Source organism: Amycolatopsis thermoflava N1165, from assembly GCF_000473265.1.
Classification (GTDB): Bacteria; Actinomycetota; Actinomycetes; order Mycobacteriales; family Pseudonocardiaceae; genus Amycolatopsis_E; species Amycolatopsis_E thermoflava.
This window is the reverse complement of record NZ_KI421511.1, coordinates 5,962,244-6,072,158: the sequence shown is the minus strand read 5'-3', so window position 1 is coordinate 6,072,158 and position 109,915 is coordinate 5,962,244. Positions and strand designations below refer to the sequence as shown.

At 71.2% G+C, this 109,915-nt stretch carries 117 protein-coding genes and 3 pseudogenes (2 of these 120 cut by a window edge); 56 read left to right on the top strand and 64 right to left on the bottom strand.

All coding sequences use genetic code 11. The annotated features are described in order from the left end of the window. Window positions 1-92: the 5' portion of a U32 family peptidase gene (locus AMYTH_RS0129935; RefSeq protein ID WP_027933338.1), read on the bottom strand. Its footprint begins 856 nt before the window's first position; 92 of the gene's 948 nt are visible here — the first part of the coding sequence; the start codon lies at window positions 90-92; the stop codon falls past the left edge of the window. 167 nt (window positions 93-259) lie between these two features. Here AMYTH_RS0129935 and AMYTH_RS0129930 point away from each other — a divergent pair, with 167 nt between their 5' ends. Beyond that, window positions 260-1,549: an MFS transporter gene (locus AMYTH_RS0129930; protein WP_027933337.1), complete on the top strand. Its 1,290-nt coding sequence runs from the start codon at window positions 260-262 to the stop codon at window positions 1,547-1,549. Here AMYTH_RS0129930 and AMYTH_RS45935 read toward each other — a convergent pair. Further along, on the bottom strand, window positions 1,546-2,019 hold the full coding sequence (locus AMYTH_RS45935) for a YfbM family protein (RefSeq protein WP_084022709.1): 474 nt from the start codon (window positions 2,017-2,019) through the stop codon (window positions 1,546-1,548). The genes AMYTH_RS0129930 and AMYTH_RS45935 overlap by 4 nt on opposite strands. A gap of 109 nt (window positions 2,020-2,128) precedes the next feature. Between AMYTH_RS45935 and purS the strand changes: the two genes are divergently transcribed. After that, window positions 2,129-2,365, top strand: a complete 237-nt coding sequence (purS, locus tag AMYTH_RS0129920) for a phosphoribosylformylglycinamidine synthase subunit PurS (protein ID WP_017985747.1) — start codon at window positions 2,129-2,131, stop codon at window positions 2,363-2,365. Beyond that, a complete protein-coding gene (gene purQ / locus AMYTH_RS0129915) occupies window positions 2,362-3,033 on the top strand; it encodes a phosphoribosylformylglycinamidine synthase subunit PurQ (protein ID WP_027933336.1) in 672 nt (223 codons plus the stop codon). Before purS ends, purQ begins: the two co-directional genes overlap by 4 nt. A gap of 42 nt (window positions 3,034-3,075) precedes the next feature. Here the strand turns inward: purQ and AMYTH_RS0129910 are convergent, their stop codons facing one another. Further along, window positions 3,076-4,803 (bottom strand): ABC transporter ATP-binding protein, encoded by a 1,728-nt coding sequence (locus AMYTH_RS0129910; RefSeq protein ID WP_027933335.1) that lies wholly within the window; start codon window positions 4,801-4,803, stop codon window positions 3,076-3,078. Further along, window positions 4,788-6,368 (bottom strand): ABC transporter transmembrane domain-containing protein, encoded by a 1,581-nt coding sequence (locus AMYTH_RS0129905; protein WP_027933334.1) that lies wholly within the window; start codon window positions 6,366-6,368, stop codon window positions 4,788-4,790. The genes AMYTH_RS0129910 and AMYTH_RS0129905 overlap by 16 nt, the downstream gene beginning before the upstream one ends. Before the next feature lie 81 nt (window positions 6,369-6,449). On the opposite strand from AMYTH_RS0129905, the gene purL reads away from it, so the two are divergent. Continuing rightward, a complete protein-coding gene (gene purL / locus AMYTH_RS0129900) occupies window positions 6,450-8,738 on the top strand; it encodes a phosphoribosylformylglycinamidine synthase subunit PurL (RefSeq protein ID WP_020421406.1) in 2,289 nt (762 codons plus the stop codon). A 280-nt stretch (window positions 8,739-9,018) separates the two neighbouring features. Here the strand turns inward: purL and AMYTH_RS0129895 are convergent, their stop codons facing one another. After that, complete coding sequence (locus tag AMYTH_RS0129895; protein ID WP_037322774.1) at window positions 9,019-9,495, bottom strand: GNAT family N-acetyltransferase; 477 nt, start codon at window positions 9,493-9,495, stop codon at window positions 9,019-9,021. Window positions 9,496-9,541: 46 nt separating this feature from the next. Between AMYTH_RS0129895 and AMYTH_RS0129890 the strand changes: the two genes are divergently transcribed. Beyond that, window positions 9,542-10,120, top strand: coding sequence for a helix-turn-helix domain-containing protein (locus AMYTH_RS0129890; RefSeq protein WP_027933332.1), 579 nt, complete (start codon window positions 9,542-9,544; stop codon window positions 10,118-10,120). Here the strand turns inward: AMYTH_RS0129890 and AMYTH_RS0129885 are convergent. The 4 genes from AMYTH_RS0129885 to AMYTH_RS0129870 all read right to left on the bottom strand — a co-directional run bounded on the left by AMYTH_RS0129885 (window position 10,117) and on the right by AMYTH_RS0129870 (window position 13,944). Further along, window positions 10,117-11,181 (bottom strand): hypothetical protein, encoded by a 1,065-nt coding sequence (locus AMYTH_RS0129885; protein WP_027933331.1) that lies wholly within the window; start codon window positions 11,179-11,181, stop codon window positions 10,117-10,119. The genes AMYTH_RS0129890 and AMYTH_RS0129885 overlap by 4 nt on opposite strands. Window positions 11,182-11,343: 162 nt before the next feature. Then, window positions 11,344-12,204, bottom strand: a complete 861-nt coding sequence (locus tag AMYTH_RS0129880; protein WP_027933330.1) for a lysozyme — start codon at window positions 12,202-12,204, stop codon at window positions 11,344-11,346. Between the two features lie 188 nt (window positions 12,205-12,392). After that, window positions 12,393-13,226, bottom strand: a complete 834-nt coding sequence (locus tag AMYTH_RS0129875; RefSeq protein ID WP_084022708.1) for a lysozyme — start codon at window positions 13,224-13,226, stop codon at window positions 12,393-12,395. 94 nt (window positions 13,227-13,320) lie between these two features. Further along, complete coding sequence (locus tag AMYTH_RS0129870; RefSeq protein ID WP_020421413.1) at window positions 13,321-13,944, bottom strand: type VII secretion system-associated protein; 624 nt, start codon at window positions 13,942-13,944, stop codon at window positions 13,321-13,323. A gap of 65 nt (window positions 13,945-14,009) precedes the next feature. Here AMYTH_RS0129870 and AMYTH_RS0129865 point away from each other — a divergent pair, with 65 nt between their 5' ends. Next, a complete protein-coding gene (locus AMYTH_RS0129865) occupies window positions 14,010-14,390 on the top strand; it encodes a sterol carrier family protein (RefSeq protein WP_037322773.1) in 381 nt (126 codons plus the stop codon). Here the strand turns inward: AMYTH_RS0129865 and AMYTH_RS0129860 are convergent. Continuing rightward, entirely contained in the window at window positions 14,387-15,220 is an 834-nt protein-coding gene (locus tag AMYTH_RS0129860; RefSeq protein ID WP_027933327.1) for an SAM-dependent methyltransferase, read from the bottom strand. The two genes, AMYTH_RS0129865 and AMYTH_RS0129860, sit on opposite strands and share 4 nt — an antisense overlap. A gap of 154 nt (window positions 15,221-15,374) precedes the next feature. Between AMYTH_RS0129860 and AMYTH_RS0129855 the strand changes: the two genes are divergently transcribed. The 6 genes from AMYTH_RS0129855 to arfB all read left to right on the top strand — a co-directional run bounded on the left by AMYTH_RS0129855 (window position 15,375) and on the right by arfB (window position 20,253). After that, the gene (locus AMYTH_RS0129855; RefSeq protein WP_027933326.1) at window positions 15,375-16,253 is read left to right on the top strand and encodes a helix-turn-helix domain-containing protein; all 879 of its coding nucleotides are present in this window, start codon (window positions 15,375-15,377) and stop codon (window positions 16,251-16,253) included. Between the two features lie 226 nt (window positions 16,254-16,479). Then, window positions 16,480-16,719 carry a DUF397 domain-containing protein gene (locus AMYTH_RS0129850; RefSeq protein ID WP_027933325.1) on the top strand — a complete coding sequence of 80 codons (240 nt, stop codon included), beginning with the start codon at window positions 16,480-16,482 and terminating at the stop codon, window positions 16,717-16,719. Beyond that, window positions 16,706-17,086: a hypothetical protein gene (locus AMYTH_RS0129845; protein ID WP_027933324.1), complete on the top strand. Its 381-nt coding sequence runs from the start codon at window positions 16,706-16,708 to the stop codon at window positions 17,084-17,086. Before AMYTH_RS0129850 ends, AMYTH_RS0129845 begins: the two co-directional genes overlap by 14 nt. A gap of 134 nt (window positions 17,087-17,220) precedes the next feature. Next, on the top strand, window positions 17,221-18,735 hold the full coding sequence (purF, locus tag AMYTH_RS0129840) for an amidophosphoribosyltransferase (protein ID WP_020421419.1): 1,515 nt from the start codon (window positions 17,221-17,223) through the stop codon (window positions 18,733-18,735). A 29-nt stretch (window positions 18,736-18,764) separates the two neighbouring features. Then, complete coding sequence (purM, locus tag AMYTH_RS0129835) at window positions 18,765-19,835, top strand: phosphoribosylformylglycinamidine cyclo-ligase (RefSeq protein ID WP_017985765.1); 1,071 nt, start codon at window positions 18,765-18,767, stop codon at window positions 19,833-19,835. Then, window positions 19,816-20,253, top strand: a complete 438-nt coding sequence (gene arfB / locus AMYTH_RS0129830; protein ID WP_027933323.1) for an alternative ribosome rescue aminoacyl-tRNA hydrolase ArfB — start codon at window positions 19,816-19,818, stop codon at window positions 20,251-20,253. Before purM ends, arfB begins: the two co-directional genes overlap by 20 nt. Window positions 20,254-20,322: 69 nt before the next feature. On the opposite strand, the gene AMYTH_RS0129825 is transcribed toward arfB, so the two are convergent. Next, window positions 20,323-20,760 carry a VOC family protein gene (locus AMYTH_RS0129825; RefSeq protein WP_027933322.1) on the bottom strand — a complete coding sequence of 146 codons (438 nt, stop codon included), beginning with the start codon at window positions 20,758-20,760 and terminating at the stop codon, window positions 20,323-20,325. A gap of 1 nt (window position 20,761) precedes the next feature. Next, window positions 20,762-21,331, bottom strand: coding sequence for a DinB family protein (locus AMYTH_RS0129820; RefSeq protein ID WP_027933321.1), 570 nt, complete (start codon window positions 21,329-21,331; stop codon window positions 20,762-20,764). A 62-nt stretch (window positions 21,332-21,393) separates the two neighbouring features. Between AMYTH_RS0129820 and AMYTH_RS0129815 the strand changes: the two genes are divergently transcribed. Further along, window positions 21,394-22,383: a helix-turn-helix transcriptional regulator gene (locus AMYTH_RS0129815; protein WP_027933320.1), complete on the top strand. Its 990-nt coding sequence runs from the start codon at window positions 21,394-21,396 to the stop codon at window positions 22,381-22,383. Here the strand turns inward: AMYTH_RS0129815 and AMYTH_RS45930 are convergent. The 4 genes from AMYTH_RS45930 to AMYTH_RS0129795 all read right to left on the bottom strand — a co-directional run bounded on the left by AMYTH_RS45930 (window position 22,347) and on the right by AMYTH_RS0129795 (window position 25,107). After that, window positions 22,347-22,928: a VanZ family protein gene (locus AMYTH_RS45930; RefSeq protein WP_051362854.1), complete on the bottom strand. Its 582-nt coding sequence runs from the start codon at window positions 22,926-22,928 to the stop codon at window positions 22,347-22,349. The two genes, AMYTH_RS0129815 and AMYTH_RS45930, sit on opposite strands and share 37 nt — an antisense overlap. Before the next feature lie 130 nt (window positions 22,929-23,058). After that, window positions 23,059-23,949 carry a Gfo/Idh/MocA family protein gene (locus AMYTH_RS0129805; RefSeq protein WP_027933319.1) on the bottom strand — a complete coding sequence of 297 codons (891 nt, stop codon included), beginning with the start codon at window positions 23,947-23,949 and terminating at the stop codon, window positions 23,059-23,061. Window positions 23,950-23,951: 2 nt separating this feature from the next. Further along, window positions 23,952-24,812: a 3-hydroxybutyryl-CoA dehydrogenase gene (locus AMYTH_RS0129800; protein WP_084022707.1), complete on the bottom strand. Its 861-nt coding sequence runs from the start codon at window positions 24,810-24,812 to the stop codon at window positions 23,952-23,954. Between the two features lie 97 nt (window positions 24,813-24,909). Further along, a complete protein-coding gene (locus AMYTH_RS0129795) occupies window positions 24,910-25,107 on the bottom strand; it encodes a DUF3073 domain-containing protein (RefSeq protein WP_017985773.1) in 198 nt (65 codons plus the stop codon). Window positions 25,108-25,305: 198 nt separating this feature from the next. Between AMYTH_RS0129795 and AMYTH_RS0129790 the strand changes: the two genes are divergently transcribed. Together AMYTH_RS0129790 and AMYTH_RS45925 are read left to right on the top strand one after the other, a co-directional pair. Next, window positions 25,306-26,205 (top strand): hypothetical protein, encoded by a 900-nt coding sequence (locus AMYTH_RS0129790; protein WP_027933318.1) that lies wholly within the window; start codon window positions 25,306-25,308, stop codon window positions 26,203-26,205. A 122-nt stretch (window positions 26,206-26,327) separates the two neighbouring features. Then, entirely contained in the window at window positions 26,328-26,729 is a 402-nt protein-coding gene (locus tag AMYTH_RS45925) for a hypothetical protein (RefSeq protein WP_063630411.1), read from the top strand. A gap of 7 nt (window positions 26,730-26,736) precedes the next feature. Here the strand turns inward: AMYTH_RS45925 and AMYTH_RS0129780 are convergent, their stop codons facing one another. Next, window positions 26,737-27,297: an RsiG family protein gene (locus tag AMYTH_RS0129780; protein WP_027933317.1), complete on the bottom strand. Its 561-nt coding sequence runs from the start codon at window positions 27,295-27,297 to the stop codon at window positions 26,737-26,739. A 49-nt stretch (window positions 27,298-27,346) separates the two neighbouring features. Then, the gene (ygfZ, locus tag AMYTH_RS0129775; protein WP_027933316.1) at window positions 27,347-28,474 is read right to left on the bottom strand and encodes a CAF17-like 4Fe-4S cluster assembly/insertion protein YgfZ; all 1,128 of its coding nucleotides are present in this window, start codon (window positions 28,472-28,474) and stop codon (window positions 27,347-27,349) included. A 30-nt stretch (window positions 28,475-28,504) separates the two neighbouring features. On the opposite strand from ygfZ, the gene AMYTH_RS0129770 reads away from it, so the two are divergent. Next, window positions 28,505-29,350, top strand: a complete 846-nt coding sequence (locus AMYTH_RS0129770; RefSeq protein ID WP_027933315.1) for an aminodeoxychorismate lyase — start codon at window positions 28,505-28,507, stop codon at window positions 29,348-29,350. On the opposite strand, the gene AMYTH_RS0129765 is transcribed toward AMYTH_RS0129770, so the two are convergent. From AMYTH_RS0129765 to AMYTH_RS0129725, 8 genes are all read right to left on the bottom strand, one after another. Continuing rightward, the gene (locus AMYTH_RS0129765) at window positions 29,341-30,204 is read right to left on the bottom strand and encodes a 5-oxoprolinase subunit C family protein (protein WP_027933314.1); all 864 of its coding nucleotides are present in this window, start codon (window positions 30,202-30,204) and stop codon (window positions 29,341-29,343) included. The genes AMYTH_RS0129770 and AMYTH_RS0129765 overlap by 10 nt on opposite strands. Then, complete coding sequence (locus AMYTH_RS0129760) at window positions 30,201-30,812, bottom strand: 5-oxoprolinase subunit B family protein (RefSeq protein WP_027933313.1); 612 nt, start codon at window positions 30,810-30,812, stop codon at window positions 30,201-30,203. Before AMYTH_RS0129760 ends, AMYTH_RS0129765 begins: the two co-directional genes overlap by 4 nt. Before the next feature lie 5 nt (window positions 30,813-30,817). Beyond that, window positions 30,818-31,432 carry a heme-binding beta-barrel domain-containing protein gene (locus tag AMYTH_RS0129755; protein ID WP_027933312.1) on the bottom strand — a complete coding sequence of 205 codons (615 nt, stop codon included), beginning with the start codon at window positions 31,430-31,432 and terminating at the stop codon, window positions 30,818-30,820. Between the two features lie 240 nt (window positions 31,433-31,672). Next, window positions 31,673-31,981 (bottom strand): DUF1416 domain-containing protein, encoded by a 309-nt coding sequence (locus AMYTH_RS0129745; RefSeq protein WP_026153631.1) that lies wholly within the window; start codon window positions 31,979-31,981, stop codon window positions 31,673-31,675. Between the two features lie 2 nt (window positions 31,982-31,983). Continuing rightward, entirely contained in the window at window positions 31,984-32,823 is an 840-nt protein-coding gene (locus AMYTH_RS0129740; RefSeq protein ID WP_027933311.1) for a sulfurtransferase, read from the bottom strand. A 39-nt stretch (window positions 32,824-32,862) separates the two neighbouring features. Continuing rightward, window positions 32,863-33,294, bottom strand: coding sequence for a DUF4395 domain-containing protein (locus AMYTH_RS0129735; RefSeq protein WP_026153632.1), 432 nt, complete (start codon window positions 33,292-33,294; stop codon window positions 32,863-32,865). Between the two features lie 804 nt (window positions 33,295-34,098). Then, the gene (locus AMYTH_RS0129730) at window positions 34,099-34,533 is read right to left on the bottom strand and encodes a TlpA family protein disulfide reductase (protein ID WP_027933310.1); all 435 of its coding nucleotides are present in this window, start codon (window positions 34,531-34,533) and stop codon (window positions 34,099-34,101) included. 7 nt (window positions 34,534-34,540) lie between these two features. Then, window positions 34,541-35,419, bottom strand: coding sequence for an LmeA family phospholipid-binding protein (locus tag AMYTH_RS0129725; RefSeq protein WP_167344620.1), 879 nt, complete (start codon window positions 35,417-35,419; stop codon window positions 34,541-34,543). Between the two features lie 211 nt (window positions 35,420-35,630). On the opposite strand from AMYTH_RS0129725, the gene AMYTH_RS0129720 reads away from it, so the two are divergent. The 6 genes from AMYTH_RS0129720 (at window position 35,631) to pstB (ending at window position 41,484) form a co-directional block, all read left to right on the top strand. Continuing rightward, window positions 35,631-36,383, top strand: coding sequence for a winged helix-turn-helix transcriptional regulator (locus AMYTH_RS0129720; RefSeq protein WP_017985788.1), 753 nt, complete (start codon window positions 35,631-35,633; stop codon window positions 36,381-36,383). 19 nt (window positions 36,384-36,402) lie between these two features. Further along, a complete protein-coding gene (mshD, locus tag AMYTH_RS0129715; protein WP_027933308.1) occupies window positions 36,403-37,308 on the top strand; it encodes a mycothiol synthase in 906 nt (301 codons plus the stop codon). A gap of 215 nt (window positions 37,309-37,523) precedes the next feature. Beyond that, window positions 37,524-38,651, top strand: coding sequence for a phosphate ABC transporter substrate-binding protein PstS (pstS, locus tag AMYTH_RS0129710; protein WP_027933307.1), 1,128 nt, complete (start codon window positions 37,524-37,526; stop codon window positions 38,649-38,651). A gap of 196 nt (window positions 38,652-38,847) precedes the next feature. Then, window positions 38,848-39,771: a phosphate ABC transporter permease subunit PstC gene (pstC, locus tag AMYTH_RS0129705; protein ID WP_017985791.1), complete on the top strand. Its 924-nt coding sequence runs from the start codon at window positions 38,848-38,850 to the stop codon at window positions 39,769-39,771. Further along, window positions 39,771-40,697: a phosphate ABC transporter permease PstA gene (pstA, locus tag AMYTH_RS0129700; protein ID WP_027933306.1), complete on the top strand. Its 927-nt coding sequence runs from the start codon at window positions 39,771-39,773 to the stop codon at window positions 40,695-40,697. Before pstC ends, pstA begins: the two co-directional genes overlap by 1 nt. 10 nt (window positions 40,698-40,707) lie before the next feature. After that, window positions 40,708-41,484, top strand: a complete 777-nt coding sequence (gene pstB, locus AMYTH_RS0129695) for a phosphate ABC transporter ATP-binding protein PstB (RefSeq protein ID WP_027933305.1) — start codon at window positions 40,708-40,710, stop codon at window positions 41,482-41,484. 234 nt (window positions 41,485-41,718) lie between these two features. Here the strand turns inward: pstB and AMYTH_RS50960 are convergent. Beyond that, window positions 41,719-41,823, bottom strand: a pseudogene (locus AMYTH_RS50960) (zinc-binding dehydrogenase); the annotation flags it as partial. Between the two features lie 518 nt (window positions 41,824-42,341). Between AMYTH_RS50960 and AMYTH_RS0129690 the strand changes: the two are divergent. Together AMYTH_RS0129690 and AMYTH_RS0129685 are read left to right on the top strand one after the other, a co-directional pair. Next, window positions 42,342-43,235: an EamA family transporter gene (locus AMYTH_RS0129690; protein ID WP_017985794.1), complete on the top strand. Its 894-nt coding sequence runs from the start codon at window positions 42,342-42,344 to the stop codon at window positions 43,233-43,235. A 22-nt stretch (window positions 43,236-43,257) separates the two neighbouring features. After that, window positions 43,258-43,899, top strand: coding sequence for a GTP pyrophosphokinase (locus AMYTH_RS0129685; RefSeq protein ID WP_027933304.1), 642 nt, complete (start codon window positions 43,258-43,260; stop codon window positions 43,897-43,899). A gap of 4 nt (window positions 43,900-43,903) precedes the next feature. Here AMYTH_RS0129685 and phoU read toward each other — a convergent pair whose 3' ends face one another. The 3 genes from phoU to AMYTH_RS0129670 form a co-directional block, all read right to left on the bottom strand. Beyond that, window positions 43,904-44,569, bottom strand: coding sequence for a phosphate signaling complex protein PhoU (gene phoU / locus AMYTH_RS0129680; protein WP_027933303.1), 666 nt, complete (start codon window positions 44,567-44,569; stop codon window positions 43,904-43,906). Between the two features lie 78 nt (window positions 44,570-44,647). Continuing rightward, on the bottom strand, window positions 44,648-46,036 hold the full coding sequence (locus tag AMYTH_RS0129675) for an LCP family protein (RefSeq protein ID WP_027933302.1): 1,389 nt from the start codon (window positions 46,034-46,036) through the stop codon (window positions 44,648-44,650). Window positions 46,037-48,119: 2,083 nt separating this feature from the next. Continuing rightward, a complete protein-coding gene (locus AMYTH_RS0129670; protein WP_027933301.1) occupies window positions 48,120-48,860 on the bottom strand; it encodes a GGDEF domain-containing protein in 741 nt (246 codons plus the stop codon). A gap of 169 nt (window positions 48,861-49,029) precedes the next feature. Between AMYTH_RS0129670 and AMYTH_RS0129665 the strand changes: the two genes are divergently transcribed. Next, entirely contained in the window at window positions 49,030-49,746 is a 717-nt protein-coding gene (locus AMYTH_RS0129665; protein WP_410468320.1) for a flavin reductase family protein, read from the top strand. Here the strand turns inward: AMYTH_RS0129665 and AMYTH_RS0129660 are convergent. Next, complete coding sequence (locus tag AMYTH_RS0129660; RefSeq protein ID WP_051362853.1) at window positions 49,730-51,430, bottom strand: bifunctional metallophosphatase/5'-nucleotidase; 1,701 nt, start codon at window positions 51,428-51,430, stop codon at window positions 49,730-49,732. The genes AMYTH_RS0129665 and AMYTH_RS0129660 overlap by 17 nt on opposite strands. 171 nt (window positions 51,431-51,601) lie before the next feature. Between AMYTH_RS0129660 and AMYTH_RS0129655 the strand changes: the two genes are divergently transcribed. Continuing rightward, the gene (locus AMYTH_RS0129655; protein WP_017985802.1) at window positions 51,602-52,231 is read left to right on the top strand and encodes a VanZ family protein; all 630 of its coding nucleotides are present in this window, start codon (window positions 51,602-51,604) and stop codon (window positions 52,229-52,231) included. Here the strand turns inward: AMYTH_RS0129655 and AMYTH_RS0129650 are convergent. The 4 genes from AMYTH_RS0129650 to AMYTH_RS0129635 form a co-directional block, all read right to left on the bottom strand. Then, window positions 52,166-52,348 (bottom strand): hypothetical protein, encoded by a 183-nt coding sequence (locus AMYTH_RS0129650; RefSeq protein ID WP_027933298.1) that lies wholly within the window; start codon window positions 52,346-52,348, stop codon window positions 52,166-52,168. The genes AMYTH_RS0129655 and AMYTH_RS0129650 overlap by 66 nt on opposite strands. A gap of 255 nt (window positions 52,349-52,603) precedes the next feature. Further along, entirely contained in the window at window positions 52,604-52,888 is a 285-nt protein-coding gene (locus AMYTH_RS45915) for a class I SAM-dependent methyltransferase (RefSeq protein WP_037324103.1), read from the bottom strand. Between the two features lie 18 nt (window positions 52,889-52,906). After that, window positions 52,907-53,896, bottom strand: a complete 990-nt coding sequence (locus AMYTH_RS0129640; RefSeq protein ID WP_027933297.1) for a class I SAM-dependent methyltransferase — start codon at window positions 53,894-53,896, stop codon at window positions 52,907-52,909. Between the two features lie 135 nt (window positions 53,897-54,031). After that, window positions 54,032-54,400, bottom strand: coding sequence for a VOC family protein (locus AMYTH_RS0129635; RefSeq protein WP_027933296.1), 369 nt, complete (start codon window positions 54,398-54,400; stop codon window positions 54,032-54,034). Here AMYTH_RS0129635 and mug point away from each other — a divergent pair. The 4 genes from mug to AMYTH_RS0129615 all read left to right on the top strand — a co-directional run bounded on the left by mug (window position 54,399) and on the right by AMYTH_RS0129615 (window position 58,479). Then, window positions 54,399-54,953 carry a G/U mismatch-specific DNA glycosylase gene (gene mug, locus AMYTH_RS0129630; RefSeq protein ID WP_037322767.1) on the top strand — a complete coding sequence of 185 codons (555 nt, stop codon included), beginning with the start codon at window positions 54,399-54,401 and terminating at the stop codon, window positions 54,951-54,953. The two genes, AMYTH_RS0129635 and mug, sit on opposite strands and share 2 nt — an antisense overlap. Window positions 54,954-55,153: 200 nt before the next feature. Continuing rightward, window positions 55,154-55,927 (top strand): response regulator transcription factor, encoded by a 774-nt coding sequence (locus AMYTH_RS0129625; RefSeq protein ID WP_027933294.1) that lies wholly within the window; start codon window positions 55,154-55,156, stop codon window positions 55,925-55,927. 129 nt (window positions 55,928-56,056) lie between these two features. Further along, complete coding sequence (locus AMYTH_RS0129620; protein WP_027933293.1) at window positions 56,057-57,898, top strand: acyl-CoA dehydrogenase; 1,842 nt, start codon at window positions 56,057-56,059, stop codon at window positions 57,896-57,898. A 164-nt stretch (window positions 57,899-58,062) separates the two neighbouring features. Further along, complete coding sequence (locus AMYTH_RS0129615; RefSeq protein ID WP_027933292.1) at window positions 58,063-58,479, top strand: YciI family protein; 417 nt, start codon at window positions 58,063-58,065, stop codon at window positions 58,477-58,479. 14 nt (window positions 58,480-58,493) lie between these two features. Here the strand turns inward: AMYTH_RS0129615 and AMYTH_RS0129610 are convergent, their stop codons facing one another. Both AMYTH_RS0129610 and AMYTH_RS0129605 read right to left on the bottom strand, forming a co-directional pair. Next, window positions 58,494-58,991 (bottom strand): SRPBCC family protein, encoded by a 498-nt coding sequence (locus AMYTH_RS0129610; protein WP_027933291.1) that lies wholly within the window; start codon window positions 58,989-58,991, stop codon window positions 58,494-58,496. After that, on the bottom strand, window positions 58,988-59,308 hold the full coding sequence (locus tag AMYTH_RS0129605) for an ArsR/SmtB family transcription factor (protein WP_027933290.1): 321 nt from the start codon (window positions 59,306-59,308) through the stop codon (window positions 58,988-58,990). Before AMYTH_RS0129605 ends, AMYTH_RS0129610 begins: the two co-directional genes overlap by 4 nt. Window positions 59,309-59,413: 105 nt before the next feature. Between AMYTH_RS0129605 and AMYTH_RS0129600 the strand changes: the two genes are divergently transcribed. After that, a complete protein-coding gene (locus AMYTH_RS0129600) occupies window positions 59,414-59,689 on the top strand; it encodes a GlsB/YeaQ/YmgE family stress response membrane protein (RefSeq protein ID WP_027933289.1) in 276 nt (91 codons plus the stop codon). 52 nt (window positions 59,690-59,741) lie between these two features. Here the strand turns inward: AMYTH_RS0129600 and AMYTH_RS0129595 are convergent, their stop codons facing one another. Continuing rightward, window positions 59,742-60,107 (bottom strand): hypothetical protein, encoded by a 366-nt coding sequence (locus AMYTH_RS0129595; RefSeq protein ID WP_027933288.1) that lies wholly within the window; start codon window positions 60,105-60,107, stop codon window positions 59,742-59,744. 79 nt (window positions 60,108-60,186) lie between these two features. Between AMYTH_RS0129595 and AMYTH_RS0129590 the strand changes: the two genes are divergently transcribed. Then, window positions 60,187-60,876, top strand: coding sequence for a leucine-rich repeat domain-containing protein (locus AMYTH_RS0129590; protein WP_027933287.1), 690 nt, complete (start codon window positions 60,187-60,189; stop codon window positions 60,874-60,876). 2 nt (window positions 60,877-60,878) lie between these two features. On the opposite strand, the gene AMYTH_RS0129585 is transcribed toward AMYTH_RS0129590, so the two are convergent. The 4 genes from AMYTH_RS0129585 to AMYTH_RS0129570 all read right to left on the bottom strand — a co-directional run bounded on the left by AMYTH_RS0129585 (window position 60,879) and on the right by AMYTH_RS0129570 (window position 64,944). Beyond that, complete coding sequence (locus AMYTH_RS0129585; protein ID WP_209440798.1) at window positions 60,879-61,250, bottom strand: hypothetical protein; 372 nt, start codon at window positions 61,248-61,250, stop codon at window positions 60,879-60,881. A 33-nt stretch (window positions 61,251-61,283) separates the two neighbouring features. Continuing rightward, window positions 61,284-63,215 carry a VanW family protein gene (locus AMYTH_RS0129580; protein ID WP_027933285.1) on the bottom strand — a complete coding sequence of 644 codons (1,932 nt, stop codon included), beginning with the start codon at window positions 63,213-63,215 and terminating at the stop codon, window positions 61,284-61,286. Window positions 63,216-63,232: 17 nt separating this feature from the next. Next, window positions 63,233-63,526, bottom strand: a complete 294-nt coding sequence (locus tag AMYTH_RS0129575) for a GroES family chaperonin (protein WP_051079572.1) — start codon at window positions 63,524-63,526, stop codon at window positions 63,233-63,235. A 71-nt stretch (window positions 63,527-63,597) separates the two neighbouring features. Next, complete coding sequence (locus AMYTH_RS0129570; protein WP_027933284.1) at window positions 63,598-64,944, bottom strand: carboxypeptidase regulatory-like domain-containing protein; 1,347 nt, start codon at window positions 64,942-64,944, stop codon at window positions 63,598-63,600. A gap of 55 nt (window positions 64,945-64,999) precedes the next feature. On the opposite strand from AMYTH_RS0129570, the gene AMYTH_RS0129565 reads away from it, so the two are divergent. Further along, window positions 65,000-65,623 carry a TetR/AcrR family transcriptional regulator gene (locus AMYTH_RS0129565; RefSeq protein WP_027933283.1) on the top strand — a complete coding sequence of 208 codons (624 nt, stop codon included), beginning with the start codon at window positions 65,000-65,002 and terminating at the stop codon, window positions 65,621-65,623. Here the strand turns inward: AMYTH_RS0129565 and AMYTH_RS0129560 are convergent. Both AMYTH_RS0129560 and AMYTH_RS0129555 read right to left on the bottom strand, forming a co-directional pair. Next, window positions 65,574-67,367, bottom strand: a complete 1,794-nt coding sequence (locus AMYTH_RS0129560) for an NHL domain-containing thioredoxin family protein (RefSeq protein ID WP_027933282.1) — start codon at window positions 67,365-67,367, stop codon at window positions 65,574-65,576. The genes AMYTH_RS0129565 and AMYTH_RS0129560 overlap by 50 nt on opposite strands. Window positions 67,368-67,452: 85 nt before the next feature. Beyond that, window positions 67,453-68,094, bottom strand: coding sequence for a hypothetical protein (locus tag AMYTH_RS0129555; protein WP_027933281.1), 642 nt, complete (start codon window positions 68,092-68,094; stop codon window positions 67,453-67,455). 58 nt (window positions 68,095-68,152) lie between these two features. Here AMYTH_RS0129555 and AMYTH_RS0129550 point away from each other — a divergent pair, with 58 nt between their 5' ends. From AMYTH_RS0129550 to AMYTH_RS0129540, 3 genes are all read left to right on the top strand, one after another. Next, window positions 68,153-68,995, top strand: coding sequence for an SAM-dependent methyltransferase (locus AMYTH_RS0129550; protein ID WP_027933280.1), 843 nt, complete (start codon window positions 68,153-68,155; stop codon window positions 68,993-68,995). 45 nt (window positions 68,996-69,040) lie between these two features. Next, window positions 69,041-69,685, top strand: coding sequence for an alpha/beta hydrolase (locus tag AMYTH_RS0129545; protein ID WP_027933279.1), 645 nt, complete (start codon window positions 69,041-69,043; stop codon window positions 69,683-69,685). Between the two features lie 543 nt (window positions 69,686-70,228). Then, window positions 70,229-70,651: an FxsA family protein gene (locus tag AMYTH_RS0129540; protein WP_017985824.1), complete on the top strand. Its 423-nt coding sequence runs from the start codon at window positions 70,229-70,231 to the stop codon at window positions 70,649-70,651. Here AMYTH_RS0129540 and AMYTH_RS45910 read toward each other — a convergent pair. Beyond that, window positions 70,648-71,198 (bottom strand): annotated as a pseudogene (locus AMYTH_RS45910) (SCP2 sterol-binding domain-containing protein). The gene AMYTH_RS0129540 and the pseudogene AMYTH_RS45910 overlap by 4 nt on opposite strands. Window positions 71,199-71,256: 58 nt before the next feature. Between AMYTH_RS45910 and AMYTH_RS0129530 the strand changes: the two are divergent. Then, entirely contained in the window at window positions 71,257-71,922 is a 666-nt protein-coding gene (locus AMYTH_RS0129530) for a TetR/AcrR family transcriptional regulator (protein WP_084022706.1), read from the top strand. Here AMYTH_RS0129530 and AMYTH_RS0129525 read toward each other — a convergent pair. Both AMYTH_RS0129525 and AMYTH_RS0129520 read right to left on the bottom strand, forming a co-directional pair. Then, window positions 71,888-72,793 carry a MaoC family dehydratase gene (locus tag AMYTH_RS0129525; RefSeq protein ID WP_027933277.1) on the bottom strand — a complete coding sequence of 302 codons (906 nt, stop codon included), beginning with the start codon at window positions 72,791-72,793 and terminating at the stop codon, window positions 71,888-71,890. The genes AMYTH_RS0129530 and AMYTH_RS0129525 overlap by 35 nt on opposite strands. After that, window positions 72,793-74,139, bottom strand: coding sequence for a 3-oxoacyl-ACP reductase (locus tag AMYTH_RS0129520; protein WP_027933276.1), 1,347 nt, complete (start codon window positions 74,137-74,139; stop codon window positions 72,793-72,795). The genes AMYTH_RS0129525 and AMYTH_RS0129520 overlap by 1 nt, the downstream gene beginning before the upstream one ends. A gap of 82 nt (window positions 74,140-74,221) precedes the next feature. Between AMYTH_RS0129520 and AMYTH_RS45905 the strand changes: the two are divergent. Next, window positions 74,222-75,494 (top strand): annotated as a pseudogene (locus AMYTH_RS45905) (acetyl-CoA C-acetyltransferase). Here the strand turns inward: AMYTH_RS45905 and AMYTH_RS0129510 are convergent. Next, window positions 75,472-75,909: an ester cyclase gene (locus tag AMYTH_RS0129510; protein WP_027933275.1), complete on the bottom strand. Its 438-nt coding sequence runs from the start codon at window positions 75,907-75,909 to the stop codon at window positions 75,472-75,474. The pseudogene AMYTH_RS45905 and the gene AMYTH_RS0129510 overlap by 23 nt on opposite strands. Before the next feature lie 87 nt (window positions 75,910-75,996). On the opposite strand from AMYTH_RS0129510, the gene AMYTH_RS0129505 reads away from it, so the two are divergent. After that, window positions 75,997-77,010 (top strand): helix-turn-helix transcriptional regulator, encoded by a 1,014-nt coding sequence (locus tag AMYTH_RS0129505; protein ID WP_051362852.1) that lies wholly within the window; start codon window positions 75,997-75,999, stop codon window positions 77,008-77,010. On the opposite strand, the gene AMYTH_RS45900 is transcribed toward AMYTH_RS0129505, so the two are convergent. Beyond that, window positions 77,007-77,537: a DoxX family protein gene (locus tag AMYTH_RS45900; RefSeq protein WP_037322764.1), complete on the bottom strand. Its 531-nt coding sequence runs from the start codon at window positions 77,535-77,537 to the stop codon at window positions 77,007-77,009. The two genes, AMYTH_RS0129505 and AMYTH_RS45900, sit on opposite strands and share 4 nt — an antisense overlap. Window positions 77,538-77,744: 207 nt before the next feature. Here AMYTH_RS45900 and AMYTH_RS0129495 point away from each other — a divergent pair, with 207 nt between their 5' ends. The 4 genes from AMYTH_RS0129495 (at window position 77,745) to AMYTH_RS0129480 (ending at window position 80,761) form a co-directional block, all read left to right on the top strand. Beyond that, complete coding sequence (locus tag AMYTH_RS0129495) at window positions 77,745-78,941, top strand: ATP-binding protein (protein ID WP_027933273.1); 1,197 nt, start codon at window positions 77,745-77,747, stop codon at window positions 78,939-78,941. 218 nt (window positions 78,942-79,159) lie between these two features. Continuing rightward, entirely contained in the window at window positions 79,160-79,309 is a 150-nt protein-coding gene (locus AMYTH_RS49675) for a hypothetical protein (protein WP_017985832.1), read from the top strand. Window positions 79,310-79,518: 209 nt separating this feature from the next. Then, entirely contained in the window at window positions 79,519-80,448 is a 930-nt protein-coding gene (locus AMYTH_RS0129485; RefSeq protein ID WP_027933272.1) for a bifunctional helix-turn-helix transcriptional regulator/GNAT family N-acetyltransferase, read from the top strand. 4 nt (window positions 80,449-80,452) lie between these two features. Beyond that, the gene (locus AMYTH_RS0129480) at window positions 80,453-80,761 is read left to right on the top strand and encodes a hypothetical protein (protein ID WP_017985834.1); all 309 of its coding nucleotides are present in this window, start codon (window positions 80,453-80,455) and stop codon (window positions 80,759-80,761) included. Here the strand turns inward: AMYTH_RS0129480 and AMYTH_RS0129475 are convergent. From AMYTH_RS0129475 to AMYTH_RS0129465, 3 genes are read right to left on the bottom strand one after another with little or no spacing between them, the layout of a single operon-like run. Beyond that, window positions 80,749-81,318, bottom strand: coding sequence for a peroxidase-related enzyme (locus AMYTH_RS0129475; RefSeq protein WP_020422258.1), 570 nt, complete (start codon window positions 81,316-81,318; stop codon window positions 80,749-80,751). The genes AMYTH_RS0129480 and AMYTH_RS0129475 overlap by 13 nt on opposite strands. A 10-nt stretch (window positions 81,319-81,328) precedes the next feature. Next, complete coding sequence (mctP, locus tag AMYTH_RS0129470) at window positions 81,329-83,008, bottom strand: monocarboxylate uptake permease MctP (RefSeq protein WP_027933271.1); 1,680 nt, start codon at window positions 83,006-83,008, stop codon at window positions 81,329-81,331. Continuing rightward, window positions 83,008-83,283, bottom strand: coding sequence for a DUF3311 domain-containing protein (locus AMYTH_RS0129465; RefSeq protein WP_017985837.1), 276 nt, complete (start codon window positions 83,281-83,283; stop codon window positions 83,008-83,010). The genes mctP and AMYTH_RS0129465 overlap by 1 nt, the downstream gene beginning before the upstream one ends. Before the next feature lie 191 nt (window positions 83,284-83,474). Here AMYTH_RS0129465 and AMYTH_RS0129460 point away from each other — a divergent pair, with 191 nt between their 5' ends. Beyond that, complete coding sequence (locus AMYTH_RS0129460) at window positions 83,475-85,067, top strand: alpha/beta hydrolase (RefSeq protein ID WP_027933270.1); 1,593 nt, start codon at window positions 83,475-83,477, stop codon at window positions 85,065-85,067. Here AMYTH_RS0129460 and AMYTH_RS49670 read toward each other — a convergent pair. Next, the gene (locus AMYTH_RS49670; RefSeq protein WP_020422262.1) at window positions 85,064-85,210 is read right to left on the bottom strand and encodes a hypothetical protein; all 147 of its coding nucleotides are present in this window, start codon (window positions 85,208-85,210) and stop codon (window positions 85,064-85,066) included. The two genes, AMYTH_RS0129460 and AMYTH_RS49670, sit on opposite strands and share 4 nt — an antisense overlap. Window positions 85,211-85,366: 156 nt before the next feature. Here AMYTH_RS49670 and AMYTH_RS0129450 point away from each other — a divergent pair, with 156 nt between their 5' ends. Beyond that, window positions 85,367-85,621: a helix-turn-helix domain-containing protein gene (locus AMYTH_RS0129450; protein ID WP_020422263.1), complete on the top strand. Its 255-nt coding sequence runs from the start codon at window positions 85,367-85,369 to the stop codon at window positions 85,619-85,621. Window positions 85,622-86,021: 400 nt separating this feature from the next. Here the strand turns inward: AMYTH_RS0129450 and AMYTH_RS0129445 are convergent, their stop codons facing one another. The 6 genes from AMYTH_RS0129445 to AMYTH_RS0129420 all read right to left on the bottom strand — a co-directional run bounded on the left by AMYTH_RS0129445 (window position 86,022) and on the right by AMYTH_RS0129420 (window position 93,813). Then, window positions 86,022-86,885 (bottom strand): LLM class F420-dependent oxidoreductase, encoded by an 864-nt coding sequence (locus AMYTH_RS0129445; protein ID WP_027933269.1) that lies wholly within the window; start codon window positions 86,883-86,885, stop codon window positions 86,022-86,024. 67 nt (window positions 86,886-86,952) lie between these two features. Then, window positions 86,953-88,779, bottom strand: coding sequence for a phosphoenolpyruvate carboxykinase (GTP) (locus AMYTH_RS0129440; RefSeq protein ID WP_027933268.1), 1,827 nt, complete (start codon window positions 88,777-88,779; stop codon window positions 86,953-86,955). A 388-nt stretch (window positions 88,780-89,167) separates the two neighbouring features. Then, window positions 89,168-89,860 carry a DUF6802 family protein gene (locus tag AMYTH_RS0129435; RefSeq protein WP_027933267.1) on the bottom strand — a complete coding sequence of 231 codons (693 nt, stop codon included), beginning with the start codon at window positions 89,858-89,860 and terminating at the stop codon, window positions 89,168-89,170. An 85-nt stretch (window positions 89,861-89,945) separates the two neighbouring features. Beyond that, the gene (locus AMYTH_RS0129430) at window positions 89,946-91,781 is read right to left on the bottom strand and encodes a dynamin family protein (protein ID WP_027933266.1); all 1,836 of its coding nucleotides are present in this window, start codon (window positions 91,779-91,781) and stop codon (window positions 89,946-89,948) included. Window positions 91,782-91,790: 9 nt separating this feature from the next. Further along, window positions 91,791-92,267 carry a nucleotide exchange factor GrpE gene (gene grpE / locus AMYTH_RS0129425; protein WP_020422268.1) on the bottom strand — a complete coding sequence of 159 codons (477 nt, stop codon included), beginning with the start codon at window positions 92,265-92,267 and terminating at the stop codon, window positions 91,791-91,793. Window positions 92,268-92,274: 7 nt separating this feature from the next. Next, window positions 92,275-93,813, bottom strand: a complete 1,539-nt coding sequence (locus tag AMYTH_RS0129420; RefSeq protein WP_027933264.1) for a dynamin family protein — start codon at window positions 93,811-93,813, stop codon at window positions 92,275-92,277. 147 nt (window positions 93,814-93,960) lie between these two features. Between AMYTH_RS0129420 and AMYTH_RS0129415 the strand changes: the two genes are divergently transcribed. Together AMYTH_RS0129415 and AMYTH_RS0129410 are read left to right on the top strand one after the other, a co-directional pair. Then, entirely contained in the window at window positions 93,961-95,118 is a 1,158-nt protein-coding gene (locus tag AMYTH_RS0129415) for a sensor histidine kinase (RefSeq protein WP_458645636.1), read from the top strand. Then, window positions 95,115-95,768 carry a response regulator gene (locus AMYTH_RS0129410; RefSeq protein ID WP_027933262.1) on the top strand — a complete coding sequence of 218 codons (654 nt, stop codon included), beginning with the start codon at window positions 95,115-95,117 and terminating at the stop codon, window positions 95,766-95,768. Before AMYTH_RS0129415 ends, AMYTH_RS0129410 begins: the two co-directional genes overlap by 4 nt. Before the next feature lie 168 nt (window positions 95,769-95,936). Here the strand turns inward: AMYTH_RS0129410 and AMYTH_RS0129405 are convergent, their stop codons facing one another. Beyond that, window positions 95,937-96,845: an SDR family NAD(P)-dependent oxidoreductase gene (locus AMYTH_RS0129405; protein ID WP_027933261.1), complete on the bottom strand. Its 909-nt coding sequence runs from the start codon at window positions 96,843-96,845 to the stop codon at window positions 95,937-95,939. 219 nt (window positions 96,846-97,064) lie between these two features. On the opposite strand from AMYTH_RS0129405, the gene AMYTH_RS0129400 reads away from it, so the two are divergent. The 4 genes from AMYTH_RS0129400 (at window position 97,065) to trmB (ending at window position 100,504) form a co-directional block, all read left to right on the top strand. Further along, a complete protein-coding gene (locus AMYTH_RS0129400; RefSeq protein ID WP_027933260.1) occupies window positions 97,065-97,997 on the top strand; it encodes an ABC transporter ATP-binding protein in 933 nt (310 codons plus the stop codon). Between the two features lie 16 nt (window positions 97,998-98,013). Next, window positions 98,014-98,787 (top strand): ABC transporter permease, encoded by a 774-nt coding sequence (locus tag AMYTH_RS0129395; RefSeq protein WP_027933259.1) that lies wholly within the window; start codon window positions 98,014-98,016, stop codon window positions 98,785-98,787. Window positions 98,788-99,059: 272 nt separating this feature from the next. Continuing rightward, the gene (locus AMYTH_RS0129390) at window positions 99,060-99,623 is read left to right on the top strand and encodes a hypothetical protein (protein WP_037322761.1); all 564 of its coding nucleotides are present in this window, start codon (window positions 99,060-99,062) and stop codon (window positions 99,621-99,623) included. A 182-nt stretch (window positions 99,624-99,805) separates the two neighbouring features. After that, entirely contained in the window at window positions 99,806-100,504 is a 699-nt protein-coding gene (gene trmB, locus AMYTH_RS0129385) for a tRNA (guanosine(46)-N7)-methyltransferase TrmB (protein WP_027933257.1), read from the top strand. A 40-nt stretch (window positions 100,505-100,544) separates the two neighbouring features. On the opposite strand, the gene AMYTH_RS0129380 is transcribed toward trmB, so the two are convergent. Both AMYTH_RS0129380 and AMYTH_RS0129375 read right to left on the bottom strand, forming a co-directional pair. Beyond that, on the bottom strand, window positions 100,545-102,761 hold the full coding sequence (locus AMYTH_RS0129380; RefSeq protein WP_027933256.1) for an FtsX-like permease family protein: 2,217 nt from the start codon (window positions 102,759-102,761) through the stop codon (window positions 100,545-100,547). Continuing rightward, entirely contained in the window at window positions 102,758-103,450 is a 693-nt protein-coding gene (locus tag AMYTH_RS0129375; RefSeq protein WP_027933255.1) for an ABC transporter ATP-binding protein, read from the bottom strand. The genes AMYTH_RS0129380 and AMYTH_RS0129375 overlap by 4 nt, the downstream gene beginning before the upstream one ends. Before the next feature lie 133 nt (window positions 103,451-103,583). On the opposite strand from AMYTH_RS0129375, the gene AMYTH_RS0129370 reads away from it, so the two are divergent. From AMYTH_RS0129370 to AMYTH_RS0129360, 3 genes are read left to right on the top strand one after another with little or no spacing between them, the layout of a single operon-like run. Beyond that, complete coding sequence (locus AMYTH_RS0129370) at window positions 103,584-105,296, top strand: sensor histidine kinase (RefSeq protein ID WP_027933254.1); 1,713 nt, start codon at window positions 103,584-103,586, stop codon at window positions 105,294-105,296. Beyond that, window positions 105,293-105,943: a response regulator gene (locus AMYTH_RS0129365; protein ID WP_027933253.1), complete on the top strand. Its 651-nt coding sequence runs from the start codon at window positions 105,293-105,295 to the stop codon at window positions 105,941-105,943. Before AMYTH_RS0129370 ends, AMYTH_RS0129365 begins: the two co-directional genes overlap by 4 nt. Before the next feature lie 26 nt (window positions 105,944-105,969). Further along, window positions 105,970-106,449, top strand: coding sequence for a hypothetical protein (locus AMYTH_RS0129360; RefSeq protein WP_027933252.1), 480 nt, complete (start codon window positions 105,970-105,972; stop codon window positions 106,447-106,449). 1 nt (window position 106,450) lies between these two features. On the opposite strand, the gene AMYTH_RS0129355 is transcribed toward AMYTH_RS0129360, so the two are convergent. Then, window positions 106,451-107,191, bottom strand: coding sequence for an SDR family NAD(P)-dependent oxidoreductase (locus AMYTH_RS0129355; protein WP_027933251.1), 741 nt, complete (start codon window positions 107,189-107,191; stop codon window positions 106,451-106,453). Between the two features lie 101 nt (window positions 107,192-107,292). Between AMYTH_RS0129355 and AMYTH_RS0129350 the strand changes: the two genes are divergently transcribed. After that, window positions 107,293-108,123: a helix-turn-helix transcriptional regulator gene (locus AMYTH_RS0129350; protein WP_027933250.1), complete on the top strand. Its 831-nt coding sequence runs from the start codon at window positions 107,293-107,295 to the stop codon at window positions 108,121-108,123. Between the two features lie 9 nt (window positions 108,124-108,132). Further along, a complete protein-coding gene (locus AMYTH_RS0129345; protein ID WP_027933249.1) occupies window positions 108,133-109,437 on the top strand; it encodes an amidohydrolase family protein in 1,305 nt (434 codons plus the stop codon). A gap of 218 nt (window positions 109,438-109,655) precedes the next feature. Here AMYTH_RS0129345 and AMYTH_RS0129340 read toward each other — a convergent pair whose 3' ends face one another. Continuing rightward, window positions 109,656-109,915, bottom strand: the end of a protein-coding gene (locus AMYTH_RS0129340) for a Rossmann-fold NAD(P)-binding domain-containing protein (RefSeq protein ID WP_228685014.1). 286 nt of this gene lie beyond the right edge of the window; only the last 260 of its 546 coding nucleotides appear in the window; its start codon lies off the right edge, out of view; its stop codon occupies window positions 109,656-109,658.

Here is a 109,915-nt window from a genome sequence, read left to right as displayed (position 1 = left end):
CCGTCCGGGAACCGCTTGGGGCTCGTCGGCAGCTCACCCGGGTCGCCGGGCGGCAGGCCCAGGGTGCGCAGGAAGTCGCGGGTTCTGTCCACGGTTCACCACCGTTGTTCGAAATTTCGGATGCGGTTCGTAGTCCCGGACGACGTTAGGCGCTGGCCGAACCGCGGTCAAGACGGTTGACACCACCCGAATCCCGACTTTAGGTTCGGAGAGCCGAACGTCATCCGAGATATCGGACGAGCAGACAACGGAGTCACCCGTGCCCCCAGCCATCCTGCGCAAGATCAGCCTGCGCCTGCTGCCCTTCCTCGGGCTGTTGTACGTGATCGCCTACATCGACCGGTCCAACGTCGGGTTCGCGAAGCTGACCCTGCAATCCGAGCTCGGCCTGTCGGCGACCGTCTACACGCTCGGCCAGGTGTTCTTCTTCGTCGCCTACGCGCTGCTGGAGGTGCCGAGCAACCTCGCACTGCACCGCTACGGCGCGAACCGGTGGATCGCGCGGATCATGCTCACCTGGGGACTGGTCACCGTCGCGACCGCGCTGGTGTCCACGACCTGGCAGTTCTACCTGGCGCGGTTCGCGCTCGGGGCGGCCGAGGCCGGGTTCTTCCCCGGCGTCATCTACTACCTGACCCGCTGGTTCCCGGAAAGCCACCGCAGCAAGGCGATCGGGCTGTTCATGCTGGCCGGCCCGGTGTCGTTCATCATCGGCAACCCGGCGATGGGCGCGCTGAACGACCTGCACGGCGTCCTCGGCCTGGAGGGCTGGCAGTGGATCTTCGTCGCGACCGGCGTCCCCGCCGTGCTGCTGACGCCGATCGTGCTGTGGGTCCTGCCGAAGTCGCCCGAGACCGCCAAGTGGCTGACCGACGACGAGCGCACCTGGCTGACCGGCGAGCTGCGCCGCGAGGCCGAGGCCGCCGGCGCCCAGCCGCACAGCCCGTGGGCGGTGCTCAAGGACTCACGGGTGCTGGCGATGGCCCTGTTCTTCCTGTGCTTCCCGCTCGCCACCTACGGACTCGCGTTCTGGCTGCCGACGATCGTGAAGGGCTTCGGCGACCTGTCCGGCTTCGGCGTCGGCGCGGTGTCGGCGATCCCGTACGTGTGCGTCATGGCTGGTCTTCTCGTGGTGCCGCGGCTGGCCAACCGGCGCGAGGCGCCCTTCGGCTGGCTCGCGTTGATGCTCGGCTTCTCGATCGCCGGGTTCCTCGTGGCCGCGACCGCGAGTGCCCCGTGGCTGCAGATGATCGGGCTGTGCGTGGCGTCGATCGGCGGCTACGCGGCCCAGCCGGTGATGTGGGGCCTGGTGCCGAAGTTCCTCGCCGGGGCGACCGCGGCGGCGGGCATCGCCGCGATCAACGGCATCGGCAACCTCGGCGGCGGGTTCGGCCCGATGGGCATCGCGGCGATCGTGGACGCCACCGGTTCGGCCGCGACCGGCCTGTACTTCCTGATCGCGGTGTCCGTGCTCGGCTTGTTCGGCACGTACGGGCTGCGCCGGGTGCTGCGCCGCCGCGCGGACACCGCGAAGGTGCTGACCAGCTAGAAGGAGAAGCAGCCGAGTGCGGCGTTGCCGGTGCGGGCGACCGCGTCGAAGAACTCCCGCAGCGTGGCGTAGTTCACCGAAAGGTACTCCAGCTCCTCGTCCGAGTGGGTGTCCCAGATCCGCGGGTAGATTTCGCGGGCCATCATGTCGGCGGGGTCGTAGTGCTCGGCGAGCCGCTCGAACGGCGCGGCGTTCAGCGACTCGGCGATGCTCTTGACCGTCTCCGGCGGGAAGCCGTTGAACTCGTCGCCGTCGTGTTCGATGGGGTCGCCGTCCATGCGCAGGTCCACATCGACCCCGGCGGCGTCGAGGAGGTACTGGATGCCGTCCCAGGCCTTCTCGATGAACCCGTCGCGGACGGTCGCGTCGTCGCTGAGCTCGTCGTACAGCTCTTCGGCCAGCCTGCCGTCGTCCATCACGCCGTCCAGCTGCTCCGGCGTGACCTCGATGAACCCCAGTGTCATTCCCATCGGCAGAAGGTATCCAGGTCACACCCGTCACCACCCTGGGCGGGGTGTGCCCGCACCACAGCTAGACTCGGCTGGTACCGCCTACCTGCGATTACTGGAGCGACCCGCCGTGGCCCGTGTGGTGGTTGACGTCATGCCCAAGCCCGAGATCCTCGACCCGCAAGGTCAAGCCGTCGCCGGGGCGCTGCCGCGGCTGGGCTTCACCGGGGTCACCTCGGTGCGCCAGGGCAAGCACTTCGAGCTCGAGGTCGACGACTCGGTCGACGACGAGACGCTCGCCAAGATCGCCGAGGGCTTCCTCGCCAACCCGGTGATCGAGGAGTGGACCGTGCGGAGGCTCCCGTGAAGATCGGTGTGATCACCTTCCCCGGCACGCTGGACGACGTGGACGCGGTCCGCGCCGCCCGCTATGCCGACGCGGAGGCCGTCAACCTGTGGCACGCCGATGAGGACCTGCGCGGTGTCGACGCGGTGATCGTGCCCGGCGGCTTCTCCTACGGCGACTACCTGCGCTGCGGCGCGATCGCCCGCTTCGCCCCCGTGATGTCGTCGGTGGTCGACGCGGCCAAGGGCGGCATGCCGGTGCTCGGCATCTGCAACGGGTTCCAGATCCTGTGCGAGGCCGGGCTGCTGCCGGGCGCGCTGGTGCGCAACAAGAAGCTGCACTTCGTGTGCCGCGACCAGTGGCTGCGGGTGGAGAACAACACCACGGCGTGGACGACCCGGTACGAGGCGGGCGCCGAGATCCTGGTGCCGCTCAAGTCCGGCGAGGGCGGCTACGTCGCCGACCAGTCCACGCTGGACGAGCTGGAGGGCGAGGGCCGCGTGGTGTTCCGCTACGTCGGCGAGAACCCGAACGGCTCGCGTGACGACATCGCGGGCATCTGCAGCGCCAACGGCCGCGTCGTCGGCCTGATGCCGCACCCCGAGCACGCGATCGACGCGCTGACCGGCCCCAGCGACGACGGGCTGGGGATGTTCCTCAGCTTGGTCGACAGCCTCGTCAACGCCTGATCCGGCGGGTTCCTCCGGGGGCGCCGGGCCTCCGGAGGAACCTCAGCCGACGTTGGCGGCCGTCACCAGGCGGGAGTACGGGCCGTTCGCGGCGAGCAGTTCGGCGTGCGTGCCCAGCTCGGTGATCCGCCCGGCCTCCAGCACCGCGACCCGGTCGGCCGCCGCCGCGGTGTGCAGCCGGTGGGCGATCGCGATCACGGTCCGGCCGTCCAGCACCCCGCTCAGCGACCGCTCCAGGTGGCGGGCCGACGAGGTGTCCAGCAGCGAGGTCGCCTCGTCGAGCACCACCGTGTGCGGGTCGGCCAGCACGACCCGCGCCAGCGCGAGCTGCTGCGCGGTCGCGGCGGGCACGGCCAGCGCGCCCGAGCCGAGCTTCGTCTCCAGGCCGTGCGGCAGTCCGTCGAACCAGTCGCGCAGCCCGACCGCGGCCAGCGCGCGCACCAGCTCCTCGTCCCGCCACGAACCCGCCGGCAGCGTCAGGTTCTCCCGCAGCGTCCCGGAGAACACGTGGTGCTCCTGGGTCAGCAGCAGCACCTCGCCGCGCAGCACGTCCTCGGCCAGCTCGGACACCTCCACGCCGCCGATCGTCACCGAACCCGAACCGGGCGCGGCGACCCCGGCCAGCAGCCTGCCGAGCGTCGACTTGCCCGCGCCGGACGGGCCGACGATCGCCAGCCGCTGCCCCGGCGGCACCCGCAGGTCGATGCCGTGCAGCACCTCGCGGCCTGCCGAGTAGCCGTAGTGCACGTCCCGCACCACGATCTCCTGGCCACGCGGCCGCGGTCCACCCGCGCGTTCCGCCTCGCCCCGCACTCCCAAAACGCGGCGCAGCGCCGTGCCGGACACCTGCAGGTCCTCGACCCACCACATCGCCTCTTCGAGCGGCCCGGCCAGCGCCTGCACGTACACCACCATCGTGGTGATCGTGCCCAGCCCGACCAGGCCCTCGCCGTACGCCCAGCCACCGAGCAGCAGCACCGCCGCCACCGGCGTGACCTGCGCGATCTGCATCCACGGGAGCCACCCGACGGTCACCCCGCGCAGCCGCTGCTCGCCGCGGACCGCCCCGGCCAGCGTGCGGTTCCCGAGCGCGATCCGCCGCCCGGTCAGCCCGAGTGCCTCCGCCGTGCGCGCGCCCTCGGTGGTCTCGTGCAGGCTCGACTGCACCTCCGACCACTGGTCGAGCATCTCCTCGACGATCCGCGGCGCGCGCCGGACGTACCAGCGCATGGTGAACACCACGATCGGCACCGCGACCAGCAGCCCGAGCGACAGCAGCGGCGAGGTGACGATCATCCCCGCGACGGTCAGCACGATCGTGATCAGCGCGATCGAGATCTCCGGGATCGCGTTGCGGACCGAGAAGTCGATCCGGTCGGCGTCGGTGGTCGCGCGGCTGATCAGGTCACCGGTGCCTGCCGCCTCGACGGTGCCCAGCGGCAGCCGCAGCGCGCGCTCGACGAACCCCTCGCGGGTCTCGGCCAGCACGCGCTCGCCGAGCATCCCGGCGCGGAAGCGCGCGAGCCGCTTCAGCACCGCCTGCACCACCAGGATCACCACGAACGCGAGCGCGAGCAGGTCGATCCGGCTGTCCCCGGCCACCGCGAGGTCCACCAGGCGCCCGAGGATCTGCGGGCCGGCGAGCCCGGCGATCGTGGCCAGGCCGAACAGCCCGATCACGACGCCGAACTCGCGGCGGTTCACGCGCAGCAGGTCCCGCGCCCAGCGCCGGGCCTCGGCGCCGGTCGCGAGCACTAGCTTGAAACGCATGTGATCACCTCGTCCGCCACCGCTTTCCACAGTGGACTTTCCGTGAAGACGACGGTCGTGCGGCCACGGCGCAGCTCGGTGACCCGCTCGGTGATGCGGGCCTCGGTGTGCGCGTCGACGGCCGAGGTCGGTTCGTCGAGCAGCAGGGTGTCGGCGTCCAGTGCCAGCGCGCGGGCCAGGTTCAGCCGCTGCCGCTGGCCGCCGGACACCTCGCGGCCCCGCTCGCCGATCAGCTCGTCGAGCCCGTTCGGCAGGCCTTCGACGATGTCCTCGGCGTCGGCGGCCCAGAGCGCGACCTCCGCCCGCTCGGCCGGGACCAGCTGGTCCCGCAGGATGCCGGAGAACCACAGGTCCTGGTTGTGCGCGTAGACCACGCGTGACCGGAGTTCGGCCAGCGCCACGTGGGCGGCGGGCACGCCGGACACGAGTACCCGCTCGCCGGGCTCCGGGTCGGCGAACCGGGCCAGCCGCGCGGCCAGCGCCTCGGCATCCGGCCCGGCGTCCACGACGGTCAGCTTTCCGGCCACCGCGGTGAAACCGGAGGTCGTGTCGTGCAGTTCCAGCGGCCCGTCCGGCAGCGCGACCGGCGCGTCCGGCTCGGACAGCAGCGGCCGCAGGCTCAGCACTCCGCAGACCTTCTTCGCCGACACCATCGCCGAGGAGAACGCGGCGGTGAACTCGGTCGCCGTGCTCACCGGCACCACCAGGAAGACCGACGACGAGTAGAACGCCACCAGCTCGCCGACGCTGATCGTGCCCGCCGCGACGAACCGCGCGCCGAGCCAGGTGATCGCCACCGTGACCAGTCCGGGCAGCAGCACCTCGGCGCCCACCAGCCACGACTCGCTGCGCGCCACCTCGACGCCCGCCCGCCGGACCCGCTGGCTGGCGCCGCGGAACCGGCCGAGGAACTGCTGCTCGCCGCCGACGCCGCGGAGGATCCGCAGACCCGACACGATGTCCGCGGCCAGCGCGTTCACGCTGGACAGCTCCTCGCGCTGCACGCCCTTGCGGCGTTGCAGCGGCGCGACCAGCTTGCCCATGCTCAGCGTCGCGAGCGGGACCCCGACCAGCGCGATCACGCCCAGCAGCGGCGACATGCCGATCAGCACCAGGCTGACGGTGAGGAAGGCCACCACCGAGCCGAACAGCCGGCCTGCCACCTCGAACACGTTGCCGATGTGGTTGATGTCCGAGGAGGACACCGCCATCACGTCACCGGTCCCGGCCTGCGGCCGCAGCGACGCCCCGAGCCGCGCCGTGTGCTCGACGACCGCGCGCTGCGTCATCGCCGCGCCGTGGATCCACATGGTGTGCACGGCGAAGACCAGCGCGCCTGCGCACACCGCCTGCGCCACGCCGAGCAGCACGACCAGGCCGACCCCGCCGAGCAGCTCCTCGCCCGCGCGGATGTCCTCGACCACCCCGCCGATCACGAGCGGCAGCAGCGCGCCGGGCAGCAGCCACAGCGCGCCCAGGACACACGCGGACACCGCGAGCCACGGCCGTGCCCGCAGGAGCGCGCCGAGGAATCGCAGTGGCGTGAGCCGGGGCGGGAGGCGCATGACAACAGACGGTAAGTGCCCCAGCTCACCTCACGCGACCGATTTTCTGCCGGTCAGAGCGCTGCAAGTACCCTGGAGGCTGTGACCGACACCCTGGCCATCGACACGACCGAGCGGGCCGCGGAAACGCCGGACCTCCCGCAGCCCTACCGCGAGCTCGGGCTCGCCGACGACGAGTACGCGCGCATCCGCGAGATCCTGGGCAGGCGGCCGACGGACGCCGAGCTGGCCATGTACTCGGTGATGTGGAGCGAGCACTGCTCGTACAAGTCGTCGAAGAAGCACCTGCGCTACTTCGGCGAGACCACCACCGAGGAGATGCGCTCGAAGATGCTCGCCGGGATCGGCGAGAACGCCGGTGTCGTCGACATCGGCGACGGCTGGGCGGTCACCTTCAAGGTCGAAAGCCACAACCATCCGTCCTATGTGGAGCCTTACCAGGGCGCCGCGACGGGTGTCGGCGGCATCGTGCGCGACATCCTCGCGATGGGTGCGCGGCCGCTCGCGGTGGCCGACTCGCTGCGCTTCGGCCCGGCCGACGCGCCGGACACCCGCCGCGTGCTGCCGGGTGTCGTGGCCGGCGTCGCCGGGTACGGCAACTGCCTCGGCCTGCCCAACATCGGCGGCGAGGTCGCCTTCGACGCCAGCTACGCGGGTAACCCGCTGGTGAACGCGCTGTGCGTGGGCGCGATGCGCACCGAGGACCTGCACCTGGCGTTCGCGTCCGGCACCGGCAACAAGATCATCCTGTTCGGCGCGCGGACCGGTCTGGACGGCATCGGCGGCGTGTCGGTGCTGGCCAGCGACACGTTCTCCGGCGACGAGAACTCCGGCGGCCGCAAGAAGCTGCCGAGCGTCCAGGTCGGCGACCCGTTCACCGAGAAGGTGCTCATCGAGTGCTGCCTGGAGCTGTTCCAGCAGAAGCTCGTCGTCGGCATCCAGGACCTCGGCGGCGCGGGCCTGTCCTGCGCGACGTCCGAGCTGGCCGCGGCCGGCGACGGCGGCATGCACGTCGAGCTGGACAAGGTGCCGCTGCGCGCCGAGGGCATGACCCCGGCGGAGATCCTCTCCAGCGAGTCGCAGGAGCGGATGTGCGCGGTCGTCGAACCGTCCAAGGTGGACGCGTTCCTCGCGGTGTGCGCGAAGTGGGACGTCATCGCCACCGTCATCGGCGAGGTCACCGACGGTGACCACCTGGTGGTGACCTGGCACGGCGAGACCGTGGTGGACGTGCCGCCGCGCACGGTGGCGCACCAGGGCCCGGTGTACGACCGGCCGGTCGCCCGTCCGTCCACTCAGGACGAGCTGCAGGCGGACACGCCGGAGAAGCTGCACCGTCCGTCCACTCCGGACGAACTGCGGGAGACGCTGCTGAAGGTGGTCTCGTCGCCGAACCAGGCGTCGAAGGAGTGGGTCACCGACCAGTACGACCGGTACGTGCGCGGCAACACGGTGCTGTCGCAGCCGTCGGACGGCGGCATGATCCGCATCGACGAGGAGACCGGGCGCGGCGTCGCGGTGTCGACGGACTGCAACAGCCGGTTCGTGTACCTCGACCCGTACGCGGGGGCGCAGATCGCGCTGGCCGAGGCGTACCGCAACGTGGCGACGACGGGCGCCACCCCGCTGGCCGTGACCGACTGCCTGAACTTCGGGGCGCCGACGGACCCGGGCGTGATGTGGCAGTTCGAACAGGCCGTGCACGGCATCGCCGACGGTTGCGCGCAGCTCGGCATCCCGGTGACCGGCGGCAACGTGAGCTTCTACAACCAGACCGGTGAGACGGCGATCCTGCCGACGCCGGTGGTCGGCGTGCTCGGCGTGATCGACGACGTGCGGCGGCGCATCCCGACCGGGATCGGCGCCGAGGCGGGCGAGACGCTCCTGCTGCTCGGCGAGACGCACGACGAGTTCGGCGGTTCGGCGTGGGCGCACGTGATCCACGGGCACCTGGGCGGGCTGCCGCCGAAGGTGGACCTGGAGCGCGAGCGGCTGCTGGCGGAGATCCTGGTCGCCGGTTCGCGCGACGGGATGATCTCGGCCGCGCACGACCTGTCCGACGGCGGCCTGGCGCAGGCCCTGGTGGAGATGGTGCTGATCGGCCAGTGCGGGGCGCGGGCCCTGCTCGACGAGGACGCCGACCCGTTCGTGCAGCTGTTCTCGGAGTCCACCGGGCGGGTCCTGGTGGCGGTGCCGCGGACCGAGGAGCTGCGGTTCACGGAGATGTGCACGGCCCGCGGCCTCCCCTGGCGCAAGGCCGGCGTCGTGGACCCGGAGGCGGGCGGCCTGGAGATCCAGGGCGTGGCGACCTTCGGGATGGAGGAACTGCGCGACGCGTTCGAGAGCACGCTCCCGAAGCTGTTCGACTGAGGAGTCGCGGGCGCTACTGCCGCAGTGCGGTGGCGCCCGCGAACTCGGCATCGTCGAAGATGACCGGGCCGTGGGTTCCAGGGCAATGAGTGGACGCGGCCGCGGAACTCGACGTGGTCGGCGGCCGGGAGTTCCACCGGCTTGGCCGAAGCGTCGATCCGTGACGCGTCCGGCACGGAGCAGCTTCAGCTGATGCCGCCCGTGCTCGGAGCACCGATCGTCCTCGCCGCGCGGTACCGGTCGTTGGGCCACCGCGCGATCACTGTGGCATGCCGGAACCCTAGATCAGGCTCTTCTGCAGCAGGAGCGTGTCGAGCCAGCGGTCGTGCTTGTAGCCGACGTTGCGCAGCACCCCGACGTCGGAGAAGCCGCGGCGGCGGTGCAGCGCCGGTGAGGCCGGGTTGCGTTCCGGGTCGGCGATCACCGCGATCACCTCGCGGATTCCGTTCTCCTGGCACCGGGACAGGAGCGCGTCCAGCAGCGCGCCGCCCACGCCGCGGCCCGTCGACCACGGGGCGAGGTAGATCGAGTTCTCCGCCGTGCGGCGGTAGGCCGGGCGCGTCTTCCACGGCGAGCAGTACGCGTAGCCGGCGACGCGGCCGTCCACTTCGGCCACCAGGAACGGCAGGCCGGCGTCGGTGATCGCGGTGAAACGGCGAGTCCATTCGGCCAGGTCCGGCGGTTCCAGCTCGAACGTCGCCGTGCTGGTCCGCACGTAACCCTCGTAGATCCCCGCGATGGCCGGCAGGTCGGCCACTCCAGCCGATTTCACTATAGGAGAATCAACCACTACTATAGGATACATGGATCTCGACGCGCTGGGCAGGCGCATCCAGACCGCCCGCACCGGGCGCGGCATGACGCTGCAGGGGCTCGCCGACCGGTCGGGGGTCAGCGTCAGCATGTTGTCCGCCGTCGAACGGGGCTCGAAGGCGCCGACCGTCGTGGTGCTGGACCGGATAGCGGAGGGGCTCGGGCTGCCACTGACGGACCTGCTCACCGAGCCGCCGCGGATGGTCGTGCGCCGGGCCGCGGACCAGGACGTGGTCGACGAGCCGGGCGGGTGGCAGCGGACGATCCTCACCCCCGTCGTGCCGGGGGTGAACTTCGAGTGGATCCGCTCGACGCTGCCCGCGGGCTGCGAGGCCGGCACGTACCCGCCCTACGCGGCGGGCTCCCACGAGTTCATCTACGTGCAGTCCGGCGTCCTCACGCTGACGATCGACGAGGACACCCTGGAACTGGAAGAGGGTGACAGCCTCTACCTCCCGGCAGACGTCACCCTCTCCTACGCCAACCGCGCCGCGACGTCCTGCACGTACTACGTCGCGGCGCTGATCATGCGGCCGAGGCGCCCCGGCCTCGGCCGCCGATCCGGCTAGAACACCCCGAACACCGAGACGCAGAAGCCCTCGCCGTCGAAGTTCTCCGCGAAGAACAGGCCGGTGACCTGCTCGCCCTGCTGCGTGCCGGTCAGGTCGCCGGACACCATGGTGTCCGTGGCGCTGTCGTAGGTCGGCGTCACGTTGGCGCGCTTCTCGGCGGCCTCCCGCGCGTCGTCCTTGTTGTCCTGCGTCGCGTCGGAGCAGACCAGCGAGGTCACGCCGTTGACGTCACCGGCCGCCATCTTGGCCAGGAAGTCCTCGACCATCGCCTTGCCGTCGCTGCCGCCGGTGCCCCCGGTCGACGAGCTGCTGGACGACGTCGGCGTGCGGCTGCTCGACGAGCGCGAGGTGGACGTGCGGGTCGAGCCGCCGCTGCCGGACGCCCTGGTCTCCAGGTCCTTCCAGCACCACTTGCCGTTGACCTTCGCCAGCGTGCCGGTGCCGGTGCCGTCCTCGCCGCCCGCGCTGGCGGTGAACTCGACCGTCGCGGTGTCGCCGTTCTCCGTGATCTTGCCGATCGTGATGCTGTCGACGTCGTTGACGTCCTCGATCGCCGAGGTGACCGACCGGTCCGCGTCCGCGCACTTCAACGCGTTGAGCGCGTTCTTGTCGTGGTTCCGGATCCCGTCGATCACCTGCTGGGCGACCGCCTGGGGACCCTCCTCCTTGTCGCCGAGGAAGAAGCCCGGCACCCAGAACCCGGTGATGCCCAGCGCCGCCAGCACGACGACGAGACCGACCGACAGGCCGATCCACAGGCCCTTCTTGCTGCCGCCACCGCCGGGCGGCGGGCCGCCGTAGCCGAACTGCGCGGTCTGCGGGTAGTTCGGGTCGTAGCCCGGGTACTGCTGCTGGCCGTAGCCAGGCTGCTGCCCGTAACCGGGCTGCTGGCCGTACTCGGGCTGGCCGTAGGGCTGCTGGCCCGGGTACTGCTGACCGCCGTACTGCCCACCCTGCTGCGGAAAGCCCCCGGACTGGGGGTAGCCGCCCTGCTGCTGGCCGTACGGATCTGGTTGCTGACCGTAATCCGGCTGTCCCGGCTGCGGTGGGTAGGTCATCGACGTCGCCCTTCCTGGATCGCTACGCCCTGCTCGGACGTATCGGCGCCGAACCTGGTTCCCCCACGCCCGGACATCGCACTGATCACGGGCATTGTGCCTGGCGACCCCGACAAAAGCGAAGGAGACTCCCACCACGGACGGGCGGGAGCCCCCTCGCGGTCAGCCCTTCGAGGTGGCGAGCACCTGCAGCCGGTCGTACGCGCCGTTGAAGGTGTTCTGGTCGATCGGGCTCGACGAGTACTGCCAGAACGTGTGGAAACCCCAGTTGTAGGGCAAGGTGCCCACCGTCGAGGCGTAGCGTGCGATCCACAGCGGGTTCGTCGCCGCGAACGCCCCGTCGACGCACTGGTTCCACCAGCTCGTGCTGGTGTAGATCACCGGGTACCGCCCGGTGCGGGCGTGGTAGGTGTCACTGAAGTCCTTGATCCACGCGGTCATCCCGCTCTTGGACAAGCCGTAACAGGTCGGGCCGTACGGGTTGTACTCCATGTCCAGCGCGCCCGGCAGCGTCTTGCCGTCCGCCGACCAGCCCCCGCCGTGGTCGACGAAGTAGTTCGCCTGCGCGGCGCCGGACGCCGTGTCCGGGGTGGCGAAGTGGTAGGCGCCGCGGATCATGCCGATGTTGTAGGAGCCGTTGTACTGCTGCGCGAAGTACGGGTTGGTGTAGTACGTGCCCTCGGTCGCCTTGACGTAGGCGAACCGCTTGCCCTGGCCCCAGTAGTTCGCCCAGTCGACGTTGCCCTGGTGGCCGCTGACGTCGATGCCCTCCACCGTCGCGGCCGCCGCGGTGTCGCCGGCGGCGACGGCCTGCGTCTCCGCGGTCGAGTGATCGCCCTCGACGCGCGCGATCTGCGAACCCATCGGGTGATCGTAACGAGCGACGTAGTCGTCGACCGGCATCCCGTCGACGGTCGCCGGAGCCGCGCCGGCCGGGGCCAGGGCGCCGAGCACGAGCACGGCGACCGACGCGGCGGTGGCGGACGTGGCGAACCGCCACCATCTCTTGCGTGGAGCAGACATACCCGAGTCCTTTCCATTGCCCTCGCTGAGGACGGTCTTGGTTGCAGGGAGACCGTCCAGGCCGTGATTCTTGATGACGACTTGCCGCTTTGTCACCGAATCCCGTGAATTTCAGATGGCGAGTGGGTGATTCCCGCATGTCGCCGACGACGGCCCGACTTTCGTAGTAACTCGACCGGATTACGACGTCAGTTGTTGGTGGCGAAACCCTTGACCTGCTCCAGCGGCCCGTTGAACAGGTTCTGGTCGCCCGGCAGCACTCCGGAATCGGCGAACTGCCAGATGAACTGGCGCGACCACCCGGCGGGCAGCGGGCCGACGGTCGGCTGGTAGCGGGCTATCCACAGCGGATTGTTCTGCCCGAAGCCCGCGTTGTTCCCGGTGCACTTGTTCCACCAGTTCGTCGAGGTGTAGACGACCGGGAAGCGGCCGGTGCGGGCGTGGTAGGTGTCCGAGAAGTCGCGGATCCACTCGCCCATGCGCGTCGGGTCGAGGCCGTAGCAGGCCTCGCCGTACGGGTTGTACTCCACGTCGAGCGCCCCGGGCAGCGTCCGCCCGTCCGGCGTCCAGCCGCCGCCGTGGGCGAGGAAGTACTCGGCCTGCTCGCGGCCGCCGGAGACGTCCGGGCGCGCGAAGTGGTAGGCGCCGCGGATCATCCCGATGTTGTAGGAACCGTTGTACTGCTGGGTGAAACGCTTGTTGATGAACCCGGTGCCCTCGGTGGCCTTGACGTAGACGAACCGGCCGCCCGCCCCCCAGGCGCTCGGCCAGTTCACGTCACCCTGGTGCCCGCTGACGTCGTGCCCCAGCGCGCCGGAATCCGCGTTGTACCGGGGCGGATCGCCCTTGCCCTCGACAGCGGCGATCTGCGAACCGGCGAAAGTGCTTTCCGCCTTCGAGTAGTCCGGTGTGGACGCGGCGGACGACCCCGCTCCGCACACGGCGGTCGTCCCCAGCGCCACGGACACGAGCAGCGTGCCCAGGCGCAGTTTCGAACTCCAGAATTGCACGGCGACTCCCATCCTCCGATGGTCGTCACGATGCCTCGATGGAGCGCTTTTTGCGAGTCGGCTTACCTCGAAAGCGTGATGCGACTGGCTTAACCGTGCGGAATGTTTAGTCTTTTTGCTCCTGCTCGAGCGCGGCCACCAGGTGCTCGGCAGGCACCACCGCGGTCACCACGTCGTGCGGGTTGATCGCCACCGCGTGACCCGCGAGCAGCGGCACCATGTCGCGGCCGAGGACCGCCCTCGCGTGCGGCCACTCCGGCGGCACCAGCGACTTCGACGTGTACGCGGGCACCAGGACGCGGCCGTCGGTGTTGTGGAACCCGATGACGGTGCGCTGCATGGGCGCGAGCGCGTAGACGAACAGCGTCGAGTCGAGGATCACCGGCGGCAGGTCGCTCGCCGGCCGGTGGTTGGTCCGGACCAGCTGCAGCAGCCGCTCCAGGTCGTTGCGCGGCTCCGGGAACCCGAGCGCCTTCGGCGACGGCCGGTAGCGGTCGTTGGGGTGGAAGTCCTCCACGATGTTGCCGCTGCCGTTGACCGGGTACGCGCCCACGACGGCCCACGACGGCACCGGCCCGTTGGGGTCGAACGCCTCGTCGATCACGTAGAGCCAGCTGTTCGGGTTCGCCCTGGCGTTGGCGCGCATCTCCTCGGTGATCTTGGGCTTGCCCGTCTTGTGCTCGGGCTGAGGATTGGGTAGAAGCCGATCCGCCTCGTCCCGCTGCGCCATGTGCGAACCCCGTGTTTCCGCGTCACCTTGCTCACGTCTGCTGCTGTGCACTCTACTGTTTGACCATGCCCGCACCGCGTCCGGTTGACCCCGCTGAGTTGAGAGCCGCGCTGCAGGTCGTTTCGGCTTGGTTGAGCGGAGAAGCCGACCGGCCTGCCCGCCCGGAGCTCGCCGCGGCCGTCCGGCTGAGCCTGCGCACGCTCGCCCAGGACGCCCCCGGCAGGAGTGTCGAGGTGCGGGTGCCGCCGTTCGCGGCGGTGCAGTGCGTCGAGGGGCTGCGGCACACCCGCGGCACGCCGCCGAACGTGGTCGAGACGGACCCGCGGACGTGGCTGGAACTGGCCACGGGCCGTCTCGAATGGACGGACGCGGTGCGGGAGGGCCGGGTCACGGCGTCCGGGACCCGGGCCGACCTCTCGCACTGGTTGCCGATAGTGCGCCTCTAGGGTTTGCGGCCGACGCCGCCGGCGATGCACTGGCGGACGAGGTTCAGCGGCTGCAGCCGCGGGCCGTCCGGCCACCAGTCGTCGCACAGGACGAGGCCGGGCTCGACCATCTCCAGGCCGGGGAACAGGGCCTGGATCTCCTCCCTGGTCCGGAACCGGCCGCTGCCCATCGGGCTGTGGACGAACTTTTCCTCCATCTTCGCGGCCAGCTCGGCGTGCTCCGGTGTGCCCGGGTTGTAGAAGTGGGCGATGGAGACGTACGAACCGGGGGCCAGCGCGTCGATGTAGGTGGCCATCTTCTGGCCGCCGTCGTCGCCGAGGTAGTGGTGCCAGGTGCCGATCTGCAGCAGCGCGATCGGCCGGGAGAAGTCCAGGAACTCGCGGATCTCCGGGTGCTCCAGGATCTGCTCCGGCTGGAAGATGTCCGCGGCGACGAAGTGGGTGCGGTCGTTCTCCTCGAGCAGCGCGCGGCCGTGCGCGAGCACCACCGGGTCGTTGTCGACGTAGAGGACCTTCGCCTCGGGGTGCACCCGCTGCACGACCTGGTGGGTGTTCTCGGCAGTCGGCAGCCCGGAGCCGAGGTCGAGGAACTGGTCGATCCCGGCCTGCATGGCCAGGAACCGGCAGGAGCGGATCAGGAAGTCCCGGTTGGCCCAGGCCAGGTCGTTGACCTGCGGGGCGACGGTGCGGACCTGCGCCAGCACCTGCCGGTCGATCTCGTAGTTGTCCTTGCCGTTGAGCGCGGCGTCGTACACGCGCGCGATGCTCGCCCTCGTCGGGTCCACACCTACGGGAACTGCACTCGGATAGGGAGCGGTGGCACCGGACATCGCGGGTCTCCCGGGCGTATCGAATGTGAATGGAATTGTCGGACCCACGTAGGGTAAGGGGCGTGCCGCGCCCGGTAAATCCACACCGCGCTTGACTGCGGCCCACCGCGCTGTAAGTTGGATGACTGGTGATTTCTGCGAGGAAGGGTCTTTGATGGCTCCCATCGACCTCCCCGGCTCCGAACAGGCCACCGGCCCGACGGCTCGCCGGATGATCCTCGGCACCCAGCTCCGCCGCCTGCGTGAGAAGGCGGGCATCACGCGCGCCAAGGCGGCATGGGAGATCCGCGCGTCCGAGTCGAAGATCAGCCGGATGGAGCTGGGTCGCGTCGGCTTCAAGGAACGCGACGTCACCGACCTGCTGACCATGTACGGCGTCCACGACCCGGCCGAGCGGGAATGGGCCGTCAAGATGGTCAAGGAGTCCAACCAGCCCGGCTGGTGGCACCCCTACAACGACCTCGTCCCCGGCTGGTTCGACAACTACATCGGCCTGGAGGAGGCTGCCTCCCGGATCCGCACGTACGAGCTGATGTTCGTGCCCGGCCTGCTGCAGACCGAGCGCTACGCGCGTGCGGTGATCAGCCACGGCGACCCGGACAGCCGGGACGAGGGCGTCGAGCGCAAGGTGGGCCTGCGGATGCGCCGCCAGAAGCTGCTCAGCGGGCCGAAGCCGCCGCGGCTGTGGGCGGTCCTGGACGAGGCCGTGCTGGAGCGGCCGTTCGGCGGCGCCGCCGTCCTCAAGCAGCAGATCAGCCACCTGCTGGAGCTCATCGAGCTGCCCAACGTCACCATCCAGGTCATCCCGTTCGACATGAGCTGGTTCGCCGCGGAAAGCGCCTTCTCGCTGCTGCAGTTCGCCGAGCCGGACCTGCCGAACATCGCCTACGTCGAGCACCTCAACGGCGCGCAGTACCTGGAGAAGCCGGAGGACCTGGAGGTCTACGGCCGCGCGTTCGACCGGCTCGCCGTCGACGCGGAAACACCCGATCGGACCCGGCAGATGCTGTTGAAGAAGCGGGAAGAGCTTTAGACGAAATGGGTGACGACGAGTAGTCGGAACGAGGCCAGCCAGGCCAGTTTTTGTCACCCGATCGAATTACATGCCCCGCCCCATTCCTCACCCTCCGATCTGGGATTAGTCTCGGCCGTGCACGTGCATTTACCCGTGCAGTCACCAGTGGTAGCGTGATCGCCACAAGGCCAGTGCACGTGCATTTGCACCGCGCAGATGCACTGACCCGGAAGGTTGGGGAAGTATGGCTGAGCAGTTCGTGAACGGCATGCCCGCCGGCGCCCTCACCGGCGCGTCCTGGCGCAAGAGCGCACGCAGCGGAGCCAACGGCAACTGCGTCGAGTTCGCCCAGCTGTCCACGGACCGGTTCGCCATCAGAAACTCCCGCTACCCCGAAGGCCCCGCGCTCATCTACACCCGCGACGAACTGGCCGCGTTCGTCGCGGGGGCGAAGGACGGCGAGTTCGACGATGTCCTCAACTGACACGGCCAAGTCCGTCGACGACCTGCTGCAGGACCTCATCGCCCGCGGTTACCAGTTCGTGCACCCGCGCGACGCGAAGGGCGCCGTGATCGCGGTCGTCGGCGTCCGCGCGCACGACGCGGTGATCGACGTGGTCCGCCTCAACGCCGAGGACGACGTGGTCGCCACTCGCATCCCCGGCGACGAGGACGACGTCCTCGCCCCGCGGACGGTGCTGTGGCGCACCGCGGGCGAGGCCGCCCCGGTGCTGGACGAGCTGCTCGCCCTGCCGGACGACGCCGCGGCGCCGCCGGACGACTCGTCCGGTCGCGGCGGCTGCTGGGTGCCCACCGGCACCGGCCGCTCCACCTGGCTCGCCGCGAGCTGACCCGCAAGCCGCTCCCGTGAGGGGGAGTCGGCGCCCGGTGGTCAGTGGCCAGCGCCACTGACCACTGGGCGTCACTTCGATCGTCCACGACCTACACTTGAGTAGGCCTGCCCTCGTCTCCAGGGAGCACTTTCGTGGTTTCCCACCACATCGACGACCAGCCCGAGCGCGAACCGCGAGAAGAGTGCGGTGTCTTCGGTGTCTGGGCCCCCGGTGAAGAAGTCGCGAAGATGGCCTATTACGGCCTGTACGCGCTCCAGCACCGTGGGCAAGAAGCCGCCGGCATCTCGGTCTCGGACGGCAAGCAGATCGTGGTCTTCAAGGACCTCGGACTGGTCAGCCAGGTGTTCGACGAGCAGGTGCTCTCCTCGCTGCAGGGGCACATCGCGGTCGGGCACTGCCGGTACTCCACCACCGGGTCCTCGACCTGGGAGAACGCCCAGCCGATGTTCCGCCACACGGCGACCGGCAGCGGCATCTCCTTCGCCCACAACGGCAACCTGGTCAACACCGCCGAGCTGCGGGACCGCACCCGCGCCGCGGGCCTCAAGCCGCACCGCGAGCTGACCGGCTCCTCCAGCGACTCCGACCTGGTCGTCGGCCTGCTCGCGGACGCCGCCGCGGACAAGGGCACCGAGGCCGCCGCGCTGGACCTGCTGCCCACCCTGCGCGGCGCGTTCTGCCTGGTCTTCGCCGACGAGTCGACGCTGTACGCCGCCCGCGACCCGCACGGCGTGCGCCCGCTGGTGCTCGGCAGGCTGGAGCGCGGCTGGGTCGTCGCGAGCGAGACCGCGGCGCTGGACATCGTCGGCGCGTCGTTCGTCCGCGAGGTCGAGCCGGGCGAGCTGATCGCCATCGACGCCGAGGGCCTGCGGTCCTCGCGCTTCGCCAGCCCGGAGCCCAAGGGCTGCGTCTTCGAATACGTCTACCTGGCCCGGCCGGACACCTCCATCGCCGGCCGCAGCGTGCACGCCACCCGCGTGGACATCGGCAAGCGGCTGGCCGCGGAGAACCCGGTCGAGGCCGACCTGGTCATCCCGGTGCCGGAGTCCGGCACCCCCGCGGCGATCGGGTACGCGCAGGCCAGCGGCATCCCGTACGGCCAGGGCCTGGTCAAGAACGGCTACGTCGGCCGCACCTTCATCCAGCCCTCGCAGACCATCCGCCAGCTGGGCATCCGCCTCAAGCTGAACCCGCTGCGCGACGTGATCCGCGGCAAGCGGCTGGTCGTGGTGGACGACTCGATCGTCCGCGGCAACACCCAGCGCGCCCTGGTGCGGATGCTGCGCGAGGCCGGCGCGCTCGAGGTGCACGTCCGGATCGCGTCGCCGCCGGTGCGCTGGCCGTGCTTCTACGGCATCGACTTCGCATCCCGGGCCGAGCTGGTGGCCAACGGCGCCGACCTGGAGGGCATCCGCCGCCTGATCGGCGCCGACTCGCTGGGCTACGTCTCGCTGGACAGCCTGGTCGCCGCGTCCGAGCAGCCGAAGACCCGGCTGTGCACGGCCTGCTTCGACGGCCAGTACCCGATTCCGCTGCCGGACGACGCGCTGATCGGCAAGTACGTGCTGGAAGGGCTCGACCCGGCGGATGCCAGGACCGTCACCCAGGCCGGGTACGGTGCTGAGGATGCCGTCCGGCGTCCGTGAGTCCAGTCGAGTTCAGGAGTCCGCTTGCCGTGAGCGAGTCCACGAGCGCAACCTATGCCGCAGCCGGCGTCGACATCGAAGCCGGTGACCAGGCGGTCGAGCTGCTGAAACCGCACGCGGAGCGCGCGAGCAGGCCCGAGGTGCTTGGCGGGGTCGGCGGGTTCGCCGGGTTGTTCTCCCTCAAGCTGGACCGGTGGAAGGAGCCGGTGCTCGCGTCGTCCACCGACGGTGTCGGCACGAAGATCGCGGTCGCGCAGGCGCTCGACAAGCACGACACGGTCGGCATCGACCTCGTCGCGATGGTCGTGGACGACCTGGTCGTCACCGGCGCCGAGCCGCTGTTCCTGCAGGACTACATCGCCGTCGGCCGGGTCGTGCCGGAGAAGATCGCCGCGCTGGTCGCGGGCATCGCCGAGGGCTGCGTCCAGGCGGGCTGCGCGTTGCTGGGCGGCGAGACCGCCGAGCACCCCGGCCTGATGGGTGAGCACGACTACGACATCTCGGCCACCGGGGTCGGCGTGGTCGAGGCGTCCGAGGTGCTCGGGCCGGAGCGGGTGCGCCCCGGTGACGTGGTCATCGGCATGGGCGCGTCCGGGCTGCACTCCAACGGTTACTCGCTGGCCAGGCACGTGCTGCTGGAGATCGCGCGGATGCCGCTGGAGGGGCACGTCGAGGAGTTCGGCCGCACCCTCGGCGAGGAGATGCTCGAGCCGACCCGGATCTACGCCAAGGACTGCCTGGCGCTGGCCGCCGAGGCCGACGTTCGCACGTTCGCGCACATCACCGGTGGCGGGCTGGAGGCCAACCTGGCGCGGGTCATCCCGGCCGGGCTGCGCGCCGAGCTGGAGCGGAGCACGTGGACGCCGGCGCCGGTGTTCGCGTTGATCCAGCAGCGCGGCAAGGTCGAGCGGGCCGAGATGGAGAAGACGTTCAACATGGGCGTCGGCATGGTCGCGGTGGTCGGGTCCGAAGACGTCGACCGGGCGCTGGCGGTGCTGACCGCGCGGCACGTGCCGGCGTGGGTGCTGGGCGAGATCCGCACGACCGAGGACACCGAGGCCCCGCGCGCGGTGCTGACCGGTGACCACCCCCGGTTCTGACCTGCAGGTTTCCCGGCGGCTGGTGATCCCGGCCGCCGAGCTGCGCGAACGGTTCTCCCGCTCGTCCGGGCCCGGTGGTCAGGGCGTGAACACCACGGACTCGCGGGTCGAGCTGTCCTTCGACGTGGCCCGGTCGCCGTCCATTCCGGACGATCTGCGGCCGCGGTTGCTGGAGCGGTTGCGGTCGCGCCTGGTCGACGGGGTGCTGACGATCGCGGCCAGCGAGCACCGCGCACAGCTGGCCAACCGCGAGGCCGCGCGCGAGCGGCTGGTGGCGGTTCTGCGCGCAGCGGCCGCGCCACCCCCGCCGCCGCGCCGCCCCACCAAACCGTCGCGCGGCGCGAAGGAGCGACGGCTGGCGGAGAAGAAGCGCCGGGGCGACGTCAAGCGCGGCCGCCGCGGCAGGTTCGACGACTAGGTCTGTCGCCAGTAGCGTCGTGAGCCCGGTGACTGCGGTGAGCGTCCACCCTGCTGTGGTGGTCCACAGCTAGTCCAGGCAGAACTCGTTGCCCTCGATGTCGGCCATGACGATGTGCCCGAACGCCATCGGCGGCGCCGGCTCCCGGCGGTGGATCCGCTTCGCGCCGTGGGCGGTCAGTCGCTCGGCTTCCGCTTCCAGCGCTGCCATCCGCTCGTCGCCCCGGAGGCCGGGGGCCGCGCGCACGTCGAGGTGCACCCGGTTCTTCACCGTCTTGCCCTCGGGCACCTTCTGGAAGAACAGCCGTGGGCCCTTGCCGTCGGGGTCGACCACCGCGGAGGCGTCGTTGCGCCGCTCCGGCGGCACGCCCATCGCCTCCAGCGCCTGGTCCCACGAGTCGAACCCGGCGGGCGGGGCCTGCAGCTCGTAGCCGAGGGCCTCGGCCCAGAACGCGGAGACCGCGGCCGGGTCGGCGCAGTCGAAGGTGACCTGGATTTCGCGGGCCATGTCAGTTCGCCTCCTGGTGGATCCGGGTGTGCAGGTACAGGTCGCGGAGCAGGGACACTTCGGACAGGTGGTGGATCAGCTCGCGGTTGATGTGCAGGACCAGCGCGGCCATCGGCCATTCAGCGTACGGCCCCTCGGCCTCGCCGCACGGGCGCGCGAGGCCCTCTTCGCCGAGCGACTCCACACCCTTCATCCACATCGTGTACTCGGCGTCGAGCTGGGCCAGCGCCTCGTCGGCGGTCGGCGCGTACTCGAACGACTGGTAGTCGGTGGGGGTGCGGCCGAAGTGGGCGGCGTTGCGCACCGCGAGCACGCCGACGATCACGTGCCCGAGGCGCCAGGCGATCGTCGTGATCGGGGCCGGGTCGGGTTCCGGGAACGCGAAGTCGATGGTCACCGACCCGGCCCCGGCCTGCACCGGCGCGGTGCCGGTGCCGCGCGGGCGCACGTTCCAGCTGCCCGGCGCGGGTTCCCAGAAGTACTCGTCGTCGGTGAGCCCGGCGAGACGGTCGCGCAACTGGTTGGTCCAGTGCCAGTCGATCTGGTCGCGGAGCAGTCGGTTCAGGTTCATGGGGACAAGCATGCAACCAATAGCGGACAGGATCGTTCCGCGATCTGTGGAACCATTCCGGCATGAGCGTGGAAGCCACCGTCGAGCGGGTCTTGCGGCTGCTGGCGCTGCTGCAGCGGCGGCCGTCCTGGACCGCCGCCGAACTCGCCGCGGAGCTGGGCGTCACCGACCGCTCGGTGCGCCGTGACGTGGAGCGTCTGCGCGCGGTCGGCTACCCGGTGCACGCCACGGCGGGCGTCGGCGGCGGCTACCAGCTCGGCGCGGGCACCCGGTTGCCGCCGCTGCTCCTCGACGACGAAGAGGCCATCGCGACCGCGGTGTCGCTCCGGCTGGCGTCCGGCGGCACGGTCGCCGGGGCCGGCGACGCGGCGCTGCGGGCGCTCGCGAAGCTCGACCAGGTCATGCCGCCGCGGCTGCGCGCCGAGGTGCGGGCGGTGCACGGAGCCACCGAGACGCTCGTCGCGGGCATCGAGATCGACGCGGAATTGCTGGTCACGCTCGCCCGCGCGTGCCGGGACGCGGTGCGGGTGCGGTTCCGGTACTCCAGCCGGGGCAGCGAGGACCGCGAGCGCACGGTCGAGCCGGTGCGCATGGTCGCCACCAACCGCCGCTGGTACCTGATGGCCTGGGACGTCGACCGCGACGACTGGCGCACTTTCCGGCTGGACCGGATGCGCGAGGTGACGGCGACGACCTGGCGCTTCCGGCCGCGCGAGCACCCCGACCCGGTGGCGTACGTGCAGCGGTCGGTCAGCGCCGCGCCGTACCGCTACCTCGCCAAGGTGCGGCTGCGGGCCGGCGCCGAGGAGGTGCGGGACCTGGTGCCGCCGCAGGTCGGGCGCGTCGAGGAGGACCGGGACGGGTGGTGCCTGCTCGTCGCGGGCGGCGACCAGCTGGACTGGCTGGCCGTGCACGTCGCCCGGCTGGGCTACGAGGCGGAGATCCTCGAACCGCCGGAGCTGCGCGAGGCCGCGGCCCGGCTCGCCGAACGCGTCGCCGCGATGGCCGGGGACACTCAGACCCCCACCGGGCGCTTGCCGGGCGCGGACTGACGCGGCGCGGGAATCCCGAGCGCCTCGCGATCCCGCATCCAACCGCAGCTCAGGGTGGCTCCGGCCGCCGCGCCCAGGGTGTTCAGCAGGACGTCGTCGGTGGAGGTGACGCGGCCGAGGTGCAGGGCGAACTGGGTCAGCTCGATCGCCGCGGACGCGGCCAGCGCGGCCCACGCCACCCGCGCGACGGAGTGCAGGCGGGCCAGCCGCAGCGGCAGCAGCGCGCCGAGCGGAGCCAGCAACAGCAGGTTTCCGGCGATCTGCCACAGCGAGCCGTCGTCGGTGAACTCGGTCAGGATGTCCGAGCCCGGCACCAGGTGCAGCGAGCTGGTCCGGCTCGCGCCGACCGGGATCATGGTGAGCGCCAGCACCAGCGCGGCGAGCAGGACGGCGCCGACGTCGATCCCGGCGGTCGACGCGGCGACCCACATCGGCCTGGTCCGGCTCCGCCGACGGGCCAGGAACCGCCACGCGAACAGGGCGAACGGACTGGCGATGATCGTGACCGGGGCCAGCACCCCGAAGCTCGAGACCAGAATCCCCACGCGAATCCCCTTCCCCGCCTGCAAACGATCTTCGCAGCGGGCCGGGAAAACGGCAGGTCCGAAGGGGTGCTCTTTGCGGTGATCTTCTCGACGCGCCGATCACCCTCCCGGACCTTGCCGGGATCCTGTGTTAACGCGCGAGTGACAGGGCGTTTTCCAGCAGCCGCTGGATGTGCAGGCCACGGTGCACGTCGCACGGGTGGGACGTGGTGCCGGTGTCGACCATCGCGGCGAAGTCGTCGAGCATCGCGGTGTAGGACTGGGCGGCGCCGCCCTCCTTGCGGCCCAGCGTGCGGTAGCCGTGCTCGCCGTAGACGGCGAACTCGACGACCGTCGGCCGCATCGGCAGCCGCAACGACAACGTGGCCGAGCTCAGTGCGCCACCCGCGTGCTCGAAGACGACGTGCCACAGGTCGTTGGGCCCGCGGTGCGCCGAGCGCACCCGCTCGATCGTGCCGAGCGCGGCGTCGAGCAGGTCGAAGGCGTGCGGCCCGACGTCGGCCAGCGTGCCGCCGTCCGCCTGCCGCCACGGCGACGCCGCGTACGCGCCGCCGAGCAGACCGCCGGACAGCCACCGCACGCCACCGCCGCTCCAGCCGCCCGCCGCGGCGAGACCGGCCAGCCAGTCCCGCGTCGCGGTGGCGTAGCGCAGGGTCAGCATCACCAGGCTCGCCACGCCCGCGCCGGCCACGGCGTCGGCCAGCCGCTCGGCGCCCGCGACGTCCGCGGCGATCGGCTTCTCCAGGATGACGTGCTTGCCCGCCTTGGCCGCCTCGACCGCCAGCTCGGCCTGCGTCGACGGCGGCACCGCGAAGGCGACGGCGTCGACCTGGCCGAGCAGGTCGTCCAGGCTGGTGCACACCTCGGCGTCGTACGGCTGCGCCAGCTCCCGCGCGGCCTCCTCGCGGCGCGTGAACACCGCGCTCAACCGCGTCGACGGGTGGTCGGCCAGGCCGGGCGCGTGCACGGTGCGGGCCCACGGACCCGCGCCGACCAGCCCGACGCGCAGCGGTTCGTCCACGATCAGGAGTAGGAGTAGAAGCCGCGGCCGCTCTTCTTGCCCAGCAGCCCGGCGTCGACCATGCGCAGCAGCAGCGGCGGCGGCGAGTAGAGGGGCTCCTTGAACTCCTCGTACATCGACTCCGCGATCGCCTTGATCGTGTCCAGCCCGATCAGGTCGGACAGGCGCAGCGGACCCATCGGGTGCGCGGTGCCCAGCTCCATGCCGCGGTCGATGTCCTCGGCCGAGGCGAAGCCCGACTCGATCATCCGGATCGCCGACAGCAGGTACGGCACGAGCAGCGCGTTCACGATGAACCCGGCGCGGTCCTGCGACCGGATCACCGTCTTGCCGAGCGAGCCGGTCACGTGCTCGTCCGCGCGCTTCACGGTGTCCTCACCGGTCAGCAGCGACGGCACCAGCTCGACCAGCGGCAGCACCGGGACCGGGTTGAAGAAGTGGATGCCGATCACCTGCTGCGGACGGCTCGTCGCCATGCCCAGCTTCATGATCGGGATGGATGAGGTGTTCGAGGCGAACACCGCGTCCGGCCGCTCGACGATCTTGTCGAGCGAGCGGAACACCTCGACCTTCGCCTGCTCCTGCTCGATCACGGCCTCGATCACGAGGTCGCGGTCGGCGAAGGAGGCGATGTCGGTGGTGAAAGTGAGCCGCCCGAGCGCCGCGTCGGCGTCCTCGGCGCTCAGCTTGCCCGCCTTGACCGCGCGCTGCAGCGACTTCTCGATGCGCGCGCGACCGGCGTCGAGCGCCGGCTGGTTGACCTCGGTGATCGTCACGTCCGCACCCGCACGCGCGTGCACCTCGGCGATCCCGGAGCCCATCAAACCGGCTCCGACCACGCCTACTCGCTGGATGTCCGCCATCGCACCTCTCCAGTTCCGGCGCCCGACGACGCATGACACAACACACGAGGGCGGGTTCCGGTCACGACCGGACCCACCCTCGTGTGCTGGTCAGACGTCAACGACGGTAGTCGTCGTACTCGTCGGCGTACGGGTCGTACGGGTCCTCGTACTTCTCGTCCTCTTCACGAGGATGAGAATTGGAGGACTGTCCTGACAGCTCGCGCTGAAGCGCAGCGAAATCTGTGTCGGGAGTGCTGTACTTGAGCTCTCGCGCCACCTTCGTCTGCTTGGCCTTGGCCCGGCCGCGCCCCATGGCTCGACCCCCTCGCACAGGGAACGGGGCGGCCGGGGGAATCGGCGGCCCCGCATCGTCTCGACAATTGGTTCCTGGTGACACCGTACCCTGTCCGAGGGGTCCAATGCGACGTGGCTTCGTGTGCTTGTCACGACAGTGTCGGGGATTGCGCCGGTCGGTGGTCGCGACCGGGCGGCGACGTGCCACGATTCAACGGTGCTCCGACCGTTCGTGGCCTACCTCCGGGTGTACGAGCCCCTGTCCGCGTTCGGCGACCCTCCCCCCGCGGGGCTGCGCAAAGCCGTCGAACAGGCCCAGCTGAGCCGCGCGGCCGCCGCCGAGCGGGAACAGCTCATGTGGTTGAAGTCACAGACCACCACTCCCGTCCGGCTGCTGCCCGGCGAGCTGCCCGGCGGGCGGGCGCTGCCGAACGCCGACGTGCTGGTGCTCGACCCGGCCGAGGTCCCCACCGACACGGGCGCGAAGGTCGGGCCCGGCCCGCTCGTGTGCCCGCTGGAGGTGCGGGCCCGCTCGGCCGCAGCGCTGGTGAGCTTCCTCGGCGACGCGCACCCGTCGCTGCACGCCGCGGTGATCGACTCGGCCGGCGTGAGCGAGGAGAAGCTGAAGGCCAGGGCCAGCTCGGCGCTCGGTGATCTGCCGCAGGCCGCCGTGCACGTCCTGTCCACCACCTGGACCGTGCCGCTGCCCTGGTTCGCGCTGGTCGACCCGAAGCACCGCAGGCTGAACCTGGGCTCGGGCCCGGACGACCCGGAACGGGAGGTCTCCTGGCGCGTGGCGATGGGCGACGCGACCCAGCGGGTGGCCGAGGCGCGAGAGCTGGTGGAGGAGACCCTCGGCGATTCCGGCCCGGCGCGGATCCTGGCGGAGACCGCCCGGTGGCTGACGAACTTCGACCCGGCGTCGGCGGTCGAGCTGGACTACGGCGGGCTGGTGCAGCTGATCGCCGACCCGGTGCTGGAGTCGGACACCAGCGCGGAGGAGGTGCACAGCATCATGGACGCCCTGCGTTCCGGCGACATCGAGCAGATCGCCGAGCTGTTCACCGACCTACGTGACTACTGGTCCGAGCTGGCGGCCCGCGAGCACTTCAACTAGGACGCCCCGTACCTGACCAGTACTGATCACCGGACGAGCAGTTACCGCCAGGACTTCGATGATCGGAAGGCGTCAGCTCCCGGCGCTAGGTTTTGCAACGCTTGCAAAACCTAGCGGACGCCATGCGAATCGCTCAGCTCACCGCGGCCACCGTCGCGTTCACCACCGCGGCAGTCCTCGCCACCACCGGAAGCGCCTCCGCGACCGTCGATCCGCCCGGCGGCAGCTGGGATCACACCTTCCGGGGCACCGGGGTCGTCGTCTACGTCGAGGAATACGGCGACATCATCTCCGTCTGCGACACGTCCGCGAACGGGAAGCCGGCCTATGCCGACGTCTGGGTCGGCACCGACCCGCGGTACTCGATGAAGGTCTCCACGGGCAGCGGCAGCTGCGTGTCCCACCGGGCCAGCGAGGGTGGCAAGTACAACCTGCCCGAGGGCAAGGAGATCTGGGTCCAGTACTGGGGCACGACCCTCAACTCCAGCGAGAAGCCGGAGAGCCCGTTCGTCAACGACCACTGACGCCGGTTCAGACGTCGTCCGCCCGCTCCGCGGCCAGCAGGTCGTCCACGGAGGCCGAGCCCTTCGCGTAGCGGGCGGCGATCTCGGCGTTCAGCTGGTCGACCACGGCCTGCACCTCGCGACGGCGCTGCGACACCGACGCCTCCTCGCCCCGGTAGTCGTCGAGGGTCGCGGCCAGCTTCTCGTCGGAGAGCGCACCCACGTCGGTCAGGTCGGCGTTGCCCACCAGCGCCTCGGCCTGGCGCCGGTACTCACCGGCGCGGGAGGGCTCCAGCTGCTGGTACCGGCCCGAGCCGCGCGCCGGGCGCAGCGCGTTGTCGGACAGGATCGTGGCGAGCTGGTCCACGATGCTCTCGCCGCCGGAGCGCCGCCGCTCCTGCTCGGCCCGCACGATGTCGATCCGCGCGTGCAGCAGCCGCCGCAGGTAGGAGAGATCGGTCTCCTCCTGGGCAGCCTCGTCCCGGCGCTCACGCAGCTGCCCGAGCGACAGGTCGGCGAGGCCCCGCACGTAGGCGGGGTCCAGGACACGGTCGATGCGACGGCGTCCGCCCGGCCGGACTTCGATCACCGGGACATAGTGCTCCATGCCGGGCCCAGGCGCCAGGGCGGGTGCGTTATCACCCGCGCAGGCGAGCGGCGGCCTCCCGGCCGGGCGCGGCGCCTTCGGCGGGCACCGAATCGGGGTCGACCGCGGCCTGCACGACCCGGTCCTCGTCCCCGGCGAGCAGCTCGGCGTCCACCGGCGCGGACCGCTTGACCAGGGCCAGCGCGATCGGCCCCAGCTCGTGGTGCTGGGCGACGCTGCCGACCCGCCCGACGACGCGCTCACCGAGCTTCACCGGGTCCCCGGTCTCCGGGTAGATCTCCGGTGAGCCGTCCAGGTGCAGCAGCACCATCCGGCGCGGCGGGCGGCCGACGTTGAACACCTTCGCCACGGTTTCCTGCCCGCGGTAGCAGCCCTTGGCGACGTGCGCGGCGCTGCCGATCCAGTTCACCTCGTGCGGGATCGTCTTCCCGTCGGTGTCCACGCCCAGCCGCGGCCGCAGCGACTCGACCCGCAACGCGTCGAACGCCCAGGTGCCTGCCGGGCGCGCGCCCGCGTCGGTGATGCGGCGCCACCAGTCGGCCAGCTCGCCGCGCGGCACGGCGAGGTCCACGCTGGACCGTCCGGGCCAGGGCATGCGCCGGGCGAAGCCGCGGCCGACCGGCACGACGGAGTACGGCTCGGCGCCCAGTTCGATGTCCAAAGCGGACAGCACCCGGCCGGCCTCCGGGCCGAGCACGGTGAGGATCGCCAGCTCGTCGCTGACGTCCTTGATCTCGACCTGGGACCAGAACTTCATCGCTTCGAGGTACTCGCGCAGGGTCTGCTTGCCGCCCTTGGGCAGCGCGCTGGTCGCCTCCGGCCCCGGGTCGGTGTCCAGGTACACGGCCTCTCCGACGTGCGCGAGGACCATGTGCGTGTCGACGTGCCCCTGGCTGTCCAGCACCAGCGCCTCGGTGCCGGTGCCCTCGGCCAGCTCGGTGACGTGCTGCGAGATCACCAGGTGCAGCCAGGACAACCGCTCCGTGCCGGTCACCTCCAGCACCTCGCGGTGCGAGCGGTCGACGACGGCGACGCTGCGCGCGGCGGTGCGCTGCTCGGCGAACGGGTCGCCCCAGTGCCAGGGCACGCCCTGCTCGGGGTGGTCGTCCGGCGGCGCGATGGCGCCCGGCGCGGCGAGGAGCGGAGAAACGAGCGGCATACCCCGATGTTAGGTGAGTACGGTGACCGCATGCGCGTACTCGCTTTCCTGAACGGGAACCTGGCCGATCCGGACGAACCGCACATCCGGGTCGAAGACCTCGGCCTGATGCGTGGCGACGGCGTCTTCGAAACGGTCCTGGTAGCCGACAGGAAGGCCCGTGAGTTGCGCCCGCACCTGGACCGGATGGCGCGGTCGGCATCCATGCTGGACCTGCCGGAGCCGGACGACGCGGCGTGGCAGCGGGCCGCGCAGGCCGTGATCGACAACTGGTCCGGCGGCCGGGAGTTCGCACTGAAGCTCGTGTACACCCGCGGCACCGACCCCGAGGGCGAGCCGACGGCCTTCGCGCTCGGGATCGAAATCGACCCGAAGGTGTTGCGCGCCCGCGACGAGGGGGTCGCCGTGGTGACCCTGGAACGCGGCATCGACCCGGGGCTGGCCGAGCGCGCGCCGTGGCTGCTGCTGGGCGCGAAGTCGCTGTCCTACGCGGTCAACATGGCAGCCGTGCGGGAGGCCGCCCGCCGCGGCGCGGACGACGTGATCTTCACCGCCGGCGACCTGACCTCCGTGCTGGAGGGCCCGACGTCGAACGTCATCATCGCGCGTGGCGGCACGCTCTACACCCCGCCGGCCGGCATCGGCATCCTGCCCGGCACCACGCAGGCGGCGGTGTTCCGCGCCGCCGAGCGGGCGGGCTGGTCGACCAAGATCGAGATGATCCGGACGCCCGACCTGCACAGCGCGGACGGGGTGTTCCTCGCGTCCTCGGTGCGGAAGCTGACCCGCGTGCACACCCTGGACCACCAGCCGCTGCGGGACTCCTCGGCGATCCACGCCGAGCTGGCCCAGGCCTACGAAGCCCTCTACGCGTAGGGGCGGAAGCGGATCGTCGTGCCCGGCCGGGCCTGCGCGAGCGCGGGCAGCGCCCGCGGCACGACGACGGCGATCACCGGGTAGCCGCCGGTGGTCGGGTGGTCGGCGAGGAACACCACCGGCAGCCCGTTCGGCGGCACCTGGATCGCGCCGGTGATCACGCCCTCGCTGGGCAGCTCCTCGCCCTCGCGCGCGTCGGTGCGCCGCAGCGCCGGACCGTCCAGGCGCAGGCCGACGCGGTTGGACTCGCTGGTCACCGTCCACGGCGCGGACAGCTGGTGGGCGGCGTTGCCGAACCAGTCGTCGCGCGGGCCAAGGACGACCGGGACGACCAGGTCGGGCGGGTTCGGCGGGGCGGTGACGGTATCGGCGCCGTCCGGGATCCCGGCCGGCGCACCCAGTGGCAGCACGGCGCCCGGCTCCAGTGGCGGTGGGCCGATCTCGGACAGCACGTCGCGCGAGCGGCTGCCCAGCTCGGGTTCGACGTCGATGCCGCCGGAGACGGCGAGGTAGCAGCGCAGGCCGGTGTCCGGGCGCCCGATGCTCAGGGTCTGCCCCGCGGCGAGGTGGACCGGCACGTGCGAGCCTGCCGGGCGGCCGTCGACGGCGACCGCGACCGGCGGGCCGGTGACCGCGACCGTGCAGGACGCGCGGGCCGTCACGGTGAGCCCGCCGAGCAGCGACTCGATCCCGGCCGCGCCCTCCGGGTTGCCGACGAGCCGGTTCGCGAGCCGCAGCGCCGGGACGTCGAGGGCGCCGGACGGCGGCACGCCGAGGTGCGCGTGCCCGGGGCGGCCGAGGTCCTGCACGAGCGCGAGCGGACCGGTCGCGACGACCTCCAGTGCGCGGCTCACCCGATCCTCCGGAACCGCACCCGGTCACCGGGTGCGAGCAGGGCGGGCCGCTCGGCGCGGCTATCGAACAGGACGGCGTCGGTGTGCCCGAGCAGGCGCCACCCGCCGGGCGACGAGCGCGGGTAGACACCGGTGAACTCGCCCGCGATGGCGACCGACCCGGCCGGGACGCGCGTGCGTGGAGTGTCCAAACGCGACTGGCGGAGCGGTTCGGGCAGGCCGGTGAGGTAGCCGAACCCGGGGGCGAACCCGGTGAACGCGACGGTGTAGGTGGCGCCGGTGTGCAGTTCGACGACCTCGGCGGCGGTGATGCCCGCGGTGCGCGCGACCAGGTCGAGGTCCTCGCCGTCGTAGCGGACGTCGATGGTGATCTCCCGCGGCTCGCCGCCGTTCCCGCCGTCCAGGTCTGCTGATTCCACGAACCTGCGGGCTTCGGCGAGCCCCGTGGAGCCCGGGCGCGCGGCGATCAGCACGGTGCGCGCACCCGGCACGACCTCGACGAGGTCGGGCAGGCCCGCGGCGACCACGGCGGCACGGACGGCGCTCATCTCGCCCAGCGACTCGCACTCGACGAGCGCGGCGTCCGGGCCGTAGCGCAGCCAGCGCACGCGGGCTAGCCCACTACGCGCTTGAGGTACAGCGAGACGTGCGGCTGCATGGGCTGGCCGACCATCGCGCGCTCCTCGACGTAGCCGAGGTCGCCGTTGTTGACCAGACCGTAGAGCCGCTGCGCGCCGGTGACCTCCTTGGCGGTGGAGGTGCGCACGACCGCGTCGGTGCCCAGCTCCCAGGACGTCTGGGTGCGCGGCTTGCCGTAGAAGACCTCGATGATGCCGGTGTTGTGGGCCAGCAGCAGTTCGAGCGTGTCGTCGGCCTGCGGGCGCCACCAGCCGACCTCGCGGGCGGCGGCGCGGATCACGTTGCCGTCGTCGTCGAGCAGCCAGGAACGGGCCTCGTGGTAGAGGAACGGGCGACCGTCGTGCGCGATGGTGAGCTGCTGCGCGATCCGCCGGGGGCCCTCGATGGTCGGGTAGTTGACCTCGCCCTCCCCGCGCCACACGCCGACGAGCGGCAGCAGCGCCAGGCAGGCGTCGTTCAGGTTCGCGCCCTCGCGCAGGTTCGCGGTGTCCACCGGGATCGGCAGGTCGTCGAACTGCGGCAGGTTGCGCCCGCGCGTCGACTCGGCCCGCTCGGCGGCGGCTGCGACGGCGTCATCGCCGGATGTCATCGGTCAGCGCTGGTCGGCGTACAGCCGGTAGACGACGTACACGGTGAACCAGAGGATCGCGATGCCGGCGAGCACCAGCAGCGTCGTAAACAGGATCTCCACGTCCAGCAGGATAGCCGCCGGCAGGGGGTTCACTCGCCCCGCACCCGCGTGGTGAGCGCCACGCCCGGCGCCGGGTTCGTCCGGGTACGACGACGGCCACCCCCGCGGCGTGCGCGGGGGTGGCCGTCGAGGCGGGAATCAGCCGACCGAGATCGCGACCTGGTGCAGGCCGGGGCCCTCGGCGGTCACCGAGGCCTCGCCGTTGCCGGAGCGGTGCAGGGCGCGCACCGTCCAGGCGCCGGGCGCGGCGTAGAACCGGAAGTCGCCCTCCGGGGAGGCCTGGACCTCGCCGGCGAAGTCGCCGTCACCGTTCAGCAGGCGCACGTAGGCGCCGCCGACCGGGCCGTCGCCGCCGACGACCTTGCCGGCAACCACGACCTGCCCGTTCGTGTCGATGTCCGCGGGCGTCGCCGTCTGGACCGGCGCGCCGCAACCGTCAGCACTCATCGTCACTTCCCCGTTCCGGTTTCGATCGGCACGCCGACCAGCGAGCCGTACTCGGTCCACGAACCGTCGTAGTTCTTCACGTCCTCGAGCCCGATCAGCTCGTGCAGCGCGAACCAGGTGTGGCTGGAGCGCTCACCGATGCGGCAGTAGGCGATGGTCGCCTTGGACGTGTCCAGGCCCGCCTCGTTGTAGAGCTCGGTGAGCTCCTCGGCGGTCTTGAAGGTGCCGTCCTCGTTCGCGGTCTTGGCCCACGGCACGTTCAGCGCCGTCGGGATGTGGCCGCCGCGCTGCGCCGACTCCTGCGGCAGGTGCGCCGGGGCCAGCAGCTTGCCGGAGAACTCGTCGGGCGAGCGGACGTCGACCAGGTTCTTGGTGCCGATCGCGTCGACGACCTCGTCGCGGAAGGCGCGGATCGAGGTGTCCGGCTCCTTGGCGACGTAGTTGGTGCGCTCGCGCTTGACCTCGTCGGAGGTCAGCTCGCGGCCGTCCAGCTCCCACTTCTTGCGGCCGCCGTCGAGCAGCTTGACCTTGTCGTGGCCGTACAGCTTGAAGTACCAGTACGCGTACGCGGCGAACCAGTTGTTGTTGCCGCCGTACAGGATGACCAGGTCGTCGTTGGAGATGCCCTTCTCCGACAGGAGGGCCTCGAAGCCCGCCTTGTCGACGAAGTCGCGGCGGACCGGGTCCTGCAGCTCGGTCTTCCAGTCGATCTTGACCGCGCCGCGGATGTGGCCGCCGTCGTAGGCGGTGGTGTCCTCGTCCACCTCGGCGAAGACCACGCCGGGGGTGTTCAGGTTCTCCTCGGCCCACTGCGTGGTGACCAGGACGTCTTCACGGCTCATGAGAGCACTACTCGCTTTCTTCTTCTCGTGGGTGGACTGTCAGGAAGCCTGGCTCGGCGCGACGCGCCGGATCAGGAGGTACATCTCGCAGCCGAGGCAGAAGTTGAAGGCCGCGTTGAGGAACGCCGCGAACAGCGCGAACGCCGTCGCGACGATGCCGAGCGCGGTGACCCCGGTGGCGTAGCCGACGGTGCCGACCAGCGCGAACACGAACCCGACCGCCTGGGCGAACCGCAGCGGCGCCGCGTCCTCCCGCTCGGACGTCGGCGCGAGCCGGGGCGCCACGAGGTAGCGGTAGAGCAGCGAGTACGGGGCCGGCTTGAGGCCGATGAACGCGCCGATCGCGAACACGACCGTCTGGACGGCCAGCAGCGGCCACCACCCCGTGATCAGGACCACCGCGAGCACGACGGTCGTGATGACGGCCGCGAAGCGCGGTCCACGGGGGTCTACGGCTGGGCCTGCTGACATGTCACCTCCCTGGCGGGGCGCGCGTGAGCGCGCGTCGGAATGGGTTTTTCCGGCGGGGGGAGAAGCGGGTACGGCTGAGGCGGACCCGCTAGGGCAGACACAGGCTGCTGCGCACGCGGCAGAAGTCGACCGCGCGACGTTGCGTCAGCAGAGTGAGGGGCAGCCTGCACACGAGCGTCAGGCTACCCGGACGTCCCTGAAAGTGGGAGTGGCGTCCACCCAGTGAGAGCATTCCCACGATCCAAGAAAAAAATTCGACCCAGGTCAGCGGTGTGTCGCTCCGCCACATGGGGCCGGGAGGTGCGGCGTGAGGGCCGGGAGGTGCGGCGCGAAGCCGGGAGCAGCGCGGCCGGCGGCAAGTCACTCCGCCACGCCCGTCGGAAGGCTCGACGGCAGTGCAACCAAGAGCCGAGGTCAGCGGCTTGACCCCCGGTCGCGCGGGCCGGAAGTGCGGCGCGAGGGTCACCAACAGCCCGGCCAGCGGGGGGTGGCTCCGCCACGCGCGGCGGGAAGGCGCAGCACCAGGGCCACCAGCAGCCCGGCCAGCGGCAAGCCAACCCCGCCACACCCGCCCGAAGGCGCGGCACGAGGGCACCCTCAACGCAACCAGCGGTAGGTCACTCCGCCACGCGCGGCGGCAGATGCGGCGCGAGGCGCCGCCCACAGCGCGCTCAGCGGCATATCACTCCGCCGCCCGCGCCGGAAGGCGCGGCACGTGGGCTTTCTCAGCGCAGCCGGCGGCGTGTCAGCCGATCACACCCGCCGGAAGGCGCGAGGGCGCACTCAGCCCAGCTCAGCGACGTGTCAATCCGTCACACGGGCCGGGAGGTGCGGCGCGAGGGCCTCGAGCAGCGCGGGAGCCTTCGGCACGCCGCCGACGCGCAGCAGCTCGGTGCCGTCGGATCCGTAGGCGATCGTGGTGGGCGTGCGCAGCACACCCAGCGCCTGCGCGACCTCCGGCTGGTTCGTCACGTCCAGCTCGACGTGGTTCAGGCCGTCGGTGCGCTCGGCCAGCGGGCCGAGCAGGGCGCGGGTGTGCCGGCACGGGGTGCAGAACGTGGTGGAGATCTGCACCAGGGTGACGCTGGCGCCGGTGTCGAGCGCCGCGGCGACCGGCTCGGGCAGCCCGGCCGCGGGCGCCCGGCGAGCCGCCCGGACGCGACCGTTGCGCGCCTTGAGCAGGCCACCCGCGACAGCCGCGACCACCAGCGTGCCGAGCACGACCCACACGCCCGTCATCCGCGCCTCACCCTCCGGTAGAGCTGGTCGCCCCGCTGAACGTCACGTTCTTGGCCTCGCCCTTGATGGTGACCGAACCGCTGTTCACCTGTACCGCCGTCGGGGTGACCTCGAACGGGAGGTTGCCGGTGTCGATCGTGGCCTTGAAGTTCGGCAGCAGGGCCTGCTGCACAGCTTCGGGAACAACGGTCGTCTCCTTGTCATTCCCGTACTGCAGCCGCTTGGGCACGATGTCGATCGCCGTGCCGTGCAGTTCGATCATGGCGAAGCAGAAGATCTCCAGCTGCTGGCCCGCGATCTGCACGTACCCGGAGATGCGGATGCCCGCCCTGGACTTGTCCTGCTCCTCCTCGGTCGTGCCGTCCTGGCCCTGCTGGTCGCCGGAGCCGCTGTCGGTGCCGCTGTCGGCGTCCTGGCCGGTCTCCACGTACTCGATGCTGGACGGCTCGATCCGCAGGTCGTCGACCTTGGTCAGCGGGTCCACCTTGTTGATGTCGCTGGCCTTGATCGTGACCTGGGCCTCCAGGCGGCCGATGTCGATCGCATCGGTGTTGCCGTTGACCAGGTCGGACAGCGGCGCTGTGACGTCGTAGAGGTCGGCCGTCACACCGACGTCCTGCAGGTCCTTGATCGGCACGCCGGACGCGGACAGTGAGATGTGCCCGTAGTCGCCGCCGATCGCCTGCGTGGTGAACGGGAAACCGTGGATCGTCACGGACGGGTCGTCGCTCAGCTTCAGCTGCTCGCGGGCCTTCTGCGACACCGTGTGCTCGGCGTACGCGGCGAGCCCGAAATCGGCCCCGACCAGGAGCGCGAGCAGCACGACGAGACTGATGACGATGCGGCGGGCGCGGCGTCCACGGCGGCGCGATCCCGCTGGTGGCACGGCTCGGTCCTGGGTCGCAGGTCTGCTCACTCTTCGTGTCCGATCTGTCTCGTGTCCGGGTCCTGGACAGCCCGAGGCTACGGGTCAACAGTGTGACGTCAGTGTGACGGTGGCTGCAGAGCAGGTGGTTTCCACCAGTTCACCCGCTAGTCTTGTCCGCTAAGACCAGGGGCGCTCAAAGGCTACGGACTAGCAAGAAGGCGGTGTGGCGATGAGCCTGGACCTGCTCGTACTCACTTCCGAGGCGGAAGCCACCGCAGTCCTGCCAGCTCTCGACCTGCTGCCGCACACGGTACGCGTCCGGGCGCCGGAGGTCACCGCGCTCCTCGACGCGGGCCACCGGGACGTCATCCTGCTGGACGCGCGCACCGATCTCGCGTCCGCCAAGAGCCTCTGCCGGCTGCTGAAGGGCACCGGCGAGGACGAGGGCAGCACGCCGATCATCGCGGTCATCGGCGAGGGCGGTCTGGTCGCGGTCAGCGCCGAGTGGCGCACCGACGACATCCTGCTCCCCACCGCGGGCCCGGCCGAGGTCGACGCCCGGCTGCGGCTGGCGACCACCCGCGACGGCGGCGCCACCCAGGTGGACACCGAGCTGCGGGTCGGCGACCTGGTGATCGACGAGGCGACGTACACCGCGCGGCTGCGCCGCCGCACCCTCGAGCTCACCTACAAGGAGTTCGAGCTGCTCAAGTACCTCGCGCAGCACGCCGGCCGGGTGTTCACCCGTGCCCAGCTGCTGCAGGAGGTCTGGGGCTACGACTTCTTCGGTGGCACCCGCACCGTCGACGTGCACGTCCGGCGCCTGCGCGCCAAGCTCGGCCCCGAGCACGAGCAGATGATCGGCACCGTGCGCAACGTCGGCTACAAGTTCGAGCGCCCGGCCAAGGCAGGCGCCAAGCCCGGCGTGACTTCGCTCAACTTCGACCCGAGCGAGCTGTCCACGGAGTTCTCCACCCCCTGATCAGGGATAGCGTGAATCCGTGCTGACAGTGGTGTGGGTCGACGAACTGGACGAGACGACCACCCGCGAGGTGCGTGAGCTGCTGCTCGCCGCCCGCGAGGTGGACGGGCGACCGGACATCTCCCCCGGCGAGCCGTTGCCGGGCGAGTTCGCGTCCGGTCCGCACCTGCTGGCCCGCGCGGACGGCGTGCTCGCCGGGTACGCCCACCTGGACACCTCCGGGGACGCGTTCGGCCGCCAGGTTGCCGAGCTGATCGTGCGCCCGGACCACCGGCGCCGCGGCGTGGGCACCGAGGTGCTGTCCGCCCTCGTCGACCGCGCCGGCGGCGCGCCGCTGCGCATCTGGGCGCACGGCGACCACCCCGGGGCCGCCGCCCTCGCCGAACGAGCGGGCTTTTCGCGCGCCCGCGAGCTGCTGGTCATGCACACCCCGGTCGACCCGGACTGGCCGGAGCCCCGGCTGCCCGAGGGCGTCTCGCTGCGCACCTTCGTGCCCGGCCAGGACGAGCAGGCGGTCATCGAGGTCAACGCCCGCGCCTTCGACTGGCACCCCGAGCAGGGCAGGCTCACGGTCGACGACCTGCGCGCCGAGGAGTCGGCGGACTGGTTCGACGCGGACGGGTTCTTCCTCGCCGAGGACAGCACGGGCAAGCTGCTCGGCTTCCACTGGACGAAGGTGCACCCGGCCAACCCGCGCCGGTTCGGCGGCCGGGAGACCGGCGAGGTGTACGTCGTCGGCGTCGACCCGGGCGCGCAGGGCGGCGGGCTGGGCAAAGCGCTGACGCTGGCCGGCCTGCGGTACCTCCGCGACCGCGGCCTGTCCCAGGTGATCTTGTACGTGGAAGGCGACAACGCGCCCGCGATAGCCGTTTATTCGCGACTCGGTTTCGCTCGTCACGAGGTCGACGTCCAGTACGAACGGTGATCAGCGTTCCGTTACGTTAACCCTCCGCCAACCTTCCATCACGGAACATGTACCCGCAGGTCACGGGCCGGACACGACGCCCGTTCGGGTGACGTTGTCCCGCTCACATTGGCGGCCTTGTTCACTTTGCGTTCATCTGTATAGAGGGGCGCGTCCACCCGTGCTGCCTAATGTCCGGTTGCGACGAATGGTTATCACTAGCTGGAGGACATGAAGTGAAGATCATGCGGCCGATGGGTGCTCTCGGCATCGCGGCGAGCGCTGCCCTCGTGCTCGCGGCCTGTGGCACCGACCCGGCGTCGACGGGCAACACCCAGCTCTCGGGTGCGGCGACCGCGCCGACCGCGACCGCGAACGTCGAGTGCGGTGGCAAGTCGCCGCTCACCGGCGAGGGCTCGACGGCCCAGAAGACCGCGGTGGACATCTTCGCCCAGCAGTACACCAAGGCTTGCCCCGGCCAGATCGTGAACTACAACGCGACCGGCTCCGGCTCCGGCGTCAAGCAGTTCACCGCGAAGCAGGTCGACTTCGGCGGCTCGGACTCGCCGCTGAAGGCCGGTGACGAGCAGACCAAGGCCAACGAGCGCTGCGCCGGTGGCGAGGCGTGGAACCTGCCGCTGGTCGTCGGCCCGGTCGCCATCGCCTACAAGCTGGACGGCGTCTCCTCGCTCACGCTGAACGGCGAGGTCACGGCCAAGATCTTCAACGGCCAGATCACCAAGTGGAACGACCCGGCCATCGCCGCCCTCAACGCGGGCGTCAACCTGCCGGACAAGCCGATCCAGGTGTTCTCGCGGTCGGACGAGTCGGGCACCACCGACAACTTCCAGACCTACCTCGAGGCCGCCTCGAAGGGCGCCTGGACGCAGGGCACCGGCAAGGCCTTCAAGGGCGGCGTCGGCAACGGCGCCCAGGGCTCCAACGGTGTCGCCTCGGGCATCCGGGCCGCCGACGGCGCCATCGGCTACATCGAGTCGTCCTACGTCAAGGACGGCCTGAGCGCCGCCAAGCTGGACAGCGGCTCCGGCGCCGTCGAGCTGACCCCGGAGAACGTGGCCAAGGCGCTCGACGCCGCGACCTTCCGCACCCCGGGCAGCAACGACCTGGCCATGGACCTCAAGGCCATCTACGCCAGCAACACCCCGGGCGCGTACCCGCTGCTGCTGACCACCTACGAGATCGTCTGCTCGAAGGGCTACGACGCCGACACCGCCAAGGCGATGAAGGCGTTCCTGACCGTGGCTGCCACCACCGCTCAGCAGCCGATCGCCGAGAAGGGTTTCGTGCCGCTCCCGCAGTCCCTGCAGGACAAGGTGCTGACCTCGATCAACGCGATCTCCTGACGATTGATTGACTGCCACCCCAGAACGGGTTGCACTGAGTAACTGATGAGCGAGTCACTCGCGAGGCGGACGCCCACCGGCGACACCGGTGGGCGTCCGCTTGCGTCTAGACCACTCCCGGAGGCCCCCGATTACGGCGCAACCACCGGCCACTGAGCGAACCCCCTCACTGGCCTCACCGAACAAGACCGCGAAGGTGCGGCCGGGTGACCGCATCTTCAAGAACCTGAGCACCGGCGCGGGCATCTTCGTCGTCGCACTCATCGCGCTGATCGGGATCTTCCTGCTGGTGCAGGCGATTCCGGCACTGGGCGCGAACGAGGTCAACTTCCTCACCTCCCGCATCTGGGAGACCGGCGACCCCACCCACCTGCGGTTCGGCATCCTGGACCTGCTGCTGGTCACGATCTACACCTCGCTGGTGGCCCTGATCATCGCGATGCCGATCTCGCTGGGCATCGCGTTGTTCCTGACCCAGTACGCCCCGCGCCGGCTGGCGCGGCCGTTCGCCTACGTGGTCGACCTGCTGGCCGCGGTGCCCTCGATCATCTTCGGTCTGTGGGGCATCCTCGTGCTGGCGCCGAAGATGGCGCCGGTGTCGCAGTGGCTGAACGAGACCCTCGGCTTCATCCCGATCTTCGGCACCGGCAACGTGTTCCCGAACTACTCGGGCACGATCTTCACGGCGGGCGTGGTGCTCGCGGTGATGCTGCTGCCGATCATCACGTCGCTGTCCCGCGAGGTGTTCGAGCGCACGCCGACCGCCCACATCGAGGGCGCGCTCGCGCTCGGCGCCACCCGCTGGGAGGTCATCCGGACGACGGTGCTGCCGTTCGGGAAGGCCGGTTACGTCGGTGCGTCGATGCTCGGCCTCGGCCGCGCCCTCGGCGAGACGATCGCGCTGGCCGTCATCCTGTACATCCCCCGCGGGCACTTCTTCGACTGGAGCGTGTTCGACGGTGGCGCGACGTTCGCGTCGCAGATCGCCGCGAACTACGCGGAGTTCAACAACCCCACGTCGGCCGGCGCCTACATCGCGGCCGGTCTGGTGCTGTTCGTCCTGACCTTCGCGGTGAACTTCGCGGCCCGGACGATCATCGGCGAGCGGAAGGCGGACTGATGACCTCGACACTGTCCGAGACCGAACGGCTGGCGTCGCCGCCGGCGTTCCAGCAGGTCAGCACGGGCCGCAAGGCCAAGAACGCGCTCGCCACGGTGCTGGTGTGGCTGTCGTTCCTGATCGCCGTCGCCCCGCTGGTGTGGGTGCTCTACACGGTGATCGCGAACGGCATCAAGCGCATCCCGTACACCAACTGGTGGAGCCAGGACTTCGGCTCGGTCCTGTCCGACGAGGTCGGCGGTGGTGTCCTGCACGCCATCATCGGCACGCTCGAACAGGGCCTGATGTGCGCGATCATCTCGGTGCCGCTCGGCCTGCTGGTCGCCATCTACCTGGTGGAGTACGGGCGGGACACCCGGCTGGCCAAGGTCACCACGTTCATGGTGGACATCCTCTCCGGTGTCCCCTCGATCGTGGCCGCGCTGTTCATCTACGCGCTGTGGATCACCACGTTCGGCCTGCCGCGCAGCGGCTTCGCCGTGTCGCTGGCCCTGGTGCTGCTGATGATCCCGGTCGTCGTGCGCTCCGCGGAGGAGATGCTGCGGATCGTGCCGGACGACCTGCGCGAGGCGTCCTACGCGCTGGGTGTGCCGAAGTGGAAGACGATCATGAAGATCGTCCTGCCGACGGCCCTGTCCGGCATCATCAGCGGTGTCATGATGGCGCTGGCCCGCGTCATGGGCGAGACCGCGCCGCTGCTGGTGCTGGTCGGTTACTCGGCGTACGTCAACTGGGACCTGTTCGGTGACAACCAGGCGTCGTTGCCGCTGCTGATGAACACCGAGCGGGCCACGAACTCCATGGAACCGGGTAGCGTCGGATTCGACCGGATCTGGGGCGCCGCGCTGACCCTCGTCATCATCATCGCCCTCATCAACCTGATCGCCACGGTGGTCTCCCGCCTGGTCGCCCCGAAGAAGAAGTGAGCGTTCCGCAATGGCCAAGCGAATCGACGTCAAGGACCTCGACATCTACTACGGCAAGTTCCACGCCGTCGACAGCGTCACGCTGTCCGTGCCGCCGCGGAACGTCACGGCCTTCATCGGCCCGTCGGGCTGCGGCAAGTCGACCGTGCTGCGCACGCTGAACCGGATGCACGAGGTCATCCCGGGCGCGCGGGTCGAGGGTGAGGTCCTGCTCGACGGCGAGGACATCTACGCGTCCTCGGTCGACCCGGTGCAGGTCCGCCGCACGATCGGCATGGTGTTCCAGCGGCCCAACCCGTTCCCGACGATGTCCATCCGGGACAACGTGGTGGCCGGGCTGAGGCTGGCGGGCACGAAGAACAAGAAGAAACTCGACGAGATCGCCGAGCGGGCGCTGCGCGGCGCGAACCTGTGGAACGAGGTCAAGGACCGGCTCAACAAGCCGGGCGGCAGCCTCTCCGGCGGTCAGCAGCAGCGGCTCTGCATCGCGCGGGCCATCGCCGTGCGCCCCGACGTCCTGCTGATGGACGAGCCGTGCTCGGCGCTGGACCCGATCTCGACGCTCGCGATCGAGGACCTGATCGCCGAGCTGAAGAAGGACTACACCATCGTGATCGTCACGCACAACATGCAGCAGGCGGCGCGGGTGTCGGACCAGACGGCCTTCTTCAACCTCGCCGGCGTCGGCCAGCCCGGACGGCTCGTCGAGATCAACGACACGGAGAAGATCTTCTCCAACCCGAACGAGAAGGCGACCGAGGACTACATCTCGGGCCGGTTCGGCTGATCGTCGTGCTCGGACGACCCCCTCGGTTGGTGCTGAGGGGGTCGTTCTTCTTTCAGGGCAGCGGGGTCCTGCCCACGGCGGTGCGGTTCTCGACCGCGGGAACGTCTGCCTGATGACCGGCCGCCACGGTTCGTCACCTCGAACGCGGGCTCGATCGCACCGCCGGGCCGGTCGAACATCCGCACCGGAACCGCCGGTCGCGTGGAGCACCTCCTCGTTCCAGCCCGGTTGGGTATAGCCGACCACGACCTCGGCGCCCAGCGCCCTGGCCAGGTCGAGCTTCCGCGATCCACCGGCCGCGCCGACGACCCTTGCGCCCGCGGCTTGGGCGAGTTGCACCAGCAGGCTGCCCGCCCCACCGGCCGCCGCTTCGACCAGCACCCACTCGCCTGCGGCGGTCCCGGCGTTCTCGACCAAGCCAAGCGCCGTGCTGCCGTCGCTGTGGAATGCCGTGGCCTCCGGCAGTACCGGGTCGTCGGGCACCGGGAACAGGTCGACCACCGCGGCCACAGCCCGCTCGGCGAAGCCGCCGGCCTCGCCCGTGCCAGCCAACGGTGCAGCGGCCCGGCCAGGCCTGGTCGACCTGCTCGCCGACCGCGTCCAACCGCCCGGCGACCAGGCTGTCGAGCACGTACGCGACTGGTCGTGCCAGATGTCGGTGCCGCGGCGGATCTGGGTCTCCGCGCGAGGGCAGGTCCGCCACCTCGACCACGACCTGTCCCGTTCCCGGAGCCGGTGGTCCCTTCACTCACCGACTGGTGATCTCCACGTTCGTGGAGGTCCAGCGGGCAGTGAGGCAAATCCGGTGGGAACTGTCGGTGGGTGCCGCTAGCGTCGGGGACGTGGTTCAGGTTTACGTGGAAGGTGTCGGCGGGCGGTTGCCGAAACCGCGGGCGCTCGCGGCGGCCGGGCGGGCGCTCGGCGCCATCCCGCCGCCGCTGCAGGTGCTGATCGGGATCGTCAGCGTGCAGGTGGGCGCGTCGCTCGCCAAGCAGCTCTTCGCGGTCGCCGGGCCGGCCGGGACGGTCGCGCTGCGGTTGTTCTTCGCCGCGGTGGTGCTGCTGCTCGTGTGGCGCCCGGTGCTGCGCATGGGACGGCGGGCGCTGCCGGTGGTCCTCGCCTACGGCCTGGTGCTCGGCACCATGAACCTGACCTTCTACCAGGCGCTGGCGCGCATCCCGCAGGGCATCGCGGTCACCATCGAGTTCCTCGGGCCGCTCGCGGTCGCGCTGGCCGGGTCCCGGCGCTGGCTCGACGTGCTGTGGGCGCTGCTGGCGGCGGGCGGCGTCGTGCTGCTCGCCGAGACGCGGGGCGACCTGTCGATGCTCGGCATCGTGTTCGCGCTCGTCGCCGGCGCGTGCTGGGGGCTGTACATCCTGCTCAGCGCGTCCCTCGGCAAGCGCACCGAGGAGGGCAAGGGGCTTGCGCTGGGCATGGCCGTCGCGGCGGTCGCGGCGATGCCGGCCGGTGTGGTCGAGAGCGGCACGAGCCTGCTGTCGCCGTGGGTGCTGCTGATCGGGCTCGCGGTGGCGCTGCTGTCGTCGGTCGTCCCGTACTCGCTCGAGCTGGAGGCGCTGCGCAAGATCCCGCCGCGCGTGTTCGGCATCCTGATGAGCCTCGAACCGGCCGTCGCGGCGCTGTCCGGGCTCCTGGTGCTCGGGGAGGCGCTGCACCCGCTGCAGTGGCTGGCGATCTGCTGCGTCGTCGCGGCCTCGATCGGGGCGACCCGCTCGGTGCGGGATGCGCCCTGATTGACCTCGGTAGGCTGGTCGCATGACCGTGCTCGACGAAGTCGGCCACTCAGCTGCGCTGCTTCGAGCGCTCCAGCGTGAACTCATGGTCTACAAGTTCGGCATCGACGAGCTGATGACCAAGCTGCGGATCCTGTCCGAGGAGTTCGACTTCGCCAACCAGCACGACCCGATCGAGCACCTGGCGAGCCGCGTCAAGGCACCCGAAGCGATCCTCGACAAGCTCGCCCGCAAGGGCCTGGAGCCCAGCATCGAGGCGATCCGCGAGCACATCGAGGACGTCGCCGGGATCCGCGTGGTGTGCCCGTTCGTGCCGGACGTCTACCTCGTCGCCGACATGCTGGGCCGCCAGGACGACGTCGAGGTCGTGCGGACCAAGGACTACATCGCCGAGCCGAAGCCGAACGGGTACCGCAGCCTGCACCTGATCGTGCGGATCCCGGTGTTCCTGTCCGACCGGGTCGAGCGGGTCAAGGTGGAGATCCAGATGCGCACGGTCGGCATGGACTTCTGGGCCGCCGTCGAGCACAAGCTGTTCTACAAGTACGCCGGCACCGCGCCCGCCGACTTCGCCGACGAGCTGCGCGCCGCCGCGGAAACCGCCGCCGACCTGGACGCGCGGATGACCGCCCTGCACCAGCGGCTGCAGGGCGGCCCGTCCTAGTCCGTCAGATGTCCTCGTCGTGGGCGTAGCCGGGCATCTTGCCGGTCGCCACGAACACCATCCGCTTGCCGACGGACACCGCGTGGTCGGCGAACCGCTCGTAGAACCGGCCGAGCAGGGTGATGTCGACGGCGGCCGCGACCCCATGCTCCCAGTCCTTGTCCATGATCACCGTGAACAGGTGGCGGTGGATCTCGTCGACGCGGTCGTCCTCTTCCTCGAGGGCGCGGGCCGCCTCGACGTCCCGGCTCTTGATAACGTCGGCGACCTGCTCCGCCAGCCGGACGTCCAGCTCGCCCATCTCGGCGAAGTACTTCCGGACCGGCTCGGGCAGCGTGGCCTGCGGGTGGCGGCGGCGCGCCGCCTTGGCGACGTGCAGGGCGAGGTCGCCCATCCGCTCCAGGCTCTCCGCGGCGTGGATCACGGCCAGCACGGTCCGCAGGTCGGTCGCGACCGGGGCCTGCAGCGCCAGCAGGGCGTACGCCTTCTCCTCGTTCTCGGCACGAGCGTCGTCGATCTTCTGGTCGTCGCCGATCACCTGCTCGGCCAGGGACAGGTCCGCTTCGAGCAGTGCCTGGGTCGCCTTCTTCATGGCCGCCGCGGCCTGGAGCGACATGTCCGCCAGGTTCGCGGCCAGGTCTTCGAGTTCGACGTGGTAAGCCTCGCGCATGGGCCACACTCTACGACCCGTTCGGGGCAATCGCCGCATCGCGAAGTGAACCGGGAATGAACCGGCGCTAACGAGTTGTCACGAATCCGAAGAGGTCGAACCGGACGGCTTCGACGAGCTCGTCGGCGGGGTCTGGGTCGCGCTCGCGGCCGCCTTCGCCGCCTCGTATTCGGGGGTGCCGGGCAGGGGGGTGTTGTCGATCAGGGCCTGGAACAGCTCCTTGGACCTGGTCTCCAGGAGCACCTCGTTGCCGCGGGTGTTCGGCTCGCCGACGGTCGGGACGGTGAGGAACTTCAGCTTGCTGGTGTCCAGGCCCTTCATCGACTGGGCCAGCGTGAGCATCTGGTCGACGCCGATGTTGTCGCCGAAGGTGGCGCGGGCGAACGCGGTCACGAAGTTCGTGAGCTGCGTCGGGTCGGTGACGACGCCCTGCGACATCGCCTTCTGCAGCAGCGCGGTGAGGAACTGCTGCTGCCGCTTGATGCGGCCGTAGTCCGAGGTCGGGTCGCCGACCACGTGGCGGGCGCGGACGAAGCTGAGCGCCTGGTCGCCGGAGATCGTCACGTCGCCGGTCTCGGCGATCACCATCCCGAGGGTGGTGTCCCGGATCGGGCTGTCGACGTGCACGGTCACGCCGTGCACCGCGTCGACCATCTCCTTGAACCCGCCGAAGTCGATGCCGACGAAGTGGTTGACGCGCAGACCGGTGAGTTGCTGGACCCACTTGGTGAGGCACTTGGGCCCGCCGACCGCGTACGCGGTGTTCAGCTTGACCTTGGTGGCCGCGGAGACGATCTCGCTGGTGTAGGTGCCCGCGGCCGCGTCGTAGCGCTCGCAGGCGGGCCGGGAGATCTCCAGGTCACGGGGGAAGGACACGATCACCGCGCGCTTCCGGTCGGCCGGGACGTGCGCCAGCATGATGGTGTCCGAGCGGGCGCCGCCGACGGTGTCGGCGTCGCCGACGTTCTCCTCGGCGGTGGCGCCGGCGCGGGTGTCGGAGCCGACGATGAGGAAGTTCTCGTCACCGGTCTGGCCTGCCGCGTTCTGGATGTCCGAGGAGTTCTCGTCGAGTGCGGCGATCTGGTTGAACTTGCTGTTGAACCAGGTCTTGGTGCCCCACAGCGCGCCGGTGGCGAGGAAGATCAGCCCGGCGAGCACCGCGCAGGCGATGCGGGTGATGCGGATCGACCGGTCGCTGCGGCGTTGTTTCTTTTCCTGCAGGCGGGTCTGCGGCGCCGCCTTCTCGTCGGCCCCGTCGGACTTCACCGGCGCGACGACGCGCTGCAGCCGGGTGCGGGTCTGCTCGATGAGCGCGACCGGACGCGCGATGAAGCGCTCGCGGCGCTCCTGGCGCTTGGCCTCCTCGGCGGCGAGCTCCTCGTGGGCAGCCGCGAAGCGGGCCAGGGTGTTGTCGATCTTGCGGCGGACCTTGGTGTGATCGCCGACGGGCTCCAGCTCGTCGGTCATCGTCAGCCGGTCCGCGGGGCTCACCGAACGCCCCCGCCCAGGGCGACGCGGACCGCCGGGACGCTCGACCGGGTCGCGGAGCTGGGTGGCGTCGGGTTGCGCGTCGTCCGCCGGCGTCTCCCGGCGGTTGGCGGGGGGAGGCGTGGGACTGGGGCGGGGCGCCTCGGCTTTGCTGGGCTGCGGCGCGCTCGGCCGGGGCGGGGCGTCGGCACGCGCCGAGGGCTGCGGCGCTTCGGCGAAACCGCTGGGGTGCCGGGCGTCGGCGCGCTCGGGCTGGGGCGCGCGGCGAGCAGGCACCGCCGCGCCGTTCGGCCCCGGCGCTTCCACGAAACCGCTCGGATGCACCGGAGCAGCAGCACCGCCGGAAGGCGTCGGAACGCTCGGTCGGCGCGGGGCGTCCGCACGACCGGAAGGCTGCGGCGCCTCCGCGAAACCGCTCGGATGCCGGGGGGCGTCCACACGGCCAGAGGGCTGCACCTCGGCGAAACCACTCGGGTGCCGCGCGTCGGCACGCTCGGGCTGGGGCGCACGGCGAGCAGGGGCCGCCGCGCCGTTCGGGGCCTGCACGAAGCCACTCGGGTGGGCCGGGACGTCGGCGCGGCCGGATGGCTGCGGCGCGCTCGGGCGGCGCGGGGCATCGGCACGACCGGACGGCTGCACCTCGGCAAAACCGCTCGGGTGCTGCGCCTCGGCGCGGTCGGGCGCGCGGCGGACAGGAGCCACCGCGCCGTTTGGCTTCGGGGCCTCCGCGAAGCCGCTCGGGTGGCGTGGCGCTTCCGCGGGGGTCTGGGGTGCTTCCAGGAAGCTGCTCGGGTGGCGGGCCTCGGCGCGGCTCGGTGGCTGCGGGGCGCCTGCGGCGCCGTTCCGGTGGGCCGGTTCCGCGGGACGGCTCGGCGCCGCCGCGCGGTTCGAGGGCTGCGCCTCGGCGAAACCGTTCGCGTGGCGGCCTGGCGCGGCAGCCCTGCCCGATGGCTCGGGAGCGTCCGCGACACCACTCGCGTGCCGGGCGTCGGCGCGGGGCGGGGACTTCGTGAAGCCGCTGGGGTGCGCGGCACCATTCGATGGCTCCGGCCCCTCAGCGAAACCACCCGCATGGCGGCCCGGCGCGGCAGCCCTGCCCGATGGCTCCGGCCCCTCGGCGAAACCACCCGCGTGCCGGGCATCGGCGCGAGGCGGGGACTTCGTGAAGCCGCTCGGGTGCGCGGCACCGTTCGACGGCTCCGGCCCCTCCGCGAAACCACCCGCGTGGCGGCCCGGCGCGGCAGCCCTGCCCGATGGCTCCGGCCCTTCGGCGAAACCACCCGCGTGCCGGGCGTCGGCGCGGGGCGGGGACTTCGTGAAGCCGCTCGGGTGCGCGGCACCGTTCGACGGCTCCGGCCCCTCCGCGAAACCGCCGGTGTGGCGGCCCGGCGCGGCAGCCCTGCCCGACGGCTCGGGCGCCTCCGCGGCACCGGGTGGCGGCTTCGGGGTGAAGCCGCTCGGGTGGTTCGGGGTCTCGGGCGAAGGCTCACCGGCCGGGGCGCCCCGGCGTGGGGGTACTGCCCGGCGGGGCTGCTGCGTGGGTGGCAGCGGCGCGCCAGCCGAGCGGCCGGTTGCCGGGGAGCGGCGCTGCGGTGGGGGCTCCGGCGCGCGCGGCTCCGGGCGGGCCGGGGGCGCGCTCCGGCGCGCCACCGCCGGCGCCTGGTCCGCGGGCGCGGTGTGCGCGTTCGACCGGGCGCCATCAAACCGCGGGCGGTATCCGGTGTGCTGGGCTACCAGATCCGAAACGTTGATGCCGCCGTGCGTGTCCAGGGAACGCCTGCGTCGCCGGCCGTTGGAGGCGTCGTCGTCGGCTCTGTGACCGGGGCCTGCGGCGTGGTCGTCTGGCACCCGGTCTCCTCTCCCTCGGTCGCGCCGGCCCGCCGGGAGGGGACCGTCTCAGTGATCATCGCCGGGACGGCGAGCATCGTTATCGTAGAGATACTCGCGGGTCCTGACGACACCCTCCTGCTGATTTTTTTACATAGCGTGCGCCAAAGTGGGCCGAGTGCGACAAACGGGGTGATGCCGCACACCGGCAAAACGGGGAAACGACCGCCGTCAATTACTGACAGTGCTCAAGCACGCGGACTCCGCCGCGTTCGCGGTACGCGACCCGGTTGCGCCCGGCGTGCTTCGCGGCGTAAAGGAGGTCGTCGGCCATCCGCAGCTGTTCCGGGCCGCTCACCGGCTCGTGCGAAACGCCGACGCTGATCGTCACGCCAAGCCCGGGGCAAATCTCTGACCAGGCGTGTTGCGCCACCCGGCGCCGGGCGTGCTCGGCTATCCGCAGCGCCGTCCCCGGCTGGACCTCCGGCAGCACGAGCATGAATTCCTCGCCGCCGTAACGCGCGCAGAACCCGGGCGCGGGCACACCTTCGCGCAACAACTCGGCCACCCGCCGCAACACCTGGTCACCGATCAAGTGACCGAACGTGTCATTGACGCTTTTGAACAGATCGATGTCGATCAAGGCCACCGCCAACGGGGTCCGCGCGTCCCCGAGCAGGTCGGCGAGCCGGTTGTCCAGATAACGGCGGTTGTACACGGCGGTCAGCGCATCCCGCAGGCTCTCCTCGCGGGCCTGGGCGCGCTCGCGGCGGAGGCGGTCGAACTCGCGGCGCAACTGCTCCGGGATCTGCGGACGGGCGGTGCGCGCGATGCCCAGCGCGGTCCTCAGGTGCTCGTAGGCCGTGCGGAAGTCGCCCTGCGAAGCGTGCAGTTCCGCGATAGCCTCGTGCAGGCTCAGCAGGTCGGTCTCGTCCGGCCGCGCCCGCTCCGAGGTCACCGTTTCCACCTCCGTCATTCAAGTCATGTCGTCTGGTTAGACGCGCGTCTTGAGCAATCGATACGGGCCAACACGAATATCGCTCAATGGGACGACCGGGGATCGCTCTCCGTGGCGGCGGCCGGGGTCCGAACGACGCGTCCGTTTCCCGCCAGCGGCGCCATCGGCGGATCGTGAAGCTGAAACCGTGACACACGTGGAGATCGAGCCGAACATCCTGTACTTCGGCACGCCGGTGGTGCTCGTCAGCACGGTCGGCGACACCCCCAACCTCGCCCCGATCTCGTCGGCGTTCTGGCTGGGCTGGCGCGCGATCATCGGCATCGGCGCCCGCTCGCAGACCGCGCGGAACCTGCGGCGCACCAGGGAATGCGTGCTGAACCTGCCGTCCGTCCGCGAGGTCGACGCGGTCGACCGGCTCGCCCGCACCACCGGCGCCGCCGAGGTCCCGGAATCCAAGCTGCGCCGGGGATACCGCTACGAGTCGGACAAGTTCGGGGTGGCCGGGCTGACCGCGGTGCCGTCGTCGACGGTCGCGCCGCCGCGTGTCGCGGAGTGCCCGGTGGCCATGGAGGCTGTCGTGGAGGCGATCCACCCGGTCGCGGCGGACGACGAAGCGCAGCTCGGCGGCATCCTGTGCTTCGAACTACGGGTGCAGAAGGTCCACGTGCACGACGAGATCCGCATGCCGGGCACGACCGACCGGATCGACCCGGACCGGTGGCGGCCGCTGATCATGAGCTTCCAGGAGTTCTACGGGCTGGGCGCCAAACTGCGCCGCTCGGAACTGGCCCGGATCCCGGAGATCCTGTACCGCAGCCCGGACGTCGACCGCGCGAAAACCGGTGTGCGGCCCGGACAACCCGAGCCGCACACCGGGAACGGGACTACGCGACGACGGTGATCCGGTCCGCCGGGGGCGGCGTGACCGGCGAGTGCGCGCCGAAGTACGCGATCAGCGCGTCCAAATCCACCGGGCCGCCGGCGAGGTCGGTGCCCTTGGTGAACTCGGTGAAGCCGTCCCCGCCACCGGCGAGGAAGTTGTTCACCGACACCCGGTAGGTCGCCGCCGGGTCGACCGGCGTGCCGTTCACCGTGATGTCCCGCACCTTCGACCCGACCGGCGCGGACGCCGAGTAGGTGTAGTGCAGCGACGACGAGATCTGCAGGATCCGCGTGGTGGTGGCGGTCCACTGCTGCTCGAGCACGTTCTTCAGGTTCGCGCCGGTCAGCGTGATGGTCTGCATGATGTTCCCGAACGGCTGCACGGTGAACGCCTCGCCGTAGGTCACCACGCCGTCGCCCTCGCCTGCGGGCGAGGACGCGTAGTTCAGGTCGGCGCGGATGCCGCCCGGGTTGGTGATGGCGATCTGCGCGCCGTTGGCCGTGGTGGCCTCGAGCTGCGCGTCGGCGATCACGTCACCGAGGGCCGACTCGCCGGACGGGGCGCCGGCCGCCTTCAGGTCGCCGGTGATGCTCCCGATCTGCTCGTTGGCGATCGGCGCCGCCTTGGTCACGGCCTCGTCGACCAGCTTGGCCACGGCCGGGTCGGGCTTGACGTCGCGGGTGACGATCTCGTTGTGCGCCACGGTCGCGCCGCGCACGACGTCCCGGGTCCGCTCGTCGATCTTGAGGTCCACAACCGACAGCAGGCGGCCGAACGACAGCCCCTGGATCACCGGGCGCGGGTTGCCCGCCGGATCCGCGATCGAGCAGTTGTACTGCTGGTGGCTGTGGCCGGTGAAGATCGCGTCGACGCTCGCCGAGACGCCCTTCGCGATCTGGCTGGCCGGGCCGGGGCTCACGGTGCAGGAGTCCGGGCCGCCGCCCTGCGTGTTGTCGCCCTGGTGCAGCAGCACGACCTGGGCCTTGATGCCGAGCCGATCGAGCCAGCCGGAGGTCCGGTTGATCGCCTCGACCTCGTCGCCGAACTCCAGGCCCTTGATCGCCTCGGCCGAGACGACCGTCGGCAGGTCCTTCAGCGTGGCGCCGATGACGCCGATCGGCTGGCCGCCGGAGAACTCGACGGTGAACGGCAGCAGCGCGGGCGCTCCGTTGTCGAAGTACACGTTGGAGCCGAGGAACGGGAAGTCCGCGCCGGGGTAGCTGTCGCGGAACTGGCAGCCGTCGGTCGGGTGGCAGCCGCCGAGCTGCATGCGCTGCAGCTCCTGGTAGCCCTCGTCGAACTCGTGGTTGCCGACGACGGAGGCCTGCACGCCCATCTCGTTGAGGAACTCGATGGTCGGTTCGTCGTGGAACAGCGCGGAGGCCACCGGCGAGGCGCCGACGTTGTCGCCCGCGGACAGCAGGATCGAGTTCTTGACCTCGCTCTCCAGCTGCTTGACGTGCGTGGCCAGGTAGGCCGCGCCGCCCGCGTTGACCGTCGAGCCGTCGGGGAGGGTGACGCGACCCGAGGAGCCGGACGGCGGTTCGAGGTTGCCGTGGAAGTCGTTGAAGGTGATCAGCCGGACGTCGGTGGTGCCGGCGGGCTGGGCCGCGGAGGCGGGCGCGGCCGAAACCGTGACGGCGGCCAGCGTCGCGGCGGTGACCGCTACGCAACGTCGCAGCACGCGAGGTGAAGGGGACATCTTTCCTCCGGTCAGGGGCATACCGGCGCGATCTAACCTCCGCCGCGCAACGATCACCAGGTCCGAAAGGTGGAAGGCCGGTTAACTGTCGGCCATTCGGCCGATGCCGGTGATCGTCGCCGGGCTTCTCGGCCGATCCGGCGGGCCCCGTGGTCGCCATAACGTCGAGGCATGACGACAGCGCAGGTCAACGCACTCCACTTCGGACTGATCGGGTTCCTCGCCATCTGGGGGACCGTGCTGGTGCCGCAGCTGGTGCTGCAGCACGTCCGGTTCGGGCGGGTCGTGCCGGGGCGCGTGGTGACGACCGCCACGCTGATCGCCTACGCGTCGTTCGCGCTCGCCGTGACGTTCCTGCCGCTGCCGACCGCAGGCGGGCGTCGGCTGGCCCAGACCATTCAGCTGGTGCCGTTCCAGTGGATCGCGGACGCGCGGCGCGAGGCCGTGGAGGACGGGATCAACGCGCTGTCCACGACGGCCTTCGAGCAGATGACCTTGAACGTGCTGCTGTTCGTGCCGCTGGGGTTGTTCGCGCGGCTGCTGTGGAAGCGGGGGTTCACCGGGAGCGTGCTGCTCGGCTTCGCGATTTCGCTGGCCGTGGAGATCACGCAGCTGACCGCGAACTTCGGGACCGCGCCGTTCCAGTACCGGATCTTCGACGTCGACGACCTGATCACCAACACCACGGGCGCCGCGCTTGGCTGGATCGCCGCCACGCTGTTCCTGGTGCTGCGGTCAGCGGTCCAGCCGGTCCGCGAGCCTGCGCGGCGCGAGCGGGTCCACCTCACCGAGGCGCGCTAGGGCCGCGGCCCGCTGGTGGGCCTTGCGCCTGGCCGCGCGCCGGTCCTCCCAGGTGACGACCACGCCGGCCGCCAGGAAGACCAGGACTACGAGCCCGAGGACGATCGCGAACTCCACGCCGCCTCCTTTGGCGTCGTGCTTGTGTGGCAGATCACATACCGTACTCGCGTCGTGGTGAATCCGCCACCTCCGTCCGTTTCGCGGCGAACCAGCGGCTCGAACTCGCTCCGCCGGTGGGTGGTGAATGGCTGCTCCCCAGACCGGACCGCGTCCCCGGATGCGGACGGTCGCATTGAGCAGCGGCCCCTCGGGGACGCCCCAGGGCGGGCCGACGAGCGCCTGACCTGGGACCCCTCGCCTTCAGCGACGGCGTCAAACCAGCACGGCCGGGAAGCGCCGCCCGAGGTCGAGGCCCTCGATGCGTGCCTGGACCGCTTCGGCGCCGCGGACGTGCGCCAGCATCTCGGGCGAGTCGTCGACCGCGGTGACCGGGTGGCCCAGCTCGATCAGCCGGTGCGCGATGCGGCCGGTGCCGCAGCCCAGGTCGAGCACCGCTGCGCCCGGTGGGGCCGCCCGGTGCGCGATCTCCGCTTCGCCTGACGGGGGCAGCAGGCGGTAGACCTCGACCGGGCAGCCGTCGGCGGTGGTGGCGTCCATCCGGCCAGTGTCAGCTGGTCAGGGCCGCAGGCGCCAGAGGGACACCACCTCCCGCGATCGGGCCTCCGCGAGCGGGTCCCGGCCGGGGTACCGCCGGCGCGGGGCGTCCAGCCGGTCCACCACGGTGAGGCCCGCGGCGGCGAACCCAGCCAGCAGCTCGGCGCGGGTGCGCAGGCCGACCAGCTCCGCCAGGTCGGACAGGACCAGCCAGGCCTCGCCACCGGGCGCCAAGTGCGCGGCCACGCCGCCGAGGAAACCCGTCAGCATCCGCGATCCGGGGTCGAACACGGCGGCGTCCAGCGGGGAGTGCGCGGCGCCGGGCAGCCAGGGCGGGTTGCACACGACGAGGTCCGCGCGGCCGTCCGGGAACAGGTCCGCCTCCACCACGCGGACCTGGGGCAGCCCGAGCCGCCGCACGTTTTCCCTGGCGCACGCCACGGCGACCGGCGAGATGTCCGTCGCCACCACCTCCGGCACCCCGCGGCGCGCCAGGACCGCCGCCAGCACCCCGGTGCCCGTGCCGATGTCGAACGCCGTGCGGACCGCGGGCAGCGGCGCGCGGGCCACCAGCGAGACGTAGTCCTGGCGGGTCGGCGAGAACACGCCGTAGTACGGGTGGATCCGCGCGCCCAGCGCCGCCACGGGCACACCCTTCATCCGCCACTCGTGCGCGCTCAGCATGCCCAGCAGCTCGGTCAGCGGCACCAGTCCCGGCGCGCCACCCGCCGCCCGGACCGCGTCGCGCACGTCCGGCGCGCGCGGCAGGTCGATCCGCAGGTCGGGGCCGAGTTCGACCAGCAGCATGCCGAGCACCCGGGCCCGGTTCCGCCTGGACTGGCGGTAGCGGTAGAAATCCGCCGAGCGCGTGGGCAAGCGCTTGCCCATCGCGGCGAGCATGCGGCGGGCGGCCGGGAAATCGTCGCGCCACAGCAGGCGGACGCCTTGCGACGCCAGCCGGACGGCTACTTCAGGGCGCAGGTCGGCGCCGACTTCGATCGGGGGTTCCACGGAAGGCTCCAGGGCAGGGAGCCGCCTTCGGGGGCACGGCCGTCCGAAGACGGCTCGAAGTGGGTGTCACAACGGCCGTCACACGGACGGCGCCCACCAGTCCAAGGCCACGCACACGCAGAACACCCGGACAGCCTAGCCCGCCTGGCGTGGCGGGAGCACGCAGAATTCGTTGCCCTCCGGGTCCGCCAGCACCACCCACGGCAGGTCGTCGTCGTCCGACAGCACCCGCGCGCCCAGTTCGACCAGCCGCGCGACCTCGTCGGCCTGGCTGCCTCCCTCCGGCACCAGGTCCAGGTGCAGGCGGTTCTTGACGACCTTGTCCTCGCCGACCGGCTGGAACACCACCATCTCCTGGTCGTCGGAGCCGATGTCGACGTACTCGACGCCCTTGTCGTCCCGCCAGCGCCGGATCTCCTGGTAGCCGAGCGCGCGCGACCAGAACCGCGCGAGCGCTTCGGCGTCGTGGCAGTCGACGGCGACGGCTAATATCCGGCTTCGCATGGCTTCCTCCCGACCCACCAGAGAACAGCTCGCCGCAGCGGCGGGGACGACCATCCCGGACGTCCTCCGGCCCGGCCTGGACGTGTTGTTCTGCGGGATCAATCCCGGCCTCTACTCCGGCGCCACCGGTTACCACTTCGCCCGCCCCGGTAACCGCTTCTGGCCCGCGCTGCACGCGTCCGGCTTCACCCCGCGCCGGTTCGACCCCAGTGAGCAGGACGAACTGCTCGACCTCGGCCTCGGCATCACCAACGTCGTCAACCGCGCCACCGCGCGGGCCGACGAGCTGACCGACGACGAACTCCGCGCCGGCGGCGTCCGGCTCGCCGCGAAGGTCGCGGAGTACCGGCCGCGCTGGCTCGCGGTCGTCGGCATCACCGCGTTCCGGACGGCGTTCGACCGTCCGAAGGCGACCGTCGGGCGCCAGCCGGATCCGCTCGGTGAAACACGCGTGTGGGTACTGCCCAATCCGAGTGGACTCAACGCACACTGGACTCCGACAACACTCGCGGAAGCATTCGCCGACCTGCGGAACTCGGTTTACTCAGAGTAGTGCGCGACACAAGCGGGTGAACCCGCGTCACGCGGACGGCCCTGACGGGTCAGACAATTGACGGGTGTCGGTCGTGGCCGGTTCCAGCAGGGAGGATCGGGTCAAGGCGCCACGGTAGCCCGGGCGGACGTCGAGGGGGCGGACCGTCCGGGCGGTGCTGCTCCCACGGCCGGCCTTGCCGAGACGAGGTTCTTTTCGTGATGACGCGCAGTAACGACCCCGGCAGGGTGCCGCAGGGATCGCCGGCCGGCCGCAGCGTGGGTGTCGCCGCTGTGGACCCGGTGCCCATCTACCGCGAGGGCCTGTCCGGGCTCGTGCAGCGCACGCAGGGGATGCACTGGGCGGGCCAGGCCATCAACCCGCACGGCGCGCTGCAGCTCGCCGAGCAGATCCATCCCGACGTCATCCTCGTGGACTCCGGCCTCGACCCCCACGGGCACCTCAGCAAGCTGCTGATCGCCGGCGACCCGGCGTTGATCGTGATCGCGCTGGTCCGGGAGGCCAACCGCACCCCCGCGTTCCTGCACGACGCCATCGCGGCCGGTGTGCACGCCGCCATCCCGCGCTCGGCCGAGTCACGCCGCCTGGTCGAGGGCATCCGCCGCGCCTACCTCGACCGCCGCTACGTCGATCCGTCCCTGGCCAACCTCGTGTCCGCGGCGCGCCAGTCCGCCAGCGCCGCCGCGGTGCGCCGCGCCCAGATGCCGTTGTCCCGCCGCGAGTACCAGGTGCTGCAGCTCGTCGCCGAGGGACTGGAGAACGCGGGTATCGCGAAGGTCCTCTACCTCTCCGTGGAGACCGTGCGCACGCATGTGAAGAGCATCCTGCGCAAGCTCTCCGCCCGTGACCGGACGCACGCCGTGACGATCGCCTTCCGCGCCGGGATCCTGGTGGCCCAGCCCGACGACGGCCCGGAACAGCGGGTTTCGCCCGGTTCGACGGCTCCCGGGGTGGTCGAGTACCGCTCCCGGTAGCGGATCCGTGCGTCACAACAGGCTGGTTTCGCTTGCCGCGGTTACCCACAGGTAATATCCTGATGTTACCGGCCAGTAGGGGACCAGCATGCGCCCAGCCGGAAACCCGATCGACAACGGAGCGACGACATGGGCCACTACAAGTCCAACGTGCGAGACCTCGAGTTCAACCTGTTCGAGGTCCTGAACGTCCAGGAGCGCCTCGGCAAGGGAGTCCTCGCGGACTCCGACGAGGAGACCGCGCGCGGCGCGCTGCAGGAGCTCAACAACCTCGCGGTAGGCCCGCTGGCCGAGTCCTTCGCCGACGCCGACCGCAACCCGCCGGTGTACGACCCGAAGACGTTCTCGGCCACCCTGCCCGAGTCGTTCAAGAAGAGCTACCAGCAGCTCTGGGACGGCGAGTGGTGGCGGCTGGGCCTCACCAACGACCTCGGCGGCCTCGGCCTGCCCCCGACCGTGCAGTGGGCGGCGGCCGAGCTGATCCTCGGCGCCAACCCGGCCCTGTTCATGTACATGGCGGGCCCGAACTTCGCGATGATCCTCGACCGCAACGGCACCGAGGAGCAGAAGCGCTGGGCGCGGATCATGATCGACCGCGCGTGGGGCGCCACGATGGTCCTCACGGAGCCGGACGCGGGCTCGGACGTCGGCGCCGGCCGCACCAAGGCCGTCCTGCAGGAGGACGGCAGCTGGCACCTGGACGGCGTGAAGCGGTTCATCACCTCCGCCGACCAGGACATGACCGAGAACATCATGCACCTGGTGCTGGCCCGTCCCGAGGGTCCGGGCATCGAGGCCAAGCCGGGCACCAAGGGCCTGTCGCTGTTCCTCGTGCCGAAGTTCCACTTCGACACCAACACCGGTGAGCTGGGCGAGCGGAACGGCGCGTTCGTCACCAACGTCGAGCACAAGATGGGCCTGAAGGTCTCGACCACCTGCGAGCTGACCTTCGGCCAGCACGGCATCCCGGCCAAGGGCTGGCTGCTCGGCGAGGTGCACGACGGCATCGCGCAGATGTTCCAGGTCATCGAGTACGCCCGGATGATGGTCGGCACCAAGGCCATCGCCACGCTGTCCACCGGCTACCTCAACGCGCTGGAGTTCGCCAAGGAGCGCGTGCAGGGCGCCGACCTGACCCAGATGACCGACAAGACCGCGCCGCGGGTCACCATCACGCACCACCCGGACGTGCGCCGCTCGCTGATGCTGCAGAAGGCCTACGCCGAGGGTCTGCGCGCCGTGTACCTCTACACCGCGTCCTTCCAGGACCAGGTGTGGACCGGTGAGGGTGACGAGGAGTCGCTGAAGCTGGCCGAGCGGGTCAACGACCTGCTGCTGCCGATCGTCAAGGGCGTCGGCTCCGAGCGCGCCACCGAGCAGCTCGTGCAGTCGCTGCAGACCCTGGGCGGCTCCGGCTTCCTGCAGGACTACCCGATCGAGCAGTACATCCGCGACGCGAAGATCGACTCGCTGTACGAGGGCACCACGGCCATCCAGTCGCAGGACTTCTTCTTCCGGAAGATCGTCCGCGACAAGGGCCAGGCGCTGGGCTACATCGCGAACGAGATCACCAAGTTCATCGACTCCGAGGCGGGCAACGGCCGGCTGAAGAACGAGCGTGAGCTGCTCAAGCGCGCCCTGGAGGACGTGCAGGGCATGCTCGGCGCGATGATCGGCTACCTGACCTCGTCGCAGGAGGACGTCAAGAACCTGTACAAGGTCGGCCAGCACACCGTCCGGTTCCTGATGTCGGCGGGCGACCTGCTGGTGGGCTGGCAGCTGCTGCGCCAGGCCGAGATCGCGCTGACCAAGCTGGACGGCGCCTCGGCCAAGGACCAGGCGTTCTACCAGGGCAAGATCGCGGTGGCGTCGTTCTTCGCCAAGCAGGTGCTGCCCGAGCTGACCGCGCGCCGCGCGGTCGTCGAGGCCGCCGACAACGACCTCATGGAGGTCCCGGAGTCGGCGTTCTGATCTCCCCGTAGATCCCCCACGGAAGGCCCTCTCGCCCAGCGCGAGGGGGCCTTCCGCGTGTTCGCCGGAAAAAAAATCGTGCGTCGGTGTCGAGAACCCGCGATCGGCTCCGTCCCCGGTGCGAACGCGGCCAGAATGGGCCGCACCACACCGAGGAGAAGATCATGGCCAAGTACCTGCTGCTCAAGCACTACCGGGGCGCTCCGGCGGCGGTCAACGACGTGCCGATGGACCAGTGGACGCCGGAGGAGGTCACCGCGCACGTGCAGTACATGCGGGATTTCGCGGCCCGGTTGGAGGAGACCGGTGAGTTCGTCGACGGTCAGGCGCTGGCGCCGGAGGGGACGTGGGTGCGCTACGACGGGGAGGAGCGTCCGCCGGTGACCGATGGGCCGTTCCCGGAGACCAAGGACCTGATCGCGGGCTGGATGGTGATCGACGTGGACAGCCACGAGCGTGCGGTCGAGCTGGCCGGCGAGCTGTCGGCCGCGCCCGGCGCGGGCGGGAAGCCGATCCACGAATGGCTCGAGCTGCGCCCCTTCCTCGCCGAGCCGCCCGACGTGGCCCACTGCCACGAATGATCGCTGACGGGGCGTCAGGTCCAGGACGGGTAGGCCGGGGCGACGGCGGCGTAGCGCTGCCCCCAGGCCGGCAGCTCGGCGCCGGCCAGGTGGGCGGCCAGCCGGTCGAAGAAGGCGTGCGTACCCGGGATGAAGCCCCGTGCGTTGCGCACCGACAGGCCCCGGTGGGTGAACCTCAGCAGGGTGCCCTCCGGCGTCTCGGACAGCTCGTAGCGGACCACACTGTCCTCGACGATGCGCTGGCGCCACTCGTGCTCGAACACGTGCGGCGGCTGCCACACCAGGACGCGCCCGGTCATGCGCTTGGCGTCGTCGGGCGCGGGCGGGTCCTCGGGCAGCATCTCGATGGTGCCCGCCTCGGTGTCCAGGACCGTTTCGCCGAACCACGCCCGCCGCTGCGCGGGATCGGTGATCGCGGCCCACACCGTCTCGATCGGGAAGGGCAGGTGGCGCTCGAAGCGGATGACCGCCGCCTCACCGTCGGTTTCGATCGTGCCGTTCTCGGAGCTCACTTCTGGTGTCCTTCCTGGTTGCGCGCCAGGTGGCGCTCGAGGGAATCGAGGTGGCGCGCCCAGTAGCGGCGGTACCGGCCGAGCCACTTGTCGATCTCGGCCAAGCCGTCCGGGCGCAACGCGTAGATCCGGCGTTGCCCGTCCGGGCGAACTTCGACCAGCCCGACCTCCCGCAGGATCCGCAGGTGGCGGGACACCGCCGGTTGGGTGAGGCCGGGCAGCGCCGCGACCAGATCACCCGCGGGAAGCTCGCCCTGGGCCAGAAGGTCCAGCAGGGTGCGCCTGCTGGGCTCGGCCACCGCTTCGAAGACGTCCACCCCGCGAAGTATTACACAAGACGTATATAAGTGCTAGCAAATATGCGGGTTTGAACGCGGCGCGGGAAGGTACCCCGGAAGCACACCGAAGCTGAAGGAGTTGCGATGACAATCGGTGGAATCATCAGCGCGATCGTCGTTGGTTTGATCATCGGCGCGCTCGGTCGGCTGATCGCACCCGGCAAGCAGGGGATTCCGATCTGGCTCACGATCATCGTCGGTATCGTCGCGGCGTTCATCGGCACCGCGATCGCGCGTGGCATCGGCTACGCGGACACCGAGGGCTTCGACTGGCTGGAGCTGATCACGCAGGTGGTCATCGCGGCGATCGGGGTCTCGCTGGTCAGCGGGATGTACGGCCGACGGAAACTGACCAGGTAACGCATCCGGACGTGGTGCCCGGGAAGGTCCGCCTTCCCGGGCACGTTCGCGTTCAGGACCGGAACGCGGCGCAGCCGACGGCCACGAACGACTGCTGGGGCGAGCGCCACAGCACCTCGGCCCACCGGTTGTCGGTCAGCTGCTTGCCGTCGGCTCCGACGCAGGTGTACTGCCCGCCCGTGACGACCTGCCCGCACGGCAGGTCCCGCTCCGGCGCGTGCACGCAGGTCGTGTAGTTCGTGCAGGTCAGCGTGTGCAGCAGCGCCGATCCGACGTCCGCGGCCGCCCGGATGTTCAGCTTGCAGCCGTTCTGCGGCGAGGCGTGCACCAGGGCCGGCTCGCCCTCCGCGGCCGTGGCCGTCCCGGGCAGCACAACCACCGCCGCGGCCGCCGCCAGCATGACCAGGGACTTCTTCACGGGGATCCTCCCTCTCTCGAGAACGGTGACGGAGGGTATCGGAACGTGCGCGGAGTGATCGCGCCGGTATGTTCCCCCGATGGACCTCGACCACCAGGGCCTCACCCGGCTGCCCGAGCTGCCCGCCGGTCTGAAGTACCTGAGCGCCTACGACAACGAGCTGACCGAGCTGCCGGACGAGCTGTGGGACCTCGACCGGCTGGCCGTGCTGAACCTGGCCGCGAACCGGTTGACCTCGATCCCGGCCGGCATCGCGCGGCTGACCTCGCTGCACACCCTCGACCTCGGCCACAACCAGCTCACCGAACTGCCCGCCGAGCTGGGCGACCTGCCGAACCTGACCGAGTACCTGTACCTCTCGGACAACCGCCTGACGACCCTGCCGGACTCGCTGACCAGGCTCGGCCGGCTGCGCTACCTGAGCGCGACGGACAACGGGCTGAAGTCGCTGCCCTCGGACCTGTCGGGCCTGCGTGAGCTGCGCGAACTGCGCCTGTACCGCAACGACCTGCACGAGCTGCCGGACAGCATCGGCGAGCTGAGCAAGCTGCGGGAGCTGCACCTGCGCGGCAACCACCTCACGGAGCTGCCCGCGTCCATCGGCAAGCTGCACGACCTGCGGTACCTGGATCTGCGGGAGAACGAGCTGCGCACGCTGCCGGACGGGCTCGCCGCGTTGCCGCTGGTGAAGCTCGACCTGCGCTGGAACCGGTGGCTGGAGACCCCGGACTGGCTCGACGACCTCGACGACTGCCTCGTGCTGCGCTGAGGTCAGGCGACCACGGCCAGCAGGGTGGTCACCGCCTCGGCGAGTTCGCGGTCGCCGTCGAGGTCCGCGCGACGGCGTGCCTCGTCGACGGAGATGCCCCGCGTGGCCAGGCGCCAGAAGTCGCCAGGCCGCATGGTGACACTGGCGGATGGTTCGCCCCCGGTGGCCATCCGCCAGCGCTGCCCGTCCGATCGGGCGTGCCACGTCCCGCCGTCGTGGAGGACGACCCGCACCACGGTGCCCTCCGGGCGAACCACGTCTCGCAGCGTGTGGGGCAGCGCGCGCATGAACGCGTCGAGCACCGGGCGCACCGGGTCAACGACGAGTTCGTCCGCGCGACGCGGCAGGTCCAGCACCGGTCCGAAGATCTCCACCACCGGATGCTGACAGCGGCCCCGGCGGCTCCGCTACCGGGTTTCCGGGCCGTGGCCGGGCTCGGAGCTCACCCCGAAACCACACAGCACGGCCGGCTTCGGGGCGTACGTGACGGTCCTGGTGTCGCGGCGGACCTCGGCTCCCGTGGTCACGTCGTAGAGCACCCGGGTGTCGGTCGTGGTGAAGCCGGGCCGGCCGCCGGACGGGTGGCAGTCCGGGCCGGGGCCGCCGGGCTGCAGGGGAGGTGGCCGGAAGTCCGAGAACGAACCGGTCGAGGACTCCACGCGGTACTGCTTCGTGCCCCAGATCTTCACCGTGACGCTGCCGCCGGACACCGACGCCTGGATCGCCACCCCGCTCTTGAGACTGTCGGTGAACTTCAGGTCCACCGCCGCCCCGTCGGCGGTGATCGCGACGGCGTCCCGGCCGGCCGGGTAGCGGTCCAGGTGGTAGCTGTGCTCGGTGTGCCCGGCGTCGGTCAGGCCCGCGAAGTACGCCGCGTTGTAGAGGGTGGTCGCCAGCTGCGACGAGCCGCCGCCGATGACCTCCGGGCCGAACCCGTCCTCGTTGACCGGCGCCGGGACGTACCCCTGCGACTGGCTGCGGGCGCCCACCCGCGCGTTGAGGCTGAAGGTCTCGCCGGGCCGCAGGATCGTGCCGTTCACCTTGTCCGCCATGATCCGCGCGTTCGTCGCGGCCGGGCCGGACAGCCCGCTGGTGGTGAACTCGCCGACGACCTCCTTGATGCCCAGCGCGTTCGCGTCCTCGGTGGTGGTCTCGGGGCGCGTCGTCTGGTAGCGCACCGCCAGGTCGCGGCCGTCCGGCTTGGCGAGGACGTCCATCAGCGGCTGGAACGTCCGGTTCCAGTCGATCTTGCGCGCGTCCTCGGACGGCTGGACGGCGGGCGCGCCACCGGCGAACACGATCTGCGCGTCCTTGCCGCGCTTCTCCGTGGACGCCAGCGGGTCCCGCACCGCCTGCTGCAGCTTCACCGGATCGGCCTCGACCCGCAGCGCGCCGCCGTCGGCCGGGCTGAACTTCAGGGCGGCGGCGATCGCGCTGGGCTTGAGCACCGCGTCGGCGCCGTCGCCGTGCAGCGTGACCGGCTTGGCGACCGCGGGCGCGACCAGCCGCTCCAGCGCCGAGTGCACCCCGGCCGAGGTGACCTTGACCGGCGTCAGCACGACCGGCAGCCGCACGCCGCTCTTGTCCAGCCAGGTCGCACGCAGGATGTCCCCGGCGCCCTTGACGTCGACCAGGTCCTGCCCGTCGCGCGGCTCGATCGGGTACGGGTTCACCCCGCCGTCGGTGCCCGGCACCGTCACGAACCCGATGCTGCCCTCGGTCGGCGGGTGGTTGATGCGCTCGGCGGCCAGCCGCGCGATCGACTGGTGCAGCTCGTCCGGGTCGGTCGACGTGACGACCCCGACCTCGCGGGTGCGGAAGAACGACGTGATCCGGTCGAGCGGGTCGAGCGGCTGCCGCCCGGCCTGCACGACGGTCGACGACCAGTCGACGGACAGGCCCGACCGCGCCGGGTCGAGCGTGGTGCGCACGTCGCCGGCCTCGATCGGGACCGGCGCGTTCAGGCGCGGGCCCAGCTCGCGGCGCAGCTTCGCCTCGGCGTCGTCCCGGCTGAGCCCGCCGACCTTCACACCGGCGACCGTGACCCCGCGCGGGACGTCACCGGCGCTGACGATCAGGTCCGCGCCGTAGAGGATGACCCCGACCCCCAGCAGGCAGCCGGCGACCATGAGCGCGCGGGCCAGGAAGCGCTTGGTGGGGGACGGTGGCGCCACGGGCGCGTCGCCGACCTCGAGAAGCTCGCCGGCCAGTGCGTCCTCGGTCGCGTCGAGCGGGTCGTCCAGCAGGAACTCGGCGGGCGGACGCGGTCCGACCGCGGTCTCGGCGTCCCGGAGGGAATCGAGGTCCCGCTCCGGCCAGTACTGGTCGTCCCGCCCCACGCTTCCTCCCGGACGCGTTACAAGTACAGGCCCGTCCCGTGCTCCGTGCGCTCGGTGGCCACCGCGTGGATGTCGCGCTCCCGCATCACCAGGTACGCCTCGCCCTGGACCTCGACCTCGAGCTGGTCCTCGGGGTTGAACAGCACGCGGTCGCCGACCTTCACGTTCCGTACATTACTGCCTACCCCCAGTACGTCGCCCCACGCGAGACGGCGCGCCACCTGAGCGGTCGCCGGAATCACGATGCCGCCGCTGCTGCGGCGCTCTCCCTCCTCCGCGGAGACCCGGACGAGGACGCGGTCGTGCAGCATCTGGATTTCCAGCTTCGCCGCGGCGTCCGGCAGGTTCTTGGCTTCCGACACGCCGGTAATGCTACGTGCCCTCAGCGTGCCGCGGAGACCAGCGGTTGCCGTCCGCGCAGGGTGAAGTCCCGGTGCGTGGTCCCGCCCTCGCGCACGAGCGCGCGGCTCGCGGTCGCCTCGAACCCGGGCGCGGAGACGACCAGGTCGACGAACTGCTCCGGCAGACCGGCGACCGCGTAGCGGCCCTCGTCGTCGGCCGTCGTGCGGACGAGCTGGTGCCCGCGGCCGTCCATCACCGTCACCGCGGCACCCGGGACCGGCGAACCGTCGGCCGCGCGGACCGCGCCGGTCAGCGTCGGCACCGGCTCGCCGAAGTGGCGGTGGTGCGCCGGGACCGCGGTCGGCTGCGGCATCTCGAAGACCGGGTCCTCGACCGGCGGCTCGTCGACGGTGCCCGCCGTGCGGCGCTGGATGAGCGCGTGACCGGCGATCAGCACGACGCCGAGCAGGACCCACCCGCACAGCACCAGCACCGGGCGCAGCACGCCCCGCCCGTCGAAGTAGAAGATGCCGCGCAGGGCCTCGATCAGGTTGCCCATCGGGAAGACGGGGTGCAGCGCGCGGAAGAACCCGGGCACCATCTGGACCGGCACCGCGCCGCCGCTGGACGGCATCGACAGCAGCACGAACAGGCCCATCGCCACCCCCGGGAACCACTGCTTGACCAGCGGCACCAGGCCGAACGAGGTGAGCGAGACGGCCTGCGTGAGCAGGAACGCGACGGGGATCGCGACCGGGTCGTTCGGGATGACGTCCATCGCGACGCCGCCCGCGTAGCCGATGAGGGTGAGCAGGGCGCCGAAGCCGACCAGCGTGGCGACCTTGGCGCGGCGGCTCAACGTGACCGCCCGCAGCAACATCATCACGACGATGTAGCTGGGGATGTTCCAGATCAGCACCAGGTAGAACAGGCCGGTGCCCATCGCGTCGCCGGGTTCGGTCGGCGCGAGGTCGACGACGGTGAGCGCGTGCCCGGTCTGGGCCGCGACCGGGGCGAAGGCCTGGTTGAGGACCGATTCGAGCAGGTAGCCGTCGGCCTTGGCGACGAACAGCGTCGGGTGCGCCGGATCGGCGGAGTAGGCGGCGGTCGCGTCGCGGTCGAGCACCGCCTGGCGGGCCTGGTCGGCGGTGGCCACCGGCTGGATGTCGAACGCGCCCGGGCTCGCCTGGCCCAAAGCCGCCTCGATGCGTGCCGCGGCGGTCTCGTCGGCGACCGCGACCTCGATGTGGTGCGGCGACGGCGCGTGGAACGCGAGCAGGTAGCAGAAGACGAAGCCGAGGGCGAAGAAGACCGGGAACCACAGGCTTTCGGCCAGGGTGCGGAGCTTTCCGGGTTCTTGTTCCTGGGTTTCGACATGTTCCGCCATGCTGTCAGGTTATCACTTTTTGCACGCGCTGCAAAAATGCAGTACTGTAAGAATCGTGAGCCCGCCCACCGGTCTGCGCGAGCGCAAGAAGGAAGCCACCCGCGAAGCCCTGCGCCACGCGGCCGTCACGCTGTACCGGCGGCACGGGCCGGACGCGGTGACCGTCGAGGACATCTGCGCGGCCGCCGGGGTGTCGCCGCGGACGTTCTTCAACTACTTCGCGACCAAGGACGAGGCCGTGTTGTCGCTGGACATCGCGGCCGCCACGCTCGGGCAGCGCATCGCGGACCGGCCCGCGGACGAGTCGCCGCTGGCGGCGTTACGGGCGGTGTTCGCCGGGCGCTTCGCCGAACTGGCCGCCACCGACGTGTGGACCGAGCGGACGCTGCTGCTGCGCGAGCACCCGGAGCTGATGCCGCGGGTGGCACAGGCCAACCGCACGCTCGAAGAGGCGGTGGCCGGAGCGCTGGCCGCGCGCACCGGGCTGCCGGTGGACGACCTCTACGTGCGGACCACGGCCGCGGCCGCGATCGGCGCGAACCGGGCCGCCATCGGACGCTGGCAGCCCGGTTCGGATCCGGACCTGGTCACGTTGTTCCACCAGGCCATGGACGTGCTGGAGAGCGCCTTCACGCCCCCGCGAGGATCAGCTGGAGGCGGTCCGGCCCGTCCGGCGTGATCCGGATCGGCACGCCCCAGTCCTGCCGGGTGACCCGGCAGACCGGGTGCTCGGCGTCGGCGTCGCAGCTCGCGGCCTGCGCCACGACCTGCAGCACACCCTCGGTGTGCCCCTCGGCGATCTTGAGCGTGCGGGTCAGCTCGGTGCCGGTGCCCTCGCCCTCGGCCAGCAGCTCCGGCGGCGCGGCCGTCACCTGCAGGCGGGTTGACGGGCCGAACCGGTCGTCGAGCTTCTCGCCCGGCGGCGGGGTGAAGACGACGGAGAACTCGACCGTGCCGGCGGCCAGCTCGGTCGGCGGACGGCGCACGGCGAGCGCGTCCCCGGCGACCTGCTGCCCGTCCGCGGTCAGCGGCAGCGCGGTGAGGCGGTGCGCGGCCGACTCGACGACCAGCAGCGCGTCCCCGGTGACCAGCAGGCCGGACGGCTCGGCGAGGTCCGTGGCGAGCGTGGCGACCTTGCCGCTCGCCGGGTCGTAGTGGCGGATGGCGCCGTTGTACGTGTCCGCGATGGCGATCGTGCCGTCGGCCAGCACCGCGACGCCCAGCGGGTGCTGCAGCAGCGCGTCCGCGGCGTCGCCGTCCCGGTGGCCGAAGGAGAACAGGTCGGTGCCGATCGCGGTGTGCACGGCGCCGTCCTCCAGGTAGCGCAGCGCGGAGGTCTCGGCGTCGGCGAGCCACAACCGGTCGCCCTGGATTGCCAGGCCGGAGGTCTGCGCGAAGAACGCCTCGACAGCCGCGCCGTCGCGCAAGCCCTCGACGGTCGTGCCGGCGAACCGGGAGATCCGTCCGGTGCGCGGGTCGAACAGGCCCAGCGTGTGGTTGCCCGCCATCGCGACGACCGCGCCGCCCGCGGGCTCCCACCAGATCACGTCCCACGGGCTGGTGAGGTCGATCGACAGCGCGTCGCCGTCGGTGTTGCCGTCGCGCCACTGGTTGCCGGTGCCGGCGACCGTGGTGACCTCGCCGGTGACCAGGTCGACGCCACGCAGCAGGTGGTTCGCCGTGTCGGCGACGAGCAGGTGGTACCCGGCCTGGTCGGCGACCTCGGCGGGCAGCAGCGTGAGACCGGACGGCTCGGCGAAGCTCGCGACGTCGAAGGCGCCGTCGGCGCGGCCGCGGGCGCCGCTGCCGAAGCGGCGGATCAGGGTCTCGCCGTCGGAGGCGAACTCGGCGATCGAGTGGTTGCCGGTGTCGGCGACCAGGATGCGGCCCTCGGCGGTGACCACCGCCTTGCTCGGGAAGCGCAGGTCGGCGGGCTGCTCCTCGACCGGCACGTACGGGTTGCCGCCGCGGCGCAGCGTGCCCTTCGCGTCGTGGGTCTCGACGAGCTCGGCGATGACCCGGCGCAACGCCTCGGCGTGCCCCTCGCCGGCGGCGGTGTGCACGACGTAGCCCTGCGGGTCGACGACCACCAGGGTCGGCCAGGCCTTCACGGCGTACTGCGACCAGGTCGTCATGTCCGGGTCGTTGAGCACCGGGTGGTGCACCTCGTAGCGGCGCACGGCCGCCTCGATGGCCGCGGCCTCGCCCTCGTGCAGGAACTTCGGCGAGTGCACGCCGATCGTGACGAGCACGTCGGCGAACTCCTCCTCCAGCGGGCGCAGCTCGTCGAGGACGTGCAGGCAGTTGATGCAGCCCGAGGTCCAGAAGTCGAGCAGCACGATCTTGCCGCGCAGCTGGGCCAGCGTGACGGTCTCGCCGCCGGTGTTCAGCCACACGTCGCCGGCGAGTTCGGGCGCGCGCACGCGCGCCTGGCGTTGCTCTGATGCCACGGAACGGTTCAACGAGACGCGGGAATCCGCTTGTTCCCGCAGCTCACGATGTGGAATCTCACAGCCGCTCCAGCGCGGCCGCGATGGTGGCGGGGTCAGTGAGCGGCGCGAGGTGGTGGGCGTCCAGGCGCTGCACGGGCCAGCCGCGCCCGGCGGCTTCGCGGGCCTCCTCGTCGTAGGCGGCGCTGAGCTGGAGGTAGGCGCTGGGCGGTTCGGCTTCCGCGGGCGCGGGTTCGGTGAAGTAGGCGAGCGGAACGCGGGGCAGCCCGGCCAGGAACTCGTCGCGGGTCCCCGGGTCGGGCAGCAGGTCCTCGACCGTGCCGGGCGGGAACCACTCGTGCCACGGCGGGAGCCTGCCGTCGGTCGCCAGGTCGCGCAGGCGCTGAGCCAGCTCGGGCGGCGCGGTGTCGAACCAGCTCCGGCCCGGGTGCGGCAGGAGGGCGTCGACGAACACGGCCCGCGCTGCGCCGGTGCGGGCGGCGATCCCGGGGACCAGCGCACCCGCGCCGCTGTGCACCACGAGCGTGCCGGATTCGGTGACCGCGTCGAAGAGCCGCGGGTAGTACGGGCCCGGCCCGTCGAGCGCGGTGACCAGCGACGGGGTGGCCACGCGGTGGCCGCGCGAGCGGAGTTCGGCGGCGACCCGCTGCCAGGTCTGCGGACCCACGAGCGGGCTGTGCACCAGGACGAATTCGCCCATCGCATCTCCAAACGGGCAATTCATTTCGGATCACATGTGGACTTCGTTGATCACTACCATGGGACGCATGGACGAGGCGTTGCGCGCTGTGGAGAACAGTCTGGACCGCCCGTCCGCGGCGCGGGTCTACGACTACTTCATCGGCGGCACGACGAACTACGCGATCGACCGGGAGTTCGCGCAGAAGATCCGGCGCAGGCTGCCGTTGATCGGCGAGTACATGAAGACCAGCAGGCAGTTCCTCGGCCGCGCGGTGCGGGAGTGCGCGCGGCTGGGGGTGCGGCAGTTCGTCGACATCGGGTCGGGGCTGCCGACGGCGGGCAACGTGCACGACGTCGCCGACGACGCGCGCCCGCAGCGGGACACCCGGGTCGTGTACGTGGACAACGAGCCGGTCGCGCTCGCGCACTCGCAGCTGCTGCTGGCCGACACCGCGGATCCGGCGCGGCACGTGGCGATCGCCGCCGACTTCATGCACGCCGAGGACCTGTGGGAACGGGTGCTGGACACCGGCATGGTCGACGCACGGCAGCCGGTCGCGCTCGTGATCAACGCGGTGCTGCACTTCATCAAGGACGCCGACGACCCGGACAGCCGGGTGGCCTACTTCCGGAACCGGCTCGCACCGGGCTCGCTGCTGGTCCTGTCGCAGATGACGAACGAGAACCCGCGCAGCGACGAGGAACGGCGTGCGCTGGCCGACCTGGTGGAGTACTACGAGGGCACCACGAACCCCGGGCAGCTGCGCACCCGCGCCGAGTTCGCCCGCTTCTTCGGCGACTGGGAGCTGCTCGAACCGGGGCTGGTGTACGCGCCGGCGTGGCACCCGAACCGGGCCACCCTGTTCAAGAACGCGCCCTCGGAGTCGCGCGTCCTCGGCGGGGTGGCCCGCAAGCCCTGAGCGAACACGCTTCCGGCAGCCGCCGGGCGGTGCCAGGTTGGGGGCATGCGTGTGGTGTTCGCGCACGGGGCCCTGGTCGGTGACGCCGCGTGGTGGTGGAGCCGGATGACGCCGCTGCTGCCGGAGAGCGTGGCGGTGGAGCTGCCCAGCTGCGGTGGCGGGGGTGACCTGTACACGGACGTCGCGGCGGTGCGGGCGGCGCTGGACGACGGCCCCGCGGTGCTGTGCGGGCACTCCTACGGCGGAGTGGTGATGACCGAGGCCGCGGCGGATCACCGGGCGGCGCGGCACCTGGTCTACGTCGACTCGTACCTGCCCGACGTGGGCGAGTCCCTGGCCGACGTGACCGGCGGCGTGGCGCCGGTGGAGCCCGCCGGGGAGGGACTGGTGTCGCTGCGCCCCTCGCTCGCGCCGCGCTACGTGCACGACTGCGACCCGGAGGTTGCGGCCGGCGCCATGACGCGACTGGTCCCGCAGACCGCGGCGGCGTTCACCCAGCCGGTGCGGGCCGCCGCGTGGCGCTCGCTGCCCTCGACGTACGTGGTGTGCGCCGACGACCCGGCCACGCCGCCGGAGGTGCAGCGCGAGCAGGCGAAACGGGCGGGCACGGTGGTCGAGATGGCGTGCGGGCACCACCCGTTCCTGACGCGGCCGGCGGAACTGGCGGCCGTGCTGCGACAGGTCGGCTAGCGGGCCGGGCGCCATGCGGCGCGTCGTGGTGCTCGGCTGCGGTGGGGCGGGCAAGTCGACCTTCTCCCGGCGGCTGGGCGCCGCTGCTCGACCTCCCGGTCACCCACCTCGACCACGTCTACTGGCAGCCGGGCTGGGTGCCGCTGCCCGCCGGGGAGTTCGCCGCGCGGCAGCGGGTCCTGGTCGCCGGCGAGCGGTGGCTCCTCGACGGGAACTACGGCGGCACGCTGGAGATCCGGCTCGCCGCCGCCGACACCGTGATCCTTCTCGACCCGCCGCGGAGGGTCTGCCTGCGCCGGGCCGTCCTGCGTGTCCTGCGGGGCTGGGGGCGGGACGGGCAGGCGCCGGGCTGCCCGGAACGTCTGTCCCTCGAGTTCCTGGCCTGGATCTGGGCCTTCCGCCGCCGCTCGCGGCCCCGGGCCCTTCGCGCGATCGCCGAGCACGGCCGCGGCGCCCGGCAGTACCTGCTGACCACCCCACGCGAGGCCGGACCGTTCCTCCCCGGCCCGGGAGAAATCCGCCCGCGCCGCGCGTTGGACGGGTATGGCTGTAGTGTTGCTGCTCTACATCGTCGCCGAGGTGGCTGCCGTTTGGGCGGTCAGCTCCCTCATCGGCTTCCTCGGCACGCTCGGGCTGCTCGTCGTCGGGGCGTTCCTCGGCTCCTGGCTCGCCCGGCGGGAAGGGGCGCGCGCCGCTCAGGCGTTCCTCGCCACCGCCCGTGCCGGCCGGTCGCCGCACGCGGAGATCACCGACGGCATGCTCGTCGCGTTCGGCGGGTTGCTCATCATGATCCCAGGCTTCCTCTCCGACCTCGCCGGGCTGGCGCTGCTGCTGCCGCCCACCCGCGGCATCGTCCGCCGGGCCTGGCTCAAGCGCGCCGAACGCCGCATGCCGAACCGGCTCATCGTCGTCGACAGCGAGGTGGTCGACAAGGAGACCACCAACCGCCCGATCATCGAAGGTTAGGCCGGCTTGGGAATATCGAAGTAGCCCGCGACAGCCGCACCGCGGGCGCGTACTCGCCCTTCACCTTGACCTTCCCGGTCACGAACATCGCCGCCACCGCGGCGTTGCCCGTCGCCACGCGGAAGAAGTCGTCCGGCGCGATCGTGATCGTCGTGTCCGGCTCGCGCCCCAGGTCCTTCCCCGAGTGGCACCGGCCGTCCTCGATGACCGTCTGGAACCGGTCGTACCCGCCGATCCCCGAACCGCCCGGGAACCGCCAGCACACCACGACGCTCGAATACCGCGCCTTCTCCGCCAGGAAGTGGTCCGACATCCGGCGGAAGATCTCCTCCAGGAACACCATCCGCAGCTCGGGGTGCTCGCCGATCGCCCTGAGCTGCTCCTTCGACGCGCGCCGCACGAGGTCGGCGAGCGTTTCCGTGGACAGCCCGCTCAGGTGCACGCCGGTCCCGGCCGACCCCAGCATGTGCAGAGTTTCGAGCAGCTGGATGAACTGCTCCGCGGACAGCCTGCTCAGATCGATCTGGCGGGCGAACGCGTCGACCACTGTGCCGGACACAGGCGGAGATTCTACCGGCGGAGAGGTGAGGAGGTAGCGTTTCGGCGTGAAGGAGGTCGGCGTGACGGAAGACGTGAAGACCCCGCGCTCGCGGCGGTTGCCCAGAGCCGTGCGAGAACGGCAGATCCTGGACGCCGCCGTGGAGGTGTTCTCCCGGCACGGCTACCACTCCGCGTCGATGGACGAGATCTCCGAGGTCGCCGGCGTCTCCAAGCCGATGATCTACTCCTACCTGGGCGCCAAGGAGGACCTGTTCGCCAAGTGCATCCGCCGGGAGGCAGGCCGCCTGCTGGAGGCGGTCCGCGACGGACTGCGCTCGGAACTGCCGCCGGACATGCAGCTGTGGCACGGGTTGCGGTCGTTCTACCGCTTCGTCGCCGAGTACCGGGACTCCTGGACGGTCCTGCACCGCCAGGCGCTGACCGTCGGCGGCCGGTTCGCCGACGAGATCACCATGCTCCGCTCGCGCGCCATCGAGGTGGTCACCGCGCTCGTGGTCACCGCGGGCATGAAGAAGGGCCTGGGGAACCGGGCCGAGTTCTCCGGCCCGGCCCTCGCCGTGGCGCTCGTCGGAGCCGCCGAATCGCTGGCCGACTGGTGGCTCGATCACTCCGAGGTGTCGGACGGCGTGCTCGCGTCGTGGCTGATGAACCTGGTGTGGCTGGGGTTCAACGACCTCATCGAGGGTTCGGTGTGGCGTCCGGAGGAGTGATCGTCCCCTCCAGATGCGGCTTCGGCTTCTTCGCCGCCCACAGCTCGAATGCCCACCCGCCACCCGACCGCCGCCCCTCATCGAGGCGCTTCGCGCCGCGGTAACACCCGCCACCCGTCTGCCAAGACGTGAACGCGACCTTCGCCGGCAGCAGCACGGGCAGCTTGAACTTCACGTCCACCGTGTAAGCGTCCGGCAGCCTGCCCTCGAACGCGGCGAGAACCCGCGCCTTCGTCCACATGCCGTGCGCGATCGCCGACGGGAACCCGAACAGCTTCGCGGTCAGCGGGTGCAGGTGGATCGGGTTGCGGTCACCGGACACCTCGGCGTAGCGGCGGCCGATGTCGGCGGGCACGCGCCAGATCGCCTTGGGTGCGGGCGCCGCGAGCTGCTCGCGCTTCCCGCCGCCCTCGCCGCCGCCACGCCGCAGGTACGTGCTCACCTCTGTCCAAATCGGACCGTCGGCCGTGGTGTACTCGCTGATCACGTCGAACTGGCGGCCCTTTTCGTGCGGCCGCAGGTTCTCCGCGCGCACCCGCACCGTGCCGGTGTCGGTCAGCCGCACCGGTCGGCGCTGCGTGATGCGGTTGGCGACGTGCACCATGCCCAGCAGCGAGAACGGGAAGTCCGGCTGGGTCATCAGCGCCATCTGCAGCGGGAACGCGAGCATGTGCGGGTAGGTCACCGGCAGCTCGTCGCCCAGCCGGAACCCGCAGACCTGGTTGTAGGCCGCCACGTGCGCCGGGTCGAACTCGACGCCGGCGCGCACGTACTCGGTGTCCGGCAGGCCGCCGCCACCGCTGTGCGGCAGCAACGCCTTGGCGTACAACGGCGCCAGCTTCGGCGCCTCACGCAGTTCCTTGACCGTCATCACGCCCCCAGCAGAGCCTGGCCGCAGACGCGGACCACGTTGCCGTTGACCGCGGCCGACGCCGGGTTGGCGTACCAGGCGATCGTCTCGGCGACGTCGACCGGCAGCCCGCCCTGGCCGAGGCTGGACAGCCGCCGCCCGGCCTCGCGGATGAACAGCGGGACCGCCGCGGTCATCTTCGTCTCGATGAACCCGGGCGCGACGGCGTTGATGGTGGCGCCGTACTCGGCGAGCTTCGGCGCGCCGTCCTGCACCATGCCGATCACGCCGGCCTTGCTGGTGCCGTAGTTGGTCTGGCCCACGTTCCCCGCGATGCCCGCGATCGACGAAACGCCGATGATGCGGCCGTTCTCGCGGAGCACCTTCTCGCTCAGCAGCTTGTCGTTGACCGCCAGCTGCGCGGCCAGGTTCACGGTGATCACCGCGTCCCAGGCGCCCTCGGTGAGGTTGCCGAGCGTCTTGTCGCGCGTGATGCCCGCGTTGTGCACGACGATGTCGACCCCGCCGTGCCGCTCCTTCAGGTAGGCGGCGAGCTTGTCCGGCGCGTCCGCCGCGGTGATGTCCATCTGCAGCGCGGAACCGCCGACCTTGTTGGCGACCTCGGACAGCTCGCCGCCCTGCGCCGGGATGTCCAGGCCGACCACGTGCGCGCCGTCGCGGGCGAGCACCTCGGCGATCGCCGCGCCGATGCCCCGGGACGCGCCGGTGACCAGGGCGACCTTGCCGTCGAGCGGCTTCTCCCAGTTCTCGACCGCGGGCACCGACGGCGTGCCGGTGGCGCCGACGCGGATCACCTGGGCGTCCACGAACGCCGACTTGGCCGACAGCACGAACCGCAGCGTCGACTCGGCGGCCTCCTCCGCGCCGGGCGCGACGTAGACGAGCTGGGCGGTCGCGCCGCGCTTGAGCTCCTTGCCGACCGAGCGGACGAACCCTTCGAGCGCGCGCTGGGCGATCCGCTCCCGGCCGTCGGCCAGCTCCGGCGGGGTGCCGAGCACGATGACCCGGCCGCAGTAGCCGATCTTGCGGATCACCGGGTGGAAGAACAGGTACACCTCACGCAGCTGCGCCGGGTCGGTGATGCCGGTGGCGTCGAACACCAGGCCGCCGTAGCGCTGGTCGCCGCCCGCGGGCTCGGTCAGCACCGTGATACCGGCCGCCGCGAGCTGGTTCTGCACGGTCTTTTCGAGCCGTCCACCGGGCGCGGCGCCGAAAAGTGCGGGACCATCGAGGGCGGGCTGGCCGGGGCGGTAGCGGCGCAGCACCGGCGGGTTGGGCAGCCCGAGCTTGGGCACCAGGAACTTCCCGATCGGCGTCTTGGTGAACTGCTGATACCGGTCGGCCATGACGTGCCTCCTTACCGAGCTTACCTACTCGTGAGTAGGTTACACTGTCATCCGAGGCTCACCACCGCAGTGGGAGGAATTGATGGACGTTCGTCGCGTCGCCATCGTCGGCGGCAACCGCATCCCGTTCGCGCGGTCGAACGGCCGCTACGCCAACGCGTCCAACCAGGACATGCTCACCGCCGCCCTGGACGGCCTGGTGAGCCGCTTCGCGCTGCAGGGCGAGCGCATCGGTGAGGTCGCCGCGGGCGCCGTGCTCAAGCACGCGCGCGACTTCAACCTGGCCCGGGAGAGCGTGCTGGGCAGCAAGCTCTCGCCGGAGACCCCGGCCGCGGACGTCCAGATGGCGTGCGGCACCGGGCTGCAGGCGATCGTCAACGTCGCGAACAAGATCGCGCTCGGCCAGATCGACTCGGCGATCGCCGGCGGTGTGGACACCACCTCCGACGCCCCGCTCGCGGTGAACGACGACCTGCGCCGCATCCTGGTGCAGCTCAACTCCGCGAAGACGGTGGGCCAGCGGCTCAAGCTGCTGACCAAACTGCGGCCCGGCCAGATCGTGCCGGAGATCCCGCGCAACGCCGAGCCGCGCACCGGGCTGTCGATGGGCGAGCACGCGTCGCTGACGGCCAAGGAGTGGGAGATCTCGCGCGAGGAGCAGGACGTCCTCGCCGCGACCAGCCACCAGCGCCTCGCCGCGGCCTACGAGCGCGGGTTCTTCGACGACCTGGTGACGCCCTACCTCGGGCTGTCCCGCGACCAGAACCTGCGGCCGGACTCGACCGCGGAGAAGCTGGCCAAGCTCAAGCCGGTGTTCGGCGGCCCCGACGGGACGATGACCGCGGGCAACTCGACCCCGCTGACCGACGGCGCGTCGACCGTCCTGCTGGCCACCGAGGAGTGGGCCGCCGCGCGGAAGCTGCCGGTCCTGGCGTACCTGACGTTCTCGGAGACCGCGGCGGTGGACTATGTGCACGGCGGCGAGGGCCTGCTGATGGCCCCGGCGTACGCGGTGCCGCGGATGCTGGCGAAGGCCGGCCTGACGCTGCAGGACTTCGACTTCTACGAGATCCACGAGGCGTTCGCCTCCCCAGGTGCTCGCGACGTTGAAGGCGTGGGAGAGCCCGGCGTTCGCCAAGGAGAAGCTCGGGCTGGACGCGCCGCTCGGGCCGATCGACCGGTCGAAGCTGAACGTGAACGGCTCGTCGCTGGCCGCGGGCCACCCCTTCGCGGCGACGGGCGGCCGCATCGTGGCGACGCTGGCGAAGCTGCTGCACGAGAAGGGCTCCGGGCGGGGCCTGATCTCGATCTGCGCCGCGGGCGGCCAGGGCATCACGGCGATCCTGGAGAAGTGAGCCCGAGCTGCTGGAGCAGGCCGAGCTGGTCGAGCCTGCCCCAGCGCTCGGTGATGCGATCGCCCTGCACACGGAAGACGTTGATGCCACGCAGGGAGATCGTGCGGCCGGTGCCCGGCACGCCCATCAGCTCGCCCTGGTGGGTGCCGCGGGCGGTGAACACCTCCACGACGATGTCGTCTTCGGCGACGAGCCGCTCGACGTCGCTGTGCCAGTCGGGCATCGCCAGGCGCATCATCGCTGCGGCCTGGCGCATGCCGTCGGGCCCGTCCGGGATGCCCGGGAACGGCGGGTCGTGGTTGACGAAGGCGGGGTCGAGGTAGCGGTCGACGGCGTCCAGGTCGCCCTTGGTGAACAGGTCCTGGATGAAGTCCTCGACGAGTTGCTTGTTGCTGCTGAGCTGGTCAATGGTCATGCGGTGATCCTGCGTCGGTGGGAACCCCGGGACCATCCCACGTGTCTGGGATTTCCGCGGGGCACGGCGGGGGCGCACACTGGGCCCATGCGGCGATCGGCCAGTGCGGTCCGCGCCGAGCACGACGTGATCCGCCTGTCGCACAGCGGCCTGGACACCACCGGCGTCCGGCGGGAGGTGCTGCGGGCCCTGCGTCGCGTGGTGCCCTCGGACGCGACGTTCTTCGCGACCGCCGATCCGGAGACGCTGCTGTTCACCGGCGCCTGGCCGGACCCGCCGCTGGACACCGCGACACCGTTGTTCCTGGACAACGAGTTCGGCGGCGGCGACGTGAACACCTTCGCCGGGCTGGTCACGTCCGGCAGGCCGGTCGCCACGCTGGACGGCGCCACCGGGCGGGACCGCTGGGCCAGCGAGCGCTACCGCGAGATCATGCGCCCGCTCGGGCTCGGTGACGAGATGCGCGCGGCACTCGTGACCGGCGGCCGCTGCTGGGGCTACCTCTGCCTGCACCGCGAGGACGGTCTGCTCGGCTTCACCGCCACCGAGAAGACCGCGCTCGCCCGTCTCGCCCCTCATCTCGCGCACGCCATCCGCACCGCTGCTCTCGTGGACGGCCCGGCCGCCGCGGACCACCGGCCGGGAGTGGTGCTGCTGACCGACGACCTGCGGCTCGTCTCGCTGACCCCCGACGCCGAGCACCTGTTGTCCCTGCTCCCGCCTGGAGCTCCGCTGCCCCTGCCGGTGTACGCGGTCGCCGCCGCGCTGCGGTCCGGTAGCGCCTTGCCGAGTGCCCGGGTGCGTGGCGCCGACGGCTCGTGGCTCACGCTGCACGCCTCGCGGCTCACCGGCACCGGGCAGCTGGCCGTCGTGGTCGAACCGGCCGAGGCGCGCGCGGCGGCTCCGCTGGTGCTGGCCGCGCACGGGCTGACCACGCGCGAGGCCGACGTCGCCACGCTGGTCCTGCGTGGCCTGCCGACCCGCGCGATCAGCGACCAGCTGCACATCTCCGCGCACACCGTGCAAGACCACCTCAAGGCCGTGTTCGACAAGGTCGGCGTGCGCAGCCGCCGGGACCTGGTGATCCGCCTGCTCGGTTAGACCGGCAGGACGTCGCGGGCGGACGCGGCAGTGGACTGGATCTGCTTCGACGCCTTGTGCGCCTGCTTGCTCGCCTTCTCGGTCGCCTTGTGCGCCTGCTTGCTCGCCTTGTCGGCGGCGCGGCGGGCGCGCCAGCCCAGCGACGGCTTGCCCTCGGTGTCGGCGGCCGCGATCAGCAGACCACCGGCCAGGCCGGCGTTCTTGAGCAGGTGAATCAGCTGTTCCTGCTTCTGCTGCGGGTCCTTGGCCTCCCAGAACGGGTGACCGGCGACGGTCGTCGGCACCAGGCTGCCGACCAGCGCCAGCGCGGACAGCCGCGGGAACTTGCCGAACGCGAACAAGGTGCCTGCCGCGATCTTCACCCCCGCGTCGATCTTGACCAGGCTCACCGGGTCGGTTGGGAGCGCGTCGGGCAGCTTGTCCTGCTGCTCGCCGACCTTGTCGAGCACGGGTTTGGCCGCCTCGGCGTGCCCCTCGGCCTGCCTCAGGGCGTTGATGCCGCCGTAGATGAAGATGCTCGCCAGCATGGGGCGGGCCAGTCGACGCAAGATCACGATCCTCGCCTTCCTCGGATGCGACATGTCACGTCGAGGATCTACCCATTCCCGCGTCTGTTCATCCCTAACGTTTTCTAGCCCGCCAGCTAGATAGCCCTATAAACGGGTAGCGACACGCCGGTAGCGGAATCTCCCCAAATATCGGGGTCGCGCTAGACGCGCCGATACGTTGGCAGAGTGGACCCGATCCGCAACCCGTTCGCGCCGGGCGCGGGACAGCGGCCGCCGGAGCTGGCGGGCCGTGAACGCGAGCTGACCGCGTTCGAGGTGGTGCTGCAGCGGGTCGCCCGTGGCCGCCCGGAACGCAGTCTCGTGCTCACCGGCCTGCGGGGCGTCGGGAAGACCGTCCTGCTCGGCGAGCTGCGGTCGATGGCCGTGAAGCACAAGTGGGGCGCGGGCAAGATCGAGGCGCGCCCGGACGCGGAACTGCGGCGGCCGCTGTCGGCGGCCCTGCACCGCGCGATCCGCGACCTGGCGGTGCGGCACCGGGCGCCGGACCGGGTCGAAGAGGTTCTCGGCGTGCTGAAGGCGTTCGCGCTGCGGTCGAACAAGGCGGACGCGAAGCTGCGGGACCGGTGGCAGCCGGGCATCGATGTGCCGGCCGCGCAGGGCCGCGCCGATTCCGGGGACATCGAGATCGACCTGGTCGAGCTGTTCACCGACGTGGCCGAGCTGGCCGCGGACGTCGGCACCGGCGTGGCGCTGCTGATCGACGAGATCCAGGACCTGCAGGCGGACGACGTGTCGGCGCTGTGCGCGGCGTGCCACGAGCTGTCCCAGTCGGGCGCGCCGCTGGTGGTGGTCGGGGCCGGGCTGCCGCACGTGCCCGCGGTGCTGTCGGCGTCGAAGTCCTACTCGGAGCGGCTGTTCCGGTACGTGCGCATCGACCGGCTGAACCGGGAAGAGGCCGACCGGGCCGTGCTGGCGCCCATCGAGCGGGAGGACGCCGGCATCGAGCCCGAAGCGCTGGACGCGTTGTTCGACGCCTCCGGCGGGTACCCGTACTTCATCCAGGCCTACGCGAAAGCGGCGTGGGACGCGGCGCCGGACGACCCGATCACCGTGCAGGACGTGCAGGTCGCCGCGCCGGAGGCCGAGCAGGAACTGGCGGTCGGCTTCTTCGGCTCCCGCTACGAACGCGCGACGCCGGCGGAACGCGAGTACCTGCGGGCGATGGCGGAGCTGACCCAGGGCCGGGACGAGAGCGCCGGCACCTCGGATGTGGCGGTCTACCTGGGCCGCAAGCCCTCGTCACTGTCCCCGGCGCGGGATTCGCTGATGAAGAAGGGGCTGGTGTACTCCGCGGAGCGCGGGCACATCGCCTTCACCGTGCCGCACTTCGGGCACTACCTGCTCAGCCGCGCCGTCGACTGAAGCCGATCTTTTTCGCCGCTCGGGCGGGCAGCCGCATCTGACAGTCTCTACCGCTTTCTAGTGATCAAGCTAGATTTATCGATCTTCCGCAAGATCCGGCTCTTGCCGATGATTCGTAGGCAAGTGCGCTAGCTCACCGGATAATCGTTGGCGACCTTGTGAAAAAAGGTGCATACTGGAAGCACAGCCACCGAGATGCACGAGGGATGCGAACACCGATGAGCAACATCGCCGCCAAGCTCCGAGCCCGCCGCGCCGAGGCGCGCACCCGCCGGGCGCTGAGCCGCGCGATCGACACCGCCGGCTCCGTGACGGTCCGCCAGGAGCTGATCGCCATCGCCCAGGCGCGTCAGTCCAACTTGCGCTGAAGCGTGAGCTAGGCCACAAATAGATCAGGTTGTAACGCCACCAGGGGAAGTGGCGATACCCCAGATGACCCCGTGATGCTGGCGGACCCCCGACCTGGCAGCATCACGGGGTTTTCCAATTCCTGGGCTCCCACCTCGAAAAAACCAGTTGCGGCCCACCTCCACCCGAGTACTGTTTGACTCAGTCAACGAGTTTCTTGAGGTGGTCAATGAACAGCCTGCCACTGCTCGACCGCATCACCCAGGTCCGCGCCTTCAACCGGCTCTACACCGGCCTCATCGGGGTCCTCGAAGAAGGCCTCGTCGGCAGCGACTACTCCCTCGGCGAGGCCCGCGTGCTCTACGAGCTCGCCCAGGAGGGCGTCACCGAGGTCGCCGAGCTGCGGCGCCGCCTCGACCTGGACGCCGGGTACGCCAGCCGCCTGCTCGGCCGACTGGAAAGCCGCGGCCTGCTGGTCCGCGAGCGCCACGAGACCGACGGCCGCCGCCAGCTCGTCCGGCTCACCGAGGCCGGCCGCGCCGAGCAGCAGGTCCTCGAGGACCGCACCGTCGAACAGATCGGCCAGCTGCTCAGCCGCCTCACCGACGACGACCAGCACCGTCTGGTCACGTCGATGCGCACCATCCGCCACCTCGTCGGCGAACGCGAACCCGCCCCGGCGCTCGTGCTGCGCCCGCCCCGGCCCGGCGACTTCGGCTGGGTCGTGCAGCGCAACGGCGCGATCTACGCGCAGGAGTACGGCTGGGACGCCACCTACGAAGCCCTCGTCGCCCGAATCATCGCCGACTACGTCGACCACTACGACCCGGCGCGCGAGGCCGGGTGGATCGCCGAGCTGGGCGGGGAGCGCGTCGGCTCCGTGTTCTGCGTCCGCGGCTCGGACGACAAGACCGCGAAACTGCGCCTGCTGCTCGTCGAACCGCACGCCCGCGGGCGCGGCGTCGGCAAGCGCCTGGTGGACGAGTGCCTGGCCTTCGCGCGGGCGCACGGCTACACCGCGATGGAACTGTGGACCAACAGCGTCCTGGTCGCCGCGCGGCACATCTACCGGCGGGCGGGGTTCGAACTCGTCGACTCGCAACCCCACCACAGCTTCGGCCACGACCTCGTCGGCGAGACCTGGCGGCGGGAGTTGTGACCACGTGTTCGTCGTCTACTGCGAAACCTGCGACACCCGGACCCTGATGGGCATCGACGAGGTGGAGTGGGTGCACAACCTGACGCCCGGCGTCATCTCGGTGACCACCGCGTGCCCGCGCGGGCACCCGACCGTCGTCCTCACCGGCGACAAGTTCCGCCCGAAGGCCGACCCGCGCATCCCGGACCGCATCCCGCCGCTGTGGGTGCGCGCCTACCGGCACCCGGCGAAGTGGTGGGCCCGGCTGCTCGGCCGCCTGCTCCGCAAGTACGAGATCCAGCGCGACCTGCACGAATCGCTCTACCGCTTCTGATCGCGGCCCATCGCGTAGAACTCGGGGTTCGGCCGCAGCGCGGTCAGGTGCGCCAGCCGGTTGGACATCGCGAACAACGCGGTGATCGCGCCGACGTCCCAGATCTCGTCCTCGGTCAGCCCGGCCTTGCGGGCGGCCTCGATGTCGGCCTCCCCGAACAGTTCGGGCTTGCGGGCCAGCGCGAGCGCCAGGTCGACGATCGCGCGGCCCCGCTCGTCCAGCTCGACCTGCCACGGGTTGGTGGCGACCCGGTCAGCCAGCTGCGGGTCCTTCGCGCGGATCCGCAGGATCGCGCCGTGGGCGACCACGCAGTACGTGCAGTGGTTCGCCCCCGACGTCGCCACCACGACCAGCTCCCGCTCGGCCTTGCTCAGGCCGTCGGTGCGTTCCATGAGCGCGTCGTGGTAGTCGAGGAAGGCGCGCAGTTCAGCCGGCCGGTGCCCCAGCGCCCGGAAGACGTTCGGCACGAACCCCGACTTCTCCGCGATCACGCCGATGCGCTCCCGCAGGTCCTCCGGCAGGTCTTCCAGCTCCGTGACACCGAACCGGCTGTCCACGTTCTTCCTCCTAGTGAGCTGCGCCGATGGGGCGCAGGTCCTTGTCGTGCTCGTCGGCGTGGTAGTCCGTGCCCTCGGTGTCGTCGGTGCCGTTGAAGATCTTCAGGCTCCGGGCGATCACCGTGACGATCACGGCCACCACGAGGTTCGCGATCAGCGCCACGAAACCCGGGTAGATCTGGACCATCGAGCCCGGGAACGGGTGCCAGCCGAAGATCGACAGGTCCTTCAGCGGCAGCGCGGAGCCACCGAAGTGGGCGCGCTTGGTGTTCGGGTTCGGGATGCTGTACAGCATCGCGATGCCCCACGCCATGCCCACGGCCCACCCGGCGATCAGACCGATCCGGTGGAACCACCGCGTGTACAGCGCGATCGCCACGGCGGGCAGCGTCTGCAGGATCAGCACGCCACCGATGAGCTGCAGGTCGATCGAGAACTGCGGATCGATGAACAGGATGAACGCGACCGCGCCGAACTTCACGACCAGCGAAGCGATCTTGGCCTGCTTGGCCTCCTGCGACGGGGTGGCGTCCCGCTTCAGGTACTCCTTGTAGATGTTGCGCGTCCACAGGTTCGCCGCGGCGATCGACATGATCGCGGCAGGCACCAGCGCGCCGATGCCGATCGCGGCGAAGGCGATTCCCGCGAACCACGACGGGAACTGCGTGTCGAACAGCACCGGCACCACGGTGTTGGAGTCGGCGTTGCCGGTGGCCGCGTTGGTGATCGGCTTGACGCCCGCGGTCAGCGCGACGTAACCGAGCAACGCGAGCAGGCCCAGCAGCAGCGAGTACGCGGGAAGCGCGATCATGTTCCGCTTGATCACGTTGCGGCCGCGCGAGGCGAGCACACCCGTGAGCGAATGCGGGTACAGGAACAGCGCCAGCGCCGACCCCAGCGCCAGCGTGATGTACTGCAGCTGGTTGGTGCCGGTCAGCAGGATGGAGCCCTTCGGCTTCCCGGTGTTCGGGTTCGGCTGCGACAGCGCCTGCGCGCTCGTGTCGAAGATGTGCGACCAGCCGCCGAGCTTGGACGGCAGGTAGAACACCGCGACCAGGATGACGATGTAGATCAGGCCGTCCTTGACGAACGCGATCAGCGCCGGCGCGCGCAGGCCCGACTGGTAGGTGTAGAGCGCGAGCACCAGGAACGCGATCAGCAGCGGCAGGTGACCGGCGATGCCGCCGCCGTTGAGACCCATCGTCCGCAGCACCGCTTCCAGGCCGACCAGCTGCAGCGCGATGTACGGCATGGTCGCGACGATGCCGGTGATCGCGATCAACAGCGCCAGCGTCGGCGAGCCGTAGCGGCCGCGCACGAAGTCGGCCGGCGTCACGTAGCCGCGCGAGCGGGACACCGACCACATCCGCAGCGCGGGCAGGAAGACGATCGGGTACAGGATCACCGTGTAGGGCAGGGCGTAGAAGCCCAGCGCCCCGGCGCCGAACACCAGCGCGGGCACGGCGACGAACGTGTACGCGGTGTAGAGGTCACCGCCGACGAGGAACCAGGTGATCCACGAGCCGAACTTGCGGCCGCCGAGGCCCCACTCGTCGAGGTGGTCCAGCGAGGCCGCCGCGCGCCACCGGGACGCGACGAAGCCCATCACGCTGACCACCAGGAACAGCAGGATGAAAACGGTCAGCTCCACCCACTGCAGCCCGCTGCCGGGCGCCTGTGCCAGTGCCATCACTTCTCACCCTCGTCCAGCTCTTCGGCGGCGAGCCGGTCCGGCTTGCCCGTCACGACCGGCTTCCCCTTGGTCATCACGTAGACGACCGCCACGGACACGACACCGACGAACACGAAGAGGAACTGGTACCAGTAGAAGAACGGCAGTCCCAGCACCCGCGGCTTGTCGAAGTTGAACCACGGCGTGACGAGCATCAGCAGTGGTAACAGCAGGATCAGGTTCCACGGGCTGATCTGGAGCCCGGTGACCTTCCCGGCGGCTTTGCCAGACATGTGACCTCACTTGGACGGGACAGGGCGGCTTGACCTTAGATCCTGGGCCACTCGCCGTCACGCTCCGCCGAATATCGATTTGATCAGGGCGACACCCGACGAACGCAGGTTGCCCGGCCTCTGCGCTGCCGATATGAATAGGCCCGCCGCGGGGTACGCGCGCGGCTGCGGCTAGTGACGAAGGGGCGAGCATGACACGGACGCGCTGGGCGGTGGTGATCCCGGCTCTGGCCGGCACCCTGCTGGCGGCGGGCACACCAGCGATCGCGGCGCCGGCCGGGCCGGCACTGAACTCGACCGGCATCCCCGATCGCTACGCCCTCCAGACGTTGAACTGGCACACCTGCACGCCCGACGAGCTGTCGGGGCAGACCCCGCCTGCCGGCGCCGAGGGCATCGAGTGCGCCACCTACCTGTCGCCGCGGGACTGGTCCGCGCCGAACCAGGGCATCGACGTGACGATCGCGGTCAGCAGGCTCAAGGCGACCGGTGAGGCGACGGAGAGCACGTTCGTGAACCCGGGCGGGCCGGGCGCGCCCGGCCGGATGTTCCCGGCGCGGCTGCGCAACCAGACGCGGGTGCGCGAGCACCAGGACATCGTCGGGTTCGACCCGCGCGGCACCGGCAAGAGCACGAACATCACCTGCGGCGGCGCGATCGGCACCGGCAGCGACCTCGACCCGCGTGATCGCAGCCGGGAGAACCTGAAGCTGATCCTGGACGCCACCGAGTACGCGGCCGACTCGTGCCAGGTGAAGTCCGGCGACCTGGGGCCGTTCATCAACACCCGGCAGACGATCAACGACCTCGACCTGCTGCGCGTGCTGCTGAAGCGGCAGAAGATCAACTGGGTCGGCTACTCGGCGGGCACCTGGATGGGCGCGCACTACGCGCAGGCCTTCCCGGACCGCACCGGCAAGTTCGTGCTGGACTCGAACACCGAGTTCACCACGACCTGGCAGAAGTCGTTCGACTGGCAGCCGCTCGGCTTCGAGCGGCGCTGGCGGGAGGACTTCCTGCCGTGGATGGCGTCCTACGACAGCCTGTACCACTTCGGCACGACCGCCGAGATGGCCCGGCAGACGTACGAGCAGGTGCGCTACGCCCTGACGCAGAACCCGGTCGAGGTCGACGGGACCAAGCTGTCGGCCAACGCGCTGGACTCGTTCATCGCCTCCGAGCTGTACAACAAGCGGTACTTCCCGGAACTCGCCGACTACCTGGTCAACGTGCGGAACCTGACGCAGGGCACCGCGTCGGCCCAACAGCAGACCGCGTTGCTGGACCAGGTGAAGGCGGTGACCGATGCGGTCGGTCCGCAGCCGCTGGTGGTGCCCACCGACTACGACGACGCCTACGACGCGAGCTTCTGGACGATCCCGTGCAACGAGGGTCCGTGGTTCGGCAACCGGAACACGGCGGTGCGGCAGTCGGCACAGCTGGGGCCGCAGTACCCGCTGCTGGGCTGGGGATGGCTGATCCAGCCGTGCATCTTCTGGAACAACAAGCCGGAGCCGCTGCCGGTCCTGGACGGCCGGGGCGTCCCGCCGGTGCTGATGGTGCAGTCGACGCACGACCCGGCGACGCCGATCGAGGGCGCCGAGCGCGCGCACCGCGCGTTCAAGGGCTCGCGGATGATCACCGTGACCGGCGAGGGTGACCACGGGATCTACGCCGGGGGCAACGCGGCGGTGGACAAGGTTGTGGAGGACTTCCTCGTGGACGGGGTGGTGCCGCGGGACCAGACGCTGCCTGGTATGCCGCTGCCCGACCCGACCGCCTAGTTCTCGGTCTTCAGAACCCCGCCGGGCTCGTTCTCGGCGGGGTTCTTCAGTTCTTCCTTCAGCTCGCGGAACCGGCCCGTGCAGGTGCACAGCACCAGGTAGACGAGGGTCAACACGAACATCAGTCCGCCGGCCAGCAACATGGCGGCCTCCTCTCCGACTGGTACCCAGTGAGACGTGCGACACAGCAGGAGAGTTGCCGTTCCGGCGGTTTTCACGCCCCTTTTCTTCTGGTAGTCCCCAGCCTGTGCACAGAGTTGTCCACAGGCTGGGGACAGGTGGGCGGATAGACTGTGGACATGGTGCGAGTCCCGCTGACCGAAGCCGAACGCGAACGCGGCGAGCGTCTCGGTGCCGCACTGCGAGCCGCGCGGGGTTCCCGCAGCATGGCCGAGGTGGCGCTGGAGGCGGGCGTCTCGGTCGAGACGCTGCGGAAGATCGAGACCGGCCGCATCCCGACGCCGGCGTTCTTCACGGTGGTCGCGCTCGCGGACGCGGTCGGGCTGCCACTGGACGCCCTGCGCGACGCGATCACCGGCGTGCCGACCGGCTGACAGCGAACTCGCGCCGCGGAGCGGGCAACTCGCCGGCGCTGAACGGGGAATCACCCGCCCGGCGCCAGCGTGGAGCTCGCGGGCCGATCGGGGCACTCGCGGCGCCGATCGGGGAACTCGCGGCATTGAGTGTGGGATCGCCCACCCGACGCTGAACTGGCAGCGTTGAGTTGGACCCATCCCACCGCGAGGCTCGCCCGCCGACACGGGGAACTCGCGGCGCCGAGCGGGGCACTCGCGGCACTGAACGGGAACTCGCGGCATTGAGCGAGGACCGCCCGCCCGACGCTGAACTGGCAGCGTTGAGCCGGACCCACCCCACCGCGAGGCTCGCCCGCCGACACGGGGAACTCGCGGCGCCGAGCGCGGAACTCGCGGCGCCGTGCGTGGGGCTCGCGGGTTACTTCAGTTGCTCCAGCACCGGGGCGAACGCGTCCAGGCTGCGTTCCAGCACCGACACGTACGTGATCCCGAACTTCTCCCGCATGCGCTCGATCTGGGCGACGATCTCCGCCACCGAACCGACCAGCAGCGTCGGCAGCTCGCCGATCGCGTCGACGCTCATGTCCGGCGCGAACCGCTGCAGGTCGGTCAGCGCGGCGCGGCGGTCGTCGGTCACCACGACCATCTGCACCAGCACGTTGATCTCCGCCGCGCGGCCGCCGAGCCGCGACCGCACGAACGACACCCGCTCCGCGAACGCGTCCGCGCCGGCCAGGCCGACCAGCCCGCCGCCCTTCGCCGTCGGCGCGCCGGTCAGCGCGATCGTGTCCGCGTGCTCGGCGGCCAGCGTCAGCATCCGGTCGCCCCAGCCGCCCAGCATCAGCGGCGGACCGCCGTCCTGCGCCGGCCGCGGCTGGTACTCGGGGTCGGCGAACAGCTTGCGCAGCTCCACCACCGTCCGCTCGACGTGGTCGACCCGGCGCCCCGGCCACGGCAGCCCGGCCGCCTCGAACTCCTCCCGCACGTACCCCGCGCCGATACCCAGCTCCAGGCGGCCGCCGCTGTACTGGTCGGTCGTCGCGACGTCCCGCGCCAGCACAGCCGGGTGGTAGAATGGCGCGTTGAGCACGAACGTGCCCAGCCGCACCCGTGAAGTGGCCTCCGCGGCGAGCACCAGCGCCGGGAACGGCGCGGGCATCCCCAGGTGGTCGGCCACGGTCACGACGTCGAACCCGAGGTCTTCGGCCCGCCGCACCTTGTCCACGAACTCCGCCCGCGATCCGGGCTCCACCATGTTCACACCGAAGCGCATCCCCAGCATGTTCCGACAAAAGCACGGGAGGCCACCCCCTCGCCAGGGGATGGCCTCCCGTGTTCGCGTCAGGCGATCAGCCGAGGCGCTGCTTCAGGGCCGCCAGCTCGTCGTGCAGGCTGGAGGGCACCCGGTCGCCGATCTTGGCGAACCACTCCTCGATCAGCGGGATCTCCTGGCGCCACTCCTCCGGCTTGACCGCGAGCGACTCCTGGACGTCCTCGATCGGCTCGGCGATGCCGTCCAGGTCGAGGTCCTCGGCGCGCGGCACCAGGCCGACCGGGGTCTCCACCGCGCCCGCCTTGCCCTCGAGGCGCTCCACGATCCACTTGAGCACCCGCGAGTTCTCGCCGAAGCCCGGCCACAGGAACCGCTTGTCGTCACCGCGGCGGAACCAGTTGACGTAGAAGATCTTCGGCAGCTTGGCGGCGTCGGCGTTCTTGCCGGTGTCCAGCCAGTGCTGGAAGTACGCGCCGGCGTGGTAGCCGAGGAACGGCAGCATCGCCATCGGGTCGCGGCGCACCTCGCCGACCTTCCCGGCCGCGGCCGCGGTCTTCTCCGACGACATGGTGGCGCCCATGAACACGCCGTGCTGCCAGTCGCGGGCCTCGGTCACCAGCGGGACCGTGGTGGCGCGGCGGCCACCGAACAGGATCGCCGAGATCGGCACGCCCTTCGGGTCGTCCCACTCCGGCGCGAGCGTCGGGACCTGCGCGATCGGGGTGCAGAACCGCGAGTTCGGGTGCGCGGCGGGCTCGTCCGACTCGGGGGTCCAGTCGCGGCCCTTCCAGTCGGTGAGGTGCGCCGGCGGCTCCTTGGTCATGCCCTCCCACCACACGTCGCCGTCGTCGGTCAGCGCGACGTTGGTGAAGACGGTGTTGCCGGCCTCGATGGTCTTCATCGCCACCGGGTTGGTCTTCACACCGGTGCCGGGCGCGACGCCGAACAGGCCGAACTCGGGGTTGATCGCGTACAGGCGGCCGTCCTCGCCGAACCGCATCCACGCGATGTCGTCGCCGATGGTCTCGGCGCGCCAGCCCGGGATGGTCGGCTGCAGCATCGCGAGGTTGGTCTTGCCGCACGCGCTCGGGAACGCGGCCGCCACGTAGTAGGCCTTGTTCTCCGGCGAGATCAGCTTGAGGATCAGCATGTGCTCGGCGAGCCAGCCTTCGTCACGGGCCATGACGGAGGCGATGCGCAGCGAGTAGCACTTCTTGCCCAGCAGCGAGTTGCCGCCGTAGCCCGAGCCGTAGCTCCAGATCGTCCGGCTCTCCGGGAAGTGCGAGATGTACTTGGTGTCGTTGCACGGCCAGGCGACGTCCTTCTCGCCCGGCTCCAGCGGCTTGCCGACCGAGTGCAGGGCGGGCACGAACTCGCGCTCGGTGCCGTCCTCCTTGACGAACTTCTCCAGCGCCTTGGTGCCCATGCGGGTCATCACCCGCATCGACGCCACGACGTAGGCGAAGTCGGTGACCTCGATGCCCAGCTTCGGGTTCTCGTCGCCGAGCGGGCCCATGCAGAACGGGATGACGTACATCGTCCGGCCACGCATGCAGCCCCGGTAGAGTTCGGTCATCGTGGCGCGCATCTCGTCCGGGTGCATCCAGTTGTTGGTCGGCCCGGCGTCCTCTTCGTTCTCGGAGCAGATGAAGGTCCGCTCCTCGACCCGCGCGACGTCGCTCGGGTCCGAGGCTGCCCAGAAGGAGTTCGGCTTCGCCTTCAACGGGACGAACGTGCCGGCCTCGACCAGCTCGTTGTTGATGCGCTCGGCCTCCTCGTCGGAGCCGTCGCACCACACCACTCGGTCAGGGGTGGTCAGCTCGGCGACCTCCCGTACCCACGCAAGCACACCGCTGTGCGACGTCGGCGCCTTGTCCAGTCCCGGGATGGCTACTGCAGTCATTCCTTCTCCTGACTTCGACGGCAGGAACGCCCGCCCGGAACCTGGGTCCGGGGAAGCGCTCCGTCGCCGGCGACCGAATGGCTTCGCACACCGGCTGCCCTACCGGTGTGCTGGAAATACTGGGATTCCCCGAGGGTAGCCGGATGGACGGCCGGTAACCGAGGCCTGACCTGTCGGTTCTCTCACAAGAACGATCAGGGAATCGATTCAGATATCGCTGAACCGGCGTAGCGGAGAAAGTTCTTCGGCTTGCGCGTGATCTCGCCGATATCCGGGGGTGGGCGATTTGCCCGGAAACGCGATCAGGCCCCGTCGTCCACGAGGGACGACCGGGGCCTGATTTCGCCGGCGTTACCGGTCAGTTCCGGGAAGTTCGGTTCTGCGGCAGTCAGTTCTGGGAGATCCACTGCCCGGTGCCGGAGTCGATCTTCGCGACCCCTTCGACGGTCTGCGCGCCGCTGCCGCCCCACAGCTGGTCGCTGTCCGGCGGCACCTCGGCGGTGAAGCCGTTCGTCGTCTCGGTCCACTCGCCGGGGCCCGTGTGCTGGTACGTGGTCGTCTCGCCCTCGGGCGTGATGATCGTCTGCACGTCGGCCTGGCCGTCGCCGTCGACGTCGGTGAAGACGCGCGTGTTGCCCTGGTCGTCGGTCACGACCGCGGTGTCGGCGGTGCCGTCGTTGTCGCTGTCCACAGTGGCCGGGCCGACCTCGACGGTGCCGTCCGACATGTCGGCCGTGATCTCGCCCGCGCGGCCGGTCTCGGTGGCGTCCGGCTCGCCCGCGTCGGAGTCGTGGTCGGCGATCCAGTCGCCGGTGGTCTCGTCGTAACGGGCGAGCTCGACGACGTTGCCCTCGGTGTCGGTGTGCACGTACTGGTCGGCGTGCCCGTCGTCGTCGGTGTCGACGTACGCGGTGATCGTGCCGTCGGCGTTGTCGAGGCGGACCGTCTCGTTGACCCCGTCGTGGTTGAGGTCCATGTTCTCTTCGGCCGTGTAGGTCTGCCCGTCGACCGTGATCTCCAGGTCACCGTCGGAGGTCGTGGCGTCGGTGGGCTCAACCCCGCCGGTCTCATCGATCCACACGCCGAACTCCCCAATCTCACACCAATGAAGTCACACGCTTTGACTCACGTTAGGCCGGTTCGGTTCCCCGGCACAACCGACCCTTTCAGGCCTGCTCACGCAGGGTGCGGATGCGCCCGAGCAGGGTCTCGGCCCGATCACGGCCGTCACCGGTCTCCTTCAGCTTCCGGCTCACCGCGGCCAGCTTCTTCGCCCGCTCCTGCGCGCCCATTTTGATCGACTTGTCGACCTGCTTGAGCTCGGCCTCGATGGCGTCGATCCGGCGGGACAGCGCCTCGTCGAGCGCCAGCGACAGCTGCTGTTCGGCCTCGATGAGCTGCTCGGCGACCAGCTGGTCGAGGATCGAGCGCGCCTCCGCGATCGACTCGACCAGCCACTGCTTGAGGTGCTGCTTGTCCGCGGCGTGCCGCCGGGTGCGGGCCATCCACCAGCCGGCGCCGAGGCCGACGACGATCGTCGCGGGCAGCACCACCGGGTTGAGCAGGGCGACCCCGGCCAGCGGCAGCGCGGCGATCTTGCCCGCGCCGACCCCGCCGGAGATCCCCATGAAGATGAGCAGCTTGTCCTCGGGCGTGGACGGCTTGCGGTCCGGCGGCCGCAGCACCACCTGCGGGCCGCCCGCGCGCAGGAACTGCGAGCGGATCACGTCCAGCTCCTCCGGCGCGAACAGCTCGGCCAGCGCGATCTCGGTGACCCGGTTCAGCCGCTGCGCCATCGTCGCCGACACGCGCTGGGAGATCATCTGCAGCGCCGCGTCCACCTGCTGCGGCAGCTGGGCCAGCTGGTCGCGCTTGGCGTTGTCGATCTGCGCGCGGAAGTAGGACTGCGCGTCCCGGACCTGGCGGCTGGTCTCGTGGCCGAGGTCGACTCTGGCCCGCTGGATCTCGCCGCGCAGCTTGAGCTGCCAGCCGCGGGTGGACGTCTTGCGCTCGGCCGCCAGCTCGTCGCGCCGCTCGCGCAGCCGCTCCGCCTCGGCCTCGCCGGAGGACAGGGCCCGCTGCTCGGCCAGCAGGCCGGCGTGCACCTCGCCGAGCGCGCTGGACAGCGCCCGCAGCGTGTTGGCCTCACTCAGCATCGCCGACCGGCCGACCACGAGTTCCTGCAGCGCGGCCTGCAGTTCGATCACGCCGGAGCGCTCCCGCAGCATCACCGCGGCCTGCTCGTTCGGCGCCTTCGCGGCCATCTCGAACATCCGCGCCGACACCGGGTGGAACACCGCGTCGGCGAAGCGCGGTGCGTGCTCGGCCAGCAGCCGCCGGTCGGCCTCCAGCACCTCGCGCCAGCCGCGGAAGGCGTCCGTTTTGGACAGTGCGAACACCACGGTCTCCACGCGGTCGCCGACGCGGCGCAGGAACTCCAGCTCACCGGCGGTGAACGGAGCCGAGGCGTCGACGACGAACAGCAACGCGGTCGCGTTCGCCGCGGCTTCGGCGGCCAGCTCGCCGTGCATCGAATCGAGCCCGCCGACGCCAGCGGTGTCCACCAGCGACACGCGCTCCAGGATCGGGACGGGGCCGGTGACCTCGACGTACCGCGGCGGCAGCTGGCCATCGGGCAGCTCGTGCGCGGCCGAGACCCAGCGGACCAGCTCGGGCAGCGGCACGGCGACCGGCGCGAGCTGGCCGGGGTAGCAGGCCTGCGCGCCCCACTCCGGCGCGTGGTCGAAGACGAGATAGCCGGCGGTGGCGACCTCGGCGTCCACCGGGGACAGGCCCGGGGTCGCCAGCAGCGCGTTGACCAGGGAACTCTTGCCGCGGTTGGTCTCGCCGACCACCACGACCTGCGGCTTCTTCGGCCGCGACCGGCGGACCTCCTCGACCCACGCCGCCGCCTTCGGATCGTTCTCCCGCAGCAGCGTCAGCAGTGCTTCGCGGGCCTGCTTGACCTGGTTGGGCAGGGACGAGAGCGGCGGAGCGGTCACGACCGGACCTTAGCGCTTCGTGTAAACCGTCACGACGGGCGCGCGGAGCAGGCGGCCGCCGTCGGTGAACCCGACGACCTCGGTCTCGGCGACCACGCCGTCCAGCGCCGGGTCGTCGGTCTTGATCGCGCCACCCGCCTCGTGCACCGACGGGTCGAACCGCTGCCCGTCCGGCCGCACCGCCTCCACACCGACGCGGGCCAGCCCTTGTTCGAGGCGCTCGACCACGCCCCCGCTGCGCGCCCGGTCCAGGGCGTAGAGGCAGAGCTGGATCAGCTCCTGCCGGTCGGCCCGCGCCTGCTCCAGCGCTTCCGGGCCGGCGGCGGCCAGATCGGATACACGGTTCACATCGGTGTTGGACGGGGGTTGCGCCGCTGTGGTTCCCTCGACTTCGTCGATGATCTTCGCCAGTTGCGCGCCGGGGATCTGCCCGGTCGGGGAGTCGTCCGCGGACCGGCGCCGGAACCAGGAAGCCACGCTCACCACCCCCCGTTCATCTCAGCTGCTGCCAGATGAGGAAGTACGCCCGGTGCACGACGTGCGCGACCCGGCTCTGCGCGGGCGTCGCGCCGAAGGACGCGAACGACCGCCACCACCCGGCGCGCTCCAGCGCGTGCGCGGCGAGCTCCGGCCGCGACGCGCCGGGCAGGCCCAGCTGCTCGTCGATGTCGGCGTTGCTGCCCACCCGCAGAACCTCTTCGGCGAGGTCCTCGGGCATGTCGACGGCGCCGGCCACGACCAGCGTGAGCGCCTCGAGCAGCCGGAGCTGGTGCGCCTCGGGCTTGGCGAGCAGCACCTCGATGGCGTCGTGCACGCGCTGCCGCTCGGCCGGGTCACCGGACGCGTGCGCCAGCGCGGTCACCGACGCGAGCGCGGCGGCGGCCTTGATCCCGTCCGCGCGGGCGGCGAAGACCGTGTTCAGCCGGGCCCGGACGGCGTCCAGACCGGAAGCGCTGAGCAGCAGCCTGCGCAGGGCGCCCGCGGTGATCGTCGAATCGGCGCGAATCGCGTCGATGGCGCGGCGGATGCCGTAGAGGTCGAGCTTCTCCAGCAGCCGCAGCCGGGTGCCTGCCGGGACGTCGCAGTCCCAGCTGGTGAAGATGTCGGCCGCCATCAGCATGGTCTCCAGCGTCGCGTCGTCCAGAGCGGCCAGCTGGCGCAGCGCGTCCGCGTCGGCGGAGGTGAAGTTGCCCGACTCGGCCGATTCGGCGATCAGCCCGATCACCGGCAGCACGTCGGCGACCCGCGGCTTGAGCAGCAAGCCCTGCTTCTCGGCGAGGATCGACGCGGCCCGCCACACGTCACCGCCGGAACCCTCGACGGACTCGGGCGGGATGGTGTCGGCCTTGTTCAGCACGGCGATCGCGTTGACCGGGCCCGCCTCGCGGCTCGCGGTCGCGGCGGTGAACGCGGCGAGCGCCTGCTGGTCGTCCGCGCGCACGCCCTGGGTCACGACGTAGAGGACGGCCTCCGCGCCGGCGACCGCGTTGCGGGAGGTCTCGTCCAGCTCGTCGCCGCCGTCTTCGGCCTGGGCAGCACCCAGCAGCTGCTCCGTGCGCGAGACCGACGCGGCGTCCAGCGAACCGAGGCCGGGGGTGTCGATCACGGTCATGTCCTGCAGGACCGCGCTGGTCAGGTACGCCTCGATGTGCGAGACCTTGCTGATGTCCACGCCCAGCTCGGCCGGGATCGACCCGTCCGGTGCGAACGGCAGCACCTGCTTGTGCCCGCCGGCGAAGACCACTTCGATGCGGTCGACCGTGCCGTACTGGAAGCGGGTCACCAGGCGGGTGCACTCGCCCACGTCGGTCGGCGCGACCCGCCGCCCGATGAGGGCGTTGACCAGCGTCGACTTGCCGGACTTGATGCGCCCGGCGACCGCGACCTGCAGCGGCGCGCCGAGGCGGCGCAGCACCTCGGCGAACCCGGCGGCGGTGCGGGCGGAGACCTGCGGCTGCAGGCGGCGGCAGAGGTTGGCCACCGACACCGACAGCGGACCGGCCAGGCGGCCCTGATCCGTCGTCGCCGTCACGTCGCCCCCCTCCCGGTGCCTGCGTTGTGCCCCCGAATCCTGCCATGAAGCTCGGCCGGAAGTCCCACGTGCGGTGATACCTCGGGATGACGCGGAGTGGACCGCCGCCGACCTAGGGTGAACGGTGTGCGGCGACTGAGCTTGTGGATGCGGGCGCACCCGATGGTCGGGGACGTCCTGCTCGCCGTGTTGCTGCTGCTCGTGGACCTGCTGTTCCTGGTCGCGCGGGCCGCCCCCGGCGAGGGGCAGCGGTGGTACGTGGCGATCCCGCTGGACCTCGCGATGGTGGGGCCCGTGGCGTTCCGCCGGAAGTACCCGGTGGTCACGGCCTACGTGATCCTGCTGATGACGGTGCCGCACAGTGCGCTGGAGCTGGGGGTCGGCAGCGCGACGGCGAGCTGCGTGGCCCTGTACACGGTGGTCGTCTACGTCGGGCGGCGGCAGGCCGCGCTGTACCTGGCCGCGCAGGCCGTGATCAGCGTGGTGCAGATGTGGGCCGGCTGGTCGCCGCAGGGCTGGGCGCCGCTGCTGTTCATCGGGCTGGTCTTCGCGTTGTGCTGGGTGCTCGGCGAGTTCGTCGGCGCGCGCCGGGCCTACCACGCGGAGATGGAGGCGCGGCTGCACCTGCTGGAGACCGAACGCGACCAGGCCGGGCGGATCGCGGTGGCCGAGGAACGCGGGCGGATCGCGCGGGAGCTGCACGACGTGGTCGCCCACGCAGTGAGCGTGATCGTGGTGCAGGCCGACGGGGCGTCCTACGCGCTGCGGTCCAGCCCGGAGCTGGCCGAGCGGGCGGTGCGCACCATCTCCGAGACGGGCAGGCAGGCGCTGGCCGAGCTGCGGCGGCTGCTGCAGGTGCTGCGCGACGAAGAGGTGGCCGGGGAGCCGCGGATCCCGCAGCCGACGGCGGAGTCGCTGGCCGACCTGGCGGAACGGGTGCGGACCGCGGGGGTGCCGGTGGAACTGTCGGTCGAGGGGACGCTCGCCGAGCTGCCTGCCGGGGTGTCGCTCGGCGTGTACCGGATCGTGCAGGAGTCGCTGACCAACACGCTCAAGCACGCCGGCCAAGGGGCCCGGGCGGAGGTGCGGGTGCGGCGGACCGAGAACCTGGTGGACGTGGAGATCGTGGACGACGGGGCCGGGAAGGCGCGGGAACTGGTGCCCGGGCCGGACCTGCCGGGAGGCAACGGGGTGATCGGGATGCGCGAACGGGCGCACCTGTTCGGCGGAATACTGCAGGTGGGGCCGCGGCCAGGGGGTGGCTGGCGGGTGCACGCGAGCTTCCCGGCGAGGCTCGACCCGTGATCCGCGTGGTGGTGGTCGACGACCAGGAGCTGATGCGCGTCGGGTTCCGCATGGTGCTGGGCGCGCAGGAGGACATCGACCTGGTCGGCGAGGCCGGGAACGGCGCGGACGCGGTGTCGCTGGCCGGTTCGCTGCGGCCGGACGTCGTGTTGATGGACGTGCGGATGCCGGTGATGGACGGCGTGGAGGCGACGAAGCGGATCGTCGAGGAAGGCACGTCGCGGGTGCTGGTGATGACGACGTTCGACCTGGACGAGTACGTGTACGCGGCGCTGCAGAACGGGGCGAGCGGGTTCCTGCTGAAGGACACGCCGCCGGACCACCTGGTGTCGGCGCTGCGGTCGGTGGCGTCCGGGGACGCCGTGGTGTCGCCGTCGGTGACGCGGCGGCTGCTGGACCGTTTCATGAGCGGCGGCGGCCCCCCGCGCGACGAGGCCGAGCTGGACGTGCTGACCGAGCGGGAGCGCGAGGTGCTGGTGCTCATCGCGAAGGGCCTGTCCAATGTGGAGATAGCGGAAAAGCTGTTCCTCTCCGAGGCGACGGTGAAGACGCACGTGGGCCGGATCCTGGCGAAGCTCGGGCTGCGGGACCGCGTGCAGGCGGTGGTGCTGGCCTACGAGACGGGCCTGATCCGGCCCGGCTTGGCCTGAGCTGGAGCAGGCCCGGAGATTCTGGTCCGATCACCCGACAGCGGCGCGCCGGGTCGCGCCGCCGGTTCGCGCGTCCAGGGCGGTGGGTCGAGCTCCGCCTCGACCTCGGCGTGCCGGCGCCCGCTCACCCGCCGCCGGCGAGTCGGGCTCCGGGGGATTCCAGGGGCTTCAGCGGTAGGGGGCCGGGTCCACCTCCGCCGGGTTGCGGCCCGCCTTGTGGACCTCGGCGTACCAGCGGCCCCAGTCCGGCCGGGTGCCGTCCACGTCGGTGACCCCGTACTCGTGCATGAGGGTCCACGACGCGATCGTGCGGCCGGCGAAGCGGGCCGCGTCCGGATCGGTCACCAGCGCGGCCACCCCGCGCGCCAGGTAGTACGGCGTCTCCGAGATCGCGAAGTCCGGGCCGCCCGCGCCCGTCACCGCGTCGCGCCAGTTCGGCTCGGCGACGCCGAAAAGGTCCAGCATCGCCTCGGAGCGGAGGAAACCGGGCGTCACCGACAGCCCGACGCAACCCCGCCCCGCCAGCTCCGCGCCCAGCGCCCTGCCGAGCGCCCGCACCCCGCACTTCGCCAGGTAGTACGGGATGCCCGCGCCCACGTACTCGTCGTCGTCGCCGTCGGTCACCTCGATCACGAAACCGCCGGGGCGTCGCACCACCAGCGGCAGCAGCCGGTGCAGCGCGATCAGGTGCGTGTCCAGCGCGTTGTGCACCAGGGTCAGCGCGTCGTCCAGGCTGGACTCCCAGTACGGCCGCTCGAAGTCGACGAACGGGTCGCCGCCCCAGACGTCGTCGACCAGGACGTCCAGGCCGCCGGACTCCGCCTCGACCCGCTCCCGCAGCGCGTCCACGTCCGCCACCGACGTGAAGTCGCACCGCACCGGCACGCCACGCCCGCCCGCCGCGTCCACCAGCTCGGCCGTCTCCTCGATCGTCTCCGACCGCTTCATCGGCGACGACGACCCGCGGGACGTACGCCCGGTGACGTACACCGTCGCGCCGCCGCGACCGAGCTCCACCGCGATCGCGCGACCGCACCCCCTGGTCGCACCCGTCACCAGCACCGTCTTCGCCGTCATGCGGGCACGATAACGCCCGACCCCGACAAAACCGGGCCCCGAAGCTCAGGGGCGATTCAGGGTCATCACCGATCCCGTGCGCACGCGAATCGCGGGAGGCTACTACCGCAGTCGGGTGGGAAGTTCGAACCACAGGATGACGCGCACGCGTGCCCCGATCGGTCAGCATGAGAGCCGCACGGGGAACAACAGGCTTTTGACCAGCACAGGGGAGCAACCATGATAGAGGCACGAGGCCTCACCAAACACTACGGAAAAACGCTCGCCGTCAACGATCTGTCATTCGACGTCGCCCCCGGCGAGGTGACCGGTTTCCTCGGTCCGAACGGCGCCGGGAAATCGACCACCATGCGGATGATCCTGGGCCTGGACAATCCGACGAGCGGCCAGGTGACCATCGGCGGGAAACGTTACACGGAACTGAAGAATCCACTTCGGACCGTCGGCGCGCTGCTCGACGCCAAGTGGGTGCACCCGAACCGCTCGGCGCGGGCGCACCTGGCCTGGATGGCGAAGTCCAACCACATCCCGGCGCGGCGCGTCGAAGAGGTGCTCGACATCGTCGGCCTGACCAGCGTCGCGGGCAAGCGCGCCGGCGGGTTCTCGCTGGGCATGTCGCAGCGGCTGGGGATCGCCGCGGCCCTGCTCGGCGACCCGGAGGTGCTGCTGTTCGACGAGCCGGTCAACGGCCTCGACCCGGAGGGCATCCTCTGGATCCGCAAGTTCATGCACCGCCTCGCCGACGAGGGCCGCACCGTCTTCGTCTCCAGCCACCTGCTGTCGGAGATGGCGCTGACCGCCTCCAACCTCGTGGTCATCGGCAAGGGCAAGCTGATCTCGCAGAGCACCACGAAGGAGTTCGTGGCCAGGGCCAGCGAGAACACCGTCAAGGTGCGCAGCCCGCAGCTGGCGAAGCTGCGCTCGCTGCTGCCCGCCGACAGCGCCACCGACACCGACGACGGCATCCTCGTGTCCGGTTTGGACAGCGAGAAGATCGGCGAGCTGGCCGCGAGCAACGGCATCGTGCTGCACGAGCTGAGCCCGCAGACGGGTTCGCTGGAGCAGGCGTTCATGCAGATCACGGGCGATTCCGTGGAGTACCACACCGGTCTGGAGACCGAGGCCCGGCACGCTCTCGAGCCGGCGAACTAGGGGAGACGCGAACATCATGACTTTGCTTGCCGTGGAACGGATGAAACTGTTCACCACCCGCTCGCCGTGGTGGTGCGCACTGGTGGCGCTGGCCACCACGATCGGGTTCTCCGCCCTGGTCGTCGGCAACGCGGACGACGGGGGCGAGTTCACCGCCACCGTCGCCTCGACCCAGTTCGGCTACAGCTTCGGCATGGCCGTGATCATGGTGCTGGCCGCGCTCGCGGTCACCACCGAGTACCGCTTCGGCACGATCCGCACGACCTTCCAGGCGGTGCCCAACCGGGCCGCCGCGCTGGTCGCGAAGACGACCGTGGTCGCGCTGGTCGCGCTGGTCATCGGCGAGCTGAGCGCGTTCGGCTCGTGGGCGCTGGCGCTCCTGCTCAAGCCGAACGCCCCGCTCGCGCTGGACACCGGCGCGGACTGGATCAACGTGGCCGGGGTCGGCGCGATCTACGCGCTCGCCGCGGTGATCGCGGTGGCCGTGGGCATCCTGCTCCGCCACAGCGCCGGCGCCATCGCGCTGCTGCTGATCTACGCGCTCGCGGTCGAGGACCTGATCCGGCTCATCCCGAGCGTCGGCGACGACATCTACCAGTGGCTGCCGTTCAACGTCGCCAACAAGTTCCTCACCGGCGACGGCGCGTCGAACATGGGCCGCAACGTCGACGCAGGCGCGCCGATGTCCACGGCCGCGCTGTCGCAGGGCTGGTCGCTGGCCTACTTCGCGGCGGTCGCCGTCGCGCTGCTGGCCATCGCCGTCGCCACGGCTCGCAAGCGCGACGCCTGATCGGAAGACCACCACAGGCGCTCCGGTGGGGACCGGAGCACGGGGAAGAAGAACGGCCCGGGCCACCGAATTCGGGGGGTGGCCCGGGCCTTCGCCTGTAGTGCATCCGATGACCTCCGGAAAGGTCGAATCGATTAATCGGATGATGCTGTTACGACCCCTGGGTTAATACCGCGTAAAGCACCTGTGGTCGGCCTCACAGGAAGCGGACGCACCGCCTCTGACCAGGCATTCTGGAATCACCACGTCAGGCGACTCCACGGAGGTGACCCTTGACGGTGGATATCGATCGGAAAATCGCCGCCCCGCGCGCCGTCGCGCATCCGCCCGCTCTGGAACCGCTCGACGCGCTCGAATGGTCGCAGGCCGTGGAGTTGCCCCGGATCGTGGCCACCGCGACGAGACCGGCGGAGATCCGGCGCGCGTGGATCCACCGGGCCGCCGAAAGCGAAGTTCTCGCGTTGTTCCGCGCCGTGAGCGCCCGGGGCGAGATGATCCCGGCGCCGTGGTGGCTGCGCGCACTCGCGGAGGGCAGGCTGGACTCGCGGGAGACCGGGTTCCGCATCGAGGACCGGGTGGCGCAGCTGCTGTCCCGCCGGCCCGGCTGGGAGTACGTGCCGTGGGCCGCGGACGGCGAATCCGGGTACTGGGAGTTCATGCCGTCGGAGAACGGGCGCTCCGGGCACAAGATCCCCACCACGATCCTGACCACCAGCCGCCACGACGGGTGGATCGACGTGTTGCCCGCCCACACGGGCACCACGCCGTCGCCGATCGCCGTGCACGGGGTCGGCGGCCTGCGCTCCCGATTGGGGGAGTTCGAGGCCGTCCGCTAGGGGCTTTCCTCTGGAGAAGTGGCGGAGCCGCTTGCACCACTCGGGCAGCCGGCACCCCCGCGGGTTTGAACGGGCACAGCCGCGCGGACCGTGTCCGTTGAGGGCGGTGGCGGGCTGGCGGGAGGGGCCGCTACCCGCACCGCCACGCAGGCCGCATCATGGACGGCAGCTAACTTGGGCGGGTGGAGAGCGAGCAGCAGCCGCGCCTGCGGAGTGTCGTCAGTTACGTGCAGCGTGGCGGCCGGATGACGGTCGGCCAGCAGCGTGCCTGGGAACGCCAGTGGGCGGACATCGGGCGCAGGGTGGCCGACCTGCCGCCCGGTCCGATCGACTTCGCCGGGTGGTTCGGCCGCCCGGCTCCGGTGCTGCTGGAGATCGGCTCCGGCATGGGTGAGACGACCGCGCAGCTCGCGGCCGCCGAGCCGGAGGTCAACTACGTCGCCGTCGAGGTGTACGAGGCCGGTCTCGGGCAGCTGATGCTGCGCGCCGAGCGGCTCGGCCTGGAGAACCTCCGCCTGCTGCACGGCGACGCGGTGATCGCGCTGAAGGAGCACATCGAGCCGGATTCGCTGTCCGGGGTGCGGATCTTCTTCCCGGACCCGTGGCCGAAGAAGCGCCACCACAAGCGCAGGCTGGTGCAGCCCGACTTCGTGAAGCTGGTGGCGTCGCGGCTCGCGCCGGGCGGGATCCTGCACATGGCCACCGACTGGGAGCACTACGCCGAGCAGATGCTCGAGGTGTGCTCGGCCGAGCCCGCGCTGCGCAACCGCTTCGACGACTGGGCGCCGCGGCCGAGCTGGCGGCCCGTCACCAAGTTCGAGCAGCGGGCCGACCAGGAGGGCCGGATCAGCCGGGACCTGATCTTCGAACGCGTGGGCTGACCGGCCGCCCCTCCCCCCGACGAGGGGCGGCCGGACGAGCTCATTCGTCGGCCAGCGGTTCCGCGCGCACCCGGTTCAGGGCCGGGGTGCAGACCGACGCGGCGAGCACCGCCACGGCGAACCCGAGCACTACCGGCGCGACCAGCCACGGGCTGATCACCGCCGAGGCGTTCTGCGATTCCTGAATGATCGAGAACAACCCGAGGCCGGCGATCATTCCCAGCAGCCCGGACCCGATCGTGGCGACCAGCGCGGGCAGCGCGGCCTCCATCCGCAGCGCCCTGGACAGCACCCGGGTCGGCGTGCCCGCCGCCATCAGCGCCCCGAACGTGCGGCGCCGGTCCATCACCGATCCGGCGGTCGCGATCGCCGCGCTGCACCCGGCCAGGATCGCGGCGACCGTCACCCCGATGACGGTGACGCGGCGCAGGTCGTCCAGCTGGTCGCGCTGGCCGTCCAGGTACAGCTCCCGGCTGTACACGCTTTCGCCGCCGGCCGCGCCGACCAGCGCGGTGCGCACCAGCTCGCGGTCGGCCGGGGTGGTGTCGACGGCGACCCGCGCGTACGAGGGCACGACACCGGCCGGCACGACCGCCGGGTCGATGATCAGCGGCGCGTACCCGTCGTCGTCGGTCTGCGTCATCGGCTTGACCGCGGTGCCCGCGGCGAACGGCACGCCTTCGCCGTCGTAGTCGCCTGCCACCCGGAAGCCGCCGAGCTCCAGGTCGTGGGTGCTGTAGATCCCCGGCCCGGTGCAGGTGGCCTGCACGCGGTAGAGCTGCACCGCGTCGGCGCACGGGACGACCACGCCGGTGTAGGTGGAGCCGTTCACCGACTTCAGCGTCACCTCCGGCATCGACACCGCGCGGGCGGGCAGGTTGTAGCGCTCCAGCGTCGCGTTGGCCTGTGCGGCGATCGTGCCCGCCCGCTCGCCGGAGGTGTCCACCGACAGCACCGAGTCGCGGTAGGTCCCGCCGCCACCGGCCATGGCGTCGAAGCTGGGCATCAGCGTCAGCGCCATCGACCCGGTGAACACGGCGAGCACGACCCCGGCCGAGGCGCGGTAGGCGCCGCGCGGGTCGTTACGCAGCCGCCGCCCGGCCAGCAGCGCGGACGGCTTGCGCCAGCGGCTCACGAAGAACCCGCCGATCACCGCCGTCACGTACGGCCCGACCAGCATCGCCGAGGCGATCATCAGCGCGAGCCCGAGCAGGATCAGGTTGACGTCGTCGCCCTGCTCGATGGCGAAGAAGAAGAACAACGCGGTCGCCGGCAGCGAGAGCAGGCGCCACCAGCGCAGCGGCTTCGGCGTGTGCTGCACGACCGCCCCGACCGGGTTGCTCACCACCCGCCGCAACCCGAGCACGGCGGCCAGCAGCACCAGGGCAGGCACGGCGACCAGCACGAACACCGTCAGCCCGATCGGCACGCGGAAGTCACCGGCGAGCCACGTGCCGCCGTCCCACCGCACCAGCCGGGCCAGCGACCACAGCAGCGGGCTGATCGCCCAGCCGAGCAGCGCGCCGGTGACCGCGGCGATTCCGGTCTCGGCCGCGGTGATCGCCACGACCTGTCCCGGTGTCGCGCCGGCCAGGCGCAGGGCCGCCAGCCGCTGCTCGCGGCGGGCCGCGATGAGCCGCGCCGAGGAGGCCACCAGCACCAGGCTCGGCACCAGCAGCACCACGACCCCGACCCCGGCCAGCAGCGTGAGCAGCGCGTCCACCCGCGCCTCCGACGGCGGCACGAACCCGTTCCGCTCGTTCGCGTTCACCGGCATCGTCTCCGGGCTGTGCCCGACCAGCGCGACGAGCTGGTCCGGGAACCGCAGGGCGTCCTCGCCGAGGGTGCCGACCACCTTGCCGGGGAACCGGTCGGCCAGCTGCGAGGCGGGCAGCCGGTTCATCGCCTGGAACAGCTCCGGCGACACCAGCACCTCGCCGGGCGCCGGGAACTTCGGCACCCCGGCGGGCAACTCGACCCCGCCGGCGAGCTGGGCCACGTCCACGCGGTCGATGCGCCTGCCGTCGAAGTAGTCGGTGCTCGACGAGATCGACAGGGTCGGTGTGCCGCCGTCGCGGGAGCCGTACTGCTCCTGCCAGACCGCGCGCTCGGCGCGGGCCTGCGTCGCGAAGGGCAGGCTCAGCAGCAACAGGACCAGACCCGTGGCCACCGCGACCCCCACCGCGGTGAGCAGGGTGGCGGTCCTGGTCCGCCGGTCCGCCCGCAGCACCTTGAACGCCAGCTGGACCGGGCTCACGGCAGCACCCCCACCTGCTCCGCGATACGGCCGTCCCGGATGGTCACCGTGCGCGGCAGCGACGCGGCGAGTTCCACGTCGTGCGTCACGATGACCACCGACGTGCCCGCGTCCGAGGCCGCGACCAGCAGGGCGTCCATGGTGTCCTTGCCGGTGCGGGTGTCCAGCGCGCCGGTCGGCTCGTCGGCGAAGATCACCTTCGGCCGGTGCGTCAGCGCGCGGGCGATCGCGACCCGCTGCGCCTGGCCACCGGACAGCTCACCGGGGCGGGACCCCTCCCGGCCCCGCAGCCCGAGGCGGCCCAGCCACTCCCGCGCCGCGCCGATCGCCTCGCGGCGCTTGGCTCCCCCGAGCAGCATCGGCAGCGCCACGTTCTCCTCCGCGGACAGCTCGGCCACGAGCATTCCCTGCTGGAACACGAAACCGAACTCGGTGCGCCGCAGCTCGCTGCGCTTGGTCTCGGACAGCTGGTCGACGCGCCTGCCGTCCAGCAGGATCTCGCCGCCGTCCGGCCGCAGGATCCCGGCCAGCACGTGCAGCAGCGACGTCTTGCCCGACCCCGACGGGCCGACGACGGCGAGCGCCTCCCCGGCGTGGACGTCGACGTCGACGCCGGCCAGCGCCACCTGCTCGCCGTACCGCTTGACGAGCCCCCGCCCGGACAACACGACACTCCCTTGTGGAGTCATGAACCTTCCCCTTCCGTTGTTCCCGCACAGCAGGTTCACAGGTGGGGCGTGGTGCCCGGATCGGCCGATCGGCCGATACGGGGTGGCCGGGCGGCCAAGGTGCGGGGACGCGCGGATCCTCTACCGTTCCGTTGTGCCGTTCTCCGATCGCGTGACCTCGGCCTGGCGATGGCTGGGTCTCGAAGGCGTCCTGCTGCTCGCCGCCTTCCTGTGCGATCTCGCGGTGGTGCTGCCGGCCAGTGTGGACTCGCTGGGACCGCGGGGCCGGGATCTCCTGCTGCTGCCCGGGATGATCGCGCTGGGCGCGTGCGCGCTGTGGGCGCGGACCCGGCCCGCGGTGGCCGTGTTCGCGGGCGCCGCGACGTTGTTCGCGTCGACCTTCCTGATCCGGGCGACCGACGCGGCGGCCTACACGACGCTGTTGAGCAACGTGTCACTGAGCGAGACCGTCGCCGGGCTGGAGCTGGTGTTCTTCTGCGTGCGGCGGGTGCGGTGGGCGGAGTCCATCGTCGGCACCGGCACGCTGGTGCTCGCCACCCTGTTCGCCACCGCCTACCGCAACGGCTCGGGCAGCCGCGGGTTGAGCGAGACGATGCTGCTCGGCCTGGTGCTGCTGGTCGCCGTGGTGCTCGCCGGGCTGCAGTTCCGGCGCGGGCAGGCGCCGCGCAAGGAGAGCGCGGTGCGCGACCTGGTGCGCGAGCAGTGGCCGCTGATCGGCGCGCTCAGCCTGCCCGTCTTCCTGGAGCTGTACCAGCTGCTGGACAGCAACATCCGGGCACTGCCCGCGCTGACCTGCTCGCTCGCCGCTGCCGCGACGGCCGTCTACGCGACCCGCCGCCCACTGCGCGCCGGCCTGCTGCTCGCCGGGATCATCTTCGCCACCTCGGCGGCGCTGTGGATCGCGCCGCGGCAGTACCTGCTCGGCTACGGCGCCCTGCCGTTCACCGAGATCGTCGCCGGGATCATCGTCGTGGTCCTGCTGGTCCGGTCGGTGGAGCCGAAGCGGGCGTGGGGCGCGATCGCGCTGATGTCGGCCGCGGTCGCGTTCACCACGCTCACCACGGTGGTCAGCGGCCGGGGCCGGGCGAACATGTCGGACCTGCGCGACCTGGTGATCGCCGCGGTGCTCGTGCTCGGGATCGCGGTGGCCGCCGGGCTGTACTTCCGGGCCCGCGACTCCGAGCGGCGCAAGGTGGTCGAGGCCGCGGTCGCCGACGCGCAGAACTCCGAGCGCATGGCGCTGGCGCGGGAACTGCACGACCTGGTGGCCCACCACGTCACCGGGATCATCGTGCAGGCGCAGGCGGCGAAGGTGATCGCCGACCAGAACCCGAAGGTCGCGCTGGAGGTCATCGAACGCATCGAGGCCGCGGGCACCGAGGCGATGACCGCGATGCGCCGGCTGGTCGGCAGCATGCGCGCGGGCGGGGAGGCGGTCACCGACCAGGCCACCATGGACCTGGACGCGGACCTGCGGCGGCTCGTGGAGTCCGGGCACCACGGCGTTCCCACAGAAGCCGACGTGCGGGTGCCCGCGGACCTGCCGCAGGAGGTGGCGCGCTCGGCGCTGCGCCTGGTGCAGGAGTCGCTGACGAACATCGGCAAGCACGCGGCGGGCGCGACGCGGGCATGCGTGCTGGCCGAGGTCCGGGACGGCGAACTGCACATCCGGGTGGCCGACGACGGCCACCAGGTGGTGACGCGTCCGGCCGGAGGTTCCGGGGGATACGGTCTGGTCGGGATGCGCGAGCGGGTCGAGCTGCTGCACGGCCGGCTCGCCGCGGGCCCGGCGCCGGACGGGGGCTGGGTGGTGGAGGCGTGGTTGCCGGTGGAGGAAAAGGCTTGATTCGCGTACTGATCGCCGACGACCAGAGCATGGTGCGCATGGGGTTCCGGATGATCCTCGACGCCCAGGACGACATCGAGGTGGTCGCCGACGTCGAGGACGGTGTCGCGGCGGTGACGAAGGCGCGTGAGCTGCGGCCGGACGTGTGCCTGCTGGACATCCGGATGCCCGGGCTGGACGGGCTGGAGGTGACGCGCCAGCTGGCCGGGCCGGACGTCGCCGACCCGCTGAAGGTCGTGGTGGTGACAACCTTCGACCTGGACGAGTACGTGCACACTGCGCTGCGCAACGGCGCGAGCGGCTTCCTGCTCAAGGACGCCGGCCCGGCGCTGCTGATCGAGGCGATCCGAGCCGCCCACCGCGGCGACGCGCTGGTGTCGCCGCAGGTGACGGTGCGGCTGCTGAAGCACTTCGAGGGCGCGTCCGCGCGGCGGTCCGTGGAGCCGCCGAAGGAGCCGCTGACGGCGCGCGAGCTGGACGTGGTCAAGGCGGCGGCCCGCGGCCTGACGAACACGGAGATCGGCGCCGAGCTGTACATGTCCCTGTCGACGGTGAAGACGCACCTGGCCGCGGTGCAGGGCAAGGTCGGCGCGCGGAACCGCGTCGAGGTCGCGGCCTGGGCGTGGCGCAGCGGACTGGTGGACTAGCCGCGCAGGGTGCAGGCTTTCGGTTCATGGAGCGCAGGGCGGCGCTGGTAGCCGCGGCCGTCGCGGCGGCCGGTCTCGCGGCCTGCTCGACACCCCACAGTGACCGGCCGACGCCGACCACGGCGGCACCGACCGCGGACCCGCTGGAGCCGCTGACCGCCTGCGCCGTCCTCGACCAGCTGCTCGCCGGGCAAGGGTTCACGCCGGGCAGACCGATCGGCGTGCGGGACGAGTGCGGCGCCTCAAAACCGGGTTACGGCACCGTGAGCGTCACCCTGGAGCAGGAGCAGGGGGAACCGGAAGGGGCGGCGCCGCTCGACGTCAACGGCCGCAAGGCGCTGATCGGCCAGTTCACCGGCCCCGGGACGTGCGAGGTCGTGCTCGACGTCCCCGGGCACGCCCAGGCCGCGACGACCGTCGTGCTGCTCTCCGCCGACTTGCAGGCGGAAGCCTGCGCCGCGGCTCAAGACCTGGCCATCAGCCTCGAACCACTCCTGCCGCGCTGAGTCACTGCGCCGTCCAGCCGCCGTCGACCGGGAGCAACGCTCCGGTGATGAAGCTCGCCGCGTCGGAGGACAGGAACGCCACCGCTTCGGCGACCTCGTCGGCCTTGCCGATGCGGCCGATCGGGTGGGCGGGGCCGAACGAGGCGAGCATTTCGCGGCCGTTGTCGACCACCCCCTCCATGATGTCCGTGTCGACGACGCCCGGCAGGACGGCGTTCGAGCGGATCCCCACCGGCCCGCCTTCGATGGCCAGCACCCGCGTCATCTGCGCCAGCGCGCCCTTCGACGCGGCGTAGGCGGTCTGCGTCTCGAACGCCACCACCGACGACACCGACGCGATCGACACGATGGACCCGCCACCCGCGGCCGCCATCACGCGGAACGCCTCCCGCGCCTGCACGAAGTTCCCGCGCGCGTTGACCCGCAGGATCGCCTCGAAGTCCTCGACACTCGTCTCGGTCACCGGCTTGTTCAGCGTCCGGCCTGCGTTGTTCACCAGCACGTCCAGCCGCCCGAACCGCTCGACCGCAAGCCGCATCGTGGCGCGGGCCAGTTCTTCGTCCGCGACGTCGCCGGTCAGCACCGCCACGTCGTCGGCGGCCAGCTCGTGCACGGACTCCCGCAGATCGGTGACGACGAGGCGCGCGCCCCGCGAGCGCAGCAACTCGGCGCACGCCCGGCCGATGCCGCGCGCCGCGCCGGTGACGACGGCGACCCGTCCGGTGAGATCCAGTTTGCTCATGGCACCGACGGTGGCCCGGCCTGCCGGACCGCGGCAGGGCACGGTCTTCCTGGGAGCGCTGCACCCAGGTAACACCGCCGCCGCCGACCTACGATCACGGCATGCCACGGTCCGAACTCGGCGACTTCCTCAGCTCGCGGCGGTCCCAGGTGCGCCCGGACGAGGTCAACCTCCCCAGCACCGGCCAGCGCCGCGTGCCCGGCCTGCGCCGCGAGGAAGTGGCGCTGCTGGCGGGCGTCAGCGTGGACTACTACGTCCGCCTGGAGCAGGGCCGCGAGCGCACCCCGTCGGCACAGGTGGTCGACGCCCTGGCCGCCGCGCTCCGCCTCGGCGAGGACGGCCGCCAGCACCTGTTCCGCCTCGCCGGGCTCAGCCCGCGCACCCGGCTCACCGCGGTGCCCGCCCGGGTCGACCCGAGCCTGCTGCAGCTGATGAGCGCATGGCCGGACAACCCCGCCATCGTCTACAACCTCGCCTACGACGTGCTCGCCTCCAACGCGATCGCCGATGCGCTGTTCCACGACTGGGCGCACTCGCGCAACCTGATGCACGTCGTGTTCACCGACCCCGCCGCGCGCACCTTCTACCGGGACTGGCACGAGGTGGCGCGCAACTCGGTCGCCGGGTTCCGGCTCGGCTACGGCAAGAACCCGGACGACCCGCGGGTCCGGCAGGTCCTCGCCGAACTCCTCGCGGCCAGCCCGGAGTTCGCCGAGCTGTGGACCGCTCACGACGCGCGCGGCAAGAGCCTGGAGCGCAAGGAGTTCGTGCACCGCGAGGTCGGTCCGCTGACCCTGACCATGCAGACCTTCGACGTCCGGTCCAGCCCGGGCCAGGAGCTCGTCGTCTATCACGCCGAACCGGGTTCGCCGAGCGCCGAGGCCCTCGCGCTGCTCGGGTCGCTGGCCGCCACGGCCCGGCGGGAGACCTAGAATCCCAGGATGCCGCAACGCTTCCGCGCCCCCGTCGTCCTGCCCTGCGATCCGGCCTGCTCGGTCATCCGGGACGGCGTGGTCGACGTCGGCGACGACGGGCGCATCACGTTCTGCGGCCCCGCCGGCGAGGCGCCCGGCGATCTGCCGGTCACCGAGCTGACCGGGATCCTGCTGCCCGGCCTGATCAACGCGCACGCGCACAGCCCGATGACCCTGCTTCGCGGCATGGGCGGCGACCTGCCGTTGCTGCGCTGGCTCAACGAGATCATCTGGCCCGCCGAGGCGAAGCTGCGCGCGGACGACGTGCGTGCCGGGATGCTGCTCGGCTCGGTCGAGATGCTCCGGCACGGTGTCACCACCAGCGCGGAGATGTACTTCTTCGCCGAGCAGATGGCCGAGGCGGTGCTGGAGACCGGCGCGCGGGCCGTGCTCGGCGGTCCGATCATCGACCTGCCCGGCGTCGACTGGCGGCGCATGATCGAGGTGGCGGACCGCTGGATCGACGCCGACGGCCTGCGCTTCGGACCCGGGGAGCGGATCGAGCTGTCCTACGCGCCGCACTCGGCGTACATGCTGCCGGTCGAGGCGCTGCGGCAGGTCACCGAATCGGCCGCGGCGCGGGGTGCGCTGGTGCAGATCCACGTCGCCGAGGCGGCGGACGAGGACGCCCGGCAGCGCGCGGAGTTCGGCTCGGTGCCGCAGCTGCTGGAGGAGGTCGGCATGCTGGGCGGCCGGGTGCTCGCCGCGCACGCCGTCCACCTGTCCGATCAGGACATCGCGTTGTTCGCGGCGCGCGGCACCGGGGTGGCGCACTGCCCGGGGTCGAACGCGAAGCTGGCGTCGGGCATCGCGCGGCTGACCGACCTGCGGGCGGCGGCGGTCGCGGTCGGACTCGGCACGGACGGCCCGGCCAGCAACGACGACCTCGACCTGTGGGAGGAGGTCCAGCTCTCCGCGATGCTCGCCCGGCTGTCCACACAGGACTCGACCGCGTTGCGGGCGAAGGACGCGCTGCTGCTGGCCACCCGCGGCGGTGCGGACGCGCTGAGCCGGACCGACATCGGCGCGCTGGAGCCCGGCCACTGGGCCGACTTCGTGCACGTCGACCCGGACGGCCCGGCGTTCGCGACGGGGCTGGACGAGCCGGACGAGCAGGTGATCTCGAACCTGGTGTGGGCCGCGGGGTCCCGGCAGGTCCGGGACGTCTGGGTGGCCGGCGAACAGGTCGTGTCCGACCGCGAACCGGTGCGCGTCGACCGCGGCAAGGTCCAGTCCGCCGCGCGTGATGCCGCCGCGCGCTTGCGCGCCTAGTGAAACAGCGAGACGTGCGCGGCCGCCCACTCGGCGAACCTCATGCCCGGGCGGCGCGGCGTTCGCGACCGCGGCAAGGCCGCCCCGTGGGGGCTTCACGACAACGAGATGTGCGCGGCCGCCCACTCGGCGAAGGCCGTGCCCGGACGCCCGAGCTGCCGCGGGCGAGATCGGCTGCGGATACTCCGCAACCTCGGCGCCGCCACCCGCTTGCGTGTCTAGCGGAACAACGACGCGTGCGCGGCCGCCCACTCGGCGAACGTCGTGCCCGGGCGACCCAGCACCCGTGACACCGTCGGCGAAACCGGCTGCGGGTGCTCCGCCATCTCGGCGCAACCGTCCAGGTACCAGGCGGCCGCGTCCGCGCCCATCGTCTCCGTCAGGTCGGCCAGTGCGTCCGCGTGGGATACCTCCACCAGCGGGATCTCCCGCCCCAGCGCCTTTCCGATCTGCGCCACCAGCTCTGCGCGGGTGAGCG

Bases quoted from the DNA above. Each gene is read 5' to 3' on its own strand.
- AMYTH_RS0129905 (WP_027933334.1), bottom strand. From the start codon at position 6,368: ATGCGCCTCCCGCCCCGGCTCACGCCACTGCGATTCCTCGGCGCGCTC.
- AMYTH_RS0129770 (WP_027933315.1), top strand. From the start codon at position 28,505: ATGCGCGTACTCGCTTTCCTGAACGGGAACCTGGCCGATCCGGACGAA.
- AMYTH_RS0129745 (WP_026153631.1), bottom strand. From the start codon at position 31,981: ATGAGTGCTGACGGTTGCGGCGCGCCGGTCCAGACGGCGACGCCCGCG.
- AMYTH_RS45900 (WP_037322764.1), bottom strand. From the start codon at position 77,537: ATGCTGGCGAGCATCTTCATCTACGGCGGCATCAACGCCCTGAGGCAG.
- AMYTH_RS45935 (WP_084022709.1), bottom strand. From the start codon at position 2,019: ATGGGAATGACACTGGGGTTCATCGAGGTCACGCCGGAGCAGCTGGAC.
- AMYTH_RS0129465 (WP_017985837.1), bottom strand. From the start codon at position 83,283: ATGTCTGGCAAAGCCGCCGGGAAGGTCACCGGGCTCCAGATCAGCCCG.
- AMYTH_RS0129355 (WP_027933251.1), bottom strand. From the start codon at position 107,191: ATGAGCAAACTGGATCTCACCGGACGGGTCGCCGTCGTCACCGGCGCG.
- AMYTH_RS0129720 (WP_017985788.1), top strand. From the start codon at position 35,631: ATGAGCCTGGACCTGCTCGTACTCACTTCCGAGGCGGAAGCCACCGCA.
- AMYTH_RS0129360 (WP_027933252.1), top strand. From the start codon at position 105,970: ATGGAGCGCAGGGCGGCGCTGGTAGCCGCGGCCGTCGCGGCGGCCGGT.
- AMYTH_RS0129620 (WP_027933293.1), top strand. From the start codon at position 56,057: ATGGGCCACTACAAGTCCAACGTGCGAGACCTCGAGTTCAACCTGTTC.
- AMYTH_RS0129860 (WP_027933327.1), bottom strand. From the start codon at position 15,220: ATGTCCGGTGCCACCGCTCCCTATCCGAGTGCAGTTCCCGTAGGTGTG.
- AMYTH_RS0129395 (WP_027933259.1), top strand. From the start codon at position 98,014: ATGACTTTGCTTGCCGTGGAACGGATGAAACTGTTCACCACCCGCTCG.
- AMYTH_RS0129375 (WP_027933255.1), bottom strand. From the start codon at position 103,450: ATGACTCCACAAGGGAGTGTCGTGTTGTCCGGGCGGGGGCTCGTCAAG.
- AMYTH_RS0129450 (WP_020422263.1), top strand. From the start codon at position 85,367: ATGGTGCGAGTCCCGCTGACCGAAGCCGAACGCGAACGCGGCGAGCGT.
- AMYTH_RS0129670 (WP_027933301.1), bottom strand. From the start codon at position 48,860: ATGACGGAGGTGGAAACGGTGACCTCGGAGCGGGCGCGGCCGGACGAG.
- AMYTH_RS0129440 (WP_027933268.1), bottom strand. From the start codon at position 88,779: ATGACTGCAGTAGCCATCCCGGGACTGGACAAGGCGCCGACGTCGCAC.
- AMYTH_RS0129825 (WP_027933322.1), bottom strand. From the start codon at position 20,760: ATGGCCCGCGAAATCCAGGTCACCTTCGACTGCGCCGACCCGGCCGCG.
- AMYTH_RS0129545 (WP_027933279.1), top strand. From the start codon at position 69,041: ATGCGTGTGGTGTTCGCGCACGGGGCCCTGGTCGGTGACGCCGCGTGG.
- pstA (WP_027933306.1), top strand. From the start codon at position 39,771: ATGACCTCGACACTGTCCGAGACCGAACGGCTGGCGTCGCCGCCGGCG.
- AMYTH_RS0129510 (WP_027933275.1), bottom strand. From the start codon at position 75,909: ATGACCATTGACCAGCTCAGCAGCAACAAGCAACTCGTCGAGGACTTC.
- AMYTH_RS0129655 (WP_017985802.1), top strand. From the start codon at position 51,602: ATGACGACAGCGCAGGTCAACGCACTCCACTTCGGACTGATCGGGTTC.
- AMYTH_RS0129890 (WP_027933332.1), top strand. From the start codon at position 9,542: ATGGATCTCGACGCGCTGGGCAGGCGCATCCAGACCGCCCGCACCGGG.
- AMYTH_RS49675 (WP_017985832.1), top strand. From the start codon at position 79,160: ATGAGCAACATCGCCGCCAAGCTCCGAGCCCGCCGCGCCGAGGCGCGC.
- AMYTH_RS0129795 (WP_017985773.1), bottom strand. From the start codon at position 25,107: ATGGGGCGCGGCCGGGCCAAGGCCAAGCAGACGAAGGTGGCGCGAGAG.
- AMYTH_RS0129575 (WP_051079572.1), bottom strand. From the start codon at position 63,526: ATGCTGCACGACCGCGTCCTCGTCCGGGTCTCCGCGGAGGAGGGAGAG.
- AMYTH_RS0129815 (WP_027933320.1), top strand. From the start codon at position 21,394: ATGAGCGTGGAAGCCACCGTCGAGCGGGTCTTGCGGCTGCTGGCGCTG.
- AMYTH_RS0129525 (WP_027933277.1), bottom strand. From the start codon at position 72,793: ATGACGGTCAAGGAACTGCGTGAGGCGCCGAAGCTGGCGCCGTTGTAC.
- AMYTH_RS0129855 (WP_027933326.1), top strand. From the start codon at position 15,375: ATGGCTCCCATCGACCTCCCCGGCTCCGAACAGGCCACCGGCCCGACG.
- AMYTH_RS0129880 (WP_027933330.1), bottom strand. From the start codon at position 12,204: ATGTCTGCTCCACGCAAGAGATGGTGGCGGTTCGCCACGTCCGCCACC.
- AMYTH_RS0129555 (WP_027933281.1), bottom strand. From the start codon at position 68,094: ATGGGCGAATTCGTCCTGGTGCACAGCCCGCTCGTGGGTCCGCAGACC.
- AMYTH_RS0129540 (WP_017985824.1), top strand. From the start codon at position 70,229: ATGGCTGTAGTGTTGCTGCTCTACATCGTCGCCGAGGTGGCTGCCGTT.
- AMYTH_RS0129735 (WP_026153632.1), bottom strand. From the start codon at position 33,294: ATGTCAGCAGGCCCAGCCGTAGACCCCCGTGGACCGCGCTTCGCGGCC.
- AMYTH_RS0129875 (WP_084022708.1), bottom strand. From the start codon at position 13,226: ATGGGAGTCGCCGTGCAATTCTGGAGTTCGAAACTGCGCCTGGGCACG.
- AMYTH_RS0129675 (WP_027933302.1), bottom strand. From the start codon at position 46,036: ATGACCGACGAGCTGGAGCCCGTCGGCGATCACACCAAGGTCCGCCGC.
- AMYTH_RS0129520 (WP_027933276.1), bottom strand. From the start codon at position 74,139: ATGGCCGACCGGTATCAGCAGTTCACCAAGACGCCGATCGGGAAGTTC.
- AMYTH_RS0129800 (WP_084022707.1), bottom strand. From the start codon at position 24,812: ATGGCGGACATCCAGCGAGTAGGCGTGGTCGGAGCCGGTTTGATGGGC.
- AMYTH_RS0129850 (WP_027933325.1), top strand. From the start codon at position 16,480: ATGGCTGAGCAGTTCGTGAACGGCATGCCCGCCGGCGCCCTCACCGGC.
- AMYTH_RS0129730 (WP_027933310.1), bottom strand. From the start codon at position 34,533: ATGACGGGCGTGTGGGTCGTGCTCGGCACGCTGGTGGTCGCGGCTGTC.
- AMYTH_RS0129415 (WP_458645636.1), top strand. From the start codon at position 93,961: ATGCGGGCGCACCCGATGGTCGGGGACGTCCTGCTCGCCGTGTTGCTG.
- mctP (WP_027933271.1), bottom strand. From the start codon at position 83,008: ATGGCACTGGCACAGGCGCCCGGCAGCGGGCTGCAGTGGGTGGAGCTG.
- AMYTH_RS45915 (WP_037324103.1), bottom strand. From the start codon at position 52,888: ATGGACGCCACCACCGCCGACGGCTGCCCGGTCGAGGTCTACCGCCTG.
- AMYTH_RS0129615 (WP_027933292.1), top strand. From the start codon at position 58,063: ATGGCCAAGTACCTGCTGCTCAAGCACTACCGGGGCGCTCCGGCGGCG.
- AMYTH_RS45925 (WP_063630411.1), top strand. From the start codon at position 26,328: ATGCGAATCGCTCAGCTCACCGCGGCCACCGTCGCGTTCACCACCGCG.
- AMYTH_RS0129755 (WP_027933312.1), bottom strand. From the start codon at position 31,432: ATGACATCCGGCGATGACGCCGTCGCAGCCGCCGCCGAGCGGGCCGAG.
- AMYTH_RS0129345 (WP_027933249.1), top strand. From the start codon at position 108,133: ATGCCGCAACGCTTCCGCGCCCCCGTCGTCCTGCCCTGCGATCCGGCC.
- AMYTH_RS0129660 (WP_051362853.1), bottom strand. From the start codon at position 51,430: ATGTCCCCTTCACCTCGCGTGCTGCGACGTTGCGTAGCGGTCACCGCC.
- AMYTH_RS0129600 (WP_027933289.1), top strand. From the start codon at position 59,414: ATGACAATCGGTGGAATCATCAGCGCGATCGTCGTTGGTTTGATCATC.
- AMYTH_RS0129350 (WP_027933250.1), top strand. From the start codon at position 107,293: ATGCCACGGTCCGAACTCGGCGACTTCCTCAGCTCGCGGCGGTCCCAG.
- AMYTH_RS0129845 (WP_027933324.1), top strand. From the start codon at position 16,706: ATGTCCTCAACTGACACGGCCAAGTCCGTCGACGACCTGCTGCAGGAC.
- AMYTH_RS0129865 (WP_037322773.1), top strand. From the start codon at position 14,010: ATGCCCGCACCGCGTCCGGTTGACCCCGCTGAGTTGAGAGCCGCGCTG.
- AMYTH_RS0129505 (WP_051362852.1), top strand. From the start codon at position 75,997: ATGCGGCGATCGGCCAGTGCGGTCCGCGCCGAGCACGACGTGATCCGC.
- AMYTH_RS0129570 (WP_027933284.1), bottom strand. From the start codon at position 64,944: ATGGCGGAACATGTCGAAACCCAGGAACAAGAACCCGGAAAGCTCCGC.
- AMYTH_RS49670 (WP_020422262.1), bottom strand. From the start codon at position 85,210: ATGTTGCTGGCCGGCGGACTGATGTTCGTGTTGACCCTCGTCTACCTG.
- AMYTH_RS0129400 (WP_027933260.1), top strand. From the start codon at position 97,065: ATGATAGAGGCACGAGGCCTCACCAAACACTACGGAAAAACGCTCGCC.
- AMYTH_RS0129910 (WP_027933335.1), bottom strand. From the start codon at position 4,803: ATGCGTTTCAAGCTAGTGCTCGCGACCGGCGCCGAGGCCCGGCGCTGG.
- mug (WP_037322767.1), top strand. From the start codon at position 54,399: ATGGCTTCCTCCCGACCCACCAGAGAACAGCTCGCCGCAGCGGCGGGG.
- AMYTH_RS0129550 (WP_027933280.1), top strand. From the start codon at position 68,153: ATGGGACGCATGGACGAGGCGTTGCGCGCTGTGGAGAACAGTCTGGAC.
- phoU (WP_027933303.1), bottom strand. From the start codon at position 44,569: ATGCGCGAGGCTTACCACGTCGAACTCGAAGACCTGGCCGCGAACCTG.
- AMYTH_RS0129485 (WP_027933272.1), top strand. From the start codon at position 79,519: ATGAACAGCCTGCCACTGCTCGACCGCATCACCCAGGTCCGCGCCTTC.
- ygfZ (WP_027933316.1), bottom strand. From the start codon at position 28,474: ATGCCGCTCGTTTCTCCGCTCCTCGCCGCGCCGGGCGCCATCGCGCCG.
- AMYTH_RS0129460 (WP_027933270.1), top strand. From the start codon at position 83,475: ATGACACGGACGCGCTGGGCGGTGGTGATCCCGGCTCTGGCCGGCACC.
- AMYTH_RS0129635 (WP_027933296.1), bottom strand. From the start codon at position 54,400: ATGCGAAGCCGGATATTAGCCGTCGCCGTCGACTGCCACGACGCCGAA.
- AMYTH_RS0129885 (WP_027933331.1), bottom strand. From the start codon at position 11,181: ATGACCTACCCACCGCAGCCGGGACAGCCGGATTACGGTCAGCAACCA.
- AMYTH_RS0129405 (WP_027933261.1), bottom strand. From the start codon at position 96,845: ATGACGGCGAAGACGGTGCTGGTGACGGGTGCGACCAGGGGGTGCGGT.
- AMYTH_RS0129445 (WP_027933269.1), bottom strand. From the start codon at position 86,885: ATGCTGGGGATGCGCTTCGGTGTGAACATGGTGGAGCCCGGATCGCGG.
- AMYTH_RS0129685 (WP_027933304.1), top strand. From the start codon at position 43,258: ATGACCGTGCTCGACGAAGTCGGCCACTCAGCTGCGCTGCTTCGAGCG.
- AMYTH_RS0129590 (WP_027933287.1), top strand. From the start codon at position 60,187: ATGGACCTCGACCACCAGGGCCTCACCCGGCTGCCCGAGCTGCCCGCC.
- AMYTH_RS0129870 (WP_020421413.1), bottom strand. From the start codon at position 13,944: ATGGCGCAGCGGGACGAGGCGGATCGGCTTCTACCCAATCCTCAGCCC.
- pstB (WP_027933305.1), top strand. From the start codon at position 40,708: ATGGCCAAGCGAATCGACGTCAAGGACCTCGACATCTACTACGGCAAG.
- AMYTH_RS0129625 (WP_027933294.1), top strand. From the start codon at position 55,154: ATGACGCGCAGTAACGACCCCGGCAGGGTGCCGCAGGGATCGCCGGCC.
- AMYTH_RS0129740 (WP_027933311.1), bottom strand. From the start codon at position 32,823: ATGAGCCGTGAAGACGTCCTGGTCACCACGCAGTGGGCCGAGGAGAAC.
- AMYTH_RS0129820 (WP_027933321.1), bottom strand. From the start codon at position 21,331: ATGAACCTGAACCGACTGCTCCGCGACCAGATCGACTGGCACTGGACC.